The organism is Streptomyces dysideae, from assembly GCF_001514305.1.
Lineage (GTDB): Bacteria > Actinomycetota > Actinomycetes > Streptomycetales > Streptomycetaceae > Streptomyces > Streptomyces dysideae.
Map to the genome: position 1 here is coordinate 1 of NZ_KQ949103.1, position 113,989 is coordinate 113,989.

The 113,989-nt window shown below is 69.4% G+C and carries 104 protein-coding genes and 4 pseudogenes (1 of these 108 cut by a window edge); 48 read left to right on the plus strand and 60 right to left on the minus strand.

The window, feature by feature from the left end; all coding sequences use genetic code 11:
* The 3 genes from AQJ91_RS34335 to glgB form a co-directional block, all read left to right on the plus strand.
* Window positions 1-295, plus strand: a 295-nt coding sequence (locus AQJ91_RS34335) for an alpha-glucosidase C-terminal domain-containing protein (protein WP_199848093.1), incomplete at its 5' end; no start/stop codon positions are given.
* An 83-nt stretch (window positions 296-378) separates the two neighbouring features.
* Window positions 379-1,767 (plus strand): maltokinase N-terminal cap-like domain-containing protein, encoded by a 1,389-nt coding sequence (locus AQJ91_RS34340; protein ID WP_067029437.1) that lies wholly within the window; start codon window positions 379-381, stop codon window positions 1,765-1,767.
* A 23-nt stretch (window positions 1,768-1,790) separates the two neighbouring features.
* Window positions 1,791-4,256: a 1,4-alpha-glucan branching enzyme gene (gene glgB / locus AQJ91_RS34345; RefSeq protein ID WP_079085427.1), complete on the plus strand. Its 2,466-nt coding sequence runs from the start codon at window positions 1,791-1,793 to the stop codon at window positions 4,254-4,256.
* A 152-nt stretch (window positions 4,257-4,408) separates the two neighbouring features.
* On the opposite strand, the gene AQJ91_RS34350 is transcribed toward glgB, so the two are convergent.
* The 4 genes from AQJ91_RS34350 to AQJ91_RS34365 form a co-directional block, all read right to left on the minus strand.
* A complete protein-coding gene (locus AQJ91_RS34350) occupies window positions 4,409-6,661 on the minus strand; it encodes a HelD family protein (protein ID WP_067029439.1) in 2,253 nt (750 codons plus the stop codon).
* Window positions 6,662-6,840: 179 nt separating this feature from the next.
* Window positions 6,841-7,155 (minus strand): thioredoxin family protein, encoded by a 315-nt coding sequence (locus AQJ91_RS34355; protein ID WP_067029645.1) that lies wholly within the window; start codon window positions 7,153-7,155, stop codon window positions 6,841-6,843.
* Window positions 7,156-7,169: 14 nt separating this feature from the next.
* On the minus strand, window positions 7,170-7,556 hold the full coding sequence (locus AQJ91_RS34360; RefSeq protein WP_067029441.1) for a MerR family transcriptional regulator: 387 nt from the start codon (window positions 7,554-7,556) through the stop codon (window positions 7,170-7,172).
* Window positions 7,557-7,585: 29 nt separating this feature from the next.
* Window positions 7,586-8,095 (minus strand): Lrp/AsnC family transcriptional regulator, encoded by a 510-nt coding sequence (locus AQJ91_RS34365; protein ID WP_199848094.1) that lies wholly within the window; start codon window positions 8,093-8,095, stop codon window positions 7,586-7,588.
* Between the two features lie 45 nt (window positions 8,096-8,140).
* On the opposite strand from AQJ91_RS34365, the gene AQJ91_RS34370 reads away from it, so the two are divergent.
* On the plus strand, window positions 8,141-9,070 hold the full coding sequence (locus tag AQJ91_RS34370; protein ID WP_407696966.1) for an NAD-dependent epimerase/dehydratase family protein: 930 nt from the start codon (window positions 8,141-8,143) through the stop codon (window positions 9,068-9,070).
* A gap of 1 nt (window position 9,071) precedes the next feature.
* Window positions 9,072-10,013 (plus strand): aldo/keto reductase, encoded by a 942-nt coding sequence (locus tag AQJ91_RS34375; protein WP_067029447.1) that lies wholly within the window; start codon window positions 9,072-9,074, stop codon window positions 10,011-10,013.
* 344 nt (window positions 10,014-10,357) lie between these two features.
* Here AQJ91_RS34375 and AQJ91_RS34380 read toward each other — a convergent pair whose 3' ends face one another.
* Complete coding sequence (locus AQJ91_RS34380) at window positions 10,358-11,776, minus strand: cation:dicarboxylate symporter family transporter (protein ID WP_067029449.1); 1,419 nt, start codon at window positions 11,774-11,776, stop codon at window positions 10,358-10,360.
* A 172-nt stretch (window positions 11,777-11,948) separates the two neighbouring features.
* On the opposite strand from AQJ91_RS34380, the gene AQJ91_RS34385 reads away from it, so the two are divergent.
* Window positions 11,949-13,745: a sensor histidine kinase gene (locus AQJ91_RS34385; protein WP_079085428.1), complete on the plus strand. Its 1,797-nt coding sequence runs from the start codon at window positions 11,949-11,951 to the stop codon at window positions 13,743-13,745.
* A complete protein-coding gene (locus AQJ91_RS34390; protein ID WP_067029451.1) occupies window positions 13,742-14,446 on the plus strand; it encodes a response regulator in 705 nt (234 codons plus the stop codon). The genes AQJ91_RS34385 and AQJ91_RS34390 overlap by 4 nt, the downstream gene beginning before the upstream one ends.
* A 100-nt stretch (window positions 14,447-14,546) precedes the next feature.
* On the opposite strand, the gene AQJ91_RS34395 is transcribed toward AQJ91_RS34390, so the two are convergent.
* A complete protein-coding gene (locus tag AQJ91_RS34395; RefSeq protein ID WP_067029453.1) occupies window positions 14,547-15,896 on the minus strand; it encodes an NsdA family TPR-like regulatory protein in 1,350 nt (449 codons plus the stop codon).
* Window positions 15,897-16,023: 127 nt separating this feature from the next.
* Between AQJ91_RS34395 and AQJ91_RS34400 the strand changes: the two genes are divergently transcribed.
* Both AQJ91_RS34400 and AQJ91_RS34405 read left to right on the plus strand, forming a co-directional pair.
* Window positions 16,024-16,416, plus strand: a complete 393-nt coding sequence (locus AQJ91_RS34400; RefSeq protein ID WP_067029455.1) for a DUF6415 family natural product biosynthesis protein — start codon at window positions 16,024-16,026, stop codon at window positions 16,414-16,416.
* Window positions 16,417-17,190: 774 nt separating this feature from the next.
* On the plus strand, window positions 17,191-17,592 hold the full coding sequence (locus AQJ91_RS34405) for a hypothetical protein (RefSeq protein ID WP_067029457.1): 402 nt from the start codon (window positions 17,191-17,193) through the stop codon (window positions 17,590-17,592).
* 25 nt (window positions 17,593-17,617) lie between these two features.
* Here the strand turns inward: AQJ91_RS34405 and AQJ91_RS34410 are convergent, their stop codons facing one another.
* Entirely contained in the window at window positions 17,618-19,108 is a 1,491-nt protein-coding gene (locus AQJ91_RS34410) for a helix-turn-helix domain-containing protein (RefSeq protein WP_067029647.1), read from the minus strand.
* Window positions 19,109-19,459: 351 nt separating this feature from the next.
* Here AQJ91_RS34410 and AQJ91_RS53945 point away from each other — a divergent pair, with 351 nt between their 5' ends.
* The 5 genes from AQJ91_RS53945 to AQJ91_RS34430 all read left to right on the plus strand — a co-directional run bounded on the left by AQJ91_RS53945 (window position 19,460) and on the right by AQJ91_RS34430 (window position 23,364).
* Window positions 19,460-19,636, plus strand: a complete 177-nt coding sequence (locus AQJ91_RS53945; RefSeq protein WP_159054714.1) for a hypothetical protein — start codon at window positions 19,460-19,462, stop codon at window positions 19,634-19,636.
* A 37-nt stretch (window positions 19,637-19,673) separates the two neighbouring features.
* Window positions 19,674-19,949, plus strand: a complete 276-nt coding sequence (locus tag AQJ91_RS52660; RefSeq protein ID WP_067029459.1) for a transposase — start codon at window positions 19,674-19,676, stop codon at window positions 19,947-19,949.
* A 190-nt stretch (window positions 19,950-20,139) separates the two neighbouring features.
* The gene (locus AQJ91_RS34420) at window positions 20,140-21,549 is read left to right on the plus strand and encodes an extracellular solute-binding protein (protein WP_067029461.1); all 1,410 of its coding nucleotides are present in this window, start codon (window positions 20,140-20,142) and stop codon (window positions 21,547-21,549) included.
* A gap of 16 nt (window positions 21,550-21,565) precedes the next feature.
* Entirely contained in the window at window positions 21,566-22,501 is a 936-nt protein-coding gene (locus AQJ91_RS34425) for a carbohydrate ABC transporter permease (protein ID WP_067029463.1), read from the plus strand.
* A 23-nt stretch (window positions 22,502-22,524) separates the two neighbouring features.
* Window positions 22,525-23,364, plus strand: coding sequence for a carbohydrate ABC transporter permease (locus AQJ91_RS34430; protein ID WP_067029465.1), 840 nt, complete (start codon window positions 22,525-22,527; stop codon window positions 23,362-23,364).
* 54 nt (window positions 23,365-23,418) lie between these two features.
* Here the strand turns inward: AQJ91_RS34430 and AQJ91_RS34435 are convergent, their stop codons facing one another.
* Window positions 23,419-23,856, minus strand: coding sequence for a PPOX class F420-dependent oxidoreductase (locus tag AQJ91_RS34435; RefSeq protein ID WP_067029650.1), 438 nt, complete (start codon window positions 23,854-23,856; stop codon window positions 23,419-23,421).
* Between the two features lie 186 nt (window positions 23,857-24,042).
* On the opposite strand from AQJ91_RS34435, the gene AQJ91_RS34440 reads away from it, so the two are divergent.
* Window positions 24,043-24,765, plus strand: a complete 723-nt coding sequence (locus tag AQJ91_RS34440; RefSeq protein WP_107122612.1) for a transcriptional regulator — start codon at window positions 24,043-24,045, stop codon at window positions 24,763-24,765.
* 27 nt (window positions 24,766-24,792) lie between these two features.
* Here the strand turns inward: AQJ91_RS34440 and AQJ91_RS34445 are convergent, their stop codons facing one another.
* On the minus strand, window positions 24,793-25,818 hold the full coding sequence (locus AQJ91_RS34445) for an ATP-dependent 6-phosphofructokinase (protein ID WP_067029470.1): 1,026 nt from the start codon (window positions 25,816-25,818) through the stop codon (window positions 24,793-24,795).
* 240 nt (window positions 25,819-26,058) lie between these two features.
* On the opposite strand from AQJ91_RS34445, the gene pta reads away from it, so the two are divergent.
* The 3 genes from pta to pyk all read left to right on the plus strand — a co-directional run bounded on the left by pta (window position 26,059) and on the right by pyk (window position 30,884).
* A complete protein-coding gene (gene pta, locus AQJ91_RS34450) occupies window positions 26,059-28,149 on the plus strand; it encodes a phosphate acetyltransferase (RefSeq protein ID WP_067029472.1) in 2,091 nt (696 codons plus the stop codon).
* Window positions 28,146-29,351, plus strand: a complete 1,206-nt coding sequence (locus AQJ91_RS34455) for an acetate kinase (RefSeq protein WP_067029474.1) — start codon at window positions 28,146-28,148, stop codon at window positions 29,349-29,351. The genes pta and AQJ91_RS34455 overlap by 4 nt, the downstream gene beginning before the upstream one ends.
* Before the next feature lie 102 nt (window positions 29,352-29,453).
* Window positions 29,454-30,884, plus strand: a complete 1,431-nt coding sequence (gene pyk / locus AQJ91_RS34460) for a pyruvate kinase (RefSeq protein ID WP_067029476.1) — start codon at window positions 29,454-29,456, stop codon at window positions 30,882-30,884.
* A gap of 71 nt (window positions 30,885-30,955) precedes the next feature.
* On the opposite strand, the gene AQJ91_RS34465 is transcribed toward pyk, so the two are convergent.
* The 7 genes from AQJ91_RS34465 to AQJ91_RS34495 form a co-directional block, all read right to left on the minus strand.
* Window positions 30,956-31,369 (minus strand): hypothetical protein, encoded by a 414-nt coding sequence (locus AQJ91_RS34465; RefSeq protein WP_067029478.1) that lies wholly within the window; start codon window positions 31,367-31,369, stop codon window positions 30,956-30,958.
* 16 nt (window positions 31,370-31,385) lie between these two features.
* On the minus strand, window positions 31,386-35,900 hold the full coding sequence (locus tag AQJ91_RS34470; protein WP_067029480.1) for a polymorphic toxin type 27 domain-containing protein: 4,515 nt from the start codon (window positions 35,898-35,900) through the stop codon (window positions 31,386-31,388).
* 53 nt (window positions 35,901-35,953) lie between these two features.
* Complete coding sequence (locus tag AQJ91_RS34475; RefSeq protein ID WP_067029482.1) at window positions 35,954-36,892, minus strand: FG-GAP repeat domain-containing protein; 939 nt, start codon at window positions 36,890-36,892, stop codon at window positions 35,954-35,956.
* Between the two features lie 264 nt (window positions 36,893-37,156).
* On the minus strand, window positions 37,157-38,482 hold the full coding sequence (locus AQJ91_RS34480) for a hypothetical protein (RefSeq protein ID WP_067029484.1): 1,326 nt from the start codon (window positions 38,480-38,482) through the stop codon (window positions 37,157-37,159).
* On the minus strand, window positions 38,472-39,068 hold the full coding sequence (locus tag AQJ91_RS34485; RefSeq protein ID WP_067029486.1) for a DUF6114 domain-containing protein: 597 nt from the start codon (window positions 39,066-39,068) through the stop codon (window positions 38,472-38,474). The genes AQJ91_RS34480 and AQJ91_RS34485 overlap by 11 nt, the downstream gene beginning before the upstream one ends.
* A 191-nt stretch (window positions 39,069-39,259) precedes the next feature.
* Window positions 39,260-39,904 carry a DUF6230 family protein gene (locus tag AQJ91_RS34490; RefSeq protein WP_067029488.1) on the minus strand — a complete coding sequence of 215 codons (645 nt, stop codon included), beginning with the start codon at window positions 39,902-39,904 and terminating at the stop codon, window positions 39,260-39,262.
* Between the two features lie 654 nt (window positions 39,905-40,558).
* Window positions 40,559-41,536: a tetratricopeptide repeat protein gene (locus AQJ91_RS34495; protein WP_079085430.1), complete on the minus strand. Its 978-nt coding sequence runs from the start codon at window positions 41,534-41,536 to the stop codon at window positions 40,559-40,561.
* Between the two features lie 238 nt (window positions 41,537-41,774).
* Between AQJ91_RS34495 and AQJ91_RS34500 the strand changes: the two genes are divergently transcribed.
* Window positions 41,775-42,455 (plus strand): TetR/AcrR family transcriptional regulator, encoded by a 681-nt coding sequence (locus tag AQJ91_RS34500; RefSeq protein ID WP_067029492.1) that lies wholly within the window; start codon window positions 41,775-41,777, stop codon window positions 42,453-42,455.
* On the opposite strand, the gene AQJ91_RS50575 is transcribed toward AQJ91_RS34500, so the two are convergent.
* Window positions 42,392-42,793, minus strand: coding sequence for an ATP-binding protein (locus tag AQJ91_RS50575; RefSeq protein WP_079085431.1), 402 nt, complete (start codon window positions 42,791-42,793; stop codon window positions 42,392-42,394). The two genes, AQJ91_RS34500 and AQJ91_RS50575, sit on opposite strands and share 64 nt — an antisense overlap.
* Before the next feature lie 145 nt (window positions 42,794-42,938).
* Here AQJ91_RS50575 and AQJ91_RS56335 point away from each other — a divergent pair.
* The 3 genes and pseudogenes from AQJ91_RS56335 to AQJ91_RS50580 form a co-directional block, all read left to right on the plus strand.
* Window positions 42,939-43,133, plus strand: a pseudogene (locus tag AQJ91_RS56335) (helix-turn-helix domain-containing protein); the annotation flags it as partial.
* Between the two features lie 39 nt (window positions 43,134-43,172).
* Window positions 43,173-43,820 carry a DUF5753 domain-containing protein gene (locus tag AQJ91_RS34505; protein ID WP_234383218.1) on the plus strand — a complete coding sequence of 216 codons (648 nt, stop codon included), beginning with the start codon at window positions 43,173-43,175 and terminating at the stop codon, window positions 43,818-43,820.
* An 11-nt stretch (window positions 43,821-43,831) separates the two neighbouring features.
* A complete protein-coding gene (locus AQJ91_RS50580) occupies window positions 43,832-44,065 on the plus strand; it encodes a DUF397 domain-containing protein (protein ID WP_079085433.1) in 234 nt (77 codons plus the stop codon).
* Here AQJ91_RS50580 and AQJ91_RS54715 read toward each other — a convergent pair.
* From AQJ91_RS54715 to AQJ91_RS34525, 4 genes are all read right to left on the minus strand, one after another.
* Window positions 43,986-44,261, minus strand: coding sequence for a hypothetical protein (locus AQJ91_RS54715; RefSeq protein ID WP_199848100.1), 276 nt, complete (start codon window positions 44,259-44,261; stop codon window positions 43,986-43,988). The two genes, AQJ91_RS50580 and AQJ91_RS54715, sit on opposite strands and share 80 nt — an antisense overlap.
* Window positions 44,262-44,311: 50 nt before the next feature.
* Window positions 44,312-46,012 (minus strand): coenzyme B12-dependent isobutyryl-CoA mutase large subunit, encoded by a 1,701-nt coding sequence (locus AQJ91_RS34515; protein ID WP_067029495.1) that lies wholly within the window; start codon window positions 46,010-46,012, stop codon window positions 44,312-44,314.
* A gap of 113 nt (window positions 46,013-46,125) precedes the next feature.
* Entirely contained in the window at window positions 46,126-46,464 is a 339-nt protein-coding gene (locus AQJ91_RS34520) for a DUF3817 domain-containing protein (protein ID WP_067029654.1), read from the minus strand.
* A 46-nt stretch (window positions 46,465-46,510) separates the two neighbouring features.
* The gene (locus tag AQJ91_RS34525) at window positions 46,511-47,020 is read right to left on the minus strand and encodes a MarR family winged helix-turn-helix transcriptional regulator (protein WP_067029497.1); all 510 of its coding nucleotides are present in this window, start codon (window positions 47,018-47,020) and stop codon (window positions 46,511-46,513) included.
* 327 nt (window positions 47,021-47,347) lie between these two features.
* Between AQJ91_RS34525 and AQJ91_RS34530 the strand changes: the two genes are divergently transcribed.
* From AQJ91_RS34530 to AQJ91_RS34560, 7 genes are read left to right on the plus strand one after another with little or no spacing between them, the layout of a single operon-like run.
* Window positions 47,348-48,469, plus strand: a complete 1,122-nt coding sequence (locus AQJ91_RS34530) for a SchA/CurD-like domain-containing protein (RefSeq protein WP_067029499.1) — start codon at window positions 47,348-47,350, stop codon at window positions 48,467-48,469.
* Between the two features lie 54 nt (window positions 48,470-48,523).
* A complete protein-coding gene (locus tag AQJ91_RS34535) occupies window positions 48,524-48,988 on the plus strand; it encodes a cupin domain-containing protein (protein WP_067029500.1) in 465 nt (154 codons plus the stop codon).
* Window positions 48,985-50,253, plus strand: a complete 1,269-nt coding sequence (locus tag AQJ91_RS34540) for a beta-ketoacyl-[acyl-carrier-protein] synthase family protein (RefSeq protein WP_067029502.1) — start codon at window positions 48,985-48,987, stop codon at window positions 50,251-50,253. Before AQJ91_RS34535 ends, AQJ91_RS34540 begins: the two co-directional genes overlap by 4 nt.
* The gene (locus AQJ91_RS34545) at window positions 50,250-51,497 is read left to right on the plus strand and encodes a beta-ketoacyl synthase N-terminal-like domain-containing protein (protein WP_067029504.1); all 1,248 of its coding nucleotides are present in this window, start codon (window positions 50,250-50,252) and stop codon (window positions 51,495-51,497) included. The genes AQJ91_RS34540 and AQJ91_RS34545 overlap by 4 nt, the downstream gene beginning before the upstream one ends.
* 18 nt (window positions 51,498-51,515) lie before the next feature.
* Window positions 51,516-51,782, plus strand: coding sequence for an acyl carrier protein (locus tag AQJ91_RS34550; RefSeq protein WP_067029506.1), 267 nt, complete (start codon window positions 51,516-51,518; stop codon window positions 51,780-51,782).
* Between the two features lies 1 nt (window position 51,783).
* Window positions 51,784-52,263 (plus strand): SRPBCC family protein, encoded by a 480-nt coding sequence (locus AQJ91_RS34555; RefSeq protein WP_067029508.1) that lies wholly within the window; start codon window positions 51,784-51,786, stop codon window positions 52,261-52,263.
* A 26-nt stretch (window positions 52,264-52,289) separates the two neighbouring features.
* Window positions 52,290-52,625 (plus strand): TcmI family type II polyketide cyclase, encoded by a 336-nt coding sequence (locus AQJ91_RS34560; protein WP_067029510.1) that lies wholly within the window; start codon window positions 52,290-52,292, stop codon window positions 52,623-52,625.
* Window positions 52,626-52,675: 50 nt separating this feature from the next.
* Here the strand turns inward: AQJ91_RS34560 and AQJ91_RS34565 are convergent, their stop codons facing one another.
* Complete coding sequence (locus tag AQJ91_RS34565; protein WP_067029512.1) at window positions 52,676-53,671, minus strand: amidohydrolase family protein; 996 nt, start codon at window positions 53,669-53,671, stop codon at window positions 52,676-52,678.
* A gap of 15 nt (window positions 53,672-53,686) precedes the next feature.
* Window positions 53,687-55,333, minus strand: a complete 1,647-nt coding sequence (locus AQJ91_RS34570; RefSeq protein WP_067029514.1) for an FAD-dependent oxidoreductase — start codon at window positions 55,331-55,333, stop codon at window positions 53,687-53,689.
* Window positions 55,334-55,516: 183 nt separating this feature from the next.
* On the opposite strand from AQJ91_RS34570, the gene AQJ91_RS34575 reads away from it, so the two are divergent.
* Both AQJ91_RS34575 and AQJ91_RS50585 read left to right on the plus strand, forming a co-directional pair.
* A complete protein-coding gene (locus AQJ91_RS34575) occupies window positions 55,517-56,776 on the plus strand; it encodes a cytochrome P450 family protein (protein ID WP_067029516.1) in 1,260 nt (419 codons plus the stop codon).
* A gap of 14 nt (window positions 56,777-56,790) precedes the next feature.
* Window positions 56,791-57,132, plus strand: coding sequence for an antibiotic biosynthesis monooxygenase family protein (locus AQJ91_RS50585; protein ID WP_234383219.1), 342 nt, complete (start codon window positions 56,791-56,793; stop codon window positions 57,130-57,132).
* Here the strand turns inward: AQJ91_RS50585 and AQJ91_RS34580 are convergent.
* Both AQJ91_RS34580 and AQJ91_RS34585 read right to left on the minus strand, forming a co-directional pair.
* Window positions 57,065-57,382: an MTH1187 family thiamine-binding protein gene (locus AQJ91_RS34580; RefSeq protein ID WP_067029518.1), complete on the minus strand. Its 318-nt coding sequence runs from the start codon at window positions 57,380-57,382 to the stop codon at window positions 57,065-57,067. The two genes, AQJ91_RS50585 and AQJ91_RS34580, sit on opposite strands and share 68 nt — an antisense overlap.
* Complete coding sequence (locus AQJ91_RS34585) at window positions 57,379-57,726, minus strand: DUF3817 domain-containing protein (RefSeq protein WP_067029520.1); 348 nt, start codon at window positions 57,724-57,726, stop codon at window positions 57,379-57,381. Before AQJ91_RS34585 ends, AQJ91_RS34580 begins: the two co-directional genes overlap by 4 nt.
* Before the next feature lie 427 nt (window positions 57,727-58,153).
* On the opposite strand from AQJ91_RS34585, the gene AQJ91_RS34590 reads away from it, so the two are divergent.
* The 4 genes from AQJ91_RS34590 (at window position 58,154) to AQJ91_RS34605 (ending at window position 60,810) form a co-directional block, all read left to right on the plus strand.
* Window positions 58,154-58,786 carry an AIM24 family protein gene (locus tag AQJ91_RS34590; protein ID WP_067029522.1) on the plus strand — a complete coding sequence of 211 codons (633 nt, stop codon included), beginning with the start codon at window positions 58,154-58,156 and terminating at the stop codon, window positions 58,784-58,786.
* A gap of 1 nt (window position 58,787) precedes the next feature.
* The gene (locus tag AQJ91_RS34595) at window positions 58,788-59,438 is read left to right on the plus strand and encodes an AIM24 family protein (protein WP_067029524.1); all 651 of its coding nucleotides are present in this window, start codon (window positions 58,788-58,790) and stop codon (window positions 59,436-59,438) included.
* A complete protein-coding gene (locus AQJ91_RS34600; RefSeq protein WP_067029526.1) occupies window positions 59,435-60,238 on the plus strand; it encodes an AIM24 family protein in 804 nt (267 codons plus the stop codon). Before AQJ91_RS34595 ends, AQJ91_RS34600 begins: the two co-directional genes overlap by 4 nt.
* Window positions 60,239-60,333: 95 nt before the next feature.
* Window positions 60,334-60,810, plus strand: a complete 477-nt coding sequence (locus AQJ91_RS34605; RefSeq protein WP_067029528.1) for a MarR family winged helix-turn-helix transcriptional regulator — start codon at window positions 60,334-60,336, stop codon at window positions 60,808-60,810.
* Window positions 60,811-60,841: 31 nt separating this feature from the next.
* Here AQJ91_RS34605 and AQJ91_RS56340 read toward each other — a convergent pair whose 3' ends face one another.
* The 5 genes and pseudogenes from AQJ91_RS56340 to AQJ91_RS34625 all read right to left on the minus strand — a co-directional run bounded on the left by AQJ91_RS56340 (window position 60,842) and on the right by AQJ91_RS34625 (window position 65,927).
* Window positions 60,842-61,231 carry an ATP-binding protein gene (locus AQJ91_RS56340; protein WP_324618042.1) on the minus strand — a complete coding sequence of 130 codons (390 nt, stop codon included), beginning with the start codon at window positions 61,229-61,231 and terminating at the stop codon, window positions 60,842-60,844.
* A pseudogene (locus AQJ91_RS52665) lies at window positions 61,208-61,702 on the minus strand (response regulator transcription factor); the annotation flags it as partial. The pseudogene AQJ91_RS52665 and the gene AQJ91_RS56340, both read right to left, overlap by 24 nt.
* Complete coding sequence (locus AQJ91_RS34615) at window positions 61,681-63,393, minus strand: IS200/IS605 family accessory protein TnpB-related protein (RefSeq protein WP_407696967.1); 1,713 nt, start codon at window positions 63,391-63,393, stop codon at window positions 61,681-61,683. The pseudogene AQJ91_RS52665 and the gene AQJ91_RS34615, both read right to left, overlap by 22 nt.
* Before the next feature lie 324 nt (window positions 63,394-63,717).
* A complete protein-coding gene (gene meaB, locus AQJ91_RS34620; protein WP_067029531.1) occupies window positions 63,718-64,674 on the minus strand; it encodes a methylmalonyl Co-A mutase-associated GTPase MeaB in 957 nt (318 codons plus the stop codon).
* A 44-nt stretch (window positions 64,675-64,718) separates the two neighbouring features.
* Complete coding sequence (locus AQJ91_RS34625; RefSeq protein WP_067029533.1) at window positions 64,719-65,927, minus strand: acetyl-CoA C-acetyltransferase; 1,209 nt, start codon at window positions 65,925-65,927, stop codon at window positions 64,719-64,721.
* Between the two features lie 149 nt (window positions 65,928-66,076).
* On the opposite strand from AQJ91_RS34625, the gene mce reads away from it, so the two are divergent.
* From mce to AQJ91_RS34660, 7 genes are all read left to right on the plus strand, one after another.
* Window positions 66,077-66,517 carry a methylmalonyl-CoA epimerase gene (gene mce / locus AQJ91_RS34630; protein ID WP_067029535.1) on the plus strand — a complete coding sequence of 147 codons (441 nt, stop codon included), beginning with the start codon at window positions 66,077-66,079 and terminating at the stop codon, window positions 66,515-66,517.
* 209 nt (window positions 66,518-66,726) lie between these two features.
* Window positions 66,727-70,608 (plus strand): polarized growth protein Scy, encoded by a 3,882-nt coding sequence (gene scy / locus AQJ91_RS34635; protein WP_067029537.1) that lies wholly within the window; start codon window positions 66,727-66,729, stop codon window positions 70,606-70,608.
* A gap of 201 nt (window positions 70,609-70,809) precedes the next feature.
* Complete coding sequence (locus tag AQJ91_RS34640; protein WP_067029539.1) at window positions 70,810-71,748, plus strand: coiled-coil domain-containing protein; 939 nt, start codon at window positions 70,810-70,812, stop codon at window positions 71,746-71,748.
* Window positions 71,749-71,831: 83 nt separating this feature from the next.
* On the plus strand, window positions 71,832-72,785 hold the full coding sequence (locus AQJ91_RS34645; protein ID WP_067029541.1) for an ABC transporter ATP-binding protein: 954 nt from the start codon (window positions 71,832-71,834) through the stop codon (window positions 72,783-72,785).
* Between the two features lie 2 nt (window positions 72,786-72,787).
* Complete coding sequence (locus AQJ91_RS34650) at window positions 72,788-73,558, plus strand: ABC transporter permease (protein ID WP_067029543.1); 771 nt, start codon at window positions 72,788-72,790, stop codon at window positions 73,556-73,558.
* A gap of 135 nt (window positions 73,559-73,693) precedes the next feature.
* Window positions 73,694-75,007: an ABC transporter ATP-binding protein gene (locus AQJ91_RS34655; protein WP_067029545.1), complete on the plus strand. Its 1,314-nt coding sequence runs from the start codon at window positions 73,694-73,696 to the stop codon at window positions 75,005-75,007.
* Entirely contained in the window at window positions 75,004-75,876 is an 873-nt protein-coding gene (locus tag AQJ91_RS34660; RefSeq protein WP_067029547.1) for an ABC-2 transporter permease, read from the plus strand. The genes AQJ91_RS34655 and AQJ91_RS34660 overlap by 4 nt, the downstream gene beginning before the upstream one ends.
* Window positions 75,877-75,898: 22 nt before the next feature.
* Here AQJ91_RS34660 and AQJ91_RS34665 read toward each other — a convergent pair whose 3' ends face one another.
* A complete protein-coding gene (locus AQJ91_RS34665; protein ID WP_067029549.1) occupies window positions 75,899-76,231 on the minus strand; it encodes an ATP/GTP-binding protein in 333 nt (110 codons plus the stop codon).
* A gap of 222 nt (window positions 76,232-76,453) precedes the next feature.
* Here AQJ91_RS34665 and AQJ91_RS34670 point away from each other — a divergent pair, with 222 nt between their 5' ends.
* A complete protein-coding gene (locus AQJ91_RS34670; RefSeq protein ID WP_067029551.1) occupies window positions 76,454-77,482 on the plus strand; it encodes an LLM class flavin-dependent oxidoreductase in 1,029 nt (342 codons plus the stop codon).
* Between the two features lie 86 nt (window positions 77,483-77,568).
* Here AQJ91_RS34670 and AQJ91_RS34675 read toward each other — a convergent pair whose 3' ends face one another.
* Window positions 77,569-77,961, minus strand: a complete 393-nt coding sequence (locus tag AQJ91_RS34675; RefSeq protein ID WP_067029552.1) for an SCO5389 family protein — start codon at window positions 77,959-77,961, stop codon at window positions 77,569-77,571.
* Window positions 77,962-78,273: 312 nt separating this feature from the next.
* Here AQJ91_RS34675 and nucS point away from each other — a divergent pair, with 312 nt between their 5' ends.
* On the plus strand, window positions 78,274-78,945 hold the full coding sequence (gene nucS, locus AQJ91_RS34680; RefSeq protein ID WP_067029656.1) for an endonuclease NucS: 672 nt from the start codon (window positions 78,274-78,276) through the stop codon (window positions 78,943-78,945).
* A 92-nt stretch (window positions 78,946-79,037) separates the two neighbouring features.
* Here nucS and AQJ91_RS34685 read toward each other — a convergent pair whose 3' ends face one another.
* From AQJ91_RS34685 to AQJ91_RS34700, 4 genes are all read right to left on the minus strand, one after another.
* Window positions 79,038-81,560, minus strand: coding sequence for an ATP-binding protein (locus AQJ91_RS34685; protein WP_067029554.1), 2,523 nt, complete (start codon window positions 81,558-81,560; stop codon window positions 79,038-79,040).
* Window positions 81,561-81,764: 204 nt separating this feature from the next.
* Complete coding sequence (locus AQJ91_RS34690) at window positions 81,765-82,088, minus strand: STAS domain-containing protein (RefSeq protein ID WP_067029557.1); 324 nt, start codon at window positions 82,086-82,088, stop codon at window positions 81,765-81,767.
* A 151-nt stretch (window positions 82,089-82,239) separates the two neighbouring features.
* Window positions 82,240-83,088, minus strand: coding sequence for a 3-hydroxyacyl-CoA dehydrogenase family protein (locus AQJ91_RS34695; protein WP_067029559.1), 849 nt, complete (start codon window positions 83,086-83,088; stop codon window positions 82,240-82,242).
* A 114-nt stretch (window positions 83,089-83,202) separates the two neighbouring features.
* Complete coding sequence (locus AQJ91_RS34700) at window positions 83,203-84,615, minus strand: zinc ribbon domain-containing protein (protein WP_067029561.1); 1,413 nt, start codon at window positions 84,613-84,615, stop codon at window positions 83,203-83,205.
* 192 nt (window positions 84,616-84,807) lie between these two features.
* On the opposite strand from AQJ91_RS34700, the gene AQJ91_RS34705 reads away from it, so the two are divergent.
* The 4 genes and pseudogenes from AQJ91_RS34705 (at window position 84,808) to AQJ91_RS34715 (ending at window position 88,980) form a co-directional block, all read left to right on the plus strand.
* Window positions 84,808-85,380 carry a cob(I)yrinic acid a,c-diamide adenosyltransferase gene (locus AQJ91_RS34705; protein WP_067029563.1) on the plus strand — a complete coding sequence of 191 codons (573 nt, stop codon included), beginning with the start codon at window positions 84,808-84,810 and terminating at the stop codon, window positions 85,378-85,380.
* A gap of 16 nt (window positions 85,381-85,396) precedes the next feature.
* Window positions 85,397-85,706, plus strand: a pseudogene (locus AQJ91_RS58475) (helix-turn-helix domain-containing protein); the annotation flags it as partial.
* A complete protein-coding gene (locus AQJ91_RS53950) occupies window positions 85,703-86,926 on the plus strand; it encodes a hypothetical protein (RefSeq protein ID WP_079085435.1) in 1,224 nt (407 codons plus the stop codon). The pseudogene AQJ91_RS58475 and the gene AQJ91_RS53950, both read left to right, overlap by 4 nt.
* A 233-nt stretch (window positions 86,927-87,159) precedes the next feature.
* Window positions 87,160-88,980 (plus strand): glycoside hydrolase family 18 chitinase, encoded by a 1,821-nt coding sequence (locus tag AQJ91_RS34715; RefSeq protein WP_067029568.1) that lies wholly within the window; start codon window positions 87,160-87,162, stop codon window positions 88,978-88,980.
* A 9-nt stretch (window positions 88,981-88,989) separates the two neighbouring features.
* Here AQJ91_RS34715 and AQJ91_RS34720 read toward each other — a convergent pair whose 3' ends face one another.
* The 24 genes and pseudogenes from AQJ91_RS34720 to AQJ91_RS52680 all read right to left on the minus strand — a co-directional run.
* Window positions 88,990-89,436: a DUF2550 domain-containing protein gene (locus AQJ91_RS34720; RefSeq protein WP_067029570.1), complete on the minus strand. Its 447-nt coding sequence runs from the start codon at window positions 89,434-89,436 to the stop codon at window positions 88,990-88,992.
* A 127-nt stretch (window positions 89,437-89,563) separates the two neighbouring features.
* Window positions 89,564-89,938 (minus strand): F0F1 ATP synthase subunit epsilon, encoded by a 375-nt coding sequence (locus tag AQJ91_RS34725; RefSeq protein ID WP_067029572.1) that lies wholly within the window; start codon window positions 89,936-89,938, stop codon window positions 89,564-89,566.
* 131 nt (window positions 89,939-90,069) lie between these two features.
* The gene (gene atpD / locus AQJ91_RS34730; protein WP_067029574.1) at window positions 90,070-91,506 is read right to left on the minus strand and encodes a F0F1 ATP synthase subunit beta; all 1,437 of its coding nucleotides are present in this window, start codon (window positions 91,504-91,506) and stop codon (window positions 90,070-90,072) included.
* Window positions 91,506-92,423, minus strand: coding sequence for a F0F1 ATP synthase subunit gamma (locus AQJ91_RS34735; RefSeq protein WP_067029576.1), 918 nt, complete (start codon window positions 92,421-92,423; stop codon window positions 91,506-91,508). Before AQJ91_RS34735 ends, atpD begins: the two co-directional genes overlap by 1 nt.
* A 20-nt stretch (window positions 92,424-92,443) precedes the next feature.
* Window positions 92,444-94,036 carry a F0F1 ATP synthase subunit alpha gene (gene atpA / locus AQJ91_RS34740; RefSeq protein WP_067029578.1) on the minus strand — a complete coding sequence of 531 codons (1,593 nt, stop codon included), beginning with the start codon at window positions 94,034-94,036 and terminating at the stop codon, window positions 92,444-92,446.
* 129 nt (window positions 94,037-94,165) lie between these two features.
* On the minus strand, window positions 94,166-94,987 hold the full coding sequence (locus tag AQJ91_RS34745; RefSeq protein WP_067029580.1) for a F0F1 ATP synthase subunit delta: 822 nt from the start codon (window positions 94,985-94,987) through the stop codon (window positions 94,166-94,168).
* Window positions 94,984-95,541 carry a F0F1 ATP synthase subunit B gene (locus tag AQJ91_RS34750; protein WP_067029582.1) on the minus strand — a complete coding sequence of 186 codons (558 nt, stop codon included), beginning with the start codon at window positions 95,539-95,541 and terminating at the stop codon, window positions 94,984-94,986. Before AQJ91_RS34750 ends, AQJ91_RS34745 begins: the two co-directional genes overlap by 4 nt.
* A gap of 40 nt (window positions 95,542-95,581) precedes the next feature.
* Window positions 95,582-95,818, minus strand: coding sequence for an ATP synthase subunit c family protein (locus AQJ91_RS34755; protein ID WP_045558932.1), 237 nt, complete (start codon window positions 95,816-95,818; stop codon window positions 95,582-95,584).
* Window positions 95,819-95,893: 75 nt separating this feature from the next.
* The gene (gene atpB, locus AQJ91_RS34760) at window positions 95,894-96,664 is read right to left on the minus strand and encodes a F0F1 ATP synthase subunit A (RefSeq protein WP_067029583.1); all 771 of its coding nucleotides are present in this window, start codon (window positions 96,662-96,664) and stop codon (window positions 95,894-95,896) included.
* Window positions 96,665-96,937: 273 nt separating this feature from the next.
* Window positions 96,938-97,375: a Cg1360 family ATP-synthase-associated protein gene (locus AQJ91_RS34765; RefSeq protein WP_067029584.1), complete on the minus strand. Its 438-nt coding sequence runs from the start codon at window positions 97,373-97,375 to the stop codon at window positions 96,938-96,940.
* Between the two features lie 290 nt (window positions 97,376-97,665).
* The gene (locus AQJ91_RS34770) at window positions 97,666-99,003 is read right to left on the minus strand and encodes an MraY family glycosyltransferase (RefSeq protein WP_067029586.1); all 1,338 of its coding nucleotides are present in this window, start codon (window positions 99,001-99,003) and stop codon (window positions 97,666-97,668) included.
* A gap of 140 nt (window positions 99,004-99,143) precedes the next feature.
* The gene (locus tag AQJ91_RS34775; protein ID WP_067029588.1) at window positions 99,144-100,382 is read right to left on the minus strand and encodes a serine hydroxymethyltransferase; all 1,239 of its coding nucleotides are present in this window, start codon (window positions 100,380-100,382) and stop codon (window positions 99,144-99,146) included.
* A 72-nt stretch (window positions 100,383-100,454) separates the two neighbouring features.
* A pseudogene (locus AQJ91_RS56345) lies at window positions 100,455-100,625 on the minus strand (protein-tyrosine-phosphatase); the annotation flags it as partial.
* Between the two features lie 107 nt (window positions 100,626-100,732).
* Window positions 100,733-101,410, minus strand: coding sequence for an arsenate reductase/protein-tyrosine-phosphatase family protein (locus tag AQJ91_RS34785; RefSeq protein ID WP_067029593.1), 678 nt, complete (start codon window positions 101,408-101,410; stop codon window positions 100,733-100,735).
* Window positions 101,407-102,054 carry an L-threonylcarbamoyladenylate synthase gene (locus tag AQJ91_RS34790; RefSeq protein WP_067029594.1) on the minus strand — a complete coding sequence of 216 codons (648 nt, stop codon included), beginning with the start codon at window positions 102,052-102,054 and terminating at the stop codon, window positions 101,407-101,409. Before AQJ91_RS34790 ends, AQJ91_RS34785 begins: the two co-directional genes overlap by 4 nt.
* Window positions 102,055-102,106: 52 nt before the next feature.
* On the minus strand, window positions 102,107-102,952 hold the full coding sequence (gene prmC / locus AQJ91_RS34795; RefSeq protein WP_067029595.1) for a peptide chain release factor N(5)-glutamine methyltransferase: 846 nt from the start codon (window positions 102,950-102,952) through the stop codon (window positions 102,107-102,109).
* 39 nt (window positions 102,953-102,991) lie between these two features.
* Complete coding sequence (gene prfA / locus AQJ91_RS34800; protein ID WP_067029596.1) at window positions 102,992-104,068, minus strand: peptide chain release factor 1; 1,077 nt, start codon at window positions 104,066-104,068, stop codon at window positions 102,992-102,994.
* Window positions 104,069-104,176: 108 nt separating this feature from the next.
* Window positions 104,177-104,398 carry a 50S ribosomal protein L31 gene (gene rpmE, locus AQJ91_RS34805; protein ID WP_067029597.1) on the minus strand — a complete coding sequence of 74 codons (222 nt, stop codon included), beginning with the start codon at window positions 104,396-104,398 and terminating at the stop codon, window positions 104,177-104,179.
* Between the two features lie 387 nt (window positions 104,399-104,785).
* Window positions 104,786-105,919 (minus strand): LCP family protein, encoded by a 1,134-nt coding sequence (locus tag AQJ91_RS34810; RefSeq protein WP_067029599.1) that lies wholly within the window; start codon window positions 105,917-105,919, stop codon window positions 104,786-104,788.
* 206 nt (window positions 105,920-106,125) lie between these two features.
* Window positions 106,126-107,910, minus strand: coding sequence for a trypsin-like serine protease (locus tag AQJ91_RS34815; protein WP_067029658.1), 1,785 nt, complete (start codon window positions 107,908-107,910; stop codon window positions 106,126-106,128).
* A gap of 163 nt (window positions 107,911-108,073) precedes the next feature.
* Complete coding sequence (rho, locus tag AQJ91_RS34820) at window positions 108,074-110,164, minus strand: transcription termination factor Rho (protein WP_067029601.1); 2,091 nt, start codon at window positions 110,162-110,164, stop codon at window positions 108,074-108,076.
* Between the two features lie 411 nt (window positions 110,165-110,575).
* Window positions 110,576-111,505 carry a homoserine kinase gene (gene thrB / locus AQJ91_RS34825; protein ID WP_067029603.1) on the minus strand — a complete coding sequence of 310 codons (930 nt, stop codon included), beginning with the start codon at window positions 111,503-111,505 and terminating at the stop codon, window positions 110,576-110,578.
* A 266-nt stretch (window positions 111,506-111,771) separates the two neighbouring features.
* Window positions 111,772-112,830: a threonine synthase gene (gene thrC / locus AQJ91_RS52675; RefSeq protein ID WP_067029605.1), complete on the minus strand. Its 1,059-nt coding sequence runs from the start codon at window positions 112,828-112,830 to the stop codon at window positions 111,772-111,774.
* Window positions 112,831-112,836: 6 nt separating this feature from the next.
* Window positions 112,837-113,989: the 3' portion of a homoserine dehydrogenase gene (locus AQJ91_RS52680; protein WP_067029660.1), read on the minus strand. Its footprint extends 146 nt past the window's final position; 1,153 of the gene's 1,299 nt are visible here — the last part of the coding sequence; its start codon lies beyond the right edge, outside the window — the gene reads right to left on this strand; its stop codon occupies window positions 112,837-112,839.

Here is a 113,989-nt window from a genome sequence, read left to right on the forward strand (position 1 = left end):
CCAGGCCTTCGGGCTCGGCTCCTACACGGAACTCCAGTCCTCCAACCCGGCCGTGATCGCCTTCCTCCGCGAGGCCCCCTCGACAGAGGGAAACGCGGACGACCTGGTCCTGTGCGTCAACAACTTCTCCCGCTTCGCCCAGCCCACCGAGCTCGACCTGCGCGCACACAGCGGGCGCCATCCCGTCGAACTCATCGGCGGGGTGCGGTTCCCGGCCATCGGTGAGCTGCCGTACTTGCTGACCCTGGCAGGGCACGGCTTCTACTGGTTCAGGCTCCGCAAGGACGCCGCCTAGAAGCCCGGCGGGGCGGTTTCCCCCGCCCCGCCGGGGGCACGCATCAGTAACACCCCGACCACCCGGGGAAAGGACGCGACGCCATGTCGGAAGCCGTCATCCGTACTGCCACGACAAGTCCCAGCCTCCTTGCGTCCCTGGATCCGCTGCTGCGCGAGTGGCTGCCACGGCAGCGCTGGTTCGCCGGCAAGGGGCGTCCGGTCACCGGGTTCACGCTGGTCGCGGCCACCGAGCTGCTGCCGGGCGGCGGCAAGCTGGGCCTGCACCATCTGCTGGTGCGGGCCCACCAGCCACCGGCCCTGGGCACCTCGCCCCAGCCCGGCGACTGCTACCAGCTCCTGATAGGCGTGCGCGAGGCGCTGCCGCCCCGGCTGGCGCCCGCGCTGATCGGACACGCCGCCGAGGGCCCGCTCACCGGACGGACGGTGTACGACGCCCTCTACGACTCCCGGCCCGCCGAGCTGCTCCTGGAGGCGCTGCGCACCCGGGCCCGGATCGGCGGGCTGCGCTTCGAACGGGACCCGGGCACCGAGATCCGGGACGGTCTGGTGCCCCGGCTGATGACCGCCGAGCAGTCCAACTCGTCGGTCGTCTACGGAGATACGTTCATTCTGAAGCTGTTGCGCCGGATCGTGCCCGGCGTCAACCCCGACCTCGAGCTGCCGCTGGCGCTGGCCCGGGAGGGCTGTGCGCGGGTGCCGGCGCCGACGGCGTGGATACGGGCGGAGCTGGCCGGGGAAGCGTACGTCCTCGGGGTGCTCCAGCCGTACGTCCAGGGCGCGGCGGACGGCTGGGAGCTGGCGCTGCGCGAGCTGGCCAAGGGCGAGGACTTCGCCGCGGAGGCGCGGGCGCTGGGGCGGGCCACCGCCGAGGTGCACACCGCGCTGGCCCGGGCGCTGCCCACGGCCACCCTGGGCCACGCCCAGCTGGAGCTGCTGGTCGGCGGCATGACCGAGCGGCTGGACGCGGCCGCGCAGGCGGTGCCCTCGCTGCGGCCGTACGTGCCCGCGCTGCACTCGGCGTTCGAGGCGCTGGCGGACCTGGCCGCCGAGGGGCGGACCTGGACCGCCCAGCGCATCCACGGTGACCTGCATCTCGGGCAGTGCCTGCGGTCGCCCGGCGGTCAGTGGTCGCTGATCGACTTCGAGGGGGAGCCGTCGAAGCCGCTGGCCGAACGGCGGATGCCGCAGCCGCCGGTGCGGGACATCGCGGGGATGCTCCGCTCCTTCGACTACGCGGCCCACTCGGCCGACCTGGCGGTGCCGGGCTGGACCGAGACCTGCCGGGCCGCGTACTGCTCCGGATACGCCGAGGTCAGCGGCGTGGACCCGCGGACCGATCCGGTGCTGCTGCGGGCGTACGAGACCGACAAGGCGATCTACGAGGTGGTCTACGAGGCCCGCCACCGACCCGACTGGCTGCCCGTGCCGATGGCCGCGATCGAGCGGTATGTGACATCCGACCTGACCTGAGCTTCGCCGAGGAGGCACCACCCGTGACGCCCCGTCCCACGCCGAGCGGTTCGGAACCGAAGAAGTCCGCCGCGAAAGCCGCGAAGAGTGTGAAGAAGGCCGCGGAGAAGGCGGTGACGAAGAAGGCCGCCGCCAAGAAGACGGCCGGTAAGAAGACGGCCGGTAAGAAGGCGGCTGCCCAGAAGGTGCCGGCCCAGAAAACGGCTGCGGAAAAGGCCACCGCCAGGAAAGCGACGAAGAAGGCCGCCGCCAAGAAGGTCACCGTGCCGAGCCCCGCTCCGTCACCGGAGGCTCCCGTCGCCGTCTCCCCCGCCGTGGACGCCGCCGACCGTGAGCGCCTGCTGTCGGGCACCCATCACTCCCCGCACTCCGTCCTCGGCGCCCATCCGATGCCCGGCGGTGTCGCCTTCCGGGTCTTCCGGCCGTACGCCCTGTCCGTCACCGTCGTCTCCGGGGACCTGCGGGCCGAGCTGCACGACGACGGGGAGGGTTTCTTCTCCGGGCTGTTGCCGCTGCGGGAGGTGCCGGTGTACCGGCTGGGCGTGGCGTACGAGGGGGCGGTCGTGGAGACCGAGGACCCGTACCGCTTCCTGCCCGCGCTGGGCGATCTCGACCTGCATCTGATCGGCGAGGGCCGGCACGAGCAGCTGTGGCGGGCGCTGGGCGCCGAGCCGATGACGCACCAGGGCGTGGCCGGTACCCGGTTCACGGTGTGGGCGCCGAACGCGCGCGGGGTGTCGCTGGCCGGCACCTTCAACTTCTGGGACGGTACGGGCTGGCCGATGCGGTCGCTGGGCTCGACCGGGGTGTGGGAGGTGTTCGCGCCCGGGATCGGCGAGGGCGAGCTGTACAAGTTCCAGATCACCCGCCCGGACGGTTCGAAGACGCTGCGCGCGGACCCGCTGGCCCGGCGTACGGAGGCCCCGCCGAACACGTCGTCGATCGTGGACGCCTCGCATCACGAGTGGACGGACGGGGCGTGGCTGGCGCGGCGCGGGGAGACGCCCGCGCACGAGGCACCGTTCTCGGTGTACGAGGTCCATCTGGCGTCCTGGCGACCGGGGCTGACGTACCGTCAACTGGCCGAGCAGCTCCCGGCGTACGTCAGGGACCTCGGGTTCACGCATGTGGAGCTGATGCCGGTCGCGGAGCATCCCTTCGGCGGCTCCTGGGGCTACCAGGTGACCGGCTTCTACGCCCCGACGGCCCGGCTGGGGACGCCGGACGACTTCAAGTACCTGGTCGACGCGCTGCACCGGGCCGGTATCGGGGTGCTGATGGACTGGGTGCCGGCGCACTTCCCGCGTGACGACTGGGCGCTGGCCGAGTTCGACGGGCGTCCGCTGTACGAGCACGAGGACCCGCTGCGGTCCGCGCATCCGGACTGGGGGACGCTGGAGTTCGACTTCGGCCGCCGTGAGGTGCGCAACTTCCTGGTGGCGAACGCCATTTACTGGTGCGAGGAGTTCCACATCGACGGGCTGCGGGTGGACGCCGTCGCCTCGATGCTCTACCTCGACTACTCGCGCGAGCCGGGCCAGTGGATCCCGAACGAGCACGGCGGCCGGGAGAACCTGGACGCGGTGGCCTTCCTCCAGGAGATGAACGCGACCGTGTACCGCAGGGTGCCCGGTGTGGTGACGATCGCGGAGGAGTCCACGGCCTGGGACGGCGTCACCCGTGCCACGCACCACATGGGGCCCGGCGGCTTCGGTGGCCTGGGCTTCGGCCTGAAGTGGAACATGGGCTGGATGCACGACTCGCTGGACTACGTCTCCCACGAGCCGGTCCACCGCAAGTACCACCACAACGAGATGACCTTCTCGATGGTGTACGCGTACAGCGAGAACTACGTGCTCCCCATCTCCCACGACGAGGTGGTGCACGGCAAGCGGTCGCTGGTGTCGAAGATGCCGGGCGACTGGTGGCAGCAGCGCGCCGACCACCGCGCCTACCTCGGCTTCATGTGGGCCCACCCGGGCAAGCAACTCCTCTTCATGGGCCAGGAGTTCGCGCAGGGGGCGGAGTGGTCGGAGGCGCACGGTCCCGACTGGTGGCTGCTGGACCCGGCGTACGGCGCGGAGGCCGACCACCGTGGCGTGCGGGACCTGGTCCGCGACCTCAACACGGTGTACCGGCACACGCCGGCCCTGTGGCAGCGGGACACCGACCCGGCCGGCTTCCGGTGGGTGGTCGGGGACGCGGCCGACGACAACGTCTTCGCGTTCCTGCGCCTCGACTCCGAGGGCACCCCGCTCCTGGCGGTCTCCAACTTCTCCCCCGTCGTCCGCCACGACTACCGCCTCGGCGTCCCCGACGACATCCCGGCCTGGCACGAGACCCTCAACACCGACGCGGCCCGCTACGGCGGCGGCGACGTCACCAACCCCGACCCGGTCAAACCCGACGCAGTGCCCTGGCACGGCCTCCCGGCCAGCATCCGCCTGGCCTTGCCACCGCTGGCCACGGTGTGGCTGCGTCCGGCGTAGCCCATTTCGCCCCCGCCGGCCCTACTCGTCCCATCCCCAGGGGCTCCGCCCCTTCGACCCCGCCAGGGGGCTCCGCCCCCTGGACCCCACCTCCTCAAACGCCGGAGGGGCTGAGAGGACCCAGCCCGTCCGGCGTTTGAGGACGAGGCCGTTCAGGCCGGCTCGGTGATGGCTGTGGCGGACGGGTCGGCCAGCGCCTTCGGCACCTGACCGGTGTGCAGCACGCCCAGCCGCTGGGTCGCCCTGGTCAGTGCCACATACAGGTCGCTCGTGCCGTACCGTCCCGGCTCGACCACCAGCACCGAGTCGAACTCGAGGCCCTTCGCCTGCCGGGGATCGAGAAGTACGACGGTCTGCGTCAGGTCGGGCTCGGCGCCCGCCGTCACTCCGTCCAGGCGGGCGGCCAGCTGTCGGTGCAGGTCACGCGGGGCGATGACGGCCAGCCGGCCCTCGGTGGGGGTGAGTTCGCCGACCGCCTTCGCCACCGCGCCGGGCAGGTCGTCGGTGGCGCGCACCCAGGGCCGTACGCCGGTCGAGCGCACCGAACTCGGCGGCTCGAAGGACGGGTTCTCGGCCCGCACCACGGCCGCCGCCAGCTCCATGATCTCTGCCGGCGTGCGGTAGTTGACGCCCAGGCGGGTGTGCTCCCAGCGGTCCTCGACGTACGGCTCCAGGATGCCCGCCCAGGAGCCGACGCCCGCCGCCTCCGCCGTCTGCGCCGGGTCGCCGACCAGGGTCATCGAGCGGGTCGGGCTGCGCCGCATGAGCAGCCGCCAGGCCATCGGGGACAGCTCCTGCGCCTCGTCGACGACGATGTGCCCGAACGCCCAGGTGCGGTCGGCGGCGGCACGCTCGGCGGCGCTGCGGTGGTCGTCCTCCTCGTGGCGTTCGGCGAAACGCTCGGCGTCGATGATGTCGTGCGCGGAGAGGACCTCGGAGGCCTCCGGGTCGTCGTCTTCCTTGTCGTCGAACTCGTAGGTGCGGGAGGCGTACGAGACGTCCAGCACGCCCTGCGCGTACGCCACCTGGGTCTCCCGCTCACGCTCGGCGCGCGCCCGTGCCACCCGGTCGTCCTCGCCCAGCAGCTCCGCCGCCTCGTCGAGCAGCGGTACGTCCGCCACCGTCCACGCCCGGGTCACCGGGCGGCGGATGGCGGCCGCGTCCTCGTCGCTGACGTATCCCACGGGGTCCGCGAGGAAGTCCGCGACCAGGCGCCGCGGGGTGAGGCGTGGCCACAGCTGGTCGATGGCGGACCAGACTTCGGGGTTCTCGGCGAGTTCGTCGCGGATCTGGGTGATGTCGCTGGCGTCCAGGAGGTTGGAGCCGTCGTACGGGTCGGTGCCGATGCGCTCGGCGACCATGTCCGTGAGGGTGTTGAGGATGTGGCCCTCGAAGTGCTCCCGGGCCACGTTGTGCTGGAGCTTCGCGGCCCGGGTGCGTTCGCGGGCGACGTTCACCAGGTCGTCGTCCAGCATGAGGATCTCGCGGTCGTGCTCGATGGCGATCACCGGGTCGGGCAGCGCCTGCCGGTCGCGTACGACCTCGGTGAGCACGTCGGCCATCACCGCGCGCCCCTTCACGGCCGCCGCCTCGGGGGTGTCCGTGGCCCGCGCCTTCACGCCGGGGAACAGTTCGCCGACCGTGGCCAGCAGCACGCCGGTCTCGCCCAGCGCGGGCAGGACCTCTCCGATGTAGCCGAGGAAGGCGGGGTTGGGGCCGACGATCAGGACGGCGCGCTTGGCGAGCAGCTCGCGGTGTTCGTAGAGGAGATAGGCGGCCCGGTGCAGGGCGACCGCCGTCTTTCCTGTGCCCGGGCCGCCCTCGACCACCAGGACACCCTGGTGCGGGGCGCGGATGATCTCGTCCTGCCCGGCCTGGATGGTCTGCACGATGTCGCTCATCCGGCCGGTGCGCGCGGAGTTGAGCGCGGCGAGCAGCACGGCGTCGCCGGTCGGGTCCTCGTGTCCGGTCCGGGTCGCGTCGCCGAGGTCGAGGATCTCGTCGTGCAGGGCGGTGACCCGGCGGCCCTCGGTGGAGATGTGCCGCCGGCGCCGCAGCCCCATCGGGGTGTGGCCGGTGGCCAGATAGAAGGGGCGGGCGACGTCCGCGCGCCAGTCGATCAGGACCGGTGTGCGTTCGGCGTCGTCGGTGCGCAGGCCGATGCGGCCGATGTGGTGGGTGACTCCCGAGGCGAGGTCGATCCGGCCGAAGCACAGCGAGCCGTCCACGGCGTTCAGCGCGGCCAGCAGCCCCGAGCGCTCGGCGACCAGGATGTCCCGCTCCAGGCGGGCCTGCATGGGCGTGTTGCCCTGAGCGAGCGCGTCCGTGACGCCGGTCTCGGTGTCACCGCGCAGGGCGTCCACGCGCAGGTACAGACCGTCGATGAATTCCTGTTCGCGTCGCATTTCACCGTCTTGCAATTCGGCGTTTGACAATTCCACTCCCGCCCGGATATACTCTGCTCACTGACCTTCTTTGCGACTCAATTCCCATGAAGTCGCGAATCATCGAATATACGCAAAGAAATCCCCCGAGCGCAATTGCTCGGGGGATTTCTCTTTGCCCTGTTCTTGCCCTGGTCGGGTCACAGCACGTCGGACAGCTCCTCCAGCAGCCGCCGCTTGGGCCGCGCCCCCACCATCGACTTCACGGGCTCCCCGCCGCGGAACACCATGAACGTCGGCATCGACAGCACCTTGTACGCGTTCGTGGTCTCGGGGTTGGTGTCCACGTCCAGCTGGACCACCTTGAGCCGCTCGCCCTCCTCGACGGCGAGGGCACTGAGCACCGGTCCCATCTGCCGGCACGGCGGGCACCAGTCGGCGGTGAACTCCACCAGCACCGGCAGTTCCGCCCCGATCACCTCCGCCGCGAAGTCCGCGTCCGTCACCTCGGCCACACCCGCCGCCTTGATCACAGCTCCTGCCCTCCCAGTTCGCACAACGGTGGTTCCTCCTCGACCGTGGCCAGCCGCACCCCGATCTTCGCCCGCACGGCCTGCAACTCCCCGATCAGCTCGTCGAGTTCGGCCAGCTTGCGCCGGTAGACCGCGACCGACGCCGGGCAGGTGTCACCCTCCGGGTGACCGGCCCGCAGACACTCCACGAACGGCCGCGTCTCCTCCAGGTCGAACCCGAAGTCCTGCAGCGTCCTGATCTGCCTGAGCAGCTGCAGGTCGGACTCGTCGTAGCTCCGATAGCCATTCTCGCCCCGCCGCGCGGGCAGCAGCCCCCGCGTCTCGTAGTACCGCAGCGTCCGCGTCGTGGTCCCGGCCCGTGCGGCCAGCTCGCCGATTCGCATGCCTACGAACGTAAGCCTTGACCCCGACGTCAAGGCAACAGCGGTTTCCGCTCCACCGGGGAGGTGAGCACGATCGACGTCGTCGTACGGCCCAGGGCGGAGACCGCTTCGAGGACCTCCTCCAGATGGACGGTGTCCCGGACGGCGGCTTTGAGGATCCAGCAGTCCTCGCCGACCACGTGGTGCACCTCGGTGATCTCGGGGCGCTCCATCAGCTCCAGGGTCCTGGGGTGCCGAAGGTTGTAGCCGCCGTGCGGGTTGACCCGGATGAACGCCTGGATGCCGTACCCGAGGCGGGCGGGCACGACCTGGGCGCCGTAGCCGCTGATCACCCCCGCCGCCTCCAGTCGCCGCACCCGCTCGGTGACGGCGGCCGGACTCAGCCGCACCCGGCGGCCCAGCTCGCTGAGCTTGATCCGCCCGTCCGTCTGGAGGAGCTGCAGGATCTGCCGGTCCAGCGCGTCGAAGGCCACCGACGTTTCGCTGGCAGCGGCGCGCAACTGCCGTGGTTCTTTCGGCGCGGCGGCTGGAACTCCCATGGTTCCCCCTTCAGGACGTGGCTGTACGCCGGGAGAATTATGGTCATGAAAAAGGCGCGAGAGGTAAAGGCACGAGAGGTACTGGTCATCGGCGGGAACCGCTATTTCGGCAAGCGGCTGATCACACGTCTGCTGGCCGCCGGAGACCGGGTGACGGTACTCAACCGCGGGTCGTCACCGCCGCCCGCCGGTGCCGTTCATCTCATCGCCGACCGCGACGACGAGAAGTCACTCACCGAGGCACTCGGCGCACGCACCTTCGACGTCGTCGTCGACCAGGTCTGCTACACCCCGCGCCAGGCGGCGATCGCCCGCCGGGTCCTCGCGGGGCGCACGCGGCGCTATGTGCTGACGTCGACGGTGGAGGTCTACGAGTACGAGGACTCGCCCGGTCTCGTCCACGAGGACGCCGTGGATCCGCGCACGGTCACCGTGGACCTCGAACTCCCCTGGGACGACCCGGACTTCCTCGAAGAGCACTACGGCGAGGGCAAGCGGCAGGCGGAAGCGGTCTTCGCGGCCGACCCCGCCTTCCCGTACGCGGCGGTGCGCGTCGCCCATGTGCTGGGCGGGGCCGACGACTTCACCGGGCGGCTGGAGCACTACGCCGACCGGATCCGCAAGGCCGAGCCGATCGCCGTGCCGGCCGTGAACCACCCGGCGACCTACATCCACGTCGAGGAGATCGCCGGCTTCCTGGCCTGGGCGGCGGGCGCGGACTTCACCGGCCCGGTCAACGCGGCCTCCCACGGCGTAGTGACCACGGCGGAGCTGTGCGCGGCGGTGGCCGCCCACATACCCGACGGCAGGACCGACTTCCAGCCCGTCGAGGTGGGCGAGGTCTCCCCGTTCTCCTTCACTCGCTCATACGGCATGGACAACTCCCTTGCCACTGCGCTCGGTTACCCCTTCGGCGACGTACGGCGATGGCTGCCGCGAGCCGTGGCCGAGACCCTCGGAAAGGACGGCGTCTGACATGCGTCACCGCACCCTCGGCGACCTGCGCGTGAGCGCGATCGGGCTCGGCGCGATGCCCCTGTCCCTCGAAGGCCGCCCCGACGAGGCACGCGCCCTGGCCACCGTGCACGCGGCGCTCGACGCGGGCGTGACCCTGCTGGACACGGCCGACTCGTACCACCTGCCGGGCGCCGAACCCGGCCACAACGAACGCCTGGTGGCCCGCGCACTCGCCGCGTACGGCGGAGACCCGGACGGCGTGCTGGTCGCCACGAAGGGCGGCCGGGGCAGACCGGCCGACGGCAGCTGGACGGTCACGGGCACACCACGCCACCTGAAGGCAGCCGCGGAAGCCTCGCTGAAGCGACTGGGCGTGCCGGCGATCGGCCTCTACCAGCTGCACAAGCCCGATCCCCGGGTTCCCTTCGAGGAGTCGGTGGGCGCGCTGCGCGAGCTGCTCGACGAGGGCAAGATCCGCCTGGCCGGTATCTCCAACACGGACGCGGCCCAGATCCGCGTGGCCCGTGAGATCCTCGGCGACCGTCTGGTGTCGGTACAGAACCAGTACTCGCCCGCCGTCCAGGACAGCGCGGCCGAGCTGGAGCTGTGCGCGGAACTGGGGCTGGCGTTCCTGCCGTGGAGCCCGCTGGGCGGCATCTCCCGCAGCTCGCTGGACGGGCCGTCGGGGACGGAGGGAGTGGAGGGGGTGGAGAGGGCGGAACGTTTCGGTGCCTTCCATGCTGTGGCGGCCGAGCGCGGGGATGTCAGTCCTCAACAGGTCTGCCTGGCCTGGCTGTTGGCGAGATCACCGGCCGTGATTCCGATCCCGGGGGCCAGCCGTCCGGAGACGGTCCGGGACTCGGCGGGGGCGGTGGATCTGGTGCTGGGGGCGGAGGAGTTGGCGCGGCTGGAGGGGGCGGTTGCCGAGGCCGCCCGCGGGGCGGGGGGACAAGCGGGGTGACAAGCCGCTTGCCTGGGCGCTGGACGGTTGCACGGGACGGGGCCAGTCGGGAGGGCGGGGCGGGCCTTGCGGAGCGGCCACGAGACGCCCGGAACCCGGCCCCCGGCCCCCGGAACCCGGAACCCGGAACCCGGAACCCGGAACCCGGAACCTGGAACCCGGAACCTGGAACCTGGAACCGAGGAAACAAGAAACCGAGCGGTCAGGTCCACGGGGGAGGACCTGACCGCTCGGCGTCTTTCGTGTGAAGCCCCGGCGCGTGCGACGCGCCGCCGTACGGGCTTCGGGTGACCGGGCAGCTGAGCGAACGGGGGAGCACCTCAGCCGCCCGGAGTCATGGCGAGCTAGGCCTTGGCCAGCTCCTTGTCACCGTCCTGCTCGGCCACCTCGGCAGGGGCGGTGCCATGGCCGTCGTCCAGGAGCGTCGCCTCGTCGAAGGGCAGGTGGCCGCCGAGGACCTGGTCGACGCGGGTGCGGTCGATCTCCTTGGTCCAGGTGCCGATCAGGACCGTGGCCACGGCGTTGCCCGCGAAGTTGGTCAGGGCGCGGGCCTCGCTCATGAAGCGGTCGATGCCGACGATGAGGCCGATGCCGTCCACCAGGGCGGGCTTGTGCGACTGGAGACCGCCGGCCAGCGTGGCCAGACCCGCGCCGGTGACACCGGCGGCGCCCTTGGAGGCGACCAGCAGGAAGAGCAGCAGTGGGATCTGCTCGCCGACGGACATCGGCGTACCCATGGCGTCGGCGATGAACAGCGAGGCCATGGTCATGTAGATCATGGTGCCGTCGAGGTTGAAGGAGTAGCCGGTCGGGACGGTGATGCCGACGACGGGCTTGCTGACACCCATGTGCTCCATCTTCGCGATGAGGCGCGGCAGCGCGGACTCGGAGGAGGAGGTGGACAGAATCAGCAGGAACTCACGGCCCAGGTACCTGAAGAGCGTGAGGATGTTCATGCCGGCGACGATCCGCAGCAGCGCGGCGAGCACGATGAAGACGAACAGGAAGCAGGTGGCGTAGAAGCCGAGCATCAGCACGGCGAGGCTCTTGAGAGCGTCCACACCCGCGGAGCCCGTGACGGCGGCGATGGCACCGAAGGCACCGATCGGCGCGGCCCACATGACCATGGCGAGGATGCGGAAGACGAGCCGCTGGATGTGCTCCACACCGCGCAGGATCGGCTGACCGGCGTCACCCATGGCCTGCAGAGCGAACCCGGCGAGCAGGGCGACGAGCAGGGTCTGCAGCACCTCGCCACCGGTGAAGGCGGAGACGATCGTGGTCGGGATGATGCCCAGCAGGAACTCGGTGGTGTCCTTGGCCTCGGCGTCGACCTGTGCGTGACCGACGTCCTTCACGGCGTCGGTGACGGCGAGCCCGGTGCCCGGCTCGAGGATGTTGCCGACGACCAGGCCGATGCCCAGCGCGACCAGCGACATGATCGTGAAGTAGACCAGCGCGATACCGCCGACGGCACCGACCTTGGCGGCCTTCCGCACGGAACCGATGCCCAGGACGATCGTGCAGAAGATGATCGGCGAGATCATCATCTTGATCAGGTTCACGAACCCGGTGCCGATGGGCTTCAGCTCGACGGCGAGGTCGGGCGCGGCCAGCCCCACGGCGATGCCGGCGGCGACCGCGATGATCACCGCGATGTACAGATAGTGGGTCCGGTCCCGCTTGGCGCGGGGTGCGACAGGTGCCGTATCGGGGGTGCTTGCGGCGGCCACGGCTGCCCTCCTTGACGTCTTCGTCGGCATCACCGGCGTGCGGCTCACGTCCGGGGGATGAGGATTGGGTGGTGATCGACAGTCACGCCCGGTTGGGGGGACGGGACGAACGCTGCGATGCGGTGACTATCTCCCGTGCTGTGAGGGCGGTCACCCTTCCGTTCATTTAGTTCACAATCGGCCAACGAGGCAGACTGACGACATGCGTCTTCCCGCCGTTCCGAGACCCCGCAGCCTGGCCGGCCAGCTGTTCGCCATGCAGGCCGTGCTGATAGCGGTGCTCGTGGCCGGATACGCGCTGTTCAGCTACGTCAGCGACCGCGGCCAGGCCGAGGAGGCCGCGGGCCGCCAGGCCATGGCCGTGGCGCAGTCCATCGCCGACGCCCCCTCCGTACGGGCGGCGATACGCACCCCCGACCCGACCGCCGAACTCCAGCCGTACGCCCTGCGCGTCCAGCGCGACACCGGCGTCGACTTCGTCACGATCATGAGCCCCGAGGCCATCCGCTGGACCCACCCCAACGAGCACGAGATCGGCCAGCCCTTCAAGGGCCACACCGCCCGCGCCCTCGCCGGCGAACCCTTCACCGAGCTGTACACCGGCACCCTCGGCCCGTCCGTCCGCGCGGTCGTGCCGATCTACGCCGGCCCCGGCGCCGACGACGACATCATCGGCCTGGTCAGCTCGGGCATCAGGGTCGAGGAGATCAGCAAGCGGGTGCAGGACCAGCTGACCGCGCTGATCGGTGTGGCGGCGGGCGCGCTGGCGCTGGGCGCGCTGGGCACGTACGTCATCAACGCCCGCCTGCGCCGCCACACGCACGGCATGAACGCGGCCGAGCTCAGCCGCATGCACGACTACCACCAGGCCGCGCTGCACGCCGTGCGCGAGGGCCTGCTGATGCTGGACTACCAGTACCGGGTGGCGCTGATCAACGACGGCGGCCGGGAGCTGCTGGGCGTGGACGGTGACGTGGTGGGCCGCTCGGTGGCGGACCTCGGCCTGCCGGCGCCGCTGACCGGGGCCCTGCTGGCGTCGGAGCCGAGGGTGGACGAGGTGCATCTGACGGCGGAACGGGTGCTGGTGGTGAACACGTCGCCGGTGACGGGTGGGGAGCGGCGGGGCACGGTCGTGACCCTGCGGGACGTCACCGAACTCCAGTCGCTGATGGGCGAGTTGGACTCGGAGCGGGGCTTCACGCAGGCGCTGCGGTCGCAGGCGCACGAGGCGGCGAACCGCCTGCACACGGTCGTCTCGCTGATCGAGCTGGGGCGGGCCGAGGAGGCGGTGGACTTCGCGACGGCCGAGCTGGAGCTGGCACAGGCGCTGACCGACCAGGTGGTGGCGGCGGTGAGCGAGCCGGTGCTGGCGGCACTGCTGCTGGGGAAGACGGCGCAGGCGAACGAGCGGGGCGTGGAGCTGGTGGTGTCGGAGGACAGCAGGTTGGATGACGGCCTGCTGCCGGCGTCGCTCCCGCCCCGGGACCTGGTGACGATCCTCGGGAACCTGATCGACAACGCGGTGGACGCGGCGCAGGGAAGTGTGGGAGCGCGGGTGACGGTGACGGCGTACACGGAGGACTCGGAGCTGGTGCTGCGGGTGGCCGACACCGGGGCGGGCGTGGATCCGGCGCACGGCGACGCGGTGTTCGAGCGCGGGTTCTCCACGAAGCCGGCTGGGCCCGGGGGGCGGGGGCTGGGGTTGGCGTTGGTGCGGCAGGCGGTGCATCGGCATGAGGGGGAGCTGTCGGTGGCGGAGAGTGTGGGGGGAGGGGCGGTGTTTGAGGTGCGGTTGCCGTTGGGGGATGTGGGGGCGGGTGGGGGCTTGGGCTCTCGGGGGGTGGTTTCTGGGGGTGCGGGCGCCGGGGGCGTGGACTCTGGGGGCGCGGATTCTGAGGGCACGGATTCTGGGGGCACGGATTCTGAGGGCACGGATTCTGAGGGCACGGATTCTGAGGGCACGGTTTCGCGGGGCGCGGTTTCCGGAGGTGACGCATGACCGCGCCGGCCGAGCAGCCGATCCGGGTCCTGGTCGTGGAGGACGATCCGGTCGCGGCGGACGCACATGTGATGTACGTGGGGCGGGTGCCGGGGTTCGTCACCGTGGGCAAGGCGCACACGGGGGCGGAGGCGCGGCGGCTGCTGGAGCGCACGGCGGTGGATCTGCTGTTGCTGGACCTGCACCTGCCCGATGTGCACGGGCTGCAGCTGGCTCGGTCGTTGCGGGCGGCCGGATATCAGGTGGACGTGATCGCGGTGACGTCGGCTCGGGATCTGACTGTGGTGCGGGAGGGGGTGTCGTTGGGGGTCGTGCAGTACGTACTGAAGCCGTTCACTTTCGCGACGCTTCGGGATCGGCTGGTGCGGTACGCCGAGTTTCATGCGGCGGTGGGGGAGGCCAGCGGGCAGGACGAGGTGGACCGGGCGTTGGGGGCGCTGCGGGCGCCGTCGCCCGTGGCGTTGCCCAAGGGTTTGAGTGGGCCGACGTTGGAGCGGGTGACGGGCACTGTGCGGGAGGCGGCGGAGGGGCTGACCGCGGCGGGGGTCGCTGAGGCCGTGGGGATTTCTCGGATTACGGCTCGGCGGTATCTGGAGCATCTGGTGGAGGCGGGGAGAGCCGAGCGGAAGCCGGTTTATGGGCAGGTGGGGAGGCCCGAGTTGGTCTATCGGTGGGTTCGGAGGACCGAGAAGGGGCGTTGAGGGCGGCGGCTCGGGCTACTTCGGCGGGGGCGTCGACCGCCTGAAACAGGTAGCGGGCACTGTGGGGCCTCAGCCCTTGGTGGGTCGAGGCCCCACAGCATCAGCCCTTGAGGACGGCAACCTGGCGAGCCCGCTCGTCGAGCTCGCGCACGGCTCGCGCCTTGCGGTAGGGGGCGATCCGCTTACGCATGGTCGCGAAGTGCTCGTCCCCCCGAGCCGTCGACAACATCATGTAATCGTCGAGGAACGCCCCCCACGTCGAGCACGCCTCCTCCAAGTGCCCGTACTCGAACTGCCGTTGGGCCAGGACGGCATGGGAGTGAACTCGGCCTTGCCGTTCTTGCCGGGGCTGGGCCTTCAACGACTCCTTCATGGCCGTAATGGAGCCGGGCAAGTCCCTCATCTCGTACAGCACATGAGCTACATGGAACTGGTACGCGGACCGGTCGTACCCACCGATCGACTCCCGCCGCGAGTCGGCCTTCGCAAGGGCGGTTTCGGCCTCCCGCAGCCGCGTGAACGCCGTGTGGCGGTCGCCCACCATCGAGGCCGCGTGCGCCTGCTGTCCGCGCAGGAAGGCCACGAGACGCGGGCCGGCCTTCGGCGCCGCCTCGGCTGCGGAGTCCGCGAGCTCCAACGACTTCTTGCCGAAGCCCAGGTTCGATGCCTGCAAGGACATGCCGCGCAGGGTCCGGCAGTACGTGACGTGGTCCTCAGCCTCGCCCGCGAGCTTGAGGGCCTTGACGTAGTACCTCTGGCCAAGGCCATGAGCCCGCTCGTACATGGCCATCCAGCCGGTCAGATAGGTCAGATCGGAGGCGGCCGAGAGCATGTCGTTGTGCACTCGGTCGGTTGCGGCAGCCTTCAGGTATCCGGTGACGGTGTTGACCAGGAAGGCAGCCGCCATGGGGCGGGCATGCCCTCCGCCGAGCTCGTCGAGGATGTCGGCGATCTTGTCCGTCATCCGCCGCACTGTGTCGACTTCCCCTGGACTGATACGACTCGTGGGTTTGGCGAGGCGCTCCTTCTCCTCCGACGGCGCGAGGTCGGGGAAGAGCGGTACCGCGAGAGCAGCGGAATAGAGACCGGCGGTCAGCACCCCACGGCGTGATGGATCCATATCGGCCTTTCCCAGTTCCAGGAGATCGTCGCGAGTGTGGCCGCTCTCAGAACCGCTCTTGGCCGATGGCGGTGCTAGGCCCGCTTCCGCGAAGGTGACCGGCCGGTTCAGCTTCCGCGCGAAAGCCTCGACGATCACGGGCCTGACCTTCTCGTTCGGCATCGTGCCGCCCAGCCAGTGCGAAACCGCGGATTGGTCGTACTTCAACGTCATCCCGGTCTGTTCGCCAAGCCTGTTGACGTGGTTCGCAAGTTGGGTTCGGGACCATCCCGCCTGTTCAATCAGGGCTTCCAGCCCGGTGTTGCGGGGTCGCTGCGACGTCTTCGCCATTTCAACTCCCGGCAGGTTTCATGGCTTTCACGGTCACGCCTCCCTCCAACGGTACCCGTACGACCACGCCCCGCAGTTAGCTCTTACACAGGCCGCGATCATTTGCGGCCATGGGAGGAGACGCGTGGTGACCACCGTGACGAGCGAAGACGACGCGCCGGACGTCGAAGCATCTGGCAGTGAGAACAGTCCGGTCGACCTGGAAACAATCAACGACTCGGTGGAGATCGCACTCGCCGTCGTCCTCGCGATGCCCGACCGCTCGCAGATCGACACCACCACACGGGCCCTGATCGGCCATCTCGAACTGCTTCTGAGTGAAGACCTCGGCTACGACGAGGACCCGGTGGTCCGTGAGATGTACCAGAGCGCGTACCGCCTGCTGGACCTCACCCGTCGGCCCGGAGCCGAGACCACCCACTTCGGCGCCTACGAGTACATGCGCGACCTCGCCCGCCTGACGAGACGCTTCGCCGGCGCTTACCGCGACCTGAACACAGAGGAGCACAACGATGGCTGACGAGGTCAAGCCACCTCTTCCGGTCCGCGCTCCACGGGCCATGCTGCCCGAGCCGGCGAGTCACGAAGGATGTCCGCGTCCCTCTGGGACTATCGCCCACCGAGGTCCCGCGACCGCCTGCGAGAGCGGACGAGGAATGAGCGAGCAGACGCGGCAACTCGCTTTCCTTGCAGACGAGCTCGCAGCTGCGGCAGCCTCCGAGGCGCGTGTTCCGGGCTGGCTCGTGACGGGTGCCAGGACGGTCTGGGGTCTGGACCTGAGCGGGCACGGCGCACGGGATGCCGTCCTGGTCCGGCCTCGCACAGCGCCGGCCTACGCCCGCGCCACGTGGGAGATCAACAAGGGCTGCAACTTCAACTGCGAGCACTTGGCCGGACAAGACGCGTCTTCTCGACATGCTCCGCGATGACGGCGTGCTCTGGCTTCAGATCACGGGTGGCGAGCCCACCATCGACCGTTCTTCCTGCGCAACAAGCGGCAGGAGTGGGAGGAGTACCGCTCCGAAGTCACCCCGTTCGAGCTGCGGAAGAACCTGCCGGTGCGGTAAGCGCGGGTCGCGGCGAGCGTCCCGCTGACACCAGGGACGGGGCCGACGGTAATCGGCCGTCGGCCTCGCGGCGTCCCACCGGCAGTGCCGGCGCCTGTGCACCGTGCACAGCAGGCGCACGAATGTGGTCACCGTGCACCGTGGTCCCGCGAGCACGGCCGCTCATAACGTCCTGCCTGACGGTCCGGCCGACGGCCGGAAGGTACTGCCAGAGAGGTCGTTCACTCATGTTCGCGTCCATCGGTCACAAACGGATCGCCACCCTGGCGGGCTCGTTCCTCGCACTCGTCGCAACATCCGTACTGGTGGCATCTCCCGCCGGTGCAGGCGAGTACGATGTCTTCGACGCAACGAACAGTCACAGCGCCTCGCTCGTCACGTTCACCTCGTACGGCGAGCACCTCTACGTGTTGGACGGGGCCCGGGACGACCACGGCGTGGCCGGGCAGTGGCGTTACTACAGCGGCGCCACCATCCACTCGTACTACAACGGCCGTGGCTACGGCTACCAGGACGACAACAACCTGGACCTGCCCGAAAACCTGTCGATCCAGATCCGGGCCTGCCTCCAGGACGGCTCCGGTGGGAAGCCGTGGGGATGCGGCTCCTGGGTGAATGCCCACACGTGATCCCGGCCGGGTGCCCGCGGCGCGGTCAGGAACTCCGGCTGAACGCGTCCGCCGGGAGTGCGGGGTCCGGGTGACCACCGGTCACGCTCAGGGCGTGAACGAGGTCGTGGATGCCCGATCCGGTGGTCAGCAGATCGCGGTTGAGCAGGCTTTCGGCGGCACGCAGGTGGGCCCGAACGGTGTTCCGGCTCAGGCCCAGGCGTGCCGCCGTTCGCCGGGCGTCGGTGTCGGCGTCGATCCATGCGCTCGCGGTGACGTGGAGGGTGGCGGGCCGGGCAGCGTGGAGGGGGTGCAGAAAGGTCTCCGCCCACGCGGTGGCGGGTGGGGTGCGCAGCAGCTCTTCGAGATTCGGCGCGCGGTGCGAGAAGCGCGCGGGAACGGACTGGAGGCCGCTGAGGGACAGGGCCAGGTCGACGGCGGCGCGGGTGCGGACAGCACCGAAGTCCACTCCCAGGGCCTCCTCCGCCCGGCGGCAGTGGGCCGCGACCGTGGTGCGGCTGAGGTGCAGCAGCCGGGCCACGGCGGATCGTGGGAAGGTCACAGCGAGACGGGTGACGTCGACGGTGATCGTCGGCAGGTCGTGCAGCGGGGCCAGGAAGGCGGCCGCCCAAGCCAGGGCCTCCGGGCGGGGCAGGAGGTGCACCAGCGAGGGCCGGCCACTGTAGGCGGCCAGCCGCCGGGGAGAGTTGCGGGCGACGGCCAGGGCGTGCAGAGCCTCACCGTACGCCGCGGCCGTCGAGGTGAGCGGGTGGGGCCTACTGATACCCAGCGCATACCCGGAGTTGTCCCGTACCAGCCGACGCAGCACTTCAGCCTGCTCCGGGCGGCCACCGGGCTCCGCGTCCTCGGCGATCGGACAGATCAGGTGTTCCTTGAACGCCGGGCAGTGCACCATCAGGCCCGACCCGTGGTAGCCCGAAGAGTCCAGATGAACCCTGGCCAGCCGGTCCCGGTCGGCGTCCGGGCAGCTCAGCAGGTAGACCCGCACCCGCTCCGCGCTCAGCAGCGACGGCACATCGCCGGTGGTCATCCGTCTGGCCAGGGTGAGATCCCCGGTCATCAGCGCGGTCAGCACGGCGAAGCGCAACTGCCGCGCCTTGTCCTCGTAACCGCGCAAGTGGCTGTCGGCCTTTGACGCCCGCCCTCGGAGCTCGAGGAGAGTGCCGACGTGCGACGCCAGCGCAGCCGACTCCCGCGACAGCGCCGACGCACCGACCGTCACCAGCACCGGGCGCGGTGCGCGCGGGCCGAACGCCTCGAGGTGCACTTCGCGCGCACCCACGCGGATCGTGGCCGCGGCCAGCCGCCCGTCCGTCAGACGCTCCAGCTGCTCCCTCAGCCCGCCCATGACCTCCGTGGGGAACCGGCCCGTCGCCGCCTGGACCACGGCCCCGCGGCCCACCCACGCGGCATCCGCGCCGATACGGCGCTCGAGCCACGCCAGTACCTCGCGTGGGAGCTCCGACCGCCGCATCAGCCGCAGCAGTTCGCCGAGACTTTCTGAGTTCTTCTGCATGGCGAAGAGGAGACGCGTGAGGAGACGCGAGAGTTGTACGACTTCACAGTCGCGGCCAGCCGCAAGGCGGAGGAGGGAGTCGGCGAGTGACGACAACGCGGCAGATGGGCGTGCCAAGGCCCCGCGTCCGCGACATGATCCGCCGGACAGCACACCTGATATGGAGTGGGCGTGTGTCAAGTGGGCGTGCAGGGCCCTGCCCGTGCACGAGTGGGCCGGGCCTGGGCAGCGGTGTGAAGCCGGTGGGAGACAGCGCTTCGAAACGTGTCTGCGCGACGCGCGGTCAGCCTGATATCCGCGGGTTGACTACCGCATGACCGGTTGTGCGTCGGGAGCGTTCCGCGGATATAGATGATCAATTCCAAAGGGTGTCTGCGGAGACGAGAACGAGCCGACGGCTTCCGTATCGATGCGGCCGCCGGCACCGCGACCTGCCCGGCCGGGCACACCGCCAGCCTCGGCCAGGTCAAAGCGGACGGCGCCCGCACCACCCAGTTCAAGCATCTGTGCGCCGACTGCCCGCTGTGAGAGCGCTGCACCACCTCCACGACCGGACGCACCCTCAATGTCCACCCCAGCGCACGCACTACTGTCCGCCGCCCGGGCCCAGGCCGCCACCGATCCTGTCTGGCAGGAGGAGTACCGCCGATGGCGGCCACCGGTCGAACGCGCCATCGCCTGGCTGGTCGCCAAGGGCAACCGCCGGATCCCTTACCGCGGCGTGATCGCCAACAACATCTGGCTCCACCACCGTGCCGCCGCCCTCAACCTCCGCCGACTGATCAACCTCGGGCTCACCCGAACCAGCAATACCTGGCGCCTCATCCCCGCCAACGCATAGGCAAGAGGGGCCACCCTGCCTGCAACCGGACACAACCCCGCAAGATTTTCAGCAGTCTTCTGGCCACCCCCTGTCGCCGAACCCGCCCCCACCCAATATCCACCGCACATGGATTGACCTGACAAGACCACCGCTCTTACCTTCACACGGCAGCCATCCCGGCCACAAAGAAGTGAGCCCGCAGGAGGTCATGCCCGTGCGCCCCACCGCCTTACTCCCCACCTCCGTACGCCCCAAGCCCCTCCTCACCACCCTCGCCACCCTCACAACCACCCTCGCCGCCACCACCCTCACAGCCTGCGGCAGCGGATCCGGCAGCGACCCGGACACCGTGAAGGTCTCCTTCAAGCAGTCCACGGACAACTCGATCCACGTCATGGACGACTTCCTCGCGGACATCAGGAAGCAGTTCGAGAAGGCGAACCCCGGCAAGAAGGTCGAGTTCGTGCCGATCAAGGCCCCGGACTCGGAGTACTACACCAAGCTCCAGCAGATGCTCCGCTCCCCCAAGACCGCCCCCGATCTGGTCTACGAGGACACGTTCCTCATCAACTCGGACATCACCAGCGGATACTTGAAGCCCCTCGACCCGTACCTCGCCAAGTGGCCGGACTGGGGACAGTTCATCGACACCGCGAAGGCCGCCGCCACGGCGGAGGACGGCAAGACCTACGGCGTCCCGGACGGCACCGACACCCGGGGCCTCTGGTTCAGCAAGGACGTCTTCGCCAAGGCCGGCCTGCCCGCCGACTGGCAGCCGAAGACCTGGGACGAGGTCCTCGACGCCGCCCGCACCGTCAAACAGAAGGTCCCGGACGTCATCCCCCTCAACGTCTACACGGGCAAGCCGGTCGGCGAGGCCGCCACCATGCAGACCTTCGAGATGCTGCTCTACGGCACGAACGACAGCTCCACGGACCCCCTGTACGACAAGACCGCCAAGAAGTGGGTCGCCGGCGGCCAGGGCTTCAAGGACGCCCTCTCCTTCGTCGAGACCGTCTACAAGGAGAAGCTCGGGCCGGACGTCGCCGACGCCCTCGACCCCAACGTCATGACCCGGGTCCGCGGCGAGTGGCTCCCGCAGGGCAAGCTCGGCATCGCCCTCGACGGCTCCTGGCTCCCGCAGGACTGGCTGCCCGGCAGCGGCCACGAGTGGCCCGAGTGGTCGGACGAACTCGGCCTCGCCGCCATGCCCACCCAGAACGGCCAGGCCCCCGGCAAGGTCAGCATGTCCGGCGGCTGGACCTGGTCCATCCCGGACAAGGCCGCCAACCCCGACCTCGCCTTCGACTTCATCAAGACCATGCAGACGAAGGCCAACGCCCAGAAGTGGTACATCGCCAACTCGGGCATCGCCGTACGGAACGACGTCGCCGAGGACCCGGCCTACGCCGACGCTCAGCCCGGCACCAAGTTCTTCACGGACCTCGTCACGAGCACCCACTACCGGCCCGCCTACCCGGCGTACCCGAAGGTCTCGACCGCCATCCAGGAGGCGATGGAGGGCGTGACGACGGGCGACATGTCGGTGGCGGAGGCGGCGAGCGCGTACGACGACAACCTCAAGCAGGCCACCGACCATCAGGTGATCGACAAGTGATCGGCGGCGACCACGGATGACCGCCGCGTCGCACCACGCGCCGGTCAAGGGCCCCTCAGGTCCGCCAACTTCAGGCACCACCGCCGGGCCTCACCTCCGCCGCTCCCTCACTCGCGCCCTCCCCGTCTCCCCCGCCCTGATCCTCCTGCTCCTCTTCCTCGCCGGCCCCATCGGCTACTGCGCCTACATCGCCTTCACCGACCTCCAGCTCACCGGACAGGCCGAGTCGTCCTTCGTCGGCTTCGAGAACTTCCGCACCGCCTTCCAGGACGAGGCGTTCCTCAACGCCGTATGGCTGACGCTGGTGTTCACCGTCCTGTCCTCCCTCATCGGGCAGAACACCCTCGGTCTCGCCCTCGCCTCACTGATGCAGCGCGCGTCGAAGCCGGTGCGCACGCTCACCGGCGCCATCGTGATCACGGCGTGGGTGCTGCCGGAGGTGGTCGCCGGTTTTCTCCTCTACGCCTTCTTCCGCCGCGAGGGCACCCTGAACGCCATCCTGGACTGGCTCCAACTCCCCTCCCAGAACTGGCTGTTCACCCTCCCGATCCTCGCGGTGTCCTTCGCGAACGTATGGCGGGGCACCGCCTTCTCGATGCTCGTCTACTCCGCCGCCCTCAACGAGATCCCCAAGGAGATCACCGAGGCGGCCCAGGTCGACGGCGCGAGCGGCCGGCGCCGGATGTGGCACATCACGCTGCCGATGATCCGCCGCTCGATCGGCACGAACCTCATGCTCAACACCCTTCAGACACTGTCCGTCTTCGGGCTGATCTGGGTGATGACGAGGGGCGGACCGGGCGGCAAGAGCCAGACGCTGCCCCTCTTCATGTACGAGCAGGCCTTCCAGAACAGCCTGATCGGCTACGGCACGGCGGTGGCCCTTCTGCTGCTCCTGGTCGGGGCCCTCTTCTCCCTGGTCTACATGCGCCTGCTGCGGACGGAGGTCTGACTGCCATGACCCCCAGGACTCGCATGACCCGCACACTCGCCTCCCGCCGCAGCAGCCGTCGGCTCGCCGCCGACGCCGGCCTGTTGGCGGTCGCCGCCGCCTTCTGCCTCCCGCTCGCCTGGGTGCTCCTGTCCTCCGTCGACTCGCACGCCGACCTGCGGGTGAAGGCGCCCGACGGCCTCACCCTCGACAACTTCGACGCGATCCTCACCGACGACATCACCTTCACCCCCCTCCTCAACAGCCTCATCCTGTGCGGCGGCGCGACCCTGCTGACCGTGGTGTGCGCGGCACTCGCGGCGTACCCGCTCTCCCGCTTCCGGTCCCGGCTGAACCGCCCGTTCCTGCTGACGATCCTGTTCGCGACCAGCCTGCCGATCACCGCGATCATGGTTCCGGTGTACGCGCTGTTCGTACAGGTCGACCTGATCGACACCATGCAGGGCACGATCTTCTTCTTCGCCGCCTCCCAGCTCCCGTTCGCCATCTGGCTGATGAAAAATTTCATGGACGGCGTTCCGAAGGAACTGGAGGAGGCGGCCTGGACGGACGGCGCGTCCTCGCTCCAGTCGCTGATCAGGATCGTGCTCCCCCTCATGGGGCCCGGAGTCGCCGTGGTGACGGTCTTCTCCTTCGTGATGATGTGGGGGAACTTCTTCGTCCCGTTCATGCTGCTGCTCACGCCGGACCAGATGCCGGCGTCGGTCAGCATCAACGAGTTCTTCGGCAACCGGGGCATGGTGGCGTACGGACAACTCGCCGCGTTCTCGATCGTCTACTCGACCCCGGTGATCCTGCTGTACGTGCTGATCTCCCGGCGGTTGGGCGGAGGCTTCGCGCTGGGCGGGGCGGTCAAGGGGTGAGCCCGACTCGGGCAGCACCCCAGTACCGCCTACTCGGGCAGCACCCCGTGCCGCCTACTCCGGCAGCACCCCCGCCCGGAACGCCTCCACTCCCACCACCCGCCGCACCCGCACCGGCTCGATCAGCAGCATCACCCGGCGCTCCCCGGGCAGCAGCCACGGATACCGTTCCTCCCCGATGTACTTCTGCGTCAGCCGGTCCATGGCCCGCGCCGCCGCCTCCCCCTCCACGAAGCGCGCGACCCGGCCCCGGATCTCGGCGCGGTCGTAGGGGTTCTCGGCGTCGTGGTGCGACAGCGAAACGTTGGGATTGAGCCGCAGGTTGTCGATCTTCACGCGGCCGATTGACGTGTTGACCATGACGTACTCGTCTTCGATGTCCGCCCACATGGGCGAAACCTGCGGCATCCCGTCCGGGCCCACGGTCGCGAGGTGCCAGAAGTTCGGCGCCAGCAGACGCTCGCGAATATGCCCCTCAAGCTTGACGTTCACAAAGTCACCCGTCTTCCGGGCCGCCCGCCCGGGCGGCTTCGCGCCATCCTCGCCACCGTGCACGCCCGGTTGACAGTCGATCTTCAGCCACCCCACTCCCAGGCCGAATCCGTACGTTCCCACAATCCGTGATCCTGGCCGAACAGACCGTAGTCATCGCACCCCGGCGGCCCTACGTTGAGCCCCGTGCGCCGACCCCCCACTCAGCCGAACCAGCCCACCCCGCCGACCCCACCACCGCCGCCGTTCGATGCCCCCGCCGCCCGCAGACTCCGCACCGCCCTCAACATGGGCCCCGAGCACGTCGCCTACGGCCTGCGCTCCTCGTTCGGACTCCCCTACGTCACCCCGGACCTCGTCATCGCCTGGGAACACCGCCTCGCCTCCCCCAGCAGCACCGAACTCACCGCCCTCGCAGGCGTGTTGTGGTGCTCCGCCGGTGAACTCATCGGTAAGCCAAGGACGTTGCGGGAACACCGCATCGCCCGCGGCCTGGCCCAAGAGGACGTCGCCCGTACCGTCGGGCACGAACTCCTGGCGTACGTCCGCATGGAGGAGCACGACGAGTGGCGCGGCACCGACCGCCAGTCCGCCGCCCTCGCCGACCTTCTCGACCTGACCCTGCCCGACTTCGTCACCGTCACGGGCCGCGACGCCAAGCTCGCCGACCTGCTGCGCAGTGCGGTGACGACGCGCTGGCAGGCGTATGTACGCCCGGTCGGCAAGCTGGTGCCCCTGGACCGGCGCCTCCTGGAGGCCACCGTCCAGGAGCTGCACCGGGACTACCAGGGGCAGATGGTCGCCACCCTCAGCTGGGGGGACAGTGCCGGCTCCAGCGCGTCCGGGCGGGAGTTCCTGGACCGGATCGTGGACCGCTTCTGGACGACCGTCGAGAGAAGCACGTACTAGACAAGTACGTGCTGGAAGACCGACGTACTAGAAGACCGACTCCGCCTCGTCCATCCGGTCCTTCGGGACCGTCTTCAGCTCGGTCACCGCCTCCGCCAGCGGCACCATCGCGATGTCGTTGCCCCGCAGCGCGGTCATCCGGCCGAAGCCACCCCGGTGCGCGGCCTCCACCGCGTGCCAGCCGAAGCGGGTGGCGAGGACCCTGTCGTACGCGGTCGGTACGCCGCCGCGCTGGACGTGGCCGAGGATGACCGGCTTGGCCTCCTTGCCGAGCCGCCGTTCCAGCTCGAAGGCGAGGGCCGTGCCGATGCCGAGGAAGCGCTCGTGGCCGTACTGGTCGATCTCGCCCTTGCCGTAGTCCATGCCGCCCTCGACGGGGTGGGCGCCCTCGGCGACGCAGATGACGGCGAACTTCTTGCTGCGGGCGAAGCGCTCCTCGACCATCTTCGCGAGGTCGGCGGGGTCGAAGGGGCGCTCGGGGAGGCAGATGCCGTGGGCGCCGGCGGCCATGCCGGACTCCAGGGCGATCCAGCCCGCGTGCCGGCCCATGACCTCGACGACCATCACCCGCTGGTGGGACTCGGCGGTCGTCTTGAGGCGGTCCATCGCCTCCGTGGCGACGCCGACCGCCGTGTCGAAGCCGAAGGTCCGGTCGGTCGACGAGATGTCGTTGTCGATCGTCTTCGGGACGCCGACCACCGGCAGGCCCGCGTCGCTCAGCATCCGCGCCGCCGTCAGGGTGCCCTCGCCGCCGATCGGGATCAGCGCGTCGATGCCGAAGTCGCTGACGATGTCGGCCGCGTTGTCGCAGGCCTCGCGCAGCCGGTCGCGTTCCAGGCGGGAGGAGCCGAGTATGGTGCCGCCGCGGGCCAGGATGCCGCTCACTGCGTTCAGGTCGAGGCTGCGGTAGTGGCCGTCCAGCAGGCCCGCGTACCCGTCCTCGAAGCCGATCACCTCGTCGCCGTAATGGTCGACCGCGCGGTGCACGACCGACCGGATCACTGCGTTCAGGCCGGGGCAGTCGCCGCCTGCGGTGAGGACTCCGATGCGCATCGTGCTGTGTCTCCTGCTCGCTGTTGATACCGGTGAGCCAGTCCGATTGTTTCACGTCCCCCAGGACGCCGTCGCTTGCGTACGATCCGCCCGATATGCACTTTTCGAAGGCTGATATCGACGGGCGTCTTATCCATCCGCAGAGGTATTGTCAAGAAGGTTTTGCTCACCCCGGTGGGTGATTTTTGTACACGGCGACCCCCCCACAGACGCCCCTGAGAAACGAAACGGAGAGCACACGTGACGCGCAGCGTGTACGTGACCGGTATCGACCGCGGCGACGGCCGCCAGGTCGTCGAGCTGGGGGTCATGGAGCTCCTGACCCGGCAGGTCGACCGGGTGGGCGTCTTCCGCCCCCTCGTCCACGAGGGCCCCGACCGTCTGTTCGAGCTGCTGCGCGCCCGCTACCGGCTGGCGCAGGACCCGACGACGGTCTACGGCATGGACTACCAGGAGGCGTCCGTGCTCCAGGCCGAGCAGGGCGTCGACGAGCTGGTGTCGACACTGGTCGACCGGTTCCATCTCGTCGCACGGGACTACGACGTCGTCCTCGTCCTCGGCACCGACTACGCGGACACCCAGTTCCCGGACGAGCTCTCCCTCAACGCCCGGCTCGCCAACGAGTTCGGCGCCTCGGTCATCCCGGTCGTCGGCGGCCGTAAGCAGACCGCCGAGTCCGTGCTCGCCGAGACCCGCAACGCCTACCGCGCCTACGACGGCCTGGGCTGCGACGTGCTCGCCATGGTCACCAACCGGGTCGCCCGCGCCGACCGGAACGAGATCGCCCAGCGGCTCGAGTCCCGGCTGCCGGTGCCCTGTTACGTCCTGCCGGACGAGCCCGCGCTGTCCGCGCCGACCGTCTCGCAGATCACCCACGCGCTCGGCGCCAAGGTGCTGCTCGGCGACGACTCGGGACTCGCCCGTGACGCGCTGGACTTCGTGTTCGGCGGGGCGATGCTGCCGAACTTCCTCAACGCCCTGACCCCGGGCTGCATGGTCGTCACCCCCGGCGACCGCGCCGACCTGGTCGTCGGCGCCCTCGCCGCGCACAGCGCCGGCACCCCGCCGATCGCCGGTGTGCTGCTCACCCTGAACGAGCAGCCCGGCGACGACGTCCTCACCCTCGCCGCGCGCCTCGCCCCCGGCACCCCGGTGCTCTCGGTGCCCGGCCTGAGCTTCCCGACCGCCGAGCAGCTCTTCTCCATGGAGGGCAAGCTGAACGCGGCCACCCCGCGCAAGGCGGAGACCGCGCTCGGCCTGTTCGAGCGGTACGCCGACACCGGCGACCTGCTGAAGCGGGTGTCCGCCCCGAGCAGCGACCGCCTCACGCCGATGATGTTCGAGCACAAGCTCCTCGAGCAGGCCCGCTCCGACCTGCGCCGGGTCGTCCTGCCCGAGGGCACCGAGGCGCGCGTCCTGCACGCCGCCGAGGTGCTGCTGCGCCGAGGGGTCTGCGACCTCACCCTGCTCGGCCCGGTCGACCAGATCCGCAAGAAGGCCGCCGACCTCGGTATCGACCTGGGCGACTCCCAGCTGATCGACCCGGCCACCAGCGAGCTGCGCGACGCGTTCGCCGAGAAGTACGCCCAGTTCCGCGCCCACAAGGGCGTGACGGTGGAGCTGGCGTACGACGTGGTCTCCGACGCGAACTACTTCGGCACGCTGATGGTGCAGGAGGGCCTCGCGGACGGCATGGTCTCCGGGTCCGTGCACTCGACGGCGGCGACCATCCGGCCGGCCTTCGAGATCATCAAGACCAAGGCGGACGCCGACATCGTCTCGTCCGTGTTCTTCATGTGCCTCGCCGACAAGGTCCTCGTCTACGGCGACTGCGCCGTGAACCCCGACCCGAACGCCGAGCAGCTCGCGGACATCGCCATCCAGTCCGCCGCCACCGCCGAGCAGTTCGGGGTCGAGCCGCGGATCGCGATGCTGTCGTACTCCACCGGTACGTCCGGCACGGGCGCCGACGTCGACAAGGTGCGCGAGGCGACCGAGCTGGTACGGCAGCGCAGGCCCGATCTGAAGATCGAGGGGCCGATCCAGTACGACGCCGCCGTCGAGCCGTCCGTCGCCGCGACCAAGCTGCCGGGCTCCGAAGTCGCCGGGCAGGCCAGCGTGTTGATCTTCCCCGACCTCAACACCGGCAACAACACGTACAAGGCCGTGCAGCGTTCGGCCGGCGCCATCGCCGTCGGCCCGGTCCTGCAGGGTCTGCGCAAGCCGGTCAACGACCTGTCCCGGGGCGCGCTCGTCCAGGACATCGTGAACACCGTCGCCATCACGGCGATCCAGGCCCAGTCCTCCAGTGAGAAGGCAACCGCCCAGTGAGCTCGTCCCGCGTCCTCGTCCTCAACTCCGGCTCCTCGTCGGTGAAGTACCAGCTGCTCGACATGAGCGACAGCAGCCGGCTGGCCGTGGGGCTCGTCGAGCGCATCGGCGAGGAGACCTCGCGGCTCAGGCACACGCCGCTCGCCACCGGCGCCTCCCGTGAGTGGACCGGCCCGATCGCCGACCACGAGGCCGCGCTGAAGGCCGTAGCGGAGGAACTGGCCAAGGACGGCCTGGGGCTCGACTCGCCCGAGCTGGCCGCCATCGGCCACCGGGTCGTGCACGGCGGCAAGCACTTCACCGAGCCGACCGTCATCGACGACGCGGTGCTCGCCGAGATCGAGCGGCTGATCCCGGTGGCTCCGCTGCACAACCCGGCCAACCTCACCGGCATCCGCACCGCCCGGCACCTGCGCCCCGACCTCCCGCAGGTCGCCGTCTTCGACACCGCGTTCCACACGACGATGCCGGAGTCCGCCGCCCGCTACGCCATCGACACCGAGACCGCCGACGCCCACCGCATCCGGCGCTACGGCTTCCACGGGACCTCGCACGCCTACGTCTCCCGGGCCGCCGCCGAGCTGCTGGGCAGGGCGCCGGAGGAGGTGAACGTCATCGTGCTGCACCTGGGCAACGGGGCGTCCGCGTCCGCCGTACGGGGCGGGAAGTGCGTGGACACCTCCATGGGGCTGACGCCTTTGGAGGGGCTCGTGATGGGTACGCGCTCCGGAGACCTGGATCCCGCCGTCATCTTCCATTTGGCGCGGGTTGGCGGAATGTCCATCGACGAGATCGACACTCTCCTCAACAAGAAGAGCGGACTGATCGGCCTGTGCGGTGACAACGACATGCGGGAGATCCGCCGCCGGATCGACGATGGCGACGAGCGGGCGCAATTGGCCTTCGACATCTACATTCACCGGCTGAAGAAGTACATCGGCGCCTATTACGCGGTGCTCGGCCGGGTGGACGCGGTCGTCTTCACCGCCGGGGTCGGCGAGAACGCGGCGCCGGTGCGGGAGGCGGCCGTCGCGGGGCTGGAGGGGCTGGGTCTGGCGGTGGACGGCGCGCTGAACGCCGCACGGAGCGACGAGCCCCGGCTGGTCTCTCCGGAGTACGCACGGGTGAAGGTCGCCGTCGTACCGACCGATGAGGAACTGGAAATCGCCACGCAGACATATGCACTGGTCGGGCGGCATTGATATGCGGTTCCGCCGCGTGGGCAACTGAGCACCTCCCCGCCCATTTGTATCTTCCGCCAGACGGAATATTCCGTAGCGAAACAAACCGATAGGATCGCCCCCATGCGCCGTTCGAAAATCGTCTGTACTCTCGGCCCCGCGGTCGACTCCCATGAACAGCTCGTGTCGCTGATCGAGGCCGGCATGAACGTGGCCCGCTTCAACTTCAGCCACGGCACGCACGCCGAGCACCAGGGCCGCTACGACCGGGTCCGGGCCGCCGCCAAGGAGACCGGCCGCGCCATCGGTGTCCTCGCCGACCTGCAGGGCCCGAAGATCCGCCTGGAGACCTTCGCCGAGGGCCCCGTCGAGCTGGAGCGCGGTGACGAGTTCGTCATCACCACCGAGGACGTCCCCGGTGACAAGCACATCTGCGGGACCACCTACAAGGGCCTGCCCGGCGACGTGGACCGCGGCGACCAGATCCTGATCAACGACGGCAACGTCGAGCTGAAGGTCCTGGACGTCGAGGGCTCCCGGGTCAGGACGATCGTCATCGAAGGCGGTGTCGTCTCCGACCACAAGGGCATCAACCTCCCCGGCGCGGCCGTGAACGTGCCGGCGCTGTCCGAGAAGGACGTCGAGGACCTGCGGTTCGCGCTGCGCATGGGCTGCGACCTGGTCGCGCTGTCCTTCGTGCGGGACGCGGGCGACGTGCAGGACGTGCACAAGGTCATGGACGAGGTCGGCCGCCGCGTCCCGGTCATCGCCAAGGTGGAGAAGCCGCAGGCGGTGGCGAACATGGAGGACGTCGTGATGGCGTTCGACGGCGTCATGGTCGCCCGTGGCGACCTGGCCGTCGAGTACCCGCTCGAGAAGGTGCCGATGGTGCAGAAGCGGCTCATCGAGCTGTGCCGTCGCAACGCCAAGCCGGTGATCGTGGCGACCCAGATGATGGAGTCGATGATCACCAACTCCCGTCCGACCCGCGCCGAGGCCTCCGACGTGGCCAACGCGATCCTGGACGGCGCCGACGCGGTCATGCTGTCCGCCGAGTCGAGCGTGGGCGCGTACCCGATCGAGACCGTCAAGACGATGTCGAAGATCGTCCAGGCGGCCGAGGAGGAGCTGCTCTCCAAGGGCCTGCAGCCGTTGGTGCCGGGCAAGAAGCCGCGCACACAGGGCGGTTCGGTCGCCCGTGCCGCCTGCGAGATCGCCGACTTCCTCGGCGGCAGGGGCCTGGTCGCCTTCACCAAGTCCGGTGACACCGCCCGCCGGCTGTGCCGCTACCGCGCCGTCCAGCCGATCATCGCGTTCACCACGGACGAGGGCACCCGCAACCAGCTGGCGCTCAGCTGGGGCGTCGAGTCGCACGTCGTGCCGTTCGTGAACAGCACCGACGAGATGGTCGACCTGGTCGACCAGGAGATCATGAAGCTCAACCGCTTCAACGCGGGCGACACCCTCATCATCACCGCCGGTTCGCCTCCCGGCGTCCCCGGCACCACCAACATGGTCCGCGTCCACCACCTCGGTGGCGGCGAGCGGGACTGACGGGCTTTTCAAGGGCCTTGTACGCCACTGAGGGCGCCCTCTGGGTCAGGGGGCGCCCTCAGTTTTCACTGTCAGCCGACTGAGCCCGACACCACCGGGAAGTCCGGTGGCCAGGGCTTGGAGGCGTCGTACAGGGCCTCCCGGTCGCCCATCAGCTCGTACTCGGCCTCGCGCCAGCTCGGTCTGCCGCCGATGACGAAGCTGTCGCCGTCGGGCTCCAGCATCCAGGTGTACTCGGCGTCGCTCGGGTCGAGCTTGTGCCGCTCCTGCAGGATGGCGAACTCTTCGGGAGAGGCCCGCCGGATGTGAACGCCCTCGCGGTAATACGGCTTGAGGAGCATGAGCTCCACGTGGCCGATGTAGATCTCGATGCGCGTCGTCGTCCGCTGCTCCGGCAACGCATCACTGGCCAGGTACAGCTGCCGGTGCGAGGGGTTGAAGCCAACGACCCGGAACAGCCGTCCCTCGCGGATGAAATCTGCCATCTGAATATTCTCGCCTCTACTCCGGCACCGGCTCGCCGTTGGGATACTTGAAGCGCTCCGGGAAGACCCTCTCGACCTCGCCCTTGGCATTCGTCCTGTACCACTTGATCGAGGACCAGCTCCGGTTCTCCAGCCTCACCGCTGTGCGCAGCTGGACCATCTCCCACGCGGTGCCGTAACCGCTGCTGGTTACGGTCTGCCAGTCGCCTGCCTTGATCGTCTCTCCCCGCTTCAGGAGCATCTCCAGCGCCTCGTCCGCGGTCTTGGCGCCCTGCACTCCGTCCAGCGACACCGAGAGTTCCACGTTCGGGTTCTTCACGGTCCGTTCCACTCCGACTGTCCATACCGGCCGCACACCCATGCCCATCCCCTCGGGAAGTTCGTCGGCGAACGCCCGGCCATTGAACGTACGCCCACCGAGACTCCGGGCGAGATCGTCGCTTCCGGGGTTGACCCCGAGGATGATGTGATCCCCGTCCTTCACCAGGTCCTTGAGGATCGCGTCGAGACAGTCGTTGTGCACGAGGACCGGCTTCGACCCCGCGTACACGTAGTACGTGTTGGTCTTCTCGACCTCGAAGTTGAAAACCTTGACAGTCCCCTTGACGACCGATGTGCCGAGAACCCGCTCGGTGCCGCCGTCCTGGGTCTGGAAGGTGTCTCCGGCACGGAGTTCGCGTGCCTCGACCCAGCCCTGTTCCACCACCCAGAAGCGGTGCGTGTCCGTTGCCTCGACCGAACCGTCGGCAGTCCTGACCCGGATCAGCCCGTCGACCGTGCGGTGGAAGAGCTTGAGGACCGGTTGCAGTGACTTCTTGCCCGTCGCCTGGTCCAGGGACCAAACCCGGTCTCCGACCTCGATGTCCTCGATGCGTTTCGGGCCGTCGGCGGTGGCGACCTTCGTGCCGGCCGGGAAGCACTTCGACATCAGCGCCTTGGCCCCCAGCTGCTCCAGCCGGGCAACGGCCGACGCGACCAGACCGGACCCGCGCAGACCCCAGATCGCCGTGGTCAGCCGGGCACCGTCCTTCATCGCCAGGCGGACGGCGAAGGCGGCCTCGGCGGCCTTCATCAGCAGCCCCGGCAGGATGATGCTGCCGGCCAGCCACAGGCAGCTGCTGATCTTGCGGTTCCAGCAGCCGACGATGTCGGCGACGGCACCCGTGGCCACGGCCTTCAGGACCGAGGCGGTGAGCTGCAGGCCGTCGATGTGGACGTTGTTCTCCCGGAAGGTGACGTCCAGCGGCGAGCTCATCAGGTAGTCGCGCTGAATGGCGCTGCCGCACTTGGAGCGCTGCACACCGGGCAGCGGGCAGGACTCGATGTAGAAGTCCATCTCGCCGTAGATGTGAAACTCCAAGTCGATCTCACAGCCGATGTCGCTGCCGCTGCCCGTGCCCACGCAGTCGCTCTTGGGGTTGATGTCGACCCGCGTGTCGCCGCTGGGCTTCATCACGACCCCGTCGACTCCCGTGCCGCCACCGTCAGGGGTGCGCTGTTGCTCCTGCTGCTCCTCGAAGTCCGTCTCTTGGGTGCGGATGGCGGCCTGGGCGGCCTCCACGGCGAGGTTGCGGGCGTTGGCCGCGGCGGCCTCGGCCGTGGTCGCGTCCTTCTCTGCCTTGTCGGCGACGCTGCGCGCGGTGGACGCGTCGGCCTCGGCGGCGTCGGCGGCGCGGCGGGCGCTCGCCGCGTCCCGCTCGGCGTCGTCGGCGGCGGAGTCCGCCTGCGTGGCGTACCCGTCGGCCGAGGTGGCCGCCTTCTGGGCCGCCTCGGCGTCCTTGACGGCCTGCTCGTGGTACGCGACGGTGTTGGCTTCCGCCGTCTTCGCCGCCTTGGCGGAGGCGGCCGCCGCGTCGGACGAGGCCTGGGCCTCGGTGGCGGACTTGGCGGCGCTCGCCGCGTACTCGGCGGCGTTGGCGGCGGCTTCGGCTGCCGCCTTCGCGTCGGCGTCCGCCTTGGCCGCCAGCGCCTTGGCCGCGGCCGCGGCCTTCGCCGCCTGGGCCGCCTTCGCGTTGGCCACGGCGACCTGCTGCTGGGCGGCCGTCTTGGACGCCTGTCCGGTCAGCACGGCGAGGCCCGCCGAGGAGTCGGTCTCCGCGTACGGGGAACCGAGTTCGATGGCGTCGTTGGCCGGTTTGACGACCCGGGCAGCCGAGTCACGCGTCGCTGCCGCGGCCTGCGCGGTGGCGTAGGCGTGGCCTGCGGTGCGGATCGCGTCGGCACCGGCGAGGGTGGCCTCGGAGCGCGCCACAACAGCGTCGCCCTTCGCCTTGGCCGCCGCCTTCTGCGCGGTCTCCGCCTCCGCCTTCGCGGCGATCGCGTTCCACTTGGCCGCCTGCGAGGCGGCGATGGCGTCCGCGGCGGCCGCGTGGGCCTTCTTCACTGCCGCACCGGTGATGGCGACGTCCTTCTTGGCCGCGTCCGCCGCGGCCTGGGCGCGCTTGGCCGCGCCCTCGGCCCGGGTCGCCGCCGCGCGGGCGTTGGTCGCCGCCTCGGTGGCCTCGTTGGCCGCCTTGCGCGCTTCCGTGGCCGCCGTCGTGGCGTCGTCGGCCGCAGCACGTGCCTTGGTGGCCGCCTGCCGGGCCTCGATGGCATCCGCAGTGCCGTCCACCGCGGCGAGCAGCGCCTCGGCGGCTTCCGCCCTCGCCACCAGGCTGTCCCGGCGCTCCTCGGCGGCCAGTGCTCCGTCCCGGGCCTTCTTGGCCCGGCGCTCGGCGGCCAGCGCGCCGTCCTTCTTCTCGGTCGCGGTCCTGCCCGCGGACTGTGCGTCGGAGAGCTTGTCCGCCGCGATGGTGCGCTGGGACTGGGCCCGTGACTCCGCGTCGTGGGCCTTCTTGCGCTCCGCTTCCGCCAGTTCCTTCTGCGACTTGGCGTAGTCGCGCTCGGCCTCGGCCTTCTGGCGCTTGGCCTTGGCGTCCGCCGCTGCGTCCTTCGCGGTCTTCTCGGCCGCCTTGGCCTTGTTCTCGGCGGCCTTGGCCTCGGACGCGTGCTTCGCGGCCTCCGTGGCCTGCTTGGCGGCACCCTCCGCTGCGGCCTTCGCCTGGGCCTCGGCCTCCTGGGCCGCCTTGCGACGGAACTCGGCCTTCGCCGCGTGCGCCTGCGTGTTGGCCAGGGAGTTCAGCGTCTTGCTGTCGGCGGCCGAGGCGCGGGTGGCGTTGTACGCGGTCTCGACGGTCTTCGCCGCCGCCTGCGTCGCCGCCGCGGACGCCTTGGTGACCTGCGCGGCCTGCTGGCCGTACAACAGGCCCCGGCCGCGCGGCAGACCCGCCCCGTCGGCAATGGCGTACGCCTCGGTCTGGGCCTTGGTGACCTGCGCCGCCTGAGTCTTGGCGGACAACGCGGCACGGGAGGCCACGAAGAGGCGGCCCGAGGCTCGGCCCTGGGCGTTCGCGATCCACTTCTTGACCTTGGTGAACTCGGCCTTGGTCGGGTAGAAGGTGGGGTGATCTGCCGGTTTCTGCTTGGTCCAGTACGCCTGCCAGTCGGTGAGCCGACTCGCGATCAGCGACTGCGCGAGGGCCTCGCCGAGCGCTTGGGAGGCCGTTGCCAGATCGGCGTTGGCCCGCTTCTCGGCGCGGATGATGGTGTCCCGCTGGGTCTTCTGGCCGGCGAGTTCCTTCTGCCATTCGGTGGCAGCCACGGCCAGCTCGGTGTCCAGCACGCCGTGCGGGTCGGGCGGGTTGGTGTACGCGCAGGACGCGAACCGCGTCTTGAGGTTCTCGACGTCGATCCGGAACTCCATCGAGTCCGGGTCGGGCGCGGCGGTCGGGAACCCGCCGTACTGGAGGAAGAGGCGCGCGTCGTCGGCGTACATGCCATGCATGAACTGCATGGACTCCCAGGCCTGACGGTCCTCGTAGTCCGCGTGGTCGTTCTCGTCGTAACGAGCCTTGTAGACGGCCGTGGCGGCGTCGACCGACTCCTTGCTCGCCAGGGGGTGGGGGTCTGTGTAGAGGTCTCCCTCGTTCTTCCAGAACTGGGCGGCGACCCAGCTGCTCAGATTGATGGTGCGGAAGGGATTAGCGTCGTCTTTCACCCACTCGAAGCCGGTGACCGTGTAGCCCGGTGGTGTGGTCTGGGACGGAATCGCGAGGGACTGCTCCCATACCTTTCGGCGGCCGGCCAGCTCATCCAGCTTGGCGTCGGCCGTCGCCCGGTCGTTCTCGAACGCCGCGGATAGCGGCGTGTCGGTCCAGTAGTCCGGATTGGCAGCCGTGTGCAGCTGCTCCTCCGTGCCGATGAGTCCAGCCCGGGCGACCTCCTTGGACGCCGGTCCGCCCTTGCGCAGAGCGCTGTTGAGAAGACACTGCTCCTCGCGGATCCGAGCGGCGCCCGCGAGGTCGAAGGGCGTCGTGGTGGTGGGTACGTCGGCAACGGTCGCGGTCTGCTGCTGGGCGGGACTGGGGAGTTGACCGCCGGTCACGGCGATCGCGGTGGCGAGGGCCGTGGTGGTCAGGAGCCGGGACCAGCCGCCCCGGGTCCGGAAGATGGTCCGGCGTCTGCGCGCGGCCGGACGTGCGTGTGTACGCATGGGGATGTGTCAGCCGTTCTGCTGAGAAGACAAGGGAAGCGGAGGCGCGACGCTCAGAAGAGCAGGTTGTACGCCGTCCAGCCGCTGGTGCCGATCTGGGTGCGGGCGGCAAAGGGGGCCGAGGACTTCCCGGTGCCCTTGAACAGCCACAGCGCGCCCGCGCTGTTCACGCCGATCAGGTCGGGCTTGCCGTCGCCGTCGTTGTCACCCGACGAGACGAGGGCGGTGTAGTCCTTCCACGCCGAGCCCGTGGGTGCCGGCACCGTGACACGGGTGTCGGCCAGCACGGCCTTGGCGGTGGCGTTGCCGGTGCCCGGGTAGATGTAGAGCGTCCCGGCTGTGGAGCGGGCGACGACGTCGGCCTTGCCGTCGCCGGTGTAGTCACCGCGGCCGGCGATCTCGTCCATGCCGTTCCAGCCGGAGGAGCGGACGGGGACCCTGGTGGCGAGGGTGCCGTCGGCCTTGCCCTGGTACAGCCAGAGCGCGCCGTCCTTGCCTCGGGCAAGCAGGTCGGGGTGGGCGCTGCCGCCCATGTTGCCCACCGAGACGAGCAGGTTGTACTGGCCCCAGCCGGTGCCAAGGACCTTGGTGTCGGCGCCGCGCTCGGCGGTGTAGTAGAGCGTGCCGTCGATGACGACGTACAGGTCGGTGCCGGTCTGGCTGCGGGAGATGTTGGCCTGGGCGAGGGCGGTCGCGTCGGCGTAGCCGCCGCCCAGACCGAACTTGGCGGCGAACCCGCCGGTGCCCTTGGGTTCGTAGTCGAAGAGGCGGCCGTTCTTGTCCCGGGCGAGGAGCGGGAAGAGGCCGGTGCCGTTGGCGGCTGCCTGCTGGAGCAGCGGTGCCTGGTCGGTGTGGGCCGCCTGTGTGGAGTCGGGTGCGGTGGGCGAGGTCGGTGCGTTCTTCGCCGTCGTCACCGCCAGTACGGCGGTCACGGCGAGTGCGGCCGCGACCGCCGCCGCCCGGCGCAGCGGGCGGCTGACAGAAGTGAACATGGAGTGCGAGGTCCCCCTCACTGTGGTCGGCGGGGGAATCGCACACGCGCATGCCGATGGCTCGCGCCCTGGTCATGGGTCCCCGGTGCCGCCCCCGCGCCGCGGCTGGTCATGCTCACGGCAATGGAACCCTATGAGAACTGTGTGAAGGATGTAAAGGATTCATGGTCACTCCATGCAGAGCTGTGGCCCGGCCCCACATGTGGAGGACCGGGCCACAGCCGGGTGCGCGGCTCCCGAACGGGCTTGCAAGGGCGCTCAAGTTCAGTTGGTGGTGTACTGCTGCATCCCGGGGACGTGCAGCGTTCCGCCGAACTGGGCGGCCTGGGTGATCTTCACGTTCGTGAAGTAGATCAGCGGGATGTTCAGCGGCGGCGGATGCTCCGGGTTGAACGTGATCGGGAGCAGGCCGAACAGGTTGCCGGAGATGCTCTCCGTGTACATCACCGTGTCGCCGTCGCGGATCGTGGAGGTCGAGCCCTTGGCCGCCTGCACGTGATAGGTCTTGTCGTGCTCCTTGACCAGCTGGTGCAGGTCGCCGATGTCGGTGCCGTCGGAGATGACGTACTTCAGGACCTTCTTGGTCTTGCCGCCGGCGGTCTTCACCTCGACGACGCCCTGGTAGTCCGCGCCCTTGAGCAGCAGCGAACTTGCCTCCAGGTACCAGGGGTTGTCCGCCACGAGTACCTTGTTGTCGACGTCACCCTCGGCGTCGGTGGCGACCGGGCAGTCCTCGGCGGCCGTGGTGGGGCTCGCGGAGGGACTGGGAGTGGGAGTGCCCGCGGCGGCCTCGGCCGTCTCCTCCGCCACCGCCTTCGTGGTGTCCTCAGCCACCTTCGACGCGGCGTCGGTCGTGTCCTTCACCGTGCCGTCGACCGTGTCGGTGACCTTTTCGGTCGTCTCCTCGGCGGCGTCGGAGGTGTCCTTGGCCGTGTCCTCCGGCGCGGAGGCGGAGGGCGACGGCGTCGGGCTCTCGCCCCCCGAGGCGCTGTCGCTCCCCGATTCGCTGTCGCTGCCGCCCGTGAAGATGCCGGTGATCGCGTCGCCGATGTCCTCCAGCAGGTTGCCCCCGCTGTCGGACGGCGAGGGGCTCGCCGTGGCCGTGTCGCCGGAGGTGGAGTTGCTCTCCTTGGACGGCGAGGCGGACGGGGACGGCGTGGGGTCGGCCTCGTCGTCGGAACCTGAATCCGACGAAGAGGAGTCACCCGCGTCCGGGGACGCGGGGGCCGAGGGAGGTGTCTCCGCCGGCTCGTCCTTGTCCTCGTCCGTCGCCGCGTCGTCGTCCGACGAGGCGGACGGCGACGGCGTGGGCGACGGGGCCGCGCCGTCCTCGTCAAGGGCCGCGAGGCAGTCCTTGTACTCGTCGGCCGTGAGGCTCTTCGACGTCGGCTGCTCGTCGGCGAGGGCGAGCGTGGGCGTGAACCCGATGCCCATGAGGACCGCCGTCGGCATCGCCGCCATGGCTATCGCCTTGCCGGCCGGCATGTTGAACCTGGTGAACAGCGGCTTCTTGGGCGCCGCGTGACGCGGTCCCGATCTGACCCGGGTCGAAACCTCAGGGCCCTCGCCGTGGGTCTCGTCAGCCGACACGGTACCCCCCGTTCGAGTCGTGGGCCCCCGCGGCTTCGGGCGTCCGGTCCACCGGCCCGCCCTGTCCGGGATCCTGCACACCGTGCGGCGCTCCCGGCTCACCCACGGCACCCCCGGGAGCGGGCTCCACCGCACCCTCCTCCGACGGGCCCTGCTTCGCCTCGCGCGGTCCGGCGCCCGCGGCCTCCGGCTCGCCCGGCACCCACGAGACGGCGAGCGCGCCGCCGATCATCGCGAGCAGGAAGCCGATGATGAAGCCGCCAATGTTGGAGACCACCAGGGACACCAGGGCGAGGACGATCGCGGCGACACCGGCGAAGACACGTGTGGCCTGCTGGAACCACATGGTCAGGCCGAGTGTCACCAGCAGTACGCCGATGATGAGGGAGCCGGCACCCGCGGTGGTCGCCATGGCGAGCGACATGGTGCCCAACTTGAGGGTGGCGTACGGGAAGTAGGCGATCGGCACCCCGCCGAGCAGGGTCAACATGCCTGCCCAGAACGGCCGGGTGCCCCGCCAGTCACGGAATCGCAGACGCAACCGGGTGAACGTCCCGGCGTTCTGGACCGGAGTCTCGGCACTCATGGAAAACAGCTCCCTGGGTCCGGTTGAAGTACGTACCGGCTCGGCCGTAGGCGTGGAGAAGCCGGAAGTCTGAGTGTGTGCAAGTGCCCGGCGCGAGGCGTCGAGCCGGGCGTACGGGGCGGAGAAGCTATGAACTCCTCCGCCCCCATGGACAGCTCAGCTGTCCAAGAACGCCCCTACGGCGAGAGCCGTCAGTAGCACTCCATCTTGGGGTCGGTGCCGAGACGCATCTTCAGGCCACTGAGCTTGAAGGTGCCGGCCGTGGTCGCCCACGCCGTCTGCTTGACGCCATAGAGGTCTGCCGAGTCCGCCTCCTGGGCGAAGCCGCCCGGAAGGACGTTCTCACCCTCCTTGATGGCAGGGCCTTTGCTCTGGTCCTTGACCGCAACACCGATGTTGATGTTCTTGAACGTCGCGTCGGCGTCGAGCTGGGCGACGTCGATGTAGAGGTTCTCGGCCTCGACCTTGTGATCCGCGTCCGGCCCGGCATCGAGACGGAGGTAGATCGTCTTCCCTATGAGGGGAATCTCCGTCTTGACCGACTGGCACATCTTCGTGATCTCGGCGGTCCTGAACGACGAGATCGCGACCGCGCGGGTCGTCTTGTTCTTGCCGTCGGTCGACGTGTAACCGGTGTCGATACCGCCGTACTGGGCGAAGCCCTCACCGTGAAGGTGCCCGGCCGTCACCTTGAACTCCTGGCCGGACACGCTGAACGACGCGGCCAGCGCACCCTGCGCAAGCCCGACGCCCACAGCCGCGGCCGCGGCGACGCTGGGCACCATGACCACAGCGAACCGCTTCCATCTGGTCCCGCCACGCACCTGGGACTCCATAATTCCTCCTTCTCGGACGTACATCTCCTGACCCTGACTGCCCCTGTCGAACGAGACGGCTCAGCCGGGCAGGGATGGGAGAAGTGCTACGTCCTCGGGAAGGAGAGCGCCCGCGCTCGGTAGCGCGAAAAGCGCCCGAATCACCGGCGATCACCCCCGAGCGACAACCACTGGGTCGCGCCTGACACGCATCACGCACAACCTTGCTGGACAGGCTTCGCCGGAAGGACGAAGACCCCCCTGCCCAAAGAGCCGGCGCCACTGCCGCCGGCTCTGCTCGGTGGGGACCCAGGAGTTCCCGCGGGCCCAACCGGCTGCTGGGGTACGGGAATGGACCGAGCGTGGCCGATCGTGGTGCATTCTCGCCGCCCGCACAAGGGGCTCCGTTACTCGCTAGTAACGGCCGGATAACCGAACAACGACCCGCCGGTCTCGGACGGCGACACTGGGTGTTGTCAAGCGGGCGGACATGTCCATGAATCACGGGACAGAATCTGACAGAACACCGCCGCCGACTTACTGGCAGTAACAGCGGCCGTGTTTACCAAGATTTGGTAAAGCACGGCCGCACTGACGCTCCGTCGGCAAATCCTTCACTCAGGCAACACGGGCCCGTGCGTTTAGTGACTGGTCAGAACGGGGCTCCCGCCCCGCTCAGAACAGAGCGCGCGCGAGAGCCCTGCGCGCCGCCGCGACCCGGGGATCGTCGCCACCCACGACCTCGAACAGCTCCAGCAGCCGCAGGCGTACGGCGTCCCGCTCGTCACCCGCGGTGCGCCGCACCGCGTCGATGAGCCGCCCGAAGGCGTCCTCGACATGACCGCCCACCAGATCCAGGTCGGCGGCGGCGATCTGCGCCCGCGCGTCGTCCGGCTTGTCGGCGGCGTCCTTGCGCACCTGCTGCGGATCGGCGCCCTGCACCCGCTGGAGCAACTCGGCCTGGGCGAGGCCCAGTTTGGCCTCGGTGTTGCCCGGGTCGTCGCTCAGCACGTTCTTGTACGCCTGTACCGCACCGCCCAGGTCGCCCGCGTCGAGGGCCTGTACGGCGGCCTCAAGGAGCGCGTCGTACGGCCCGGCGGGAGGAGCGGCGGGGGCCTCCTGGGCGGGGGCCGGCTCGGCGTCGGGGTCGACGGCGAGGCCGGTGAGCCCGAACCGCTGCTCGGCGACGGTCACCAGCTGGTCGAGGGTCTGGCGGATCTGGGCCTCGCCGGCGGCGCCCTGGAAGAGCGGCAGGGCCTGCCCGGCCACGACGGCGAAGACGGCCGGGATCCCCTGAACCCCGAACTGCTGCATCAGCATCTGGTTGGCGTCGACATCGACCTTGGCGAGGACGAAGCGACCGTTGCACTCGACGGCGAGCCGCTCCAGGACCGGGCTCAGCTGCTTGCAGGGCTGGCACCACTCGGCCCAGAAGTCGATGACGACGGGCACCTCGGTGGACCGTTGCAGGACATCGTGCTCGAAGCCCGCCTCGTCGACGTCGATCACCAGGTCGGCGGGTGAGACGGCCCCTCCCCCGCCCTGCCGGGCCGCTTCGGCGCGCGCCTGCTCCGCCTTCGCCTTGGCCTCCTGGGCCGCCTTCACCGCGGCGAGGTCGACGACTCCGCTCATGGACATGTTCCGTGGCTGCATGCGTCTATCCTCCCCCGTTCCGCGCGCACATGTGAAAAGCGGTGTGAAAGCCGGGCCGACTGCGTGGTGTTCGGCGCCGGGTCCCCACCTGACACCAGTGATCGTCGCCCGCGGCTCGCCGCCCCACTCGCTTTCGCTACGAGTCGTAGCGTAATGCCACAGGGGCCCGGCGGAACACCACCCCCCGGTGATCTCCCTCACCACCCACCCCACGCAAACCTCCCGTTATGGTCGGGGCATGCAGAGCCGCACCCCCGCCGTCCGCCCGGGACGCCCGCGCAGCGCCGCCGCGGACACCGCGATCCTGGCCGCGACGCGGGCGGCTCTGGTCGAACTGGGCTGGTCCAAGCTCACGTTGGGGGACGTGGCGGCCCGAGCCGGGGTGGCTAAGACCACCCTCTACCGCCGCTGGTCCGGCAAGAACGAGCTGGTGGTCGACGCGGTCGCGGAGCTCTTCGACGAGCTGGAACTCCCCGACCGCGGCAGCCTGACCGCCGACATCGAGGGCGTGATCCTGCAGTTCGCGGCGATCCTGGCCCGCCCGGAGGCGAAGAGCGGCCTGATGGCGGTGGTGGCCGAGTCGACACGGGACGACGCCCTGCGCGAGCGCATCCGCGCCTCGATCGTAGAGCGCCAGAAGCTCCTCGTCCTGGAGGGCCGCGCTCGCGCCCAGCAGCGCGGGGAGCTGCCGGGGGAGAGCGACCCCGAGGCCGCGGCCCGGACCGCGGACCTCATCTTCGACGTGATCGCGGGCGCGGTGGTGCACCGCGCCCTGGTGAGCGCAGAGCCCGTCGACACGGACTGGGCCCGCGCCTTCACCGGGCTCCTACTGAACGGCCTGACCGCATCCACAGGTCATCCACCGCCCAGCTCGCACCAGACCAGCTTCCCGCGCAGGACTGGCGCCCCAAGGGAGTAATGCCCCCACCGGTCGGCCAGCTCTTCGACGATCCCCATCCCGCGCCCCTCTTCGCGGTCCGCGCCGCACAAGCGCGAAGGCCGGGGTGGCTCGCTGCTGGTGTCCCACACCGAGAGCCGCAGCCACTTCTCCGAGCGTCTTACGCGCAGGCAGGACGGTCCGGGGGCGTGCACATGCGCGCTGGTGACCAGCTCGGAGGCCAACAGCTCAGCCGTGACGAGGAGTTCGCCAAGCCCGTGCGCACGGAGGATCAGCCGTAGGGCGCCTCGCGCGACACCGACTGCGAGGGGATTGTGCGGGAGGTTGATGCTGTACTCCCAGTCGTCCTCGTTGTTCATGAGGCGCCTCCGTCCTAGGGAAGATTCGCAACTCGGATGCACACAGCGTGTGTTGGTTGCGATACTGACGGTAGGGATTGCGGAGTAGATTTTCTACCTACTTCCCCGAAAGGGTGACCTTCACCTTTCGGAAAGGGGACGAACCTTGGCACTACGGACCAGGATCAGCGAGCGACAGCGGCGCCTAGGCACTGAGCTGCGCAGGGCTCGCGAGATCAGCGGAGTCAGCACAAATGATGCGGCTGCGGCGACAGGGCTCAGAGCCCCACTCCTGAGCAACATCGAAGCCGGTCGCACCGCCATCGCCACGGAGCGACTCCGCAGGCTGTGCGGGCACTACGGGAATATTTCTACCCCGCACCTTGAGGCCTTGGTCGCCATGTCCGAGTCCAGCGGCAAGGGCTGGTGGAGCACCTATCAGGGACGGGTCACCCGGCACGCGCTCAACCTCGCGGAGCTGGAAGCTGGTGCGGCCAGCCTGTGCTCGTACGAGCCTTTGGTCATCCCAGGCCTGTTCCAGACCGAGGAGTACATCCGGGCCCTGTTCGGGGACGTGAAGCCCAAGCACGCCACGACCGAGGACGCCATCGCCTTCAGGTTGGAGCGCCAGCGGATCCTCGTGAGCGAAAATGCCCCCGCTGTACACGCTGTGATCCACGAGGCCGCCCTGCGTATGCACTACGGCGGCCCCAGTGTCATGCGCAGGCAGTTGCTGCATCTCATCGAGCTGTCGAGACTGCCGAACGTGACCATCCAGGTCTTCCCGTTCCGCGCACAGACCTTCCTGGGTGTCAGCACCCCGTTCCTGTACGTGCGGCCACCGGTCGAGGAACTGGCCACGGTCGTACTGGAACATCCGAGCGAGCCGATCTACCGTGACACACAGGAACACCTGTCCCAATATCGCGTGCTCTTCGGTCGGTTGAAGGACTCCGCGCTCCCTCCGATCACCCCCTCAGCCACGGCCGAAACTCAGGCGGCTCCAGGTTCCCTGCTGCTGATCCAACATCTCCTGTACGACTTCTAGAAAGGCCCGCAGTGCCCCAACTCACCTGGCAGAAGTCGTCGTTCAGTGGCGACGAGTCCGGCAACTGCCTCTACCTCGCCGCCGCCCCCGACGGCACCCTCCGCCTCCGCGAGAGCGACGCCCCGGACGAGATCATCGCGACCACGCCCGCGCGTCTGGGTCACCTCATACGGGCGGTGAAAGCAGGCCGCTCGCCACGGCCACCGCACGCAGCAGGTCATGTGGACAGCGGTGCGGCATCTTGATGCCCGTGCGGCTGGTGAAGAGCGGTCCGCCGTACGTGCTGTCACCGGGTGGGCGGCGGCGCGGAAGGTAGGCGTTGACGGCGAGGAGCCCGCCGGCGCGCAGTGCGAGGCCGAGTTGCAGGTAGCCGCAGGCGCGGTCCTGGTGAGGGTGAGGCGAGGAGCGGGGACCCCGCTCGTCGAATGCGGTGAGAAGCACCGCGATCTGCCGCGGGTCGAGGCCCGCCGGAGTCAACTGGACCGGCGGCCCTAAAATCCGGCGGGTTCCGTGTACACCCCCCACTCGTCCCGCAGCACCCCGCAGATCTCGCCCAGCGTGGCCTCGGCGCGTACGGCGTCGAGCATCGGCCCGATCATGTTGCCGCCGTCGCGCGCGGCCTCGAGCATCACGTCGAGCGCGGTCCGTACGGCGGCGTCGTCCCGCCCTGCCTTACGAGCCCCCAGCACCCGAACCTGCTCCCGCTCCACCTCATGGCTGACCCGCAGGATCTCCAGGTCCCCCGTGACGGACCCGTGGTGGACGTTCACACCCACGATCCTCTTGTCGCCCTTCTCCAGGGACCGCTGGTATTGGAACGCCGCCTCGGCGATCTCGCCCGTGAACCACCCGTCCTCGATCCCCCGCAGAATCCCCGACGTGATCGGCCCGATGGGGTGCCGCCCGTCCGGGTGGGCCCGCAACCCCCGCTCCCTGATCTGCTCGAAGATCTTCTCGGCGTCGGCCTCGATCCGGTCCGTCAGCTGCTCGACGAACCACGAACCGCCCAGCGGATCGGCCACGTTGGCGACCCCCGTCTCCTCCATGAGCACCTGCTGGGTCCGCAGCGCGATCTCCGCCGCCTGCTCCGAAGGCAGGGCGAGGGTCTCGTCCAGGGCGTTGGTGTGCAGCGAGTTCGTCCCGCCGAGTACGGCGGCCAGCGCCTCCACGGCCGTACGCACCACGTTGTTGTACGGCTGCTGGGCGGTCAGCGAGACCCCGGCGGTCTGGGTGTGGAAGCGCAGCCACTGCGCCTTGTCCGTCTTCGCCCCGTACACGTTCCGCATCCAGCGCGCCCAGATCCTGCGCGCGGCGCGGAACTTGGCGATCTCCTCGAAGAAGTCGACATGGGCGTCGAAGAAGAAGGACAGACCGGGAGCGAACACATCCACGTCCAGCCCACGGCTCAGCCCCAGCTCCACATACCCGAACCCGTCGGCCAGCGTGTACGCCAGCTCCTGCGCGGCCGTCGACCCGGCCTCCCTGATGTGGTACCCGGAGACGGACAGCGGCTTGTAGTCGGGGATCCCCGCCGCGCAGTACTCCATCAGGTCGCCGATCAGCCGCAGATGCGGCTCAGGCTGGAAGAGCCACTCCTTCTGCGCGATGTACTCCTTGAAGATGTCGGTCTGGAGGGTCCCGTTGAGCACCCCCGGATCGACGCCCTGCCGCTCGGCGGCGACGAGATACATGCAGAACACGGGAACGGCCGGCCCGCTGATGGTCATGGACGTGGTGACGTCCCCCAGCGGAATGCCCCGGAACAGGACCTCCATGTCGGCGGCCGAGTCGATGGCCACCCCACAGTGCCCGACCTCACCGAGCGACCGCGGATCATCGGAGTCGCGCCCCATGAGGGTCGGCATGTCGAAGGCGACGGACAACCCGCCCCCGCCGTTGCCGAGGATCATCTTGTACCGCTCGTTGGTCTGCTCGGCGTTCCCGAACCCGGCGAACTGCCGGATGGTCCACGTGCGCCCCCGGTAGCCGGTCGGATACAGCCCACGCGTGAAGGGATACTCCCCCGGCCACCCGATCCGCTCGAACCCCTCATAGGCGTCCCCGTCCCGGGGCCCGTACACCGGCTCCACGGGATCCCCGGAGAGCGTGGTGAAGTCCGCGTCGCGCGTACGCGCGGCGTCGTACCGGGCCTGCCAGCGACGGCGGCCCTCCTCGATGGCGTCAGCGTCCATACCATCGAATTTACTTGGACGTCCTAGTAAATGTCGACGGCTTACCGGGGCGTCAAGGTAATTGGTACAAATGGACCGCCGCACACACACCGGCGTACGGCGGTGACGCCGCGCTACGCCTTCGCGACCGCGCCCGCGTCCTCGGCGACCTCGGCCTCGAGCTCGTGCGTGATCTTACGCTCCACGAAGAAGGCGGCCGTCGGGATCGTGCCCGCGAGCAGCACCCACAGCTGCTTGGCGACCGGCCACTTCGCCTTGGAGCCGAGGTCGAAGGCGAAGACCAGGTACACGACGTACAGCCAGCCGTGCGCGATGCTGACGACGCGCGTGAAGTCGTCCGCGCCGTCCATCTCGAGCAGGTACTTGCCGATCATGCCCAGGGTCAGCAGAACCAGCAGCACACCGGTGACGTAGGCCATGACGCGGTAGCGGGTCAGCACGCTCTTCTTCATGCCGTCGAGCGTAACCACCCCTTCCGGGCGATCTTGCCCCGGGCTGTCAGTCCTCGTCGAAGTCCTGGGCGGCCACCCGTAGCGGACGCAGCATCGCGAAGATCTCCCCGCACTCCTCCGCGTCGTACACCCCGAGCCCGAAGTCCATCGCCATCAGGTCGCGCGTGGCCGCCTCGACCACCTCGCGGCCCTTCTCGGTGATGGCGGCGAGTGTGCCGCGTCCGTCCTTGGGGTTGGGCTTCTTGTCGACCAGGCCCGACTTCACCAGGCGGTCCACGGTGTTCGTCACCGAGGTGGGGTGGACCATCAGGCGTTCGCCGATCTTGGACATCGTCAGCTCGCCCGCCTTGGAGAAGGTGAGCAGCACGAGCGCCTCGTAGCGCGCGAACGTCAGCCCGTACGGCTTGACCACCGCGTCGACCTCGGCGAGCAGGATCTGGTGGGCGCGCATGATCGAGGTGATCGCGGCCATCGACGGCACGTTTCCCCAGCGCTGCTTCCAGAGTTCGTCGGCGCGGGCGATGGGATCGAAGGGAAGACTGAGCGGCTTCGGCACGTCTCCAGACCTTACCGGCCGGTCACATGCCGGTCAGCCCCGTCTCGCCCATCGGTCGGTTCCGTCCGGGCGAGCCAGAGCGCGCCCCGACGGGCGGGCGACCGAGGCCCCGGACGCGTGGGAGCAACTGGGTTCGTGGGCGGCCGCGTTGGAGGAGCTCGTCCCGGTCGGCGCGGCCCTGCGTGAAGGGGGCGTTCCCCCCATTGGCCCGCATGGCTCGCGGCTCCTGGTCCACCGACCCACGATGAAGACTCAGGGCCGACCGGCGTTCGCGCTGCGGGACACGGCGGCCGTCGCTTGCCCTCTCGTGAAGGAAGGGACTGCCGGATGACCACTTCGAAACGCATATCCCAGTCGGCCTTCGACGGCTCCAGGCTGCGAGTCATCCTGCTCGTCGATCTCCACGAAGGCGCCCAGGAACAGTTCCTCGACGCGTACGAGCACATGCGCAACCACGTCGTGTCGGTTCCCGGTCACCTCAGTGACCAGCTGTGCCAGTCGGCGGAGAACCCGTCCCAGTGGATCATCACGAGCGAATGGGCGAGCGCCCCGCCGTACCTCGCATGGGTCAGCAGTGAGGACCACATCGAGACGGTCAGGCCCCTGCAGAGCTGCGTCCGTGACCTCCGGTCGATGCGTTACCGCATCCTCCGGGAGACCGGCCGTGCCCTCCCGCCCACCGCCGGGACCTCGGACGCACTCCAGGGGTCCGTGCGGGTGGGCGACGGGTTGACGCGCCACGCACTGACGTTCACCGTCAAGCCGGGCTCCGAGTCCAAGGTCGCGGAGATCCTCGCCCACTACGCACCGCCCGAGTCCCGCGTGGACGACTCCACGCGGCTGAGCCGCACCACGCTGTTCATGCACGGCAACCGAGTCGTCCGCACCGTGGAGGTGGAGGGCGACCTGATGGCGGCGCTGCGCCACGTCTCGCGTCAGCCGGAGGTGCGGGCCGTCGAGGAAGCCCTCAATCCGTACCTGGAACTGAGCAGGGATCTGACCGATCCCGAGTCCGCACGGGCCTTCTTCACCCGCGCGGCCATGCCGGCCGTACACCACGTGACCCACGGCGGGCCGGAACCGGCCGAGCTGCGCCGGCACGCGCTGTTCTACCCGGCGCGGGAGGGCTGCGGGATGGCACTCGCCCGGCTGCTCTCCCAGCAGGACGAGACCGCCGCGGACGATCCGGCCGGCCCCGTGCACCGCAGCACCGTCTTCCATCGGGACGACATCGTCGTCCGGCTCATCGATGTACCGGGCGATCCCGAGACCGATCCGGTCAGAGCGCTCGGCGTCCACGGCCCGAGGAAGGCCGCCGTGCTGGCTCGCCTCCTCGACGGCCCCGCGCTCGGCGTGGAAGGACCGCTCACCAGTGAACGGGACGCGACCCGTCTCCTGACCCACGCCGACATGACGCTGATCACCGATCGCAGGGCCGCACAGTCCTGAACTGTCCTGACAGCGCACGGACCACACCCCCACTGCCCAACCTGGAGACGGACCATGCACAAAACGCACCCGCGCATCGTGGACCTGAGTGAGACCGAGCCCAACCGCAAGCGCGGCGGCGACCTGCGCACGATGCTGACACCCGTCACGGTGGGTTCCACGAGCGGGTTCATGGGCCTGGCCATCATGCGGCCCGGCGAACGCATCAGCGAGCACTACCACCCGTATTCCGAGGAGTTCATCTTCGTCGTCGAGGGCAGCCTGGAGGTCGACCTGGATGGCGAGACCTTCTCCCTCCGCTCCGACCAAGGCCTCATGATCCCCATCGACATGCGGCACCGCTTCCGCAACGTCGGTGACGAGGAAGCCCGGATGGTCTTCCACCTGGGTCCGCTGGCACCGAAACCGAGCCTCGGCCACGTCGACACGGAGCCCGTGACGCAGAGCGAGGACCTCAAGCCGTATCCGCTCGTCCAGGAGGAGAGCCGCCGGCCCGAACGCCGTGGGGTCCCCTCATGACCCGGCGGGTGGCGGTCACCGGTATCGGCGTCGTCGCCCCCGGCGGGATCGGGGTGCCGGCGTTCTGGGACCTGCTCTCCAACGGTCGTACGGCGACGCGCGGCATCACCCTGTTCGACCCCGAGGGGCTGCGCTCCCGGATTGCCGCCGAGTGCGACTTCGACCCCCTCGCGCATGGGCTCGAACCCGAGCTGGTCGAACGCGCCGACCGGTACATCCAGTTCGCCATGGTCGCAGCGGCGGAGGCGATCGCCGACGGCGGCGTCGACTTCGGCAGCGAAGACCCCTGGCGCGTGGCGGTCTCCCTCGGCAGCGCGGTGGGCGGCACGACCCGTCTGGAGCACGACTACGTCCTGGTCAGTGAACGAGGACAGCGCTGGGACGTCGACCACCGCACCGCCGAACCGCAGCTGCACCTGGCGTTCTCGCCCAGCACGCTGGCCTCCGTCGTCGCGGAACGCTTCGGCGCGCAGGGTCCGGTGCAGACCGTCTCCACCGGCTGTACCTCCGGACTCGACGCGGTGGGCTACGGCTCCCACACCATCGAGGAGGGCCGTGCCGACATCTGCATCGCCGGGGCGTCGGACTCGCCGATCTCCCCGATCACCATGGCCTGCTTCGACGCCATCAAGGCGACGTCGCCGAACAACGACGACCCTGCGCACGCCTCCCGGCCCTTCGACGCCCACCGCGACGGATTCGTCATGGGTGAGGGCGCCGCGGTGCTCGTCCTGGAGGAGCTCGAGCACGCCCGTGCCCGAGGCGCGCACGTCTACTGCGAGATCGGCGGCTACGCCACGTTCGGCAACTCGTACCACATGACCGGACTGACCAGTGAGGGCCTGGAGATGGCGCGGGCCATCGACACCACGCTCGACCACGCCCGTGTGGACCCCACGGACATCGACTACGTCAACGCGCACGGCTCGGGCACCCGCCAGAACGACCGTCACGAGACCGCCGCGGTCAAGCGGTCCCTGGGCGCCCACGCCTACGACACGCCCATGAGCTCGATCAAGTCCATGGTGGGCCACTCGCTGGGTGCGATCGGCGCGATCGAGGTCGTCGCCTGCGTACTGGCCCTGGCCCGCCAGGTGGTGCCGCCCACGGCGAACTACGAGACCCCGGACCCCGAGTGCGATCTGGACTACGTACCGCGTACCGCACGCCCCCGCAGGCTCGACAACGTGCTGTCCGTCGGCAGCGGTTTCGGCGGCTTCCAGTCCGCGGTGCTCCTGACGGGGCCAGGCGGGAGGAAACGATGAGTGGTCAACGTACCCGGCACACGGCGATCACGGGGATCGGTGTGGTCGCACCCAACGGCCTGCGTACGGACACCTACTGGAAGTCCGTCAAGGAGGGCCTGAACGTACTGGACAGGATCACCCGGGAGGGATGCGGGCACCTTCCGCTCCGTGTCGCCGGCGAGGTCCGGGGGTTCGACCCGTCGGCACTCATCGAGGACACCTTCCTCGTCCAGACCGACCGGTTCACCCACTTCGCGTTGGCCGCCGCCGACGCCGCACTGGAGGACGCGGGCCTGAGCGGCATCGCCGCCGACGCCCCGTACTCCGTCGGTGTGGTCACCGCCGCCGGATCCGGCGGCGGTGAGTTCGGCCAGCGGGAACTGCAGAAGCTGTGGGGACAGGGGGCCCGATTCGTCGGGCCCTACCAGTCCATCGCCTGGTTCTACGCGGCCAGCACCGGCCAGATATCGATCCGCAGGGGCTTCAAGGGGCCCTGCGGGGTGGTGGCCAGCGACGAGGCGGGCGGTCTGGACGCCGTCGCGCACGCCGCCCGGGCCGTGCGGCGGGGAACCGACGTGGTCGTGGTCGGGGCGGCCGAGGCGCCGCTCGCTCCCTACTCGATGGTCTGCCAGCTCGGATACCCCGAACTCAGCACCGTCGAGGACCCGTCCTGCGCCTACCGCCCCTTCACCTCCGCGGCCTGCGGTTTCGTGCCCGCCGAGGGCGGTGCCGTGCTGGTCGTCGAGGACGCGGACCGGGCACACCGCCGCGGCGGCGTCGTCCGCGCCACCGTGGCGGGACATGCCGCCACGTTCACCGGTGCCTCGCGCTGGGACCGGTCGCGGGAAGGGCTCGCCCACGCCATCCGTGCTGCCCTCGACGAGGCCGGCTGCGCGCCGGAGGAGATCGACGTGGTCTTCGCCGACGCGCTGGGTTCCCCGGAGGCGGACCGGGCCGAGGCCCTCGCCCTTGCCGACGCCCTCGGCCCGCACGGCACACGCGTGCCCGTCACGGCTCCCAAGGCCGGCATCGGACGGTCCTACTGCGGGGCACCCCTGCTGGACATCGCGGCCGCGGTGCTGGCCATGGAGCACGGGCAGATACCGCCGACGCCGGGCGTCTTCGACGTCTGCCACGAGATCGACCTGGTGACGTCCACGGCACGCCCGGCCGAGCTCCGCACGGCCCTGGTCCTCAGCCGGGGACTCATGGGCTCCAATGCGGCGCTGGTCCTGCGCCGCGGCCCGGGAACCGCCGCCTAAACGACAAGGAGAACGCGTATGACCACCGAAATGACCCAAGTAACCGTCGAGGAACTGGCCACGCTGATGAAGAAGGCCGCCGGCGTGACCGTCGACCCGCACGACCTCGAGCGCCGGGTGGACACGCCCTTCGCCGAGTTCGGGCTGGACTCGCTCGGTCTCCTCGGCATCGTGGGCGAGCTGGAGAACCGGCACGGCCGGGCGCTGCCCACCGACGCGGAGCGGTGCAAGAGCCCGCGTCAGTTCCTCGACCTCGTCAACGGCGCGTTCACGACTGGAGCCTGAAGTGGTAGGACACACCGAGAACGAGATCACCATCGCCGCACCCCTCGACCTCGTCTGGGACATGACGAACGACCTGGACAGATGGCCGCAGTTGTTCAGCGAGTACGCGGCCGTCGACGTGCTGTCCCGCAACGGCGACACCGTGACCTTCCGTCTGACCATGCACCCCGACGAGAACGGCAAGGTGTGGAGCTGGGTGTCGGAACGGGTCGCCGACCGTGAGAAGCTCACCGTCCGCGCCCGCCGGGTCGAGACCGGCCCGTTCGACTACATGAACATCGAGTGGAAGTACGAGGAGACCGCCGCCGGCACCCGGATGCACTGGACGCAGGACTTCGCCATGAAGCCCGACGCTCCGGTCGACGACGCCGGGATGACGGACATCATCAACCGCAACTCGCCCATCCAGCTGGCCCTCATCCGCGACCGCATCGAGCGGGCCGCCGAAGAGCGGCGAACAGCACCCAGCACGCCCGCCTGAGCGACGCGGTGGCAGAAGGAGATCTCATGCACCACGCCCTGATCGTCGCCCGGATGGCCCCGCAGTCGGCTCCGGACATCGCCGAGGTCTTCGCGGCCTCGGACCGCGGCGAACTCCCGCACCTCGTCGGGGTGACCCGGCGCTCCCTCTTCCAGTTCGGCGACGTGTACATGCACCTCATCGAAGCCGAGCAGGAGCCGGGGCCCGCCATCGCGCGAGTGGCCGGGCACCCCGAGTTCCTCGACATCACCAGGAAGCTCGAAGCGTACGTCAGTCCGTACGACCCGCAGACGTGGCGCAGTCCGAAGGACGCGATGGCGCGGTGCTTCTACCACTGGGAGAGGGAGACCGACGCTCGCTGACGCACACGAGGAGGCCGCCGTCCGCGCGGACGGCGGCCTCTTCGTGTGCGTCAGCGAGCGAGTAGTGCGGGCATCAGACGCATGGCGTTCTCACGGTTGATCGCGTGGAGTTGCTCATCGGAGAGGACCGGGTCGTTGTCCAGGGCAGGTGTCGTGATGTCGGCGACGACGTGTCCGGGGGTGGGCGGCCAGTCCGTGCCGAAGAGGATGCGGCGGGGGTCCACGGTGGCAAGCAGGGTGGGCGTGGCCGAGGGGGACATGGGTCCCGCGGTGTCGAAGTAGAAGCGGTGCAGGTAGTCACGGACCCGGCCCGGTTCGATCTCGGGAGTGAGCTGCCCGCCGAAGAGTTCGAGCCGGGTGGCCATGTACGGAAGGAAGCCTCCACCGTGAGGAAGGATGAAGGTGAGATTCGGATAGCGGTCCAGGGTGCCGTTCTTGATGAGGTTGATGGCGGCACGCGTGGTGTCCATCAGGAAGTCGCACATGAAGGGCGGCATTCCCGGCAGCCCCGTACTTCCGGGAGGGCCGCCCTTTCCGGCCGGCACTTCCATGGGGTGGGTACTGACGACCGCGGACCGGTCGTTGAGTTCGTTCAGGAGACGGTCGTGCGACGCGTCGCCGAGGTAGACACCGTCCATGCTCGTTCTCGTACTCACCCCGACGGCACCGAGTTCGTCGAGGCCGTACTCGAGGCTCCACCGGGAGAGTTCCAGGTCGTCGAGGAACACCGGCGTGAAGAACCGGAAGCGTGCGGGCTGTTCTTCGACGACGTCAGCCGCTGCCCGCAGGGCGACCCGTGCGCTTTCCTGCCGCTCCGTGCGCTCCTGGAACCGGCCGAGCATCGCCACCGTCATGACGGCCGTGCCGATGCCGGCCTTGTCCATGAGTTCCAGGGCCGCGTTCAGGTCCCAGCGCGTCCACCAGGGCAGCTTCTCTCGGTTGACGACGCCTCGTTCCTCCGCCCAGTCCAGCCAGGCCGGCGCGGTGAAGTGGTGGTGGACGTCCACTCGGCCCGCGGCGGTGCCGTCGTAGCCTGCTGATGTCATTGCCATGTCCTCTTCTCAGTCGCGGCAGAGCACCGTCTGCAGCATGTTCGTCAGCACGCGATCGGCGTTCGGCATCTCGGCATGGGCGCGCCATGCGACGTAACCGTCCGGGCGTACCAGGACGGCACCGTCCTCGGCCGCGCCGTGCAACGTCGCCCAGTCGGCATCCGGCTCGGGGACGAGATCGTGGTCCTGGCCGTTTCCCACGAGATACGACTCGACCGGAACGCCCAGGTTGTCGGAGGCTTTCTCGGCCGCGTCCCGCCACACCTGGCCTCGGGGCCCGGAGAGGACCACGAAGGAGCGCTCGTACAGATCCAGCGTGGAGATCTTGCTGCCTTCTCTCCTGACCCACATATGAGGTGCACGGCTTCCCGGGTCGCCGCCGAGCTGGAACGTCTCCGGGACGACCGGCTGCTCCGGGGAGGCACCGACAACGGCGTTCGATGCGTACCGGCAGCAGAGCGCGACGGTCATGAGGTCGGCCGGGTCGTCGTTACGTCCCGCTGCGGGACTGAATCCCGGGTGCTCCTCCTCGACCGCCTGCAGGGCCGCCCGCGCACTGGTGGCGACGGCGGCGGGCCGTCGTTCCTGCTCGTAGGTGTCCAGCAAGGGCATGCCGGCCCATCCGCGGAGCACCGCGGCCAACTTCCAGGCCAGATTGTGAGCGTCCTGGATTCCGGTGTTGGAACCGAACGCGCCGGTGGGCGGCATTTCGTGCGCCGAGTCACCGGCCAGAAAGACGCGGCCCTGTCCGTAGCGGTCCGCGACCCGCTTCGAAGCGTGCCAGGGCGCCTTTCCCGTGATCTCCACATCGACATCCTGAACGCCGGCGGCCGCGCGGACGTGCGCTGCACACCGATCGTCGGTGAAATCCTCCAGAGCCTCTCCGCGGTCCGGAAACCAAGGAACATGGATCACCCACTGCTCCTCATTGTCCACTGGCAGCAACGCCCCTTCACCCAGCGGGTCGGTGACGTAGCAGACAACGAACTTCTTTTCTCCGGCGTAGTCCTTGAGCATCTTGCTACGGAATGTGACGCTGACGTTGTGGAAGAGGTCACCAGGCCCTGACTGACTGATTCCCAGGCATTCGCGGACAGGACTTCTGGGGCCGTCGGCGGCCACCAGAAAATCGGCATTCACGGTGTATTCCTCGCCGGTGTCCCGGCGCCTGATCTGGGCCTGGACTCCTTCTCGGCCTTGCGTGAAGGAAGTCATCTCCACACCGAAGCGGATATCTCCGCCCTGCCGGCGGGCATGGCTCAGCAGTACCGGCTCGAGATCGTTCTGACTGCACAGGCACCAGTCCGAAGAGCTGACCCGGGACACGTCCATGCCCGCGGAGATGTCCCGAATAATCCAGCGGCGCTGGTCCCCGGTGAGGGTGTCCACCTGAAGAACGCCGTCGTTCCCGGCGAGCATGGAGGCGGCCTCCCGGATGGACGGCTCCAGTCCGGCTGTCCGGAAGATCTCCATGGTGCGCACGTTGTTCCCACGACCGCGCGGGTGAGTCGAAGTCGCGGCATGCCGCTCCACGAGCATGTGTTCAATTCCAAGGCGCCCCAGGAACACGGAGGTGGAAAGACCCACCAAAGATCCGCCGACGATGAGAACCGGTACAGATTCCACTGCGGGTCCGCTCACTGATTTCCTCCCCATTCGATGGCGCCCAGTCCGGGGGGCGAGGACCGGCCTGTCTGTCAGTGTTTTACCAAGTAGGACTTGCACATCCACAGTTCATACGACGACCCGACCCATATGGCGCAGCAGCGTTTGCCTCACCGCGCCGCGCGGGGAACCGTGCTGATGACCGAAGGAACCCACCGAACCCCGGGACCAGTCATGACGCAAGCGTTCGCATCCGAGGAATTGTCGCCCGATGAGGCCGCGGCGGCGGCCGCATCCTGCAGCCGGGAATTCCGCGCCAATCCCCATCCCGTCTACGCCGCGCTCAGGGAGACAGCACCCGTATGCCCGCTGTCGCCTCCCCATGGGGTCGAGACCTACCTCATCACCCGGCACGACGACGCTCGCGCCGCCTTGGCCGACCCGCGCCTGAGCAAGGACATGTACGGCGCCATCGACGCCTACCACCGCATCTTCGGTGACTCGTCGATCGCCCTGGACGACAACATGCTCTTCTCGGATCCTCCGAAGCACACCAGGCTCCGGAGGATCGTCGGCAACACCTTCACGCCGAAACGAGTGGAATCTCTGCGTCCGCGCGTCCAGAAGGTCACCGAGGACCTGCTGGATCGCTGCGCGACCTCGGAGCCCATGGACCTGCTCCCGGAGTTCTGCTTCCCCCTGCCGCTCAATGTGATCTGCGAACTTCTGGGCGTGCCGGAAAACGAACGCAAGCAGGCCCAGGAATGGTCCGCCACCGTCGCTCGGACCGGTTTCGGTCCGGAGGCGAGAAAAGCGCTGGAACTGGCCGAGGGAAATCTGCGCGAATATCTGGCGGATCTCATCGCACGGAAGCGGCAGGAGCCGGACGGAGGCCTGCTCAGCGCACTCGCCACAGCAAGGGACGAGGAAGGCGCTCTTACGGACCACGAACTGGTCTCAACAGCGTGGGTGCTGCTGTTCGCCGGCCACAAGACGACGGCGTACCAACTCGGCAACGCTTTCTACCATTTGCTCGCTCAGCCGGAGCAGAAGCGATTGGCGTTCCAGGATGCGCGCGCAACCGCCGCGGCCGTCGAGGAGATCTTCCGGTTCGAGACCTCCGTGGAGAACTCGACATTCCGCTTCGCCAAGGAAGACATCGTGATCCGCGACACGCTCATCCCCAAGGGGGCGCTCGTCCAGGTTTCGATCACGGGGGCCAACCGTGACCCTGACGTATTCGCCGATCCGGACCGGATGGACGTCACACGCCCGAACGTCCAGTCAACCCATCTGACATTCGGCGTCGGCCCTCACTTCTGCATCGGCGCGCCGCTGGCACGTCTGGAGATGCAGATCGCCCTCACCTCGCTCTTCGGACGGTATCCGCGCATGGCCCTGGCCGGGGCGCCGGAGGACGCACGCTGGCTGACCGTGCCGTTCCCCGCCTTCCGTGGGCTGGCGGAACTTCCGGTCGTCCTCGACCCGTCGTGACCGTGACCGCACGTGTGCGGGTCATTCGGCTGCTCCGCGTACGAGAGGGAAGAGAAGAGGACTTCCTGAGGTCGTACAACGGCGTGCTCGAACGCGCCGTGCGATCTCCCGGACACCTCGGAGAGCAGCTCTGCCGCTCGATCGACGATCCCACTCGCTGGTTGCTCACCAGCGAGTGGGAAAGCCTTGAATCCATCAAACGGTGGCGCACCGACCCCGATCACACGACGCTGGTCGAGCCGATGAACGCCTGCCTGCATGACGACCGATGGACAGGGGTCTTTCACGTCACGGACGCGGCGACTGCTCCGCCCGCTGGGCCAGATGCCGTTCGACGGTCTCGACCTTCGAGGTGAGACCGTCCTCAACTCCGGGGCGGATGTCCGCCTTGAGGACCACCGAGACCCGCGGCGCGCGCCGCTCCACCGCGGCGACGGCACGCTTGACGACGTCCATGACCTCGTCCCACTCACCTTCGATCGAGGTGAACATGGCGTCGGTACGGTTCGGCAGGCCGGATTCACGCACGACACGGACGGCGTCGGCGACGTACTCCCCCACGTCCTCGCCGACGCCCAGCGGTGTCACGGAGAAGGCGACGATCACGACGTCTTCACCGCGCTCTCCTGGCGGGCGCGGGAGGCGATGACCGCATCCTCGGCCTCACGGCGCAGCTTGCGGTCGGCGAAGAAGCCGCCGGTCGGCAGGACGGAGAGGACGAAGTAGAGGGCCGCCGTCTTCGGGGACCACTTCGTGCGGTTCCAGGCGTCCGCCCAGAAGATCACGTACAGGATGAAGAGAACGCCGTGGATCATGCCCATCACGGGCACCGCGTTGAAGTCCGTGGTCCGCTTCAGCACCGAGCAGACCAGCAGAAGCAGGAAGGAGACGGCCTCGGGGGCCGAGACCAGGCGGAGGCGGCGGAGGGCGGTGGCGGTCTTGAGATCCACGGGTCACCTTCGGTGGGGAGAGACGTCGGCCCGTTTGTGAACGCATGCACAAACGTGCGTCCATTGTGGCAAACGGGCGGGGGAAGGTCTGGGCGGGGGGTGGCGACGACGCCTCCAGCACACCCCGACCTGTGACGACCCGCCCGCAGGCAGGTGGCGTCCGGCCGAGTGGCGCAGCCCCACGCGGACCGCCTGGCTCCGCTCAGGGCCGTGATGGAGGTCGACCACTGGGTGGACACCATCCGCGCGCAGGAAGCCTGCAACCGGCTTCGAGCAGCCACACGCCTCCTCTCCGCAGGTCCGGCCAGGTGTGCTGTCTCGGGAGCGACCGGGCTCCGACCTGACCCTAGGGGTGTCATCAGGGTCGATCTCCACCCCCGGGATCTGTTGGCGACAGCCGACCGCAAGCTACCTTCCCCTCGTGGCGATGTTCCGACTCCAAGGCAGCAAGGTGCTCGCCGTCGACATGACCGGGGACGCCGTGAAGGCGAAGAACGGCTCGATGGTGGCGTACGACGGGCAGATGGACTTCAAGAAGATGAGCGGCGGCGGTGAGGGCATCCGGGGCATGGTGACCCGGCGGCTCACCGGCGAGCAGATGACGGTGATGGAGGTGAAGGGGCACGGGACCTGCTGGTTCGCCGATCGCGCCTCCGAGATCAACCTCGTCAGCCTCCAGGGCGACAAGCTGTACGTGGAGTCGAGCAACCTGCTCGCGACGGACGCGGGGCTGCGCACCGGCACCAGCTTCACGGGCCTGCGCGGCGCCTCGCAGGGCAACGGGCTGTTCACAACCACCGTCGAGGGTCACGGCCAGGCGGCGATCGTGTCGGACGGGCCGGCCGTGGTGCTGCGGGTCAGCTCGCAGTATCCGCTGACCGTCGACCCGGGCGCCTATGTCGCGCACCAGGGCAACCTCCGGCAGTCCCTCCAGTCCGGTGTGACGTTCCGCACGCTGATGGGCGAGGGCGGCGGCGAGGCCTTCCAGATCCGGTTCGAGGGGGACGGGCTGGTGTACGTACAGCCGAGCGAGCGGAACACGATCGCGGGGGACGTGTGACATGGGCTTCCGCGAGATCAACTCCAAGATGGTCGAGGCGACCGTCATGCCGGGCCAGAAGCTGTTCAGCCAGCGCGGCGCGATGCTCGCCTACAAGGGCGAGGTGTCCTTCACGCCCAACACGCGCGGCGGCCAGGGCGGGATCATGTCGATGATCGGCCGCCGGGTGGCGAACGAGGACACCCCGCTGATGACGGTCGAGGGCAGCGGCACCGTGCTGTTCGGGCACGGCGGACACCACGTCCAGGTGATCAACCTCTCCGGCGACACCCTCTGCGTAGAGGCGGACCGCCTGCTCGCCTTCGAGGGCACGCTCCAGCAGGGGACGATGTTCCTCGGCTCGCAGGGCGGCGTCATGGGCATGGTCCGGGGCCAGGTCAGCGGCCAGGGGCTGTTCACGACCACGCTCAAGGGGCAGGGAGCGGTGGCGGTCATGGCCCACGGCGGCGTCTTCGAGATCCCCATCACCCCGCAGCGGCCGGTCCATGTCGACCCACAGGCATACGTCGCCCATCACGGCGACGTCCGCAACAAGCTCTCCACCGCGCTGGGCTGGCGCGACATGGTGGGCCGCGGCTCCGGGGAGGCCTTCCAGCTGGAGCTCAGCGGCAGCGGTGCGGTGTACGTCCAGGCCTCGGAGGAGAAGCTGTGAGCACCCCCTACGGAACCCCGGGCGGCCCGGCGGTCTTCGACCCCGCGACGCTGCCGTCCGACGACAATGTCAACGCGTACACCTTCTGCGTGGAGCTCAAGGGGAGCCAGTGGTTCCTGCAGAAGGGGAAGATGATCGCCTACTACGGCTCGATGGAGTTCAACGGCATCGGGCACGGCCGGCTGGACCGTCTTGTCCGTACGTCCTTTCATTCGCCTCTGCACGCGAGCGACTGGGTCGTGGCGGAGGGCTCGGGCAAGATGCTGCTGGCCGACCGGGCCTTCGACGTGAACTCGTACGACCTCGAAGACGGCAATCTGACCATTCGCTCGGGCAACCTCCTCGCTTTTCAGCCAAGTCTTGCCCTCAAGCAGTCGATCGTGCCGGGTTTTCTGACCCTGATCGGAACCGGAAAGTTCGTGGCCGCATCTAACGGCCCGGTGGTGTTCATGGAACCCCCGATCCGGGTGGACCCGCAGGCGCTCGTCGGCTGGGCCGACTGCCCGTCGCCGTGCCATCACTACGACCATGGCTACATGACCGGCGTAATGGGCGGTCTACGTGCACTGACAGGGCTCGGCGGGGCCTCCGGGGAGGAGCATCAGTTCGAGTTCGTCGGCGCCGGCACGGTCCTGCTCCAGTCGACCGAGGCACTCATGGCCGAGCAGGCCACGGGGGCGGTCCCGCAGCAGGCCGGAGTACCCGGTGGCGGCGGGCCGCACACAGGTCCTTCACAGCAAGGCGGCGCACCGCGTCTTCCCGGACAGCTGGGAGACCTCCAGCGTCGCTTCGGGCTGTGAGCGGTAGTCTGCGGAGTGTGACATCGAACGTGTGCGCACCGTCACGCAAAAACCCTCACTAGTTCGCCTTTCAACCTTTTAGGTAGACTTCATTCATGGAGACCGAGACGGCCACGCGCTGGCTGACCGATGCGGAGCAGTGCGCCTGGCGTACCCACCTGGAGGTCAACAGGCTGTTGACGTACCAGCTCGAGAAGGATCTGCAGCCGTTCGGCCTGACACTGAACGACTACGAGATCCTGGTGAACCTCTCCGAGTCGGAGGGTGTGCGGATGCGGATGAGCGATCTCGCGTCGGCCACCCTCCAGTCCAAGAGCCGCCTCTCCCACCAGATCACCCGGATGGAGAACGCGGACCTGGTCCGGCGTGAGAACTGCGAGTCCGACCGCCGCGGGCTCTACGCCGTCCTCACCGAGCACGGCATGGAGACGATGAAGAAGGTCGCGCCGCATCATGTGACGTCTGTGCGGAGGCACTTCATCGACCTGCTGTCCCCCGAGGCCCTGGTAGAGCTCGACAAGGGTCTCAAGCCGATCGCGGAGCACCTGCGCGGTCAGCGCGGACGTCCGTAAGTCACGGAGTCCCACTGGGTTCTACCGATTTCTACTGAGTTCTACTGAGCGACGGGAGGCGGAGTTCGAACAGGGCTCCGCCTGTCGGCGCCTCGCCGACGGTGAGCGTGCCGCCGTGCCGTACGGCGACGTCGCGGGCGATGGCGAGGCCCAGCCCGGCGCCGCCGTCGTCGCGGCTGCGGGCCTCGTCGAGCCGGACGAACCGCTCGAAGATCCGCTCCCGGTCCGCCTCGGCCACCCCGCCCCCGTCGTCGGCGACCCCGGCCACGGCCCACTCCCCGTCCCGTCGCACGGTCACGGTGACCACCGAGCGGGCGTGCCGCCGTGCCTGACGGTCCGGGTCACGCCCGCGAGAGCGGCCGTCGCCAGGATCCAGCCGGTGATGAGGAGGGCGTTGCCCGGCGCGCAGCTTGCGGCGCAGGGTGCTGACGTAGACCTCGACGATGTTCGGATCACCCTCGCACGCGAAGTCCCAGACGTGCTCCAGGATCTCCGCCTTGGAGACCACCTCGCCGACCCGCACCACGAACTGTTCCAGGACGGCGAACTCCTTGGCGGTGAGGGTGACTTCGCCGTCGCCGAGGAAGACTCGGCGGGCGGCGGTGTCGACCTTCAGAACGCCGAGGACGTGCACGGGCGAGGCCCCGGCGCCCTGTCCGCCACGCCGCAGCAGGGCGTTCACCCGGGCGACCATGACGACGTACGAGAACGGCTTGGTCAGATAGTCGTCGGCGCCGGTGTCCAGGCCCTCGGCCTCGTCGTACTCGCCGTCCTTGGCGGTGAGCATCAGGATCGGCACGTCGTGGCCGACGGCGCGCAGGGCGGAGCAGACGCGATAGCCGTTCATGCCGGGCAGCATGATGTCGAGGATCACGAGGTCGTACGACCGTTCCTAAACACTGAGTGGGAGTGAGGCCTGTTGCCAGGACTGTGGCTCAGTAGCGCTGCCCCGAACGGTGTTGGGCAGGCTGGTGTCCCCCGCTTTCGCTCCACCACCAGTGACACGCATCTGGTGCGTGGTCCGGTCGGTTGGGGGCGGGTTTCCTCACGCCTGCGGGCGTCCGGTCGGGCCTGGACGGTCCGATGCCCCGCACCATCACTCTGGTGGGGCGGGGGCGGTGTCGTCCGTCGCCGGATCGGATGCCCGAGGGCGCGTCGCCCGACCGCGATGCTCGCCGCATCGTGCCGGGACGTCTTACGTCGTGGGGTGGTCAGTGGTTTCTGCCAGTGCTGGGCACCCCACTTGCTGGTGCAGGCCGGGTCGACCGCGACGACGGCGATGTCCTGCTCGGCTGCCATCGACACCAGCCGGGCCTTGAGCTTCGCGGTAGGGAAGCGGGAGAGCAGGCGGCGGAAGCGTTTGTTGCGGCCGTGCTTCTCGCGGCCCTTCTCCGCCGCGAAGTCGAGGTCCTCGATGGCGATCGCGGCGGCGCCGCCGCGGCGGGTGTGGTGCAGCAGCCGGGTCAGCGCGTGCCGGATCTGCGCGTCGCGGTGCTCCGTGCTGCCGGTCAGGTCGTAGAAGAAGCGCTGCGGCTCGCCGACCGGGTTGCCGTGCACGTCGAGTTGCCAAGCGGCGAGGTGGTCGTCGTTCATGTCCACCCCCACCACACCCCGGGCGAGCGCCGTGTCCAGCGGCAGCACCGAGGCGGCGGCGCGCTGCCAGGAAGCGGTCACATACCAGCGGCCCCGGAGTACGTCGTGGTGGATGCGGTAGGCCACCGCCCGGTTCGCCGTGATCCGGTCTCGCCACTCCTGACCTCGATGCCGGAAGCGTACGGTCGCGTCGAGCAGATACCGGCCGTGCGGCGCGTTGGCCAGGTGGACCAGCGGAGCCGGGAGCTTGATGGAAAGCTGTCCGATGTCGGTGACGCGGATGGTCTCGTTGCCCAACCGTTTGCCGGACTCCCCGTCGGCGGCCAGGAGCATCCGTGCCGCCTGCCACCGCCGGCGCCACGCCGCTTCGTCCAGCCCGGCCGCCTCCAGGTGGTGGCGGGCGTGGGCGAGTCGTTTGCCGCCGCGCACCACCCGCACCCGGCCCGCCGCCCAGTCCGCCTCCACCGAAACGAGGCGGTTCTTCAAGGTCTGGAGGCGGCGCGATTTGGCATGCCACTCGCCGCGCGAGCCATACCCGCGCACCAAGCCTTCCCGTCTGTTGGCCTTGGCGCCCAGCGGCCGGGCCAGCCGCGCCTCGATCGACGCGATCTGTCCCCGCAGCCAGCCCCGGTGTGCCGCCTGGCCGCGCCGGGCCAGTGCCCACTGATCGTGCGTGGCCTTGGTGATACTGCCCGCCCACCGCGCCGACGACTTGCCCGTCAGCGCCCGCTTGCGCACCGCCCACCCGGCCGCGTCATGGCCCAGGCCCTGCCGGGACCGCTCCGCAAGATCCCCGGCAGCCAGCGAGCCCAGGAACCTCCCGACCTCAGCCAGCACGGCCGCGTCCGCCGCCGACACCCGCAGCCGGTCCCGAACCGCCACCCCCGCCGGACCAGGCACGACGAACGACCCCGCCAACTCCCGCAGCCCGCCCATCTGTTCACCCCCGCCCGTCCCGAAGACCCCGTCACCGCAGTCAACGAGCATCATCCGAAAAGGTCACCCGTTCGTCCCAAGAACTCCAGTTCACTTCGGGAAGCCGGGGCCCGGAACGCACCGCATGGCAGAAGAGAACACCCCTGGAGCACCGCGAACGGCCGGACCGACATCCAGCCCTGCCACTCACTCAAACTCACCAAAAGTCACTACCGTTCACTACATCGGCAGCAGTTCCCAACCCCGCCGGGGCGGCAGGCAGCGGTGGAGGAGTTGAGCTGCCGGCCGTCGTGCTGCGCGTGGGCGTTGAGTGGGCGTGGCTGGCGTGCGGGTGGGGGGGCTGATCGGGCTCACTCCCGCTCAGTCCTGAGGAACGGTTCACCCCTCGGTGAGCCCCGCCACCAACTCATCCGCCGCCCGGTACGGATCCAGCTCCCCGGCGACGATCTTCTCTGCCAGTGCCCCCAGGCGCCGGTCCCCGTGCAGGTCGCCGATGCGTTCCCGCAGGGCCGTGACCGCGATGGTCTCCACCTCGACGGCGGCCCGGGTCAGTCGGCGTTCCGTCAGGACGCCGCGTTCCTCCATCCATGCCCGGTGCTTCTCCAGGGCCTCGACGACCTCGTCGATGCCCTCCGCGCGGGCGGCGACCGTCTTGACGATGGGTGGGCGCCAGTCGCCGGGGGCGCGGGACTCGCCGAGGCCCAGCATGTGGTTGAGTTCGCGGGCCGTGGCGTCGGCGCCGTCGCGGTCGGCCTTGTTGACGACGTACACGTCGCCGATCTCGAGGATGCCCGCCTTGGCCGCCTGGATGCCGTCGCCCATGCCGGGGGCCAGGAGGACGACGGAGGTGTCCGCCTGCGAGGCGATCTCCACCTCCGACTGGCCCACGCCCACCGTCTCGACCAGGATCACGTCACAGCCCGCCGCGTCCAGGACGCGGATCGCCTGCGGGGCAGCCCAGGCCAGTCCCCCGAGATGACCGCGCGTGGCCATCGAGCGGATGTAGACGCCGGGGTCGGAGGCGTGCTCCGACATCCGCACCCGGTCGCCGAGCAGGGCGCCGCCCGAGAACGGCGAGGACGGGTCGACGGCCAGGACGCCGACCCGCTTGTCCTGCTTGCGGTACGCCGTCACCAGCGCCGACGTCGATGTCGACTTGCCGACACCCGGTGACCCCGTCAGACCCACCACATACGCCCCGCCCGTCAGCGGCGCGAGCGTCGCCATGACCTCCCGGAGCTGTGGGGACGCCCCCTCCACCAGGGAGATCAGCCGGGCCACGGCGCGCGGCCGGCCTTCTCTGGCCTGGGCCACCAGTGTGGAGACGTCCTGCATCACAGCTCCGTTCCGAGGAGAGACGTACGACGAAGTACGGGGTCTCAGGCCTTGGGTACCCGCACGATCAGCGCGTCACCCTGCCCACCGCCACCGCACAGCGCCGCCGCGCCCACGCCGCCGCCCCGCCGCTTCAGCTCAAGCGCCAGGTGGAGGACAAGCCGCGCTCCCGACATACCGATCGGGTGGCCCAGGGCGATGGCTCCGCCGTTGACGTTCACCTTTTCCGATGACACCCCGAGGTCCTTCATTGACTGCACCGCCACCGCGGCGAAGGCCTCGTTGATCTCGATCAGGTCCAGGTCGGAGACCTCCAGGCCCTCCTTCTTCAGGGCGTGCAGGATGGCGTTCGACGGCTGGGACTGGAGGCTGTTGTCCGGGCCGGCCACGTTGCCGTGCGCGCCGATCTCCGCGATCCACTCCAGGCCGAGCTCCTGCGCCTTGGCCTTGCTCATCACGACCACGGCCGCCGCGCCGTCCGAGATCTGCGACGAGGTGCCCGCGGTGATCGTGCCGTCCCCGGTGAACGCCGGGCGCAGCCGGCCCAGCGACTCGGCCGTGGTCTCGGCGCGGATGCCCTCGTCCTTGCTGAAGACGACGGGCTCGCCCTTGCGCTGCGGGATCTCGACCGGGGTGATCTCGGCCTCGAAGGTGCCGTTCTTCTGCGCGGCGGCGGCCCGCTGGTGGGAGAGCGCGGCGATCTCGTCCTGCTCGGGGCGCTTGATGCCGAGGCGCGTGTTGTGCTTCTCCGTCGACTCGCCCATGGCGATGTTCTCGAAGGAGTCGGTCAGACCGTCGTAGGCCATGGCGTCGATCATCTCGATCGCGCCGTACTTGAAGCCCTCACGGGACTTGGGCAGCAGGTGGGGCGCGTTGGTCATGGACTCCTGACCACCGGCGACGATCACGTCGAACTCGCCCGCGCGGATCAGCTGGTCGGCGAGCGCGATGGCGTCGAGGCCGGACAGGCACACCTTGTTGATGGTGAGCGCCGGGACGCTCATCGGGATGCCGGCCTTGACCGCGGCCTGCCGCGCCGGGATCTGTCCCGCCCCGGCCTGCAGCACCTGGCCCATGATCACGTACTGCACCTGGTCGCCACCGATCCCCGCACGGTCGAGGGCGGCCTTGATCGCGAAGCCGCCGAGGTCGGCTCCGGAGAAGGACTTCAGCGAGCCGAGCAACCGCCCCATGGGCGTCCGCGCGCCCGCGACGATCACTGAACTGTTCGTTCCGGAAGTTCCAGAAGACATGAGGTGCGATCCCCTTCCAGCCTGCACAGCCGAGGAGTGAACGAGGGTTTACTTCGAATGTACTGAGTGGCACTCCGTGCCGTCATCGGGCCGTCGGTGTGATCGCGCGCACGTTGCGTAACCACCTCCGGAGCGGTGCACTGAGTTCCATGCTGACGCGAATCGACCACATCGGGATCGCCTGCTTCGACCTCGACAGGACTGTCGAGTTCTACCGGGCCACCTACGGCTTCGAGGTGTTCCACTCCGAGGTCAACGAGGAGCAAGGCGTACGCGAGGCCATGCTCAAGATCAACGATACGTCCGACGGCGGCGCTTCCTACCTGCAGCTTCTCGAACCGACCCGGGACGACTCGACGGTCGCGAAGTGGCTCGCGAAGAACGGCGAGGGCGTGCACCACATCGCTTTCGGTACGGCGGATGTCGACACCGAGGCCGCGGACATCCGCGACAAGGGTGTGCGCGTTCTGTACGAAGAGCCCCGACGCGGCTCCATGGGGTCACGGATCACCTTCCTGCACCCGAAGGACTGCCACGGCGTACTGACAGAACTGGTCACTTCAGCGCCTGTTGAGTCACCTGAGCACTGACCCTCGTACATATGGGCCGGTAGGGTTGGGAGCGGTCGCCGCTCACTCCAGGGCGACCGCGTTCCGGGGTCCGGTTTTGGGGGACGAGCGTCTGGGCGGAAGCCCTTGCTCCGCCGTTGATCTGACACCATTCCCCGGGGGCCCCGTTCGGCGGATGGACGGAGCTCGTATGGAGAGACTTGCGACCAGGGGACGGATGGGACCGCGCAGTGCGGGGCTACGAACGCCAGGAGCGAGAGCCGGCGGCTGACGTCGACCACCTCTCTCGGTTCGAGGCCGAGATGGAACGGCTGAAGACCGAGCGGGAAAAGGCGATTCAGCATGCCGAGGATCTCGGCTACCAGGTCGAGGTGCTGCGCGCCAAGCTGCACGAGGCGCGGCGCACCATCATGTCCCGGCCCTCGTTCGACGGCGGCGACATCGGCTATCAGGCCGAGCAGTTGCTGCGGAACGCCCAGGTCCAGGCCGACCAGCTGCGCCAGGACGCCGAGCGTGAGCTGAGCCAGGCGCGGGCCCAGACCCAGCGCATCCTCCAGGAGCACGCCGAGCAGGCGGCCCGGCTCCAGGCGGAGCTGCACCAGGAGGCGGTCACCCGCCGCCAGCAGCTCGACCAGGAGCTCGCGGAGCGCCGCCAGACGGTCGAGTCGCACGTCAACGAGAACGTGGCGTGGGCGGAGCAGCTGCGCGCCCGCACCGAGCAGCAGGCGCGCCGCCTGCTGGAGGAGTCGCGGGCCGAGACCGAGCAGGCCATGGCGGCCGCACGGGCCGAGGCCGAGCGGCTGACCTCGGAGGCCAGGCAGCGACTGCAGAGCGAGGCCGAGGCGGCCCGTGCGGAGGCCGAGCAGCTGCTGCGCCGGGCCCGTACCGACGCCGAGCGGCTGCTGAACGCCGCGTCGACGCAGGCCCAGGAGGCCACCGACCACGCCGAGCAGCTGCGCAGCTCCACCGCGAACGAGTCGGACGCCGCCCGCCGGCAGGCGACCGAGCTCAGCCGGGCCGCCGAGCAGCGCATGGCGGAGGCCGAGACCGCGCTGCGCGAGGCCCGCACCGAGGCCGAGAAACTGGTCACCGAGGCCAAGTCGGCCGCCGAGAAGGCGCTCTCCAGTGCCGAGTCGGCCAACGAACAGCGCACGCGTACGGCGAAGGAGCAGGTCGCCCGGCTGGTCAGCGAGGCCACCAAGGAGGCCGAGTCCACCAAGTCGGACGCCGAGCAGATCGTCGCGGACGCCCGCGCGGAGGCCGAGAAGGTTCTCGCCGAGGCCGCCGAGAAGGCCCGGACGCTCACCGCCGAGGAGAGCGCGACCCAGCTGTCCAAGGCGGCCAAGACAGCCGAGGACGTCCTCAACAAGGCGCAGGAGGACGCGAAGAACACCACCAAGGCCGCCGCCGAGGAGGCCGAGCGGATCCGCACCGAGGCGGAGACCGAGGCGGACCGGCTGCGCGCCGAGGCGCACGACATCGCCGAGCAGCTCAAGGGCGCGGCGAAGGACGACACCAAGGAGTACCGCGCCAAGACGGTCGAGCTGCAGGAGGAGGCCCGTCGGCTGCGCGGCGAGGCCGAGCAGCTGCGCGCCGACGCGGTCGGCGAGGGCGAGAAGATCCGCGCGGAGGCCCGCAAGGAGGCCGTCCAGCAGATCGAGGAGGCGGCCAAAACCGCCGAGGAACTGCTGGCGAAGGCCAGGCAGGACGCGGACGAGCTGCGCCAGAAGGCCACCACGGACAGCGAGAAGGTCCGTACGGAGGCCATCGAGCGGGCGACGACACTGCGCCGGCAAGCCGAGGAGACCCTCCAGCGCACCCGCCAGGAGGCCGAGCGGCACCGCGAGGAGGTCGTCGAGCAGACCGAGGGCATCAAGGCCGACGCCGAGCGGGCCGCGCGCGAGCTGCACGAGGAGACCGAGCGGGCCATAGAGGCCCGCCGTGCGGAGGCCGCCGAGGAACTGACGCGGCTGCACACCGAGGCCGAGCAGCGGCTCGCCGCCGCCGAGCAGGCGCTGACGGACGCCCGCGAGGAGGCCGCGCGGATCCGCCGCGAGGCCGGCGAGGAGACGGAGCGGCTGCGCGCCGAGTCCGCCGAGCGGATCCGTACGCTCCAGCAGCAGGCCGAGGCGGAGGCCGAGCGGCTGCGCAACGAGGCCGCGTCCGACGCGTCCGCGTCGCGTGCCGAGGGCGAGGCCATCGCCGTACGGCTGCGGTCGGAGGCCGCGTCCGAGGCGGAGCGGCTGAAGTCGGAGGCGCAGGAGAGCGCGGACCGGGTCCGTGCGGAGGCGCAGGCCGCCGCCGAGCGGCTCGCCACCGAGGCGTCGGAGACGCTGGCCGCCGCCCAGGAGGAGGCCGTCCGGCGCCGCCGCGAGGCCGAGGAGACCCTCGGCTCGGCGCGCCAGGAGGCCGACCAGGAGCGGGAGCGGGCCCGCGAGCAGAGCGAGGAGCTGCTGGCCTCGGCGCGCAAGCGCGTGGAGGAGGCACAGGCCGAGGCGCTGCGGCTGGTCGAGGAGGCCGACCGGCGCGCCACCGAGATGGTGTCGGCGGCCGAGCAGCACGCCCAGCAGGTACGGGACTCCGTGGCCGGGCTGCACGAGCAGGCCCAGGAGGAGATCACCGGGCTGCGCTCCGCCGCCGAGCACGCGGCGGACCGTACGCGCCGGGAGGCCGAGGAGGAGTCGGACCGCGTTCGCGCCGACGCCTACGCCGAGCGGGAGCGGGCCGCCGAGGACGCCAACCGGGTCCGGCGGGAGGCGACCGCGGAGACGGACGCCGCCAAGGCGCTCGCCGAGCGCACGGTGTCGGAGGCGATCGCGGAGGCGGAGCGCCTCCGGTCGGACGCGTCCGAGCATGCCCAGCGGGTGCGCACGGAGGTGTCGGACGCCCTGGCGGAGGCCGACCAGACGGCGGCGCGTACCCGGGCCGACGCCCGCGAGGACGCCAACCGCATCCGGTCGGACGCGGCGACGCAGGCCGACACCCTGATCACCGAGGCGCGCAACGAGGCCGAGCGGCTCACCACCGAGACGATCACGGACACCGACCGGCTGCGTACGGAGACGGTCGCGGAGGCCGAACGCGTACGGGCCGAGGCGATCGCCAAGGCCGAGAAGCTCATCGGGGACGCCTCCGGCGACGCGGAGCGGCTGCGTGCCGAGGCCGCCGAGACGGTCGGGTCGGCCCAGCAGCACGCCGAGCGGATCCGGAACGAGTCGGAGCGGGTCAAGGCGGACGCCGAGGCGGAGGCGGAGCGCATGGTGTCCGCCGCGCGCGACGAGGCCGAGCGCACCCTCGACGGGGCCCGCAAGGACGCCAACAAGCGGCGTTCCGATGTGGCCGAGCAGGTCGACAAGCTCATCACGGAGACCACGGCCGAGGCGGACAAGCTGCTCACCGAGGCGCAGCAGCAGGCGCACAAGACGACCGCGGACGCCGAGGCGCAGGCCGACTCCATGGTGGGCGCGGCCCGCAAGGAGGCCGACCGGCTGGTCTCCGAGGCGACGGTCGAGGGCAACTCCCGGGTGGAGAAGGCCCGTACGGACGCGGACGAGCTGCTCGTCGGCGCACGCCGGGACGCGACCGCCATAAGGGAGCGCGCGGAGGAGCTGCGCGACCGCATCACCAACGAGATCGAGGACCTGCACGAGCGGGCCCGCCGTGAGTCCGCCGAGACGATGAAGTCGGCGGGCGACCGCTGCGACGCGCTCATCAAGGCTGCAGAGGAGCAGCTCCAGAAGGCGCAGGCGAAGGCCAGGGAGCTGGTCTCGGAGGCCAATTCGGAGGCCGGCAAGGTCCGTATCGCCGCCGTCAAGAAGGCCGAGGGGCTCCTCAAGGAGGCCGAGCAGAAGAAGAACTCGCTCGTCCGGGAGGCCGAGGAGCTCAAGGTTGAGGCGATCCGCGAGGCGAGGCGCACGGTCGAGGAAGGCAAACGCGAACTGGAGACCCTGGTCCGGCGCCGCGAGGACATCAATGCCGAGATCTCCCGTGTCCAGGACGTCCTGGAGGCGTTGGAGTCTTTTGAGGCCCCGTCGGCGGGCAAGGACGGCGGGGTCAAGGCCGGCGCCGCGGTCGGAGCTCCTCGTTCGGGTGGCAAGGCGTCGGACGGGTAGTCGATGGACAGCTGGTCGGCAGTTCGAAATTCCGGTGCCGTTTTTGGGGCCTTTGACCAAGTTTTTGGCAAGCCGTCCGAAGGTCAGCCACCCAAAAGGGGTGTCATTCTCCAGATCAAACACGTATCCGCTCGATGACACACCGCTTCGGCCCCTAGGATTCCCCCTATCACCTCACCGGTCTCATTTGACAGGAACCCCATGAGCGACACTTCCCCCTACGGCTTCGAGCTTGTGCGGCGTGGGTACGACCGCGCTCAGGTGGACGAACGAATCTCCAAGCTCGTCTCCGACCGTGACTCCGCTCTCGCCCGCATCACCGCTCTGGAAAAGCGCATCGAGGAGCTCCACCTCGAGACGCAGAACGCCCAGGCACAGGTCAGCGATGCCGAGCCGTCGTACGCCGGTCTCGGCGCGCGTGTCGAGAAGATCCTCCGCCTCGCCGAGGAGGAGGCCAAGGATCTGCGCGAGGAGGCCCGCCGCGCCGCCGAGCAGCACCGCGAACTCGCCGAGTCGGCGGCCCAGCAGGTCCGCAACGACGCAGAATCGTTCTCGGCGGAGCGCAAGGCCAAGGCCGAGGACGAGGGCGTCCGGATCGTCGAGAAGGCCAAGAGCGAGGCCTCCCAGCTGCGCGCCGAGGCGCAGAAGGACGCGCAGTCGAAGCGTGAGGAGGCGGACGCCCTCTTCGAGGAGACCCGCGCGAAGGCCGCGCAGGCCGCCGCCGACTTCGAGACGAACCTCGCCAAGCGCCGCGAGCAGTCCGAGCGCGACCTGGCCTCGCGTCAGCAGAAGGCCGAGAAGCGTCTCGCCGAGATCGAGCACCGGGCGGAGCAGCTGCGCCTGGAGGCGGAGAAGCTGCGCACCGACGCCGAGCGCCGTGCCCGCCAGACGGTGGAGACGGCTCAGCGCCAGGCCGAGGACATCGTGGCCGACGCCAACGCCAAGGCCGACCGGATCCGTTCGGAATCCGAGCGCGAGCTCGCGGCTCTCACCAACCGCCGCGACTCGATCAACGCCCAGCTCACGAACGTCCGCGAGATGCTCGCGACGCTCACGGGCGCCGCGGTCGCCGCGGCCGGCTCGCCGTCCACGGACGACGAGCCGATCTCCCGCGGGGTGCCTGCTCAGCAGTCCCGGTAACACCCGGCGTACGTCCGCTGAACACTGTGAAGCCCTCTGCCACTCCGGTGGCAGGGGGCTTTGCCGCGTTCTAGCGTGGCCGCATGATCGAGCTCGAGGGGCTGACCAAGCGGTACGGCGAGAAGGTGGCGGTCAACAACCTCACCTTCACCGTCAGACCGGGCATTGTCACAGGCTTCCTCGGTCCCAACGGCGCGGGCAAGTCCACCACCATGCGGATGATGCTCGGCCTCGACCGGCCCACCGCCGGGGACGTGCGGATCGACGGCAAGCACTACGACCGGCTCAAGGACCCGCTGAAGTACATCGGCGCCCTCCTCGACGCCAAGGCCATGCACGGCGGCCGCAGCGCCTACAACCACCTGCTGTGCCTCGCGCAGAGCAACGGCATCGCGAAGAAGCGGGTGCACGAGGTCCTCGACACCGTCGGACTCACCGCGGTCGCCCGGAAGAAGGCCAAGGGGTTCTCGCTGGGCATGGGACAGCGGCTCGGCATCGCGGGCGCCCTGCTCGGTGACCCGCGGATCCTGATGTTCGACGAGCCGGTCAACGGGCTCGACCCCGAGGGCATCCACTGGATCCGCAATCTCATGAAGTCGCTGGCCGCCCAGGGTCGGACCGTCTTCGTCTCCTCCCACCTCATGAGCGAGATGGCACTCACCGCCGAGCACCTCGTCGTCATCGGGCAGGGGCGGCTCCTCGCCGACACCACCATGGCCGACTTCATCGCGCGGAACTCACGCTCGTACGTCCGGATCCGCACCCCGCAGCGCGAGCGGCTCCTCGACGTGCTGTACGGGGCCGGCATCACCGTCGTACAGACCGGCAGCGGCACGCTCGAGGTCGACGGCGGCAAGCCCGAGCACATCGGGGAGCTGGCGGCCCAGCACCAGATCGTGCTGCATGAGCTGAGCCCGCAACAGGCCTCGCTGGAGGAGGCGTTCATGCGGCTGACCGCGGAGTCGGTGGAGTACCACGCACACTCCGACGCGCCTCCGGAGGAGCAGGCGTGGGGCAACGACTGGAGGAGGAGCTGAGCATGGCGGCCACCCAGGTCATCCGTTCCGAGTGGACCAAGATCCGGTCCGTGGCGTCCACGGTGTGGACGCTCTCCCTCGCCGTGATCGTCACCATCGCGCTCGGCATGCTGATCTCGGCCCTGTCGAAGAACGAGTTCGACAACATGAGCGCCCGGGACCAGCTCTCCTTCGACCCCACCTTCATCAGTTTCGCCGGCATGAGCCTCGGCCAGCTCGCGATGATCGTGTTCGGGGTGCTCGTCGTCTCGAACGAGTACAGCACCGGCATGATCCGCACCTCGCTGGCCGCGGTACCGCAGCGCGGCACCTTCCTGTTCAGCAAGATCGCCGTCGCCACCGGCCTCGCGCTGGCCGTCGGCATGGCCACCAGCTTCGTCACGTTCTTCCTCGGGCAGGCGATGCTCGGCGAGCACCGGGCGCAGCTCGGCGACCCGGGCGTGCTGCGGGCGGTGATCGGCGGCGGGCTCTACATGACCCTCATCGCGATGTTCTCGATGGGTGTCGCCGCGATGCTGCGCTCGCCGATGCTGTCGCTGGGCATCCTGATGCCGTTCTTCTTCCTGGTCTCCAACATCCTCGGCAATGTCTCGGCCACCGAGAAGATCGGCCGCTACCTGCCCGACCAGGCCGGCAGCAAGATCATGCAGGTGGTCACGCCTGTCGACGACAGCACGCCGTACGGCCCCTGGGGCGGGCTCGGGATCATGGCGTTGTGGGTGGTCGCGGCGCTCGCCGGCGGATACGTGCTGCTGAAGCGGCGGGACGCGTAGAACTCGCCCTGGCGGCCGTCATCTGGTCGAGACCTTTTACTTGCTCTTGAGTGGAACCGTCAGTCCACCGATAAGCTCCTAACCCTTACGGGGGCGTGTGCCCCGCTGTCCTGAACCTTGCGATGGGTGCGGAGCATGATCGAGGCAGTCGGCCTGACCAAGCGCTACGGCGACAAGACCGCTGTGTACAACCTTTCCTTCCAGGTGCGGCCAGGTGCCGTCACCGGCTTCCTGGGCCCCAACGGCTCCGGCAAGTCGACGACGATGCGGATGATCCTGGGCCTGGACAACCCCACCTCGGGGCAGGTGACGATCGGCGGCTACCCGTATCGCAAGCTGCCGAACGCCCCCCGCCAGGTCGGCGCCCTGCTGGACGCCAAGGCGGTGCACGGCGGCCGGGCGGCCCGGAACCACCTGCTGTCGCTGGCCCAGCTGTCCGGCATCCCGGCCCGCCGGGTCGACGAGGTGCTCGGCGTCGTGGGCCTGCACGAGGTGGCCAGGAAGCGGTCCAAGGGCTTCTCCCTCGGCATGGGCCAGCGGCTCGGCATCGCCGCCGCGCTGCTCGGCGACCCGCAGGTGCTGCTGTTCGACGAGCCGGTCAACGGCCTCGACCCCGAGGGCATCCTCTGGGTGCGGAACCTGATGAAGTCCCTTGCGTCGGAAGGCCGTACGGTCTTCGTCTCGTCCCACCTCATGAGCGAGATGGCGGTGACCGCCGACCACCTGATCGTCATCGGACGCGGTCAGCTGCTCGCCGACATGAGCATCAAGGACTTCATCTCGGCGAACTCCGCCGACTTCGCCCGGGTCCGCACCCCCGACACCGAGCCGCAGTTGCGCGAGAAGCTGTCCGCCGCGCTCACCGAGTCGGGCGGGCACGTCATGCCCGAGCAGGACGGCGCGCTCCGCGTGACCGGGCTGCCGCTGCCCCGGATCAGCGACATCGCGCACGACAGCGACGTACGGCTGTGGGAGCTGTCGCCGCACCAGGCCTCGCTGGAGGAGGCGTACATGCGGATGACGCAGGGCGCCGTCGACTACCGCTCCACGGTCGACCAGAAGGAAGGCCTGATGCAGCAGCTGCCGCCGGGCGCGCAGCCGCCGATGCCGGTACCCGGCCAGGGCCAGCCCGGCTGGTATGCCCCGCCGCCGCCCCAGCAGGGCGGCCAGCCGTTCGGGATGCCGCAGGGGCAGCCGATGGCACCGGGACAGCCCGCGCCCCAGGGCCAGCAGGCGCCTCAGGGGCCCTACGGCGCTCCTGTGTCGCCCGGTGCGGCTCCCGGCGCCCCCGGCGCGGGCGCGCCCAACCCGTACGCCCAGCAGGCGCCCCAAGGCCCGGCTCAGCCCGCCGCCCAGGCGCCCGCGCAGCCGCCCGCGCCCCCCACCGCCGCCCCCGAGAAGCCCTCCGCCCCCGCAGCCGCCCCGACCACGCCCGAGGACGCCCGATGAGCACGCCCCAGCCCCCGATGCCGCAGGCCGCCGCACCGAACTGGCAGGCGGCGCCCGGCCCGTCGTACCCCACCTACACCTCGCCGATCCCGGTGGTGCGCACGCACCTCGGGCACGCGCTCGCCTCGGAGTGGACCAAGATCCGGTCGGTGCGCTCCACGATGTGGACGCTCGGCGTGTTCGTGCTGCTCGTCGTCGGCATCGGCCTCGGGGCCGCCGCCCTGGTCTCCGCCAACGCCTCGTCGGAGGGCCTCGCGGGCGAGAACCCGCTGTCCTTCGGCTTCTTCGGGCTGCTGCTCGGCAGCATGTGCATCATGACGCTCGGCGTGCTGACCACCGCCTCGGAGTACGGCACCGGCATGATCCGGACCACGATGACCGCGTGCCCGTCCCGCGGGCGGGTGCTGACGGCGAAGGCGATCGTGTTCACCACGGTCGCGTTCGTGGTCACGCTGGTGTCGGCCCTGCTCGTCGCCTTCGCCGACGTCGCCATGCTGGACGGCGCCAAGGAGCCGTCCGGCGAGGAGTGGCTGAAGGGCACCGTCGGCATCTCGCTCTACATCGCGCTGCTCGGGCTGCTCTCGCTCGTCATCGGCTCGATCATCCGGCACTCGGCGGGCGCCATCACCATCATGATCGGCGTCCTGCTGGCGCCGCTGGTCATCGCGCTGTTCATGTTCTCGGAGTCCCTGGCGGACCTGCGCGACGCGCTGTTCGAGTACTCCATCCCGAACCAGCTCAGCGTCTTCTACGCCAACTCCCTCAGCGAGTCCGGCCCGTCCGGCTGGGACCCGCTGTGGATCATGCTCGGCGTTACGGCCGCCGCGTTCGCGGGCGCCTACGCGCTGCTCGAGCAGCGCGACGTGTGAGTCTCCAGAAACCCCTGAGGCTCTAGAACTTCGGCGCGTTACGGGACCGCTGCACCCGCGTGGTGCGGCGGTCCTTCGCGTTCCAGCACGCCTTGTGCCAGTGCCGGCGGTCGTCGACGCCCGAGTGCTCCGGCCAGGCCACGACATGCGGCACACCGTCCGGAATCAGCTGCTCGCAGCCGGGACAGCGGTACGCCTTGCCCTGCGCACTCGCACCCGCCACATGCCGCACACTCCACGCCTCGCCCTGCCAGTCCTCCATCGACTGCCAGCCGCCGTAGCGGCCGGGACGGTCGTCCTCGCCGCCCCCTCCGGAAGAGCCGGAACCCTTGGGACGGTTGCGACGCGGGGACACAGGACACCTCACGGGGCTATACAGGAAGCACGGGCTGTGTCCAGCCTACGCGGCACGCACACGGGTACGCGTAGACAACCAATCCGCACAAGTCCCCCTCCAAGGCGCCTCATTCTGCAGACAATCCGCAAATCTCTCCGCCCGGCCGTGTCCTCGGCACGTGTCAGACGGTTATGCCGGGTGGGGGAGCTCCGCGTCGGAGCCAAGGAAGCAGGAAAGCACATGCGCGTAGGAAGTTTCGTGTTGGCGGCCCAGTTCCCGGGACAGGGCGAGGGGGAGGCACTGCACCGCGCGGTCCGCTCCGCGGAAGTCGCCGAGGAGGCGGGGCTCGACACAGCCTGGCTGGCCGAGCACCACTTCGTGCCGTACGGCACCTGCCCGTCGGCGGTCACGCTGGCCGCGTTACTGCTGGGCCGCACCCGCCGCCTGCGGGTCGGTACGGCGGTCAGCGTGCTGCCCACCGCCCACCCCGTGACGCTGGGCGAGCAGGCGGCGCTGCTGCACGTCACGTCCGGCGGGCGGTTCTCGCTGGGCGTGGGGCGCGGCGGGCCGTGGGTCGACCTGGAGGTGTTCGGGTCGGGTCTGGAGGCGTACGAGAAGGGGTTCCCGGAATCACTCGATCTGCTGGTGCGCTGGCTGCGCGAACCCTCGGTCGCGGCCGCCGGAGAGCGCTTCAGCTTCCGCGAAGTCCCCGTCGTACCGAGGCCGTCGGAGTCCCTGTCGGAGGCGCCGGGCCCCGAGGTCGTCGTCGCGTGCACCTCGCCGTCGAGTGTGCGGCTGGCCGCCGAGCGCGGACTGCCGATGCTGCTGGGGATGCACGTGGGGGACGAGGAGAAAGCCGAGATGGTCTCCCTGTGGCGGGACCTCGCACGCGCCGCCGGGCGCCCGGCGGAGGAGATCCACGGCGCCGCCCATGTCTCGGCCGGCGTCTGCCAGATCGCCGACCGGCGGACGGACGCGGTCGAGACCCTGGTGAAGGCGATGCCGGGCTGGCTGCGGCAGGGTCTTGAGGCCCATGTGACGGTGGACGGCCGGCAGCGCTCGATGCGGGACCCGGTGGCGTACACCGAACTGCTCTGCGGACTGCACCCGGTGGGCACCCCGCGACTGTGCGCCGACCGCCTCGCCGCGACGAGCGAGCGCACCGGAATCTCGCGCTTCGCGCTGCTCGTCGAGGGCTCGGGCGACCTCGCGGCGACCGAGGAGAACGTACGGCGGTTGGGCGCCGAGGTGCTGCCGCACCTGAGTTGAAGGGCCCGTCCCGCGGGGAGCTTGCCGCCCCGTACTGATTGCACCTCCCGCGTACGGAGCGGCAAGCGAGCAACTCACTGCGTCAGTCAGCAGTCCCTGAACTCCGGAGACTGGTTGAGCAGCTGACTGCGGACCGAGGTGAAGCGGGTCAGCGTCTCGTCGACCGCTGAGTCCAATGGGAACACCGCCACCCGGTGGCAGTTCTGGAAAGCCAGCCGCACACCGAAGTGCCGTTGCAGCGCGCCTCGAATCGCGTCACTGGCGAGCGCACGCAGCAGCTGGCCACGCGCCTGCTCGTCCGGCGGGGGCGTCTGGTTGTCGGCGAACTGACCGCCGTCGACCTTCAGCTGGGCCACCAGGGAGCTGATCATCTCCCATGCGTAGGGCAGGGAGGTCCGGACGCAGTCGACGAATTCAGCTTCGTCGACCTCGCCTCGCTCGGCCTTCTCGAGTAGGGCCGGTGAGACGTCGAGCGACATGGGTTCTCCTCTCGCACCCCCGAACAGCAGGGGTTGCCGGACAGATAGGGGAGTTCGCGATACCGAACACTCTGCGTACACGCCTCGCGACCTCCCGTTTAATACGGTAAGCAACCGACGGTGACGGCACCAGGAGAATGAGTACATAGACGGACCCCGTTGGGCCCACAATCGGCCATCAACGAACACGGGTCGTCCAGGGTCTTACAGAACATTAGGGGCGGCCCGAAGGGCCTCGGTTGAGGGCGGTGGTGGTGGGAGACGGGTGGGCGAATCGCGTGTACTGCTGCCCGTCGAGTAGCGTTGCCGACCATGCGTCTCGTCATTGCCCGATGCTCCGTTGACTACGCGGGCCGGCTCACCGCCCACCTCCCGTCGGCCCCCCGTCTGATCCTGGTGAAGGCGGACGGCAGCGTCTCGATCCACGCGGACGACCGGGCCTACAAGCCCCTGAACTGGATGTCGCCGCCCTGCACGCTGAAGGAGGGCAGCGGCGAGGAAGAGGACGTCTGGACCGTCATCAACAAGGCGGGCGAGAAGCTCATCATCACGATGGAGGAGATCCTCCACGACTCCTCGCACGAACTCGGCGTGGATCCCGGCCTGATCAAGGACGGCGTGGAAGCGCACCTCCAGGAACTGCTCGCCGACCGCATCGAGACCCTCGGCGAGGGCTACACGCTCATCCGCCGCGAGTACATGACGGCCATCGGCCCGGTCGACATCCTGTGCCGGGACGCGGACGGCCAGACCGTCGCCGTGGAGATCAAGCGGCGCGGCGAGATCGACGGCGTGGAGCAGCTCACCCGCTATCTGGAGCTGCTGAACCGCGATCCCCATCTCGCCCCGGTCCGCGGCGTCTTCGCCGCCCAGGAGATCAAGCCGCAGGCCCGGGTCCTCGCGACGGACCGCGGCATCGGCTGCGCGGTCCTGGACTACAACGCGCTGCGCGGCATCGAGGACGACAAGCTGCGCCTGTTCTGACCGTTGCAGGCTGTTCTACGACAGTGGCTGTTCTACGACAGTGAGGGCCGGGTCCGCGGTGCGGACCCGGCCCTCTTGTCCTGAACGTGGTGTCAGATGACCGACTCCGCGGTGCTCGGCGAGCCCTCGTCGCTGCTCTGCGGAGCGCTGGCCGAGCTGCTCGACTCCGCCGGGCTCGACGCCGGGCCGCTGGCGGAGTCGGACGTGGACGGTGTAGACGTCGGGCTGGACTGGGTCGGCGTCGGCGTCGGCGTCGGCGTCGGCGTGGTGGGCGTCGGAGTCGGGGTCGGCGTAGGCGTGGGCGTCGGCTTGGGCGACGACGGCGGCGGCTTCGAACCCGGCGTCGACGGCGGCTTGCTCGGCGAGCTGGACGTACCGCCGGACCCGCTCGGGGCGTCGGACGGCCTCGTCGGATCGTCCGTCGGCGTCGGGTCGTCGGACGTGCCCAGGGTGCCGTCGGGGCCCGGGTCGGTCGGGCGGCTGGTCACCGTGCCGATGTCGCCGGAGCCCTCGCCGTCGTCGTCGCTCTCCGCCTTGTCGGCGCCCAGGCTGTCGTCGCCGGGGCCCTGGCTCGCGGACGGGTTGACGCCGACCTGGTTGGACGGGCTGTTGGGGTCGTTGTCGGAGGTCGCACCGAGGGTCACCACCGTGCCCAGCACGGCGACGAGCAGGGCGCCCGCGCCGGCCGCGACGAGGTTGCGCCGGGCGAAGCCCCGGACGCCGCCGCGGCCCTTGTGCGAGGCCGGGGGCGACGTCTGGTGGACGACGATGGTCGAGCTGTCGAGGTCGGGCGGCTGGAGCGGCGGGAAGGCCGCGGGGACGCCGCCCGGGGGCGACTGCGACTCCTCGTACCGCGCGTCCGGCACCTCCTCCCCCGCCGTCGCACCCATGCCGACCGGGGTGCCGGAGCGGTCCGCGACCAGGGCGAGGGCACGGCGTCCGGCGACGGTGCCGCGCTTGTCGGCGAGGGCGCCGCGCAGGCCGATGGAGGTCTCCAGCTCGGCGCGGGCCCGGTCGAGGCGGCCGCCGCAGAGCTCGAGGACGCCCAACTCGTGGTGGAAGTAGGCCTGTTCGGCGATGTCGCCGGTGAGCCGGGCTGCCTCGGCGCCGGCCCGCAGCGCCCGTTCCCAGGCACTCCAGTGCAGCCCGGCGGCGAACGCGGGCGCCGCCGTGCGGGCCAGCCGGACGGTGGCGTTCTCCTCGCCCTCGGCGGGCGGTGTGGTGCCCGGCACCAGGATGTCCAGCGCGGCGAGCACGGCGTCCGCCTCGGCGCACACCCGCTCCGGAGTGACCGAGGGGTGCCCGGCCCACCAGGCGTAGTGCTGCGCGGCGGCCAGGGCCTGGGCGTCGATGTCGTCGGCGTACCCGGCGGCCTCCAGCTGGGTCTGCACCCCGGCGGCGAGCCGGTAGCGGGAGCCGACCGGCGAGACCAGCCCGCAGTCGGTCAGCTCGCCCAGCGCGGCGTCCGCGTGGGTGTCGCCGACCAGTGCGGGCAGATGCGCCTGGTGCGGCACCTCGCCGCCGAGCGCGACGGCGAACCGCAGGGTGGCCCGCGCCGAGGCGCTGAGCCGGGAGGCGAGCAGCCGCGCGGGACCGGCGGCCTCGCCGAGGGACGGCAGCGGTACGTCCTCGCCGCCGTCGGTGTCGAAGGGCGCGTCGACCGGCGGTACGTCCTGGAAGACGCCGTACTCGTCGACGGCGTCCGCGTCGGCCCGCAGCCGGTCGCGCTGCCGCAGCAGGGCGCCGGCCTGCACGAACCGCAGCGGCAGCCCCTCGGACTCGAACCACAGGTCGCCGGCCCAGTTGGCCTCGTCCTCGGTGAGGACCCGGCCGACGGCACGCTCCAGGAGCTCCAGGCCGGCCGCACGCTCGAGGCCGTCGAGGACGACGTCCTCGAGGCCGGAGTCGGCGGGCGGCGCGGGTACGTCGGGTGTGGCGCCGATCAGGAACGCGCACTCGGGCGTGGCGTCGAGCAGTTCGTCGAGCGCGGCACCGCCGAACTCGATGTCGTCCAGGACGACGACCGCGCCGATCTCCCGGACGCAGGCGAGCAGTTCGTCCTGTTCCGGGCGGTGCAGGGGCGCGTCGTGAACGGCGTAGAAGAGGTCGTACAGCAGGTCGTCGGGCGAGCGGCTGAAGCCGGTGAGGCGGACGACGCCGTCGGGGGCGAGGTCCGCGCAGTCCTCGGCGACGAGGTCGAGGAGGCTGGTGCGGCCGGACCCGCCGGGGCCGACGAGGCGGACCGAGCGGCCGCGGGCGAGCAGCCGTACCAGCTGTTCGCGCTCGTCCTGGCGGGCCAGCAGCGGCAGCTCGGGCCGGACCGGTCCGGGCGGTACGGGTGGTTTGGCGGCGCGGTCGGTCTCGGCGCGCTCGGCCGGGGCCAGCTTCTGCGGCCGGGCCGGCCGCTCCCCCGGCGGGCAGACCTCGATCTCGCTGCCGTCGACGGGATTGACGGTGAGCAGGTAGTCGCCCGAGACGAGCTGCACCGTGCGGGCGAGTGCGGGCGTGTGCTGTCCGAAGTCGGACGTGAGGGAATCCCTGGGCGGACGCGGGCGCGGCGTGCCGCCGTCACCGTCGTGGCCGTACTCCTCGGGTCCCCGGTTGTTCGGGTCCATAGGTTCAAGCCCCCCAAAAGCGTCGTGTGCCGAGCCCCTCCCGGCCTTGCTGCACACCGCGCTGTCGCTTCTGGTCCGGGCCCGCTCGAAGGGTTTTGACATCGCGGGCAGCCGAACCCTAAACCTTTGCACAGTATCTACGACAGCCCGGGGTACCGCGCCGTCCGAGACGTCACAGTCTCGTGAGGATTGTCGTGCCGGGTGTCACACCCGGGGCAGTGACTCCACCCCGATGCCGCCCTCGATCGCCAGGATCCGGTGCAGGCGGGTGGCCACCAGCAGGCGCTGCATCTGCGGCGGTACGTCGCGCAGCACCAGGCGCCGGCCGCAGCGGCCGGCCCGTCGGTGGGCCCCCATGATCACACCGAGTCCGGTGGCGTCCCAGGAGTCCAGCTCGGACAGGTCCAGCACCAGATCACCGACTCCGTCGTCGACGGCCGTGTGCAGGACCGTACGGGCGTCCGCCGCGCTGCGGACGTCGAGGCGGCCCCCGACGACCAGCTCGGCGTGGTCGCCCCTGATGAACATATGCGCTCCCCGTGCGTCGTCTTGTGCTCCGCGGAAGTGAAAGGCCGGTGTTGCAACCTCTGACTGTGTTCGGCGGCAAGAGGTTGCCGTCTGTAAGCGAACCGATACCGAATTCACCCATGGGTGTGATGCCCCAGGGGCATGTGCGGTTTCAGTGCTTGTAGAAGCCCTGCCCGCTCTTGCGCCCGATGTCACCGGCGTCAACCATCCGGCGCATCAGCTCCGGCGGAGCGAACTTCTCGTCCTGGGACTCGGTGTAGATGTTGCTGGTGGCGTGCAGCAGGATGTCGACGCCGGTGAGGTCCGCCGTGGCGAGCGGGCCCATGGCGTGGCCGAAGCCCAGCTTGCAGGCGAGGTCGATGTCCTCGGCGGTGGCGACGCCCGACTCGTAGAGCTTGGCGGCCTCGACGACGAGGGCGGAGATGAGACGGGTCGTCACGAACCCGGCGACATCCCGGTTGACGACGATGCAGGTCTTGCCGACGGACTCGGCGAACTCCCGTGCGGTGGCGAGGGTTTCGTCGCTCGTCTTGTAACCGCGTACGAGTTCGCACAGCTGCATCATCGGGACCGGCGAGAAGAAGTGCGTGCCGACGACGCGCTCCGGGCGCTCCGTCACCGCCGCGATCTTGGTGATCGGGATGGCGGAGGTGTTGGAGGCGAGCACGGCGTCGTCGCGCACGATCTTGTCGAGGGCGCGGAAGATCTCGTGCTTGACTTCCAGCTTCTCGAAGACGGCCTCGACGACTATGTCCGCGTCGGCGGCGGCGTCCAGGTCGGTGGTCGCGGTGATCCGGGCGAGGGCCGCGTCGGCGTCGTGCGCCTCCAGCTTGCCCTTGCTGACGAACTTGTCGTACGAGGCCTTGATGCCGTCGGTGCCACGCTTGAGTGCCTCGTCGGTGACGTCGCGCAGGACGACGTCCCAGCCCGCCTGCGCGGAGACCTGGGCGATACCGGAACCCATGAGTCCGGCGCCGATGACGGCAAGCTTCCGTGCCACTGTGCGACTCCCCTTTGAAACGCCTTACACGCTGTTTAAGTAAGCCTCTCTGGCGGAGAATAGCGCTCGTGAGGGGCCATGTGACCGGTAAGTAATGCGCGTCACGTCTGCTTCCTACTGCTGCCGCAACTTTGTTGCCTGGCTCGGATACTTCGCTCTCCGCACTGGGGTGCTGGAGTCCTGGACCGGCAGTCTGGTCCGTCGGCGATCGGCCCGTTCCTGGATGATCTGCTTCACCCGCGGGTGCGGGGTGTGCAGGGTGATGTCGGGGTCACCGTCTCGTTCCAGGACGTTGATCGCTCCCGCGTGGTCTGCCTGCCACACCGCCCCGCACTGGGTGCAGTGAAGCCGGTCCCCTTTGCGCGTGCCGAGGATCCGGCAGCAGGGGGCGACTTGTGAGGTATAGGCCGCGTTGACCAGCGTCAGCGCAGAACCTCTGCGCTCCGACACGCTGTGGAGTGCCTCAGCCGTGACGCCCTTGTTCCAGGCGGCGAGGCGGCGGTTAGTGTTCTTGCCCAGCTTCTTCCCTGCGGGGAAGGAGCGGGTGAGATCCTCGGCCACCACGTGCTTCGCCTTGTCGATCACGGCGCGGGCCGCTGTGAAGGTCACCGAGCGGACGCAAGCCTCGAAGGCGCGGCGCCGACGGTTGCGTTTCTTGGTGCCGAGGTTGTTTCGGGTGATCCGGTCGGCCTTTGCCGAGTTGCCGACCGCCCGGGCTTTCTCCGCAACGGCCTGAATCTTTGCCCGGCGGGCGTTCTTGGCCTTGTGGAAGTCCGACTCTGTCCGCAGCAGGCCACCGAGTTCCTGGCCGTGATGGTTGCTTTTGGAGTCGGTGAGGACTTCCGAGTACCCCTTGTCGACGCCGATCTTTGCGGTACCGCAAGACCGCTGACTGGACTTCAGGGAGGATCCGTCGATCTGGTAGTGCACTTCCACCCGGCCGTCACGCAGGATCAGCCGTAGTGTTCCGGTGGGGGCGACCGTTGTGTTCAACGGGATGGCGATCAGTTGTCGGCGAACCAGTGAAGGAACGGCAAGCCAGACGTCGCCGCCCTCGGTCACGGTGAAGGTGCGATACAGGTCGGAGCGGACCACGATCTGATTCGCCGTCCGGTTCTGGCCGTGCTTCCAGTGCTTGCGCATCAGGCGCGAGAGATACGGATCGTCCACCCATTGGTCGCGCTTGAGCGCGGTGAAGAGCCGCTTCCTCTCGGCCTCGTCAGTGGTGCGGCGCCGGATCGTCTGCCGGACCAAGGCCTTGGCAGCCTCACGGTTCGCCTTGATGTCGGCAACCGCGTCCCGCAGCGTCTCCTTCCAGTCGGTGGCGAGCACCCCGAAGGTCTCGGCAGTGCCGTCCTTCATCCATTGGTCACGGATGGTCCGGTCAGAGACACCAACACCAGCCAGTGCCCCGTACTTCCGCCACGCCAAGGAGCGCACCTGGCCAAGACGCCGGGCCTGCTCAGCAAGTTGCCCGTACTTATGGGCATTGAGATTCTTGCTGCAGGCGATACGAGTGACCTTCACCAGACACCCCCCAGTCGACGTCGAAAGCTCCGTCACCACAGACAACGAGCGCCGCACGTAAAGGTCACCCGTTCGCCACACGAACTCTCATTCCCATGCCGTGACGCTCACGGGCGCTCCGACTTGAGCGCCAACCCAGAACCGCAGACACACGGACGTTCTGGCGACCCTGAGGGCGCTTACCCTGACCACATGGTCAATCTGACGCGCATCTACACCAGGACCGGCGACCAGGGCACCACCGCCCTCGGCGACATGAGCCGGGTCGCCAAGACCGATCTGCGGATCTCCGCGTACGCGGACGCCAACGAGGCGAACGCGGTGATCGGTACAGCGATCGCGCTGGGCGGCCTGGACGAGGAGATCGTCAAGGTCCTCACCCGCGTGCAGAACGACCTGTTCGACGTGGGTGCGGACCTGTCGACGCCGGTGGTGGAGAACCCGGAGTTCCCGCCGCTCAGGGTGGAGCAGTTCTACATCGACCGCCTGGAGGCGGACTGCGACCACTTCAACGAGCAGCTGGAGAAGCTGCGGTCCTTCATCCTCCCGGGGGGCCTGCCGGGCGCGACCCTGCTGCACCACGCCTGCACCGTCGTCCGCCGGGCCGAGCGCTCCACGTGGGCCGCGATGGAGGTCCACGGCGAGACGATGAACCCCCTCACGGCGACCTACCTCAACCGGCTGTCCGACCTGCTCTTCATCCTGGCCCGGACGGCCAACAAGGACGTCGGGGACGTGCTGTGGGTGCCGGGCGGGGAGCGTTAGGGCAGCTTGGCCGCATCCCGCTCCGGGCCGACGCCTGATCGCCGAGTTCGCCACCAAGCCCGTACGCGAGAGCACGGCCGATCCCGCGATCCTGGACGCCCTCACCCGCCGCGAGCGCGAGGTGCTGTCCTGCCTGGCGAAGGCCTGTCCAACGCGGACATCGCAGCCCGTCTGGACATGCGACGGTGAAGACACACGTCAGCAGGGTCACTGACAGCGGACCGATTGGCTTGGGTTTCCTTGGTGTTGCTGTGATCCTTCCGGTCTATTCGGGGCTCTTCTGGTGGCTGCGTGACCTTTCTGGGCGGAGCGCGTTGTGTATGTGAGTTCGATGATCGGACGGCAGTCTTGGGTGGCCGGGCGGGGTGACGGGGTGCGGCGGAAGGTCCAGCTGGGTGAGGGGGAGACGGAGTGGGTGGCGTGTGCGTCGGCGTCCGCGTTCCGTGGCCTGGATGCCGTCACCGGCGAAGTTTTGGACACCGGCGTGCTGGCCGGGCGGGTGGGCTGGCTTACGGCTCTGGTCGAGAGCATGTGCACTTCAGTGACCCGCGCCCACTGGAACCGCCCCGACCTGGCCCAACTCGCCTCCGGGCGGGACCTGTCGGGTGTGCGACTGCCGTCGAATGCGTGGATGGCGCTGCGCATGCTGGGCTGGGCGGCCACTGTGCCCGAAGGCCTGTACGTTCCTGACCGGGTGCGGCGGGTTGCCGAGGAGCAGGCCGGGCGGGCGCTGCGCTCGGCCTGGTGGCGCACCGAGCTCACCGATGCAGTGCTGGCGACCTGGCCGGCCGGCCCCGATCCGATGCGGCGTACCGAGAGTGAGTGGGAGTCGTTGCGGGAGGCGTTGCCGGACGGGCAGGCCGTCGCGGCTTCGGTGCTGCTCGCCCGGACCCGGCAGAGCGCCGCCTTCCAGGCAGCCCATGGTCGGCTGCCCGCCGACCTGTGCGAGCTGGAGGCCGCGCCGGGCGGCGGCCATCAGGTGGTGCTGGCCGCCGCGGACAAGCAGCTGGCCACGCTGGCCCGCTGCGATCAGGACCCGGCCCGCTACGCGGTTTTGACCGTGCGCCTGCCGGTGCGGCCCGATCCGCGCACCCGCGCCGACTGGCACTCCGTGGTGATCAGGTTCCGGCTGCCGCCCACCATCGATGTCACGGCCGCCCTGCACGCCCCGACCCTGCGCCAGTCTGCTGCTGCCCAGGACCGGACGAAGGCGGGCCCGACGAGAAACCGCCCTGTGCCCAGGAAGCGACGCAGGGTCCCCGCCCCACCCGGAGCCAATGCCCCGGGTGGAAAGCGTCCGGCGGGGAGGATGCCCCAGTCACCAGCCCGCCGCATCCAGCGGCGGGACAGGGGGCAGGCACCGCACACGATGAGCACCCCCACCCGGCACCAGCCACGCGGGGCCAGACTCGGCGCAGGTTTCCACCTGCACACCCATGCCACCCCCGTCACACGACACGGGCGGCCGGGACCACAGCCGAGATCACGTTTCCACCGGGACCGGGCCGAAAACCCGGCCCCGCCCAGGAAACCTAAGCTCATCTGAGACGCTGCTGGGGAAGCTGGAGCTGCGGAGCCGGGTGCAAGCAGCGGTGCTGGCACAGGAGTTGGGAGTCTGAGTCGCCAGGGGCCAGGGGGGACGGCAAGGGAGGCCGAGGAGCAGGTGACTGGTCCAGACCTATTGACCTATGGTCCAGACCTTTCTATTCTCGCGGCACCGTGGGCGTGAAGGCTCAGTCACGCCCACCCCTCCCCGACAACTCCACAAGGAGGCGCAGCATGCGCTTCAGACACAGAGCCCTGGCAGGGCTGGCGACCCTGTTGCTCCCGCTGGCCGGAATGGTCGGCCTCGCGGGCCCCGCCCAGGCCGCGACGTCCGCCACCGCGACCTACACCAAGGCCTCCGACTGGGGCACCGGCTTCGAGGGCAAGTGGACGGTGAAGAACACCGGCACCACCGCCCTCACCTCCTGGACGGTCGAGTGGGACTTCCCCTCCGGTACGTCCGTCACCTCCGCCTGGGACACCGACGTCACCTCCTCCGGCACGCACTGGACCGCGAAGAACAAGTCCTGGAACGGCACCCTCGCCCCCGGCGCCTCCGTCTCCTTCGGCTTCAACGGCACCGGCTCCGGCTCCCCCGCCAACTGCAAGCTGAACGGCGGCAGCTGCGACGGCACGTCCGTCCCCGGTGACGCGGCCCCCTCCGCGCCCGGCACCCCCACCGCCTCCGCCGTCACCGACACCTCGGTGAAGCTCACCTGGAGCGCGGCCACCGACGACAAGGGCATCAAGAACTACGACGTCCTGCGCGACGGCGCCAAGGTCGCGACGGTCACGACCACGTCGTACACCGACACGGGCCTCACCGCCGGCACCGACTACTCGTACTCGGTCCGGGCCCGCGACACCGCCGGCCAGACCGGCCCGGCCGGCCGCGCCGTCGCCGTGCGCACCACCGGCGGCACCACGGAACCGCCGACCGGCGACAAGGTCAAGCTCGGCTACTTCACCGAGTGGGGCGTCTACGGCCGCAACTACCATGTCAAGAACCTGGTGACCTCCGGCTCGGCGTCGAAGATCACGCACATCAACTACGCGTTCGGCAACGTCAAGGACGGCAAGTGCGTCGTCGACGACACCTACGCCGCCTACGACAAGGCCTACACCGCCGACCAGTCCGTCAGCGGCACCGCCGACACCTGGGACCAGCCGCTGCGCGGCAACTTCAACCAGCTCCGCCAGCTCAAGGCCAAGTACCCGCACATCAAGGTGCTGTACTCCTTCGGCGGCTGGACCTACTCCGGCGGCTTCGGTCAGGCAGCACAGAACCCGGCCGCCTTCGCCGCCTCCTGCAAGGCCGTGGTCGAGGACCCGCGCTGGGCCGATGTCTTCGACGGCATCGACATCGACTGGGAGTACCCGAACGCCTGCGGCCTGACCTGCGACACCAGCGGCCCCGCGGCCTTCGCGAACCTGATGCGGGGCCTGCGCTCCGAGTTCGGCTCCGACTACCTGGTCACCGCCGCGATCACCGCGGACGGCTCGGACGGCGGCAAGATCGACGCGGCCGACTACGGCGGCGCCGCGCGGTACGTCGACTGGTACAACGTGATGACGTACGACTACTTCGGCGCCTGGGACAGGACCGGCCCGACCGCCCCGCACTCGCCGCTGACCTCGTACAACGGCATCCCGAACGCCAGCTTCAACTCTGCCGCCGCGATCGCCAAGCTCAAGGCCAAGGGCGTCCAGGGGGGCAAGCTGCTGCTCGGCATCGGCTTCTACGGCCGCGGCTGGACCGGCGTCACCCAGTCCGCCCCCGGCGGCACGGCCACGGGCCCGGCGACCGGAACCTACGAGGCGGGCATCGAGGACTACAAGATCCTCAAGGCGTCCTGCCCGGCCACCGGCACGATCGCCGGCACGGCCTACGCCCACTGCGGCAGCAACTGGTGGTCGTACGACACTCCCGCCACCATCGGTACGAAGATGGCGTGGGCCAAGTCCCAGGGTCTTGGCGGCGCGTTCTTCTGGGAGTTCAGCGGCGACACGAGCAATGGTGAGCTGGTGAACGCCATCAACAGCGGGCTGTCGTAAAGAAGTTCGCTAGGCGACGTTGACGCGCTGACCGGGCGGGGCTGCTTCCAGCCACGCGAGGAAACCGGTCAGCGCGTCTTCGCTCATCGCGAGTTCGAGACGCGTGCCCCGGTGCAGACAGGTCAGGATCACGTGGTCGGAGAGCAGCGCCAGCTCCTCCTCGCCCTCCGGGAGCCGGCGGCCGGCCACCTCGATCGCGGCGCGCTCCAGGATGCGGCGCGGCCGGGGGGCGTAGGAGAAGACGCGGTACCACTCGATGCGGTCGCCGCTGTAGCGGGCGACGCCGTAGCTCCAGCCCTTGCCGCTGGTGTCGGGTTTCTCCGGCACGTCCCAGCGGAGGCTGCAGTCGAAGGTGCCACCGGAGCGCTGGATGAGTCTGCGGCGCAGGCCGAAGACGAAAAGCCCCAGCACCACAAGGGCGACGACAATTCCGCACACAGTCAGAGCGAGGACCATCGACACCGACCTCCTCGTCTCCTAGGTAACGGAACGGAAAAAACATCCATATCTGCCTCAGCCGCGGCGGGCACCGGATTACTCCGGTTCCAGCCGCGGCTGAGTGACGTCATCGCAACGCGCTGTGTCAGCGCGTCGTCGCCGCACGCAGTCGGACCTCCGCACGACGCTCGGCGGAGGCGTCCTCCTCCGACTTCGCGCGCTCGAGCGCCCGCTCCGCGCGCTGGACGTCGATCTCGTCCGAAAGCTCGGCGATCTCGGCCAGCAGCGACAGCTTGTCGTCCGCGAACGAGATGAAACCGCCGTGCACCGCGGCGATGACGGTCCCGCCTTCACTCGTACGGATGGTCACCGGGCCCGACTCCAGCACACCGAGCAGCGGCTGGTGACCGGGCATGACGCCGATGTCGCCGGACGTGGTGCGCGCGACGACCAGGGTGGCCTGGCCCGACCAGACCTCACGGTCGGCGGCGACCAGCGCGACGTGCAGCTCAGCAGCCAAGGGTGGCTCCTCGGGTCACCACCCGGCGGTTGTGCCGGGTGTTGGGGTCAATTCTAGTAGGCGTGGAAGAGGGGGCGGGACGCACCCCGCCCCCTCTGGCGTGAGCACGCGGCTCACTGTGAGCTCCGAGCTCAGGAGACGCCCAGCTCCTTGGCGTTGGCCTTGAGGTCCTCGAGGCCACCGCACATGAAGAACGCCTGCTCCGGGAAGTGGTCGTACTCGCCGTCGCAGATCGCGTTGAAGGCCGCGATCGACTCCTCCAGCGGGACGTCCGAACCGTCGACGCCGGTGAACTGCTTGGCGGCGTGGGTGTTCTGGGACAGGAAGCGCTCCACGCGACGGGCACGGTGGACGACGAGCTTGTCCTCCTCGCCGAGCTCGTCGATACCGAGGATCGCGATGATGTCCTGGAGGTCCTTGTACTTCTGCAGGATCGTCTTGACGCGCATGGCGGCGTCGTAGTGGTCCTGCGCGATGTACCGCGGGTCCAGGATGCGGGACGTGGAGTCCAGCGGGTCCACGGCCGGGTAGATGCCCTTCTCGGAGATCGGACGGGAGAGAACCGTCGTCGCGTCGAGGTGGGCGAAGGTGGTGGCCGGGGCCGGGTCGGTCAGGTCGTCCGCGGGGACGTAGATCGCCTGCATCGAGGTGATCGAGTGACCACGCGTCGAGGTGATCCGCTCCTGGAGCTGACCCATCTCGTCGGCCAGGTTCGGCTGGTAACCCACCGCGGACGGCATACGGCCGAGCAGGGTGGACACCTCGGAACCGGCCTGGGTGAAGCGGAAGATGTTGTCGATGAAGAACAGCACGTCCTGCTTCTGCACATCGCGGAAGTACTCCGCCATGGTCAGACCGGCCAGGGCCACCCGGAGACGGGTGCCCGGGGGCTCGTCCATCTGGCCGAAGACCAGCGCGGTCTTGTCCAGAACGCCGGACTCTTCCATCTCCGCGATGAGGTCGTTGCCCTCACGGGTGCGCTCACCGACGCCCGCGAAGACGGAGACGCCCTCGTGGAGGTTGGCGACACGCATGATCATTTCCTGGATCAGCACGGTCTTGCCGACACCGGCACCACCGAACAGACCGATCTTGCCGCCCTTGACGTACGGGGTGAGAAGGTCGACGACCTTCAGGCCGGTCTCGAACATCTCGGTCTTGGACTCGAGCTGGTCGAAGGCCGGGGCCTTGCGGTGGATGGACCAGCGCTCGCCCTCGTAGGTCTCGTCGACGTTCAGCACCTCACCGAGGGTGTTGAACACCTTGCCCTTGGTGAAGTCGCCGACCGGGACGCTGATGCCCGAGCCGGTGTCGGTCACCGTGGCCTGGCGGACCAGACCGTCGGTGGGCTGCATCGAGATGGTGCGGACCAGGCCGTCACCCAGGTGCTGGGCGACCTCCAGGGTCAGCGTCTTCTTCTCGCCGGCGTTGGCCGGGTCGGCCACCTCGACATGAAGGGCGTTGTAGATCTCCGGCATCGCGTCGACGGGGAATTCCACGTCGACGACCGGGCCGATGACCCGGGCGACGCGGCCCGTGGCAGCGGCCGTCTCAACTGTCGTCGTCATTACCTGTCACTCCCCGCGGTCGCGTCGGCCAGGGCTGCGGAGCCACCGACGATCTCGCTGATTTCCTGGGTGATTTCGGCCTGTCGGGCCGCGTTGGCAAGTCGGGAGAGCGAGGTGATCAGGTCTCCCGCGTTGTCGGTCGCCGACTTCATCGCGCGGCGGGTGGCCGCGTGCTTGGAGGCGGCCGACTGGAGCAGCGCGTTGTAGATACGGCTCTCGACGTACCTCGGCAGGAGGGCGTCGAGGACGTCCTCCGCCGACGGCTCGAAGTCGTACAGCGGAAGGATTTCGCCCTTGGTGTGAGACTCCTCCGCGACCTCTTCGAGGCGAAGCGGCAGCAGTCGGCTGTCGACCGCCGTCTGCGTCATCATCGAGACGAACTCGGTGTAGACGATGTGGAGTTCGTCCACGCCGCCGTCCGCCGTCTCCTTCTCGATGGCCTCGATCAGCGGAACGGCGACCTTCTTCGCGTCCGCGTACGTGGGCTCGTCGGTGAAGCCCGACCACGACTCCGAGACCTTGCGCTCACGGAAGTTGTAGTGGGCCAGACCTCGGCGGCCGACGATGTACGTGTCGACCTCCTTGCCCTCGGCCTCGAGACGGGCGGTCAGCTGCTCCGCCGCCTTGATGGCGTTGGAGTTGAAAGCGCCGGCCAGTCCGCGGTCGCTCGTGAGGAGCAGCACCGCGGAACGGGTCGCCGTCTCAGCCTCCGTGGTCAGCGGATGCTTGGTGTTCGAACCGGTTCCGACCGCCGTGACCGCGCGGGTGAGCTCGGTCGCGTACGGCGTGGAGGCCGCCACCTTGCGCTGCGCCTTGACGACGCGCGAGGCGGCGATCATCTCCATCGCCTTGGTGATCTTCTTGGTCGCGGTGACGGATTTGATGCGACGCTTGTAGACCCGGAGCTGGGCTCCCATGAGTCAGGTCCCTTCCGTCGTCACTTGCCCGCAGCGGCAGGGGTTTCCTCGCCGAGCAGCTTGCCGTCCGACGTCTCGAACTGCTTCTTGAAGTCCACGATCGCGTCGGCGATGGCCTGCAGGGTGTCGTCGGACATCTTGCCGCCCTCCTTGATGGAGGTCATGAGGCCCTGCTCCTTGCGGTGCAGGTACTCGAGGAGCTCCTTCTCGAAGCGGCGGATGTCGTTGACCGGCACCTCGTCCATCTTGCCGGTGGTACCGGCCCAGACGGAGACGACCTGGTCCTCGGTGGCCATCGGCTGGTACTGAGCCTGCTTGAGCAGCTCGACCATGCGCTGACCGCGCTCCAGCTGCGCCTTCGACGAGGCGTCCAGGTCGGAACCGAAGGCGGCGAACGCCTCCAGCTCACGGAACTGGGCGAGGTCCACGCGCAGACGGCCGGAGACCTGCTTCATCGCCTTGTGCTGCGCGGAACCACCGACTCGGGAGACGGAGATACCGACGTTCAGCGCGGGGCGCTGACCGGCGTTGAACAGGTCCGACTCCAGGAAGCACTGGCCGTCGGTGATGGAGATGACGTTGGTCGGGATGAACGCCGAGACGTCGTTGGCCTTGGTCTCGACGATCGGCAGACCGGTCATCGAGCCGGCCCCCATCTCGTCGGAGAGCTTCGCGCAGCGCTCCAGCAGACGGGAGTGCAGGTAGAAGACGTCACCCGGGTAGGCCTCACGGCCCGGCGGGCGGCGCAGCAGCAGGGACACGGCGCGGTAGGCGTCGGCCTGCTTCGAGAGGTCGTCGAAGATGATGAGGACGTGCTTGCCCTCGTACATCCACTGCTGGCCGATGGCCGAGCCGGTGTACGGCGCCAGGTACTTGAAGCCGGCCGGGTCGGACGCCGGGGCGGCGACGATGGTCGTGTACTCCAGCGCGCCGGCCTCTTCGAGGGCGCCACGCACGGAGGCGATGGTCGAGCCCTTCTGACCGATGGCGACGTAGACGCAGCGGACCTGCTTCGTCGGGTCGCCCGAGCGCCAGTTGTCGCGCTGGTTGATGATCGTGTCGACGGCCAGGGCGGTCTTGCCGGTCTGGCGGTCACCGATGATCAGCTGACGCTGGCCACGGCCGATCGGGGTCATCGCGTCGACGGCCTTGTAGCCGGTCTCCATCGGCTCGTGCACCGACTTACGGGCCATGACGCCCGGAGCCTGCAGCTCGAGGGCGCGGCGGCCGGACGTCTCGATCTCGCCGAGGCCGTCGATCGGGTTGCCGAGCGGGTCGACGACGCGGCCGAGGTAGCCCTCGCCGACGGCCACGGAGAGGACCTCACCGGTACGGGAGACCGGCTGACCCTCCTCGATGCCGCTGAACTCACCGAGGACGATGGCACCGATCTCGCGCTCCTCGAGGTTGAGGGCGAGGCCGAGGGTGCCGTCCTCGAACTTCAGCAGTTCGTTGGCCATGGCCGAGGGCAGACCCTCGACCTTCGCGATGCCGTCGCCGGCAAGGGTGACCGTACCGACCTCCTCGCGCGAGGCCGCGTCCGGCTTGTACGACTGGACGAAGTTCTCCAGCGCGTCCCGGATCTCCTCCGGCCGGATCGTGAGCTCCGCCATCTGGGTTCCCTGCTCTCCTTGTTGGGCCCGAAGTTTCACTTTGGGGGTCTGGGGGCGACCCCCAGGATTCTTCTGCACGGCCCAACCAGGGCCGTAAGTACGTACTGCGTATTAAGTTGCGAGTCGCTGCTAGCCCGCCAGACGGCGGCCGGCGTCCTCGATGCGGTCCGCGAGGGAGCCGTTGATGACCTCGTCGCCGACCTGCACCCGGATCCCGCCGAGGACCTCGGGGTCCACGTCGAGGTTGAGGTGCATCCGGCGGCCGTAGAGCTTCGCGAGGGCGGCGCCCAGGCGCTGCTTCTGCGGGTCGCTCAGCGGCACCGCCGAGGTGACGACGGCCACCATGCGGTCCCGGCGCTCGGCGGCGAGCTTGGACAGGGAGTCCAGTCCCGACTCCAGGCTACGTCCACGCGGCGCGGTCACAAGACGCGTCACCAGACGCTCGGTCGTCGCCTTGGCCCGGCCGCCGAGCAGGCTGCCCAGCAGCTCGCCCTTGGCCGAGGCCGTCGCGGCGCGGTCGGTCAGCGCGGCGCGCAGCTCGGTGTTCGAGGAGACGATCCGGCCGAACCGGAACAGCTCGTCCTCGACGTCGTCGAGCGTGCCCGCCCGCTGGGCGGCGGTGAGGTCGGCGGTGTTCGCCAGCTCCTCCAGCGCGTCCACCAGGTGGCGCGACTGCGTCCAGCGGGAGCGCACCATGCCGGCCAGCAGGTCGGCGGTCTCGCCGCTGACCTGGCCGCCGAGCAGGCGCTGGGCCAGCTCGGCCTTGGCCTCACCGGCCTGCGCCGGGTCGGTGAGGACCCGACGCAGCGAGACCTCGCGGTTGAGCAGCGCGGTGACGGAGGCCAGCTCGTCGGCGAGCTTGCCGGCGTCCACGGACGTGTTGTCCGTCAGCGCGTCGAGACGCTCACGCGCGGCTGCGGTTGCCTCGCGGCTCGCTCCGTGCGCTGTCATCGACTCGCCTCGGCCTTCGTCGCGGCCTCGTCGAGTCCGTCGAGGAAGCGGTCGATCACGCGGCTCTGCCGGGCGTGGTCCTCGAGGGACTCACCGACGAGCTTGCCGGCCAGGTCGGTGGCGAGCTTGCCGACGTCCTGACGCAGCGCGGACGAGGCGGCCTTGCGGTCGGCCTCGATCTGGGCGTGACCGGCGGCGACGATCTCCTCGCGCTGCCGCTGGCCTTCCGCGCGCATCTCGGCGATGAGCGTGGCGCCCTGCTCCTGCGCCTCCTGGCGCAGACGCGCGGCCTCGTGCCGGGCCTCGGCGAGCTGGGCCTTGTACTGCTCGAGGACGCTCTGCGCCTCGACCTGCGCCGCCTCGGCCTTCTCAATACCACCCTCGATCGCCTCGCGGCGCTCTTCCAGAACCTTGTTGATGTTCGGAAGCAGCTTCTTCCAGAAGAAGAAGAACACGATGGCGAAGGCGATGGTGCCGACGAGCAGCTCGGGGCCCGGAGGAATGAGCGGGCTCTGCTCTTCCTCGGCCGCCAGCTGTACCAGGTTGGCGATCACATCAGTGCCTTTCGTCGAAAAGTGTCAGGTGGCTAAGGGCTTAGCGACCGAACACGAACGGCATAACGATGCCGATGAGGGCGAGCGCCTCACAGAAGGCGAAGCCGAGGATCTGGTTGGCGCGGATCAGGCCGGCCGCCTCGGGCTGACGGGCGAGCGCCTGGGTGCCGTTACCGAAGATGATGCCGACGCCGACGCCGGGGCCGATGGCGGCGAGGCCGTAACCGATGGAGCCGAGCGAACCGGTGACAGCGGCGAGGGTCTCAGTGGCAGCCATGCTGATTCTTCCTTCTCTTTCTTGGACCGGCGGGGGTTGGCCACCGGACGTTCTGGGGCTTGGGGGCGGTGCTACTCAGTGGTGCTCGGCGAGAGCGCCCTGAATGTAGGAGCAGGCAAGGAGCACGAAGACGTACGCCTGGACTGCCTGCACAAAGAGCTCGAAGAGGATCATGGTGATCGTCATCACGAACGAGATACCGGCCGCCGGGATCATCCAGCTGTTCAGCAGGTACCAGGAGGCGACGGTGAACATCACCAGCATCAGGTGACCGGCGAACATGTTCGCGAACAGTCGCACCGCGTGCGTGAACGGCCGGACGAAGAGGTTCGAGAGGAACTCGATGACCATCACGAGCGGCAGCACAGCACCGAGCGACTTGTCGTAGCCGGTGAGGTTCTTGAGGCCGCCGACGAAGCCGTGACGCTTGAAGGTCAGCGAGACCCACAGGATCCAGACGACCGCGGCCAGCACGATCGGGAACGCGATGATCGACGACACCGGGAACTGGGCCAGCGGAATCACGGACCAGATGTTCATGATCCAGATGAAGAAGAACAGCGAGACCATCAGGGGGACGTACTTCTCGCCCTCCTTCTTGCCGAGGGTCTCGTAGACGATGCCGCGGCGTACGAAGTCGTAGCCGGCCTCACCGACCATCTGCAGCTTGCCCGGGACGACCCTGGCCTTGCCGAAGGCGGCCCAGAAGAACGCGACGACAAGAACGGTGGTGATGAGCGCGAGCAGCATCACCTTGTTGAACTCGAACCCACCGACCTCGGCGATCGGCTGGAACAGGAATGAGTGCAGGCCCGGAGCCGGAAAACCACACCCGTTGTCGGACATGATCCGACAGCTCCAGTCAAAGGCGAGCTGGGTCTGGTCAGCACTCACCACGGGCTCCTTCGGCGTGACGCATGGGTACGGCAACCTCGTTGTGTCGGCGCGGCACGAAACCGCGGGTCGGCACCGGATTGGTGTTACGGATGTGGGGGCGGCTGTGGGGCATCGAGCCTCGCGATTGAGCAGGCGTCAGCTCAGATGCCCGCGCCCGCGATGCCGCAGTTGGCACCGGACGATAGCAGGAGATCCCCCTGGCCTTTATCCCGGCCCTACCCCTCACGACGACGGCCCCGTCTTCTCGGACTTCTCGCTCTTCCCGGAGTCGGGGTCGATGTAGAAAATCTTGGCCTTCATATGCGCACGAGCCTGCGCAGCCATCCACACGACCGTCGCGACAACGAGCGAGGCGGCGAACGCCCTCGCGTTGAAGAGAGAGGTGTCCTTGAAGAGGGTGACGAAGATCAGGAGCAGCAGGAGCTGGGCGACGTAGAGCATCAGCCCCATGGCCTGGAACAGCTGCGGGAGCGTTTTCGCCGTCCACTGCAGGACGTACAGGCCGATCCCCATGAAGAGGACGGCCAGCACCACGCCGACGGCTGCGCCGAGCGCCCCCTTACCGCCCGCGACCACTCCACTGACGGCGACGGCGACCGCACCGGCAGCCGCTGTGGGCACAGCGGTCTGCAGAAGGTTCCGGACGTCATTGGACGGCATGGCGGCAACTCCGCTTTCGCAGGGGGGCAGGGGTGTCGTCATGGACGAGCGTAGCCCCGGGACGAGAGTGAAGACCTCACACCAACGGACCGTCGCACTGCGGTCCTTCGGCTCTATCCGGGGGTTCTCGTGAACCGTATCACAAACTATTTGATGAGGTCTTTACCTACTTGGTGTGCTCGACGTCACACATGAGAGTGACAGTGCGCGCCTGTGCAGGAAAGCGGCCTTCTTGTCTGGTATTAGGCCGCTTCGTTCCCCCACGGTTTGGCAATGCTCTCGTCAGATTCTTACCTTGACTGTGATCGGGCACCCAGCGCGGTCGCGCCGTTGACGCGCGCCACACCGGCGGCGACCGGCGTGCGGGTTTCGGGTGCGGGCTCGTGCCCGGATTCCTCGGCCTCGGACTCGGCCTCGGCCTCCGGCCCGGACTCCGGCTCGGTGACGCTGGCGACGACCTTGCTGCGGCGGTAGCGCGGCGGCACGAAGGCCTCGGCCCACCGCGGGGCACGCGGCGTGAAGCGCGGCAGCAGGAGCAGTACCAGGCCGATCGCGCTGAGGAACACGACGCTCAGCACGATCCACATGGAAGCCGAGTTGACGGAGTACGCGAGCGAGCCGAACCCGATCAGCGCCGACCAGAAGTACATGATCAGCACGGCCCGGCTGTGCGAGTGGCCGATCTCCAGCAGCCGGTGGTGCAGGTGGCCCCGGTCCGCAGCGAACGGCGACTGGCCGCGCCAGGTGCGGCGCACGATCGCCAGCACCAGGTCGGCGGCCGGCACCGCGATGATCGTCAGCGGCAGCAGCAGCGGGATGTAGACGGGGACCGTCTGGTGCACGGCCTCCTTCTCGGAGCCCGCGTACAGGTTCAGCGCGTCCGGGTCGATCTGGCCGGTGATCGAGATGGCGCCCGCGGCCAGGACCAGGCCGATCAGCATCGAGCCGGAGTCGCCCATGAAGATCCGCGCCGGGTGAATGTTGTGCGGCAGGAAGCCCAGGCACATGCCCATCAGGATCGCCGCGAACAGGGTGGCCGGGGCGGCGGCCTCGATGCCGTACGAGTACCAGATCCGGTAGGCGTACAGGAAGAACGCGGTCGACGCGATGCACACCATGCCGGCCGCGAGGCCGTCCAGGCCGTCGACGAAGTTGACCGCGTTGATGGTGATGACGACCAGCGCGACCGTCAGCAGGGTGCCCTGCCCCTGGGTCAGCGCGACCGAGCCGAAGCCCGGAATCGGCAGCCACAGGATCGTCAGACCCTGCATGACCATGACGCCGGCGGCGATCATCTGGCCGCCCAGCTTGATCAGGGCGTCGATCTCGAACTTGTCGTCCAGGACACCGATCAGCCAGATCAGCGCCGCTCCGGAGAGCAGCGCTCTCGGTTCGTTGGACTTCTCGAAGACCGCGCTGAGGTTGGTGAGATGGTCGGCGACCAGCAGGCCCGCGCACAGGCCGAAGAACATCGCGATACCGCCGAGCCGCGGAGTGGGTTCGCGGTGCACGTCGCGCGCCCGGATCTCCGGCATCGCTCCGGCCACGATCGCGAACTTACGTACCGGCCCTGTCAGCAGATACGTCACCGCGGCCGTGATGCAGAGCGTCAGCAGGTATTCACGCACGGGCTTCCCCACAGGTCTCGCTGGCCATGTCAGCCCCACACCCTAGCGACGGACTCGTACGTGACGCATATGTGTGGGGACTACCGGGTAGCGACGATAGTTGCACGCGTGGCTGTGTACGCAGTCGCGTCTACCCCGCCTCAGCCGGGATACGGCGGAAATCTACCGGTCAGCTCCCGCACTTCTTCACGCGCCTTCTGGTGATCGGTCTCGCCCCGCAGCACGCCCGCGAGCAGGGCGGCGATCCAGGCCGTCTCCTCCTCCCCCATGCCCTGCGTGGTCACGGCCGCCGTGCCGAGCCGCAGGCCGCGGGAGTCGCCGTGCGGCAGGGCGCAGCAGTCCAGGACCAGGCCGGCCGCCGCGAGCCGGCCGCGTGCGGTACGGCCGTCGACGCCGAGCGGCGCCGGGTCGGCGGTGAGCAGGTGTGTGTCGGTGCCGCCGGTGGTGACGACGAGCCCCTCGGCGGCCAGCCCGGCCGCCAGCACCCGTGCGTTGGCGACCACCTGATGGGCGTACGCCGTGAAGGCCGGTGTTGCCGCCTCGCCGAACGCGACGGCCTTGGCGGCGATGGTGTGCATCTGCGCACCGCCCTGGGTGAACGGGAAGACGGCCCGGTCGACGCGCTCGGCGAGATCCGCGCCACACAGGATCATGCCGCCGCGCGGCCCGCGCAGCACCTTGTGCGTCGTCGCGCAGACGACGTCGGCGTACGGCACGGGACTCGGCGCCGCTCCCCCGGCGACAAGCCCGATGGGATGGGCGGCGTCGGCGATGAGGTACGCCCCGACCTCGTCCGCGAGTCCGCGGAAGAAGGCGTAGTCGATGTGCCGGGGGTAGGCGATGGACCCGCACACGATCGCCTTGGGCCGGTGCGTGAGCGCCAGCGTGTGGGCCTGGTCGTAGTCGAGGAGGCCGGTCTCGGCGTCGACGCCGTACCCGACGAAGTCGAACCAGCGGCCGGAGAAGTTGGCGGGCGACCCGTGCGTGAGGTGTCCACCGTACGGCAGCCCCAGTGCGAGGACGGTGTCCCCGGGGCGCAGGAGCGCGGCGTACGCGGCCAGCACGGCCGACGACCCCGAATGGGGCTGTACGTTGGCGTGCTCGGCCCCGAACAGCGCCTTGGCGCGGTCCACGGCGACCCGTTCGGCGACGTCGACGATCTCGCACCCGCCGTGGTGCCGGGCGCCCGGATAGCCCTCGGCGTACTTGTTGGCGAGCGGCGACCCCAGCGCGGCCAGCACGGCCGGCGAGGTGAAGTTCTCGGCGGCGATGAGCTGGAGCGACGTCGACTGCCGGTCGCGCTCACCGAGCAGGATCTCGGCCAGCTCGGGGTCCTGCCGGCGCAGGACATCGGCCTCGATGGTATGGGTGACCGACATGATGGGCTCCGGGCGTGCGTCGACGGTGACGTACGTCCAATGTAGGCCCGGTGCCCGTGGGGTGCTCGGTTGTTACGCCCTCGCAGGTACTCCGGTGAGCGCCGTCACCACCGGATCCACCGCCTGCTGCATCTCGTCCGCCTCCGCCGTCGGCGCCAACAGCCACCCGCGTAGAGCCGCCGCCGCACGAACCAACGCACGCGCGCGTGGGACCACGCCGTCCTCCAGGGGCGGCAGGGTCGCGGAGGCCCTATCCCCGACGCGGCTCTCGCACCGCTCGGCCCTGCCGGGCCTCCCGGGCAGCGAGCCGCTGCGGCGGACTCCGTCCGCCGACTCATGTCCCGCCCGCGTCACGTACGCGCAGGCACCCCCGTCAGCGCCGTCACCACCGGATCCACCGCCTGCTGTATCTCGTCCCCCACCGAACGGAAAAACGTCAACGGCGCCCCATACGGGTCATACACCTCGTCCGCCTCCGCCGTCGGCGCCAACAGCCACCCGCGTAGAGCCGCCGCCGCACGAACCAACGCACGCGCGCGTGGGACCACTCCGTCCTCCAGGGGCGGCAGGGTCGCGGAGTCTATGGCCTTCACCAGGCGGGTGAACTCCTTGAGGGTGAAGGTGCGCAGGCCCGCCGAGTGGCCCATGGAGATGACCTGGGCTCGGTGGTCGCGGGTCGCGGTGAGGACCAGGTCGGCCATGATCACGTGTTCGTCCAGCAGTTCCCGGCCGGTGAAGCCGGAGGCGTCCGCGCCGAAGTCGGCGAGGACCGTCTCCGCGTTGGCCTCCATGGGCGCGCCCTCGTGGCCCCAGGTGCCCGCGCTCTCCACGATCAGTCCGCCCCACAGCGGGTCGCCGAGCCGGTCCGCCAGGGCATGACGGGTCAACCGCTCGGTGATCGGCGAGCGGCACACGTTGCCGGTGCTGACGTGGAGGATGCGGAAGCTGTCTCGAGGGAGGCCGTGTTCAAACAGGTCTCCCGTCTCTTCCCCGTTGCCTATGCCACGCCCCGCGTCAGGGGCCGTCAATTCGCCACCTCGAGGTCGGGTACGACCTTCCGCAGCTCGTCCGCGGAGATGGCGCCCGCACGGAGGAGGAGCGGGATCTCGCGCGTGACGTCGACGATCGACGACGGGACGATGCCGGGCGTCGGGCCGCCGTCCAGGTAGACCGAGACCGAGTCGCCGAGCATCTCCTGGGCCGCGTCGCAGTCCTCGGGGGCGGGGTGGCCCGTGAGGTTCGCCGAGGAGACCGCCATCGGGCCCACCTCCGTGAGCAGTTCGATCGCCACCGGGTGCAGCGGCATGCGCACGGCCACCGTGCCCCGGGTGTCGCCCAGGTCCCACTGCAGGGACGGCTGGTGCTTGGCGACCAGCGTCAGCGCGCCCGGCCAGAACGCGTCGACGAGCTCCCAGGCCAGCTCGGAGAAGTCCGTGACGAGGCCGTGCAGGGTGTTCGGGGAGCCGATGAGGACAGGGGTGGGCATGGTGCGGCCCCGGCCCTTGGCCTCCAGCAGATCGCCCACGGCCTCCGCGGAGAACGCGTCGGCGCCGACGCCGTACACCGTGTCGGTCGGGAGGACCACGAGCTCGCCACGGCGGACGGCGGACGCGGCCTCACGCAGACCGGTCGTGCGGTCGGTCGCGTCGTTGGTGTCGTATCGCCGTGCCATATCTAGCGGGCCTCCTCGTACACGTACTTCCGGTGAACAGTCTCTGGGGTGCTCACGGCATCGCCCTGCGGGCGGTCGCGAAGCGCGGGCGCTTGTTGAGGTCGGGGTGGTCGGCCGCGTCGGCCCAGCCCCGCTCCTCGGTGAAGATCCACGGCACCTGGCCGCCCTGTGTGTCCGCGTGCTCGATGACGACGACGCCGCCGGGGCGGAGCAGTCGGTGTGCGGTGCGTTCCAGGCCGCGGATGAGGTCCAAGCCGTCCTCGCCGGAGAACAGGGCGAGTTCGGGGTCGTAGTCCCGCGCCTCGGGAGCGACGTACTCCCATTCGGTGAGCGGGATGTACGGCGGGTTGGAGATGACCAGGTCGACCTGGCCGTCGAGGTCGTGGAAGGCGTCCAGGGCGTTGCCCTGACGCAGGTCGACCCTGGACCCGGCGACGTTCTTGCGGGTCCACTGGAGGGCGTCCTCGGACAGCTCCACGGCGTGCACGCGGGAGCGCGGGACCTCCTGGGCGAGGGCGAGCGCGATGGCGCCGGAGCCGGTGCACAGGTCGACGATGCAGGGCTCCACGACGTCCATGGCGCGCACGGCGTCTATGGCCCAGCCGACCACGGACTCGGTCTCGGGCCGCGGCACGAACACGCCCGGCCCGACTTGGAGTTCGAGGTAGCGGAAGTACGCCCGGCCGGTGATGTGCTGCAGCGGCTCACGCTGCTCACGGCGGGCGATGACCTCCCAGTACCGGGCGTCGAAGTCCGAGTCCTTCACGGAGTGCAGCTCGCCCCGCTTCACGCCGTGCACGAACGCGGCGAGCTCCTCCGCGTCGTTGCGCGGCGAGGGCACGCCGGCGTCGGCCAGCCGCTGCGTGGCTTGAGCCACCTCTGCGAGCAGCAGGTTCACGCAAGTCCTCCGTGTCGTACTCGTCCGTGCTTACGTGCCTTACGCGGCTGCCAGCTTCGCTGCCGAGTCCGCGTCGACGCAGGCCTGGATCACCGCGTCGAGGTCGCCGTCCAGGACCTGGTCCAGGTTGTACGCCTTGAAGCCGACGCGGTGGTCCGAGAGGCGATTCTCCGGGAAGTTGTACGTGCGGATCTTCTCGGAGCGGTCGACGGTGCGGACCTGGCTGCGGCGGGCGTCGGCGGCTTCCTTCTCCGCCTCCTCCTGCGCCGCGGCGAGCAGCCTGGAGCGCAGGATACGCAGTGCCTGCTCCTTGTTCTGCAGCTGGCTCTTCTCGTTCTGGCAGGAGGCGACGACTCCGGTGGGAATGTGCGTGATGCGCACGGCGGAGTCGGTGGTGTTGACGGACTGGCCGCCGGGGCCGGACGACCGGTACACGTCGATCCGGAGGTCGTTCGGGTTGATCTCGACGTCGACCTCCTCGGCCTCCGGCGTGACCAGCACACCGGCCGCGGAGGTGTGGATACGGCCCTGCGACTCGGTCGCCGGCACGCGCTGCACGCGGTGCACGCCGCCCTCGTACTTCAGCCGGGCCCAGACTCCCTGCCCGGGCTCGGTGGCGCCCTGGCCGCCCTTGGTCTTCACGGCGACCTGGACGTCCTTGTAGCCGCCCAGCTCGGACTCGGTGGCGTCGATGATCTCGGTCTTCCAGCCGACGCGCTCCGCGTACCGCAGGTACATGCGCAGCAGGTCACCGGCGAACAGGGCGGACTCGTCGCCGCCGGCGCCCGCCTTGATCTCGAGGATGACGTCCTTGTCGTCGCTGGGGTCACGCGGGACGAGAAGGAGGCGCAGCTTCTCCGTCAGCTCCTCGCGCTGCTTCTCCAGGTCCTTGACCTCGGCGATGAAGTCCGGGTCGTCGGCGGCGAATTCGCGCGCGGTCTCGATGTCGTCGCCCGTCTGCTTCCAGGAGCGGTACGTGGCGACGATCGGGGTGAGCTCGGCGTAGCGCTTGTTCAGCTTGCGCGCGTTGGCCTGGTCGGCGTGGACCGACGGGTCGGCGAGCTTCTTCTCCAGGTCGGCGTGCTCGGCGACGAGTTCCTCGACGGCCTCGAACATCTTGGGGCTCCTGATACTGCGGGTGAGGGGAAGGGCGGGCGACCAAAAACGCCGGTCCCGGTGCACCCCGGACGGGGACGCGACCGTGGACCGGCGAAATGGGGCTCGCTACTTCTTGGAGCCGGCGGCCTTGCCGAAGCGGGCCTCGAAGCGGGCCACACGGCCACCGGTGTCGAGGATCTTCTGCTTGCCCGTGTAGAACGGGTGGCACTCGGAGCAGACCTCGGCGCGGATGCTGCCGCTCTCGATCGTGCTACGGGTGGTGAACGAGGCGCCACAGGTGCAGCTGACCTGCGTCTCGACGTACTCGGGGTGGATGTCGCGCTTCAAGGTGTCTCCTAGTTTCGGGAGGGCGCCGGGTCGCTGCCGCGGGATGCGGAGGCGTGAACCGGAGCCGACGTACCAGTCTGCCAGGACTGGGGCCATCCCCCAAAACCGGGGGTTGCTGCCGAGTATTCCCTGCGGGTCGTCCTGGGCATGTCGCGCCGACGCGGCGGAGCCGCATATCGATACACCCCCCAGTGCCCCAACAGGCAACATTCGCCCCGTCGCGGCATCCGGCACGCTCCCCCACTGCCTTAAGGGCGTGGGAGGTGCCCCCCACTCGCCGCACCGGGCACAAACCCAAGTACGTCCAGTACGAGGGCCTGTACCCGGCACGCCGAGAGCACGCACCGGACGCCGCTCCTCAACGGGCGAACGTTGCCTGCCGGGGCACTAGCTGACCACACCCTTGGCGTCACCGGTTGCCGTGCCTTCGGTGGCCGACTTGGGGATCGCCTTGTCCGCCTTCAATGCCTCCCACACCTGCTTGGCCTTCGCCTCGGCGACCATGACCCGGTTCGGGTCTGCCGGGTCGTACTGGACCGGCATCGTGACCATGGTCATGTTCTTGGCGCTGATGCCCTTGAGGCCGCTGGCGAAGGACATGAGGGAGTTGACCGAGCCGAGGTCGGAGTCGGTCGTGACGGCCTTGGTGGCGGTGCTGGCGACGTCGTAGAGCTTCTTCGGGTTGCCGAAGAGGTCGATGTCCTTGGCCTGGTTGAGCAGCGCCTTGATGAAGGCCTGCTGGAGCTGGATGCGGCCGAGGTCGGAGCCGTCACCGACGCCGTGCCGGGTGCGGACCAGGCCGAGGGCCTGCTCGCCGTCCAGCTGATGCGTGCCGGCCTTCAGGTCGAGGTGGCTGTCGGGGTCGCTGATGTCCTTGGTGGTGGTGACCTGGACGCCGCCGAGCTCGTCGATGAGCTTCTGGAAGCCGGAGAAGTCGACCTCCAGATAGTGGTCCATGCGGATGCCGGAGAGGGACTCGACGGTCTTCACGGCACAGGCGGCGCCGCCGGTGGTGTACGCGGAGTTGAACATCACGCCGGACGCGGCGTCGTGGGTGTCGCCGTCGGTGTCGGTGCACTCGGGGCGGTCGATCAGGGTGTCCCGCGGGATGGAGACCACGCTGGCCTTCTTGTGGCCCTCGTAGACGTGCACGACCATCGCGGTGTCGGAGCGGGCGCTGCCGTCGTCGGCGCCGCCGCCGAGCGCCTTGTTGCTGCCGGAGCGGGTGTCGGAGCCGAGGACGAGGATGTTCTCCGAACCGTTGTCGGCCTTCTCCGGCCGGTCGGTGCCGAGGGCCTGGTCGATGTTCACGCTCTTGATGTTGCCGTTGAGCTTGAAGTACAGGTACCCGGCCCCGGTGCCGCCGAGGACGACGATGCCGGCCGCCGTCCAGGCCATGACCAGCAGGCCCTTGCCGCGCTTGACGCCGGGCTCGCTGCGGCGGCCCTTGGCGCGGTGGCGCGGGCCCGTGGTGCCGGTCCCGCCCGGTGTGCCGGGCTCCGGCGTGCTCTCGGCGGACATGTGCTCCTCGGTTCTCGTCCGGTCGGTTACCCCCCTGCTTTCAGGGTCAGGCGTGGTCGAAACGACCCGAACCCCACCATCGTCACCCCGTCCGGTCAGACGGGGAAACCGGGCAAAGGGTTGCACGACGCACTGTGCCCACCGCGCGGGGCGGTGGGCACAGTGCTCACTGGTTCAATCGGGGCGTACCCCGCTCACCTGGGGATTCAGCCCCAGATGTCGTACTGCTTGAAGTCCGTACCGACTGAGATCCTTGTGGCAAAGATCTCGCTCGTGGCCTTTCCGGTGCCCTTGTACAGATAAAGCGTGCCGTCGGGCTTCCGGGCCAGGAAGTCGGCCCTGCCGTCACCGGTGATGTCGCCGACCGCGTCGACCTTGTTGTACGTCGTGCTGCTCCAGGTGCGTACCTTGACCCGGGGGGAGAAGGGGGACGAGGCACTGCCCTTCCCCTTGTACAGGTAGACGTAGCCGTTGCTGCCCTTGCGCGCGATCAGGTCGGTCTTGCCGTCGCCGGTGAAGTCGCCGTGGCCGACCACGAAGTTGTACTGGTTCCAGCCCGTGCCCGTGCCGACCTGTGCGCGGCCCGAGAAGGAGCCCGTGCCGGTGCCCTTGTAGATCCACATCCGGCCACTGGAGTCCACGGACATCAGGTCGGGGAGGTAGTCGCCGGTGACGTCACCGGGCGCGACGATGCGGGTGCGGCTCTTCCAGTTGTCGCGGATCTTGGTGGTCGCCCAGGAGCCGCTGGAGGGCACCCAGTGCATCCAGAACACGTCGCCGTCGGAGCTGCGCCGGGCGATCAGGTCCTGGTAGCCGTCGCGGTTGAAGTCGCTCTGCAGGACGACGTTGTAGGCGCCCCAGTTGCCCCAGGACTGACGGGCGCCGAAGGAGGTGCCCTTGGAGTCCTTCTCGTAGCCCGTCTTGGTGGAGGCGTTGCGCACCCACAGGTCGGCCCTGTGGTCGCCGCTCAGGTTGGTGTCGTCGACGCGCGGGTAGGCGGCGCCGACGTAGGTGCTGACCTTGGCGAAGACGCTGTACGCGCCCTGCTCCACGCAGTCCAGCACACCCCAGGAGACGACGCCGACGATCCGGTTGTTGACGACGAGCGGGCCGCCGGAGTCGCCGTTGCAGGCGGTGGTCGTACCGGTGTCGCTGCCGCTGGCCGGGGTGCCCGCGCAGACCATGTGGCCCTTGATGAAGTCGCCGCCGTAGTAGCCGGCACAGGTCGTGTCGGACTGGATGGGCAGCGTGGCCGTCTTCAGCGTCTCGGAGATGTCCGAACTGGTGGAGCTGGTCCGGCCCCAGCCGTAGACCTTGGCGCTGGTCCCGGCGGCGTACGAGGCGGTGTCGCCGGACGTCGTCATGCGGATCGGCGTGACCTTGACGGCGACCGGCAGGGTGAGGACGGCGATGTCGTTGTCGATGGTCGCCGAGCTGTACGACGGGTGGTTCCACTGCCGCCAGACACCGGTGACGGTGCCACCGTGCAGGTCGGTGTTGCCGGCCTCGTCACTGGTCGGCAGCTGCGAAGTGCCGGTCAGGATGGCGCCGTTGGCGTACCAGTCGTAGCCCTTGACGCAGTGCGCGGCGGTGAGGATCTTCGTCGGCGCGACGACGGCGCCGCCGCAGAAGAAGCCGAGGTCGTCGCCCTCGTCGGTGGTGCCCCGGTCGTCGTAGTACCAGAGCTGGGCCATCCAGGGCGCCGAGGTGATGGTGGTCTCGCTGCCGCCGATGATCTTCGGATCGACGGTGGTGGTGCTGCTGCTGGTCGTGGCGCTGTAGGACGACTTCGTGGTCGTCTTCCCCGCGGTGTCGTCACCGGCGAGGGCACCCGCGACGCGCCGCTCCAGCTCGGCGAGCGAGGGCGAGCTGACGGCGGGCTTCACGGTGGGCTGCGGCGGCGCTGTCGTGGCGTCTGCGGAGGAGGTCAGCAGCGCGGCGGCGACGGCCGCGGCGATTCCGGCGGCGGCGACGGGCAGGGCAAGGCGTATCCGGCGTCTGTGACGTCCGCTGCCGGGCAGGGCGGTGGGCAAGGAAGTCCCCCCATAGAGACAAGAGATGAGAAGGGGCGCACGATGCACCCGTCCCTATCTGCGCCAAAAGGCCGTCCCCCGTCACACATGTGACGGGGGACGGCCTTCGGCTGTTCTTGCCTCAGTCGCCGTTGCCCGGAGTGGGCGTCGACTTCTGGATCTGCAGCAGGAACTCGGCGTTCGACTTCGTCTGCCGCATCTTGTCGAGCAGCAGCTCGATCGCCTGCTGCTGGTCGAGCGCGTGCAGCACCCGCCGCAGCTTCCACACGATGCCCAGCTCGTCGTTTCCGAGCAGGATCTCTTCCTTACGGGTACCGGACGCGTCGACGTCCACCGCCGGGAAGATGCGCTTGTCGGCGAGCTTCCGGTCGAGCTTGAGCTCGGCGTTGCCCGTGCCCTTGAACTCCTCGAAGATGACCTCGTCCATGCGGGACCCGGTGTCCACCAGCGCGGTGGCGAGGATGGTCAGCGAGCCGCCGTCCTCGATGTTGCGGGCCGCACCGAAGAAGCGCTTCGGCGGGTACAGGGCGGTCGAGTCGACACCACCGGACAGGATGCGGCCGGAAGCGGGCGCGGCCAGGTTGTAGGCACGGCCCAGACGCGTGATCGAGTCGAGCAGCACGACGACGTCGTGGCCCAGCTCCACAAGGCGCTTGGCACGCTCAATGGCGAGCTCGGCGACCGTGGTGTGGTCCTCGGCCGGGCGGTCGAAGGTCGAGGAGATGACCTCGCCCTTGACCGACCGCTGCATGTCGGTGACCTCTTCCGGACGCTCGTCGACCAGGACGACCATCAGGTGGCACTCGGGGTTGTTGTGCGTGATCGCGTTGGCGATCGCCTGCATGATCATGGTCTTGCCGGTCTTCGGCGGGGCCACGATCAGACCGCGCTGGCCCTTACCGATCGGCGCGACGAGGTCGATGATGCGGGTGGTGAGGATGCCCGGGTCCGTCTCCAGACGGAGGCGGTCCTGCGGGTACAGCGGCGTCAGCTTGTTGAACTCCGGGCGGCCACGGCCGTGTTCGGGCGCCATGCCGTTGACGGAGTCCAGGCGGACCAGCGCGTTGAACTTCTCGCGGCGCTCGCCTTCCTTGGGCTGACGGACCGCACCGGTGACGTGGTCGCCCTTGCGCAGGCCGTTCTTGCGGACCTGGGCGAGGGAGACGTACACGTCGTTGGGGCCCGGCAGGTAGCCCGACGTGCGGATGAAGGCGTAGTTGTCGAGGATGTCGAGGATGCCCGCGACCGGGATCAGGACGTCGTCCTCGGTGAGCTGCGGCTCGGGGCCGCCCATCTCGTCGCGGCCACGGCGGCCACGTCGGTCGCGGTAGCGTCCGCGACGGCCACGGCGGCCGCCCTCGAAGTCGTCGTCATCCTGCGGGCCGTTGTCCCGCTGCTGACGGTCCTGGCGGTCCTGACGACCGCCGCCGCCCTGCTGCTGGCTCTGCCGGTCCTGGCGGTCCTGACGGCCGCCGCCCTGCTGGTCGTCGCCCTTGCGGCGGTCAGCGCGGTCACCGCGGTCACGGCCGCGCTCACGGCGGTCCCGGCGACGGCCCTCGGCGCCGTCACCGGCGTCGCCCTTGGCCTCGCCCTGCTGGGGCTGCGCCTGCACCGGCGTCTCGGCCTTCGGCTCACTCTTGGCCTCGGCGGCGACCGTCTCCGGCGCGGCCGCGGGGGCCCCGGCGTCGGCGGTGGCGCGGCGACGGCGACGCTCCACGGGGGCATCGTCGCCCCCACGCTCGGCTTCTCCCCCACGCTCGGCTGCGCTCGCGCGGGAGGTGCCCCCATCGCGGGAGGGGCCCCCAGCCGGCTGGCCGGGGATGTCGATCTGCTGCTGGGCCACGGCCTTATCGGCGGGGGCCTCAGCCGCCTTGGGCGCCTTCTTCTCGGCGTCCTCGCCCGTACGAGCCTTGGAGGTGGCGCGGCGCTTGGGCTTGGTCTCGGCGGCGGGCTCGGTCTTGGCCGGGGCGGCACCGCCTCCGGCCTGTGCCTCCTTGATGACCTCGATCAGCTGGCTCTTGCGCATCCGCGCGGTGCCCCTGATACCCAGGCCCGATGCGACCTGCTGCAGTTCGGCCAGCACCATGCCCTCGAGGCCGGTACCGCGGCGCCGCCGGGAGCCGGCACCGCTGGCAGGCGCGGAGGCGTCCGTGGCGGGCGCGGCAGCGGTCTCCTCGACACGTGCGCCCATCAGATCGGTGGTGTCGCTCACGAAGGGTCCTTCCCTGGAGCGGACGTCGGCCTGTCTGGCTCGGCGACCGGTTGTGCTGTCCGGCTTCGGTCCGTGCTCTGTGGACCGTGCCGGGGCGGTGGTCCGCCAATGTGGCGGAAGAGATATCTGGTGATGGCGCTTCCCAAAGCAGTGACACGGAATGTCTGTGTCACGCGGCTTGGTCGCACCGGTTCCGGAGCGTGCCCGGCAAGTCGCTCAGTGCCCGCGTACGAGGTACTGCCCGCGTACGTCGTACGAAACACAGTGCGGCTTGGGAGGCTCCCGGAAGAATGTCTGTCCCGGACGGGGACACGAAGCACCTCGCCATGGTGGGGTCGGGTGCAGACTTGAGGTTAACACTACCGGATCCAACAAACATTCCCCCTCTCGAAATCCGGCAACCGCCGGCTTCTAGATGTCACCGGAGGGCGCGAGCGGCAGCACGCTCGCTCCCTGGGCGTCGAGTTCGAGCCGGTTCGCGGCCCAGTCGTCGCCTGCCAGATGGGCCACCTTGTCGGCGTTGTCGGTGTCGACCAGGGCGAGGACCGTCGGTCCCGCGCCGGAGATGACTGCCGGGACTCCGTCGGCCCGCAGCCGCTCCACCAGCGCCGCGCTCTCCGGCATGGCCGGCGCGCGGTACTCCTGGTGGAGACGGTCCTCAGTGGCGGGCAGCAGCAGCTCGGGGCGTCTGGTCAGGGCCTCGACGAGCAGGGCGGCACGGCCCGCGTTGGTGGCGGCGTCGACGTGCGGCACGGTGCGCGGGAGCAGGCCGCGCGCGGTCTCGGTGAGGACCGGCTTTCCGGGCACGAAAACCACCGGAACGATGGAATCGGCGGGATCCATCCTGATCGCCCGCGCGGCGCCGTTCTCCATCCAGGAGAGGGTGAAGCCGCCGAGCAGACAGGCCGCCACGTTGTCGGGGTGGCCCTCGATCTCGGTCGCGAGCTCGAGCAGGGCCGTGTCGTCGAGCCTGGACTCGCCGCCTATGGTCACGGCGCGCGCTGCGACGATGCCGGCGCAGATGGCGGCCGACGAGGAGCCTAGGCCGCGGCCGTGCGGGATGCGGTTGGCGCAGACGATCTCGAGGCCGCGCGGCTGTCCGCCCAGCAGGTCGAAGGCGGTACGCAGGGAGCGTACGAGGAGGTGCTTCTCGTCGCGCGGCAGGGTCTCGCTGCCCTCACCCGCGATGTCGATGTGCAGCCCGGAGTCGGCCACCCGGACGACGACGTCGTCGTAGAGCCCCAGCGACAGGCCGAGGGCGTCGAAGCCCGGGCCGAGGTTGGCGCTGGTGGCGGGGACGCGCACCCGGACGGCGGCGGCGCGGAACGCTGGACCGGCCATCGCTCGATGACTCTCCTTGAGCTGCGTGATTGTCGAAGACATTCGATACGTACGAGAGGACCCACAGGACCACTGGGGACCCCCGGGGACCGCTTCCGGGCCGCGGAGGCGGCGCGGCACCCGGCCACATGCTCAGGCATATGCGGCGGGCGGGTTCAGTACAGCCTATCGAAGGAAGGTTCTGTGGCGACATAGGGCGCACAGGAGGCGCACGATGCGTGTCGTAAGCCCCCTGTGCACCCCCTGTCGGGGTTGCCCCGTGTGGATCAGACGAGGCCGAGCCGCTCGGCCGCCGTCACCGCGTCGACCGGGACGGTGACCGGCTGCGGGGCGCCCGCGACGGCCCAGTCGGGGTCCTTGAGGCCGTTGCCGGTGACGGTGCACACGATGGTCTGCCCCGGGTCGACCTTGCCCTGCTCGGCGGCCTTCAGCAGACCGGCGACGGAGGCGGCGGAGGCGGGCTCGACGAAGACGCCCTCCTGCGCGGCCAACAGCCGGTAGGCGCGCAGGATCTCACGGTCCGTCACCTCGTCGATGAGGCCGCCGGACTCGTCCCGCGCCGCGAGGGCGTACTGCCAGGAGGCGGGGTTGCCGATGCGGATGGCGGTGGCGATGGTCGACGGGTCCTTGACGACCTCGCCGCGCACGATCGGGGCACTGCCGGAGGCCTGGAAACCCCACATTCGGGGGGTCTTTCCGGCCACGCCGTCGGCGGCGTATTCCTTGTACCCCCTCCAGTACGCGGTGATGTTGCCCGCGTTGCCGACCGGCAGGACGTGGATGTCCGGGGCGTCGCCCAGCATGTCAACGATCTCGAAGGCGGCCGTCTTCTGGCCCTCTATACGTACCGGGTTAACCGAATTGACCAGCGCCACCGGGTAGTTCTCGCTCAGCGCGCGGGCCAGGGTGAGGCAGTCGTCGAAGTTGCCGTCGACCTGGAGGATCTTCGCGCCGTGCACGAGGGCCTGGCCCATCTTGCCGAGCGCGATCTTGCCCTGCGGGACGAGAACGGCCGAAACCATGCCCGCGCGCACGGCATAAGCGGCGGCGGAGGCCGACGTGTTGCCGGTGGAGGCGCAGATGACCGCCTTCGCGCCCTCCTCCTTGGCCTTGCTGATGGCCATGGTCATACCGCGGTCCTTGAAGGACCCGGTCGGGTTCGCGCCCTCCACCTTGAGGTGGACCTCGCAGCCCGTGCGCTCGGAGAGCACCTGCGCGGGCACGAGGGGCGTGCCGCCCTCGCGGAGCGTCACGACCGGCGTGGTGTCGGAGACCGGCAGCCTGTCCCGGTACTCCTCGATGATTCCGCGCCACTGGTGGGTCATTGCTGGTTACTCTCCTTCAACCCGCATGATGCTGGCGACACCCCGCACGGTGTCGAGCTTGCGCAACGCCTCGACGGTCCCGTTCAGGGCGGCGTCGGACGCGCGATGGGTGACGACGACGAGAGAGGCCTCGCCGCCTCCGTCTTGTCGTCCTTGCTGGCGAACCGTATCGATCGAGACACCGTGCTCGGCGAAAACGGTCGCCACCTGGGCGAGAACGCCCGGTTTGTCGGCCACGTCGAGGCTGATGTGGTAGCGGGTGACGACGTCACCCATCGGCGAGACGGGCAGGGCGGCATACGCCGACTCGCCGGGCCCGGTCGACCCGCTGAGCCGGTTGCGGCAGACGGCGACGAGGTCGCCGAGCACGGCCGAGGCGGTCGGGGCACCGCCCGCGCCGGGGCCGTAGAACATGAGCTGCCCGGAGGCGTCGGACTCCACGAACACGGCGTTGTACGCGCCGCGCACGGAGGCAAGCGGGTGGGTCAGCGGAATCATGGCGGGGTGCACGCGCGCGGTGACCGACTGACCGTCCTCGGCGCGCTCGCAGATGGCGAGCAGCTTGATGGTGCAGCCCATCTCCTTCGCCGAGGCGAAGTCGGCGGCCGTGACCTCGGTCATGCCCTCGCGGTAGACGTCGTCGAGCCGCACGCGCGTGTGGAAGGCGATTCCGGCGAGGATGGCGGCCTTGGCGGCGGCGTCGAAGCCCTCGACGTCGGCGGTCGGGTCGGCTTCGGCGTACCCGAGGGCGGTGGCCTCGTCGAGGGCCTCCTGATAACCGGCGCCCGTTGAGTCCATCTTGTCGAGGATGAAGTTCGTGGTCCCGTTGACGATGCCGAGCACGCGGTTGACCTTGTCGCCGGCGAGGGACTCGCGCAGCGGGCGGATCAGCGGGATGGCGCCGGCGACGGCGGCCTCGTAGTAGAGGTCCGTGTCGTGCTCCTCGGCGGCGGCGTGCAGGGCGGCGCCGTCCTGGGCGAGCAGCGCCTTGTTCGCGGAGACCACGGAGGCGCCATGTTCGAAGGCGGCGGTGATGAGGGAGCGCGCGGGCTCGATACCGCCGATGACCTCCACCACTACGTCGATGTCGCCGCGTTTGACGAGGGCGGTGGCGTCGGTGGTGACGAGGCTCGGGTCGATGCCCTCACGCACCTTGGAA

Bases quoted from the DNA above. Each gene is read 5' to 3' on its own strand.
- AQJ91_RS34340 (WP_067029437.1), top strand. From the start codon at position 379: ATGTCGGAAGCCGTCATCCGTACTGCCACGACAAGTCCCAGCCTCCTT.
- AQJ91_RS34350 (WP_067029439.1), bottom strand. From the start codon at position 6,661: ATGCGACGCGAACAGGAATTCATCGACGGTCTGTACCTGCGCGTGGAC.
- AQJ91_RS34360 (WP_067029441.1), bottom strand. From the start codon at position 7,556: ATGCGAATCGGCGAGCTGGCCGCACGGGCCGGGACCACGACGCGGACG.
- AQJ91_RS34365 (WP_199848094.1), bottom strand. From the start codon at position 8,095: ATGGGAGTTCCAGCCGCCGCGCCGAAAGAACCACGGCAGTTGCGCGCC.
- AQJ91_RS34370 (WP_407696966.1), top strand. From the start codon at position 8,141: ATGAAAAAGGCGCGAGAGGTAAAGGCACGAGAGGTACTGGTCATCGGC.
- AQJ91_RS34375 (WP_067029447.1), top strand. From the start codon at position 9,072: ATGCGTCACCGCACCCTCGGCGACCTGCGCGTGAGCGCGATCGGGCTC.
- AQJ91_RS34380 (WP_067029449.1), bottom strand. From the start codon at position 11,776: ATGCCGACGAAGACGTCAAGGAGGGCAGCCGTGGCCGCCGCAAGCACC.
- AQJ91_RS34385 (WP_079085428.1), top strand. From the start codon at position 11,949: ATGCGTCTTCCCGCCGTTCCGAGACCCCGCAGCCTGGCCGGCCAGCTG.
- AQJ91_RS34390 (WP_067029451.1), top strand. From the start codon at position 13,742: ATGACCGCGCCGGCCGAGCAGCCGATCCGGGTCCTGGTCGTGGAGGAC.
- AQJ91_RS34395 (WP_067029453.1), bottom strand. From the start codon at position 15,896: ATGGCGAAGACGTCGCAGCGACCCCGCAACACCGGGCTGGAAGCCCTG.
- AQJ91_RS34405 (WP_067029457.1), top strand. From the start codon at position 17,191: ATGTTCGCGTCCATCGGTCACAAACGGATCGCCACCCTGGCGGGCTCG.
- AQJ91_RS34410 (WP_067029647.1), bottom strand. From the start codon at position 19,108: ATGCAGAAGAACTCAGAAAGTCTCGGCGAACTGCTGCGGCTGATGCGG.
- AQJ91_RS53945 (WP_159054714.1), top strand. From the start codon at position 19,460: ATGATCAATTCCAAAGGGTGTCTGCGGAGACGAGAACGAGCCGACGGC.
- AQJ91_RS52660 (WP_067029459.1), top strand. From the start codon at position 19,674: ATGTCCACCCCAGCGCACGCACTACTGTCCGCCGCCCGGGCCCAGGCC.
- AQJ91_RS34420 (WP_067029461.1), top strand. From the start codon at position 20,140: ATGCCCGTGCGCCCCACCGCCTTACTCCCCACCTCCGTACGCCCCAAG.
- AQJ91_RS34425 (WP_067029463.1), top strand. From the start codon at position 21,566: ATGACCGCCGCGTCGCACCACGCGCCGGTCAAGGGCCCCTCAGGTCCG.
- AQJ91_RS34430 (WP_067029465.1), top strand. From the start codon at position 22,525: ATGACCCGCACACTCGCCTCCCGCCGCAGCAGCCGTCGGCTCGCCGCC.
- AQJ91_RS34445 (WP_067029470.1), bottom strand. From the start codon at position 25,818: ATGCGCATCGGAGTCCTCACCGCAGGCGGCGACTGCCCCGGCCTGAAC.
- pyk (WP_067029476.1), top strand. From the start codon at position 29,454: ATGCGCCGTTCGAAAATCGTCTGTACTCTCGGCCCCGCGGTCGACTCC.
- AQJ91_RS34465 (WP_067029478.1), bottom strand. From the start codon at position 31,369: ATGGCAGATTTCATCCGCGAGGGACGGCTGTTCCGGGTCGTTGGCTTC.
- AQJ91_RS34470 (WP_067029480.1), bottom strand. From the start codon at position 35,900: ATGCGTACACACGCACGTCCGGCCGCGCGCAGACGCCGGACCATCTTC.
- AQJ91_RS34475 (WP_067029482.1), bottom strand. From the start codon at position 36,892: ATGTTCACTTCTGTCAGCCGCCCGCTGCGCCGGGCGGCGGCGGTCGCG.
- AQJ91_RS34485 (WP_067029486.1), bottom strand. From the start codon at position 39,068: ATGAGTGCCGAGACTCCGGTCCAGAACGCCGGGACGTTCACCCGGTTG.
- AQJ91_RS34490 (WP_067029488.1), bottom strand. From the start codon at position 39,904: ATGGAGTCCCAGGTGCGTGGCGGGACCAGATGGAAGCGGTTCGCTGTG.
- AQJ91_RS34495 (WP_079085430.1), bottom strand. From the start codon at position 41,536: ATGCAGCCACGGAACATGTCCATGAGCGGAGTCGTCGACCTCGCCGCG.
- AQJ91_RS34500 (WP_067029492.1), top strand. From the start codon at position 41,775: ATGCAGAGCCGCACCCCCGCCGTCCGCCCGGGACGCCCGCGCAGCGCC.
- AQJ91_RS50575 (WP_079085431.1), bottom strand. From the start codon at position 42,793: ATGAACAACGAGGACGACTGGGAGTACAGCATCAACCTCCCGCACAAT.
- AQJ91_RS34505 (WP_234383218.1), top strand. From the start codon at position 43,173: ATGTCCGAGTCCAGCGGCAAGGGCTGGTGGAGCACCTATCAGGGACGG.
- AQJ91_RS34515 (WP_067029495.1), bottom strand. From the start codon at position 46,012: ATGGACGCTGACGCCATCGAGGAGGGCCGCCGTCGCTGGCAGGCCCGG.
- AQJ91_RS34520 (WP_067029654.1), bottom strand. From the start codon at position 46,464: ATGAAGAAGAGCGTGCTGACCCGCTACCGCGTCATGGCCTACGTCACC.
- AQJ91_RS34530 (WP_067029499.1), top strand. From the start codon at position 47,348: ATGACCACTTCGAAACGCATATCCCAGTCGGCCTTCGACGGCTCCAGG.
- AQJ91_RS34535 (WP_067029500.1), top strand. From the start codon at position 48,524: ATGCACAAAACGCACCCGCGCATCGTGGACCTGAGTGAGACCGAGCCC.
- AQJ91_RS34540 (WP_067029502.1), top strand. From the start codon at position 48,985: ATGACCCGGCGGGTGGCGGTCACCGGTATCGGCGTCGTCGCCCCCGGC.
- AQJ91_RS34545 (WP_067029504.1), top strand. From the start codon at position 50,250: ATGAGTGGTCAACGTACCCGGCACACGGCGATCACGGGGATCGGTGTG.
- AQJ91_RS34550 (WP_067029506.1), top strand. From the start codon at position 51,516: ATGACCACCGAAATGACCCAAGTAACCGTCGAGGAACTGGCCACGCTG.
- AQJ91_RS34560 (WP_067029510.1), top strand. From the start codon at position 52,290: ATGCACCACGCCCTGATCGTCGCCCGGATGGCCCCGCAGTCGGCTCCG.
- AQJ91_RS34565 (WP_067029512.1), bottom strand. From the start codon at position 53,671: ATGACATCAGCAGGCTACGACGGCACCGCCGCGGGCCGAGTGGACGTC.
- AQJ91_RS34570 (WP_067029514.1), bottom strand. From the start codon at position 55,333: ATGGGGAGGAAATCAGTGAGCGGACCCGCAGTGGAATCTGTACCGGTT.
- AQJ91_RS34575 (WP_067029516.1), top strand. From the start codon at position 55,517: ATGACGCAAGCGTTCGCATCCGAGGAATTGTCGCCCGATGAGGCCGCG.
- AQJ91_RS34590 (WP_067029522.1), top strand. From the start codon at position 58,154: ATGTTCCGACTCCAAGGCAGCAAGGTGCTCGCCGTCGACATGACCGGG.
- AQJ91_RS34595 (WP_067029524.1), top strand. From the start codon at position 58,788: ATGGGCTTCCGCGAGATCAACTCCAAGATGGTCGAGGCGACCGTCATG.
- AQJ91_RS34605 (WP_067029528.1), top strand. From the start codon at position 60,334: ATGGAGACCGAGACGGCCACGCGCTGGCTGACCGATGCGGAGCAGTGC.
- AQJ91_RS34615 (WP_407696967.1), bottom strand. From the start codon at position 63,393: ATGATGCTCGTTGACTGCGGTGACGGGGTCTTCGGGACGGGCGGGGGT.
- meaB (WP_067029531.1), bottom strand. From the start codon at position 64,674: ATGCAGGACGTCTCCACACTGGTGGCCCAGGCCAGAGAAGGCCGGCCG.
- AQJ91_RS34625 (WP_067029533.1), bottom strand. From the start codon at position 65,927: ATGTCTTCTGGAACTTCCGGAACGAACAGTTCAGTGATCGTCGCGGGC.
- mce (WP_067029535.1), top strand. From the start codon at position 66,077: ATGCTGACGCGAATCGACCACATCGGGATCGCCTGCTTCGACCTCGAC.
- AQJ91_RS34640 (WP_067029539.1), top strand. From the start codon at position 70,810: ATGAGCGACACTTCCCCCTACGGCTTCGAGCTTGTGCGGCGTGGGTAC.
- AQJ91_RS34645 (WP_067029541.1), top strand. From the start codon at position 71,832: ATGATCGAGCTCGAGGGGCTGACCAAGCGGTACGGCGAGAAGGTGGCG.
- AQJ91_RS34650 (WP_067029543.1), top strand. From the start codon at position 72,788: ATGGCGGCCACCCAGGTCATCCGTTCCGAGTGGACCAAGATCCGGTCC.
- AQJ91_RS34655 (WP_067029545.1), top strand. From the start codon at position 73,694: ATGATCGAGGCAGTCGGCCTGACCAAGCGCTACGGCGACAAGACCGCT.
- AQJ91_RS34660 (WP_067029547.1), top strand. From the start codon at position 75,004: ATGAGCACGCCCCAGCCCCCGATGCCGCAGGCCGCCGCACCGAACTGG.
- AQJ91_RS34670 (WP_067029551.1), top strand. From the start codon at position 76,454: ATGCGCGTAGGAAGTTTCGTGTTGGCGGCCCAGTTCCCGGGACAGGGC.
- AQJ91_RS34675 (WP_067029552.1), bottom strand. From the start codon at position 77,961: ATGTCGCTCGACGTCTCACCGGCCCTACTCGAGAAGGCCGAGCGAGGC.
- nucS (WP_067029656.1), top strand. From the start codon at position 78,274: ATGCGTCTCGTCATTGCCCGATGCTCCGTTGACTACGCGGGCCGGCTC.
- AQJ91_RS34685 (WP_067029554.1), bottom strand. From the start codon at position 81,560: ATGGACCCGAACAACCGGGGACCCGAGGAGTACGGCCACGACGGTGAC.
- AQJ91_RS34690 (WP_067029557.1), bottom strand. From the start codon at position 82,088: ATGTTCATCAGGGGCGACCACGCCGAGCTGGTCGTCGGGGGCCGCCTC.
- AQJ91_RS34705 (WP_067029563.1), top strand. From the start codon at position 84,808: ATGGTCAATCTGACGCGCATCTACACCAGGACCGGCGACCAGGGCACC.
- AQJ91_RS34715 (WP_067029568.1), top strand. From the start codon at position 87,160: ATGCGCTTCAGACACAGAGCCCTGGCAGGGCTGGCGACCCTGTTGCTC.
- AQJ91_RS34720 (WP_067029570.1), bottom strand. From the start codon at position 89,436: ATGGTCCTCGCTCTGACTGTGTGCGGAATTGTCGTCGCCCTTGTGGTG.
- atpD (WP_067029574.1), bottom strand. From the start codon at position 91,506: ATGACGACGACAGTTGAGACGGCCGCTGCCACGGGCCGCGTCGCCCGG.
- AQJ91_RS34735 (WP_067029576.1), bottom strand. From the start codon at position 92,423: ATGGGAGCCCAGCTCCGGGTCTACAAGCGTCGCATCAAATCCGTCACC.
- atpA (WP_067029578.1), bottom strand. From the start codon at position 94,036: ATGGCGGAGCTCACGATCCGGCCGGAGGAGATCCGGGACGCGCTGGAG.
- AQJ91_RS34745 (WP_067029580.1), bottom strand. From the start codon at position 94,987: ATGACAGCGCACGGAGCGAGCCGCGAGGCAACCGCAGCCGCGCGTGAG.
- AQJ91_RS34755 (WP_045558932.1), bottom strand. From the start codon at position 95,818: ATGGCTGCCACTGAGACCCTCGCCGCTGTCACCGGTTCGCTCGGCTCC.
- atpB (WP_067029583.1), bottom strand. From the start codon at position 96,664: ATGTCCGACAACGGGTGTGGTTTTCCGGCTCCGGGCCTGCACTCATTC.
- AQJ91_RS34765 (WP_067029584.1), bottom strand. From the start codon at position 97,375: ATGCCGTCCAATGACGTCCGGAACCTTCTGCAGACCGCTGTGCCCACA.
- AQJ91_RS34775 (WP_067029588.1), bottom strand. From the start codon at position 100,382: ATGTCGGTCACCCATACCATCGAGGCCGATGTCCTGCGCCGGCAGGAC.
- AQJ91_RS34790 (WP_067029594.1), bottom strand. From the start codon at position 102,054: ATGGCACGGCGATACGACACCAACGACGCGACCGACCGCACGACCGGT.
- prfA (WP_067029596.1), bottom strand. From the start codon at position 104,068: ATGTTCGAGGCCGTCGAGGAACTCGTCGCCGAGCACGCCGACCTGGAG.
- AQJ91_RS34810 (WP_067029599.1), bottom strand. From the start codon at position 105,919: ATGTCCGCCGAGAGCACGCCGGAGCCCGGCACACCGGGCGGGACCGGC.
- thrB (WP_067029603.1), bottom strand. From the start codon at position 111,505: ATGGCCGGTCCAGCGTTCCGCGCCGCCGCCGTCCGGGTGCGCGTCCCC.
- thrC (WP_067029605.1), bottom strand. From the start codon at position 112,830: ATGACCCACCAGTGGCGCGGAATCATCGAGGAGTACCGGGACAGGCTG.